Raw genomic sequence first — 89970 nt, forward strand, 5'->3', positions numbered from 1 at the left:
TGCGACAGCCATTCGGGCGCGCCGGCCAGGTAGCCCAGGCGGATGCCGGCCAGGCCCAGCTTGGATACGGTGCGCATCACCAAAAGGTTGCCGAATTCCGTCAGGCGCGGCATCCAGCTGTGCTGCGCGAACGGCTGGTAGGCCTCGTCCACCACCACCAGGCTGTTGCAGATCTCGCCCTGGGCGGCGCGGACGATGGCCTCCATGTCGGCGGCATCGAACAGGTTGCCGGTGGGGTTGTTCGGGTACGCCAGGTAGATGATGGCGGGCTGGTGCTCGGCCATCGCCGCCAGCATGGCGGCGCGGTCGAGCGTGAAGTCCGCGCGCAGCGGCACGCCGACGAATTGCAGGCCGGCGAACTGCGCCGACATTGCGTACATGACGAAGCCCGGCACCGGCGCCATTACCTTGGCGCCGGGCCTGGCCGCGGCCAGCGCCAGCATGCTGATGATCTCGTCCGAGCCATTGCCGAGCAGCACGTCCATGCCGGCCGGCACCTGCATCACGGTCTTCAGCTTGGCGCGCAGCGCTTCGCTGCTGGGCACCGGGTAGCGGTTCAGCGCAACCTCGCCCAGGCGCTCGGCCAGTTCGCGGCGCAGAGCGGGAGGCAGCCGGTACGGGTTCTCCATTGCGTCGAGCTTGACCAGACCGTGCGAATCCGGCACGTGGTAGGCGCCCATGGCGCGTACGTCGTCACGGATGATGCGTTCGATCAGGGAGGGCTCTACGGCTGGCATGGGAACTCCTAAGTTGGCTGCCTTATCAGGCAGCGTGGGTCAGTAGATCAACTGCGTTTGGTGAAACGATATTCCGCGCTGCGGGCGTGGGCCTGCAGGCCTTCGCCATAGGCCAGCTCGGCGGCGATCTGGCCGAGCATCTGCGCCCCGCCCTCGCTCACTTCGATCAGGCTCGAACGCTTCTGGAAGTCATAGACGCCCAGCGGCGAAGAGAAGCGCGCGGTGCGCGAGGTCGGCAGCACGTGGTTCGGGCCCGCGCAGTAATCGCCGAGCGACTCGCTGGTATAGGGGCCCAGGAAGATGGCGCCGGCGTGGCGGATCTTTTCGCTCCACTGGCGCGGGTTCTCGGCCGAGATCTCCAGGTGCTCGGGCGCGATCGCGTTGGCGATCTCGCAGGCCTCTTCCATGTCGCGCACCTTGATCAGCGCGCCACGGCCGGAGATCGAGGCGGCAATCACCTCGCGCCGCGGCATGGTGCCAAGCTGGCGCTGGATGCTGGCTTCGACGCGGGCGATATAGCCGGCGTCCGGGCACAGCAGGATCGACTGCGCCAGTTCGTCGTGCTCGGCCTGCGAGAACAGGTCCATCGCCACCCAGTCGGGGTCGGTGGTGCCGTCGCAGATCACCAGGATCTCGGACGGGCCGGCAATCATGTCGATGCCGACGGTGCCGAACACGCGCCGCTTGGCCGCGGCCACATAGGCATTGCCCGGGCCGACGATCTTGTCGACCTGCGGCAGCGTCGCCGTGCCATAGGCCAGCGCGCCAATCGCCTGGGCGCCGCCGATGGTGAACACGCGGTCGACGCCGGCGATCTGCGCGGCGGCCAGCACCAGCTCATTGCGCACGCCGCCCGGCGTGGGCACGACCATGATGATTTCCTTCACGCCCGCCACGCGCGCCGGGATCGCGTTCATCAGCACCGACGACGGATACGCGGCCTTGCCGCCCGGCACGTAGATGCCGACGCGGTCCAGCGGCGTCACCTTCTGGCCCAGCATGGTGCCGTCGGCCTCGGTGTATTCCCAGCTGTGGCTGCCGCATTCGATCTTCTGCTTCTCGTGGTAGGCGCGCACGCGCGCGGCGGCGGCCTCCAGCGCGGCGCGGCGCTTGGGTTCGAGGTCTTCGAGCGCCGCTTCGAGCTGCTGCTGCGATACCTCCAGCGCGCCCATCGACGACGCTTCCACGCGGTCGAAGCGCCTGGTGTATTCCAGCACCGCGGCATCCCCGCGCGCCTTCACATCAGCCAGGATCTGCGCGGCGGCGCGATCGATGGCCTCGTCCTCGCCAGCCTCGAAGGCCAGCACCTGGCGCAGCGCCTCGGCAAAGCCAGGCTTGCTGGAATCGAGCCGGCGGATCGGCAGGTTTTCCATTTCGGTTGCGTTCATGACTACTTTCCTCTCAGTCGGCGCGGGCCTGGTGTGGCCTTACGCCAGCGCCGCCGAAGCCCGTTCGAATGCGTCGAGAATCGGCGCAAGCCGCTCGCGCTTGAGTTTGAGCGCGGCCTGGTTCACCACCAGCCGCGACGAGATCTGCACGATCTCTTCGACTTCAACCAGGTTGTTGGCGCGCAGCGTGCTGCCAGTGCTGACCAGGTCGACGATGGCGTCGGACAGGCCCACCAGCGGGCCCAGCTCCATCGAACCGTACAGCTTGATCAGGTCGACGTGAACGCCCTTTTTCGCAAAATGCTCGCGCGCGGTCTGCACATACTTGGTGGCCACGGCCAGGCGCGCGCCCTGGCGCACCGCGTTGGCGTAGTCAAACCCGGCCGGCACCGCCACCGACATGCGGCAGCGCGCGATGTTCAGGTCGATCGGCGCATACAGGCCGGCCATGCCGCTTTCCATCAGCACGTCCTTGCCGGCCACGCCGAAATCGGCGGCGCCATACTGGACGTAGGTCGGCACGTCCGAGGCGCGCACGATCACCACGCGCACGGCCGGATCGGAGGTCGGCAGGATCAGCTTGCGCGAGGTCTCGGGGTCCTCGGTGACGCGGATGCCGGCGGCTTCCAGGAGCGGCAGCGTCTCGGTGAAGATGCGGCCCTTGGACAGCGCCAGCGTCAGCTGGTTGGGTGATGCGTTGAAAGTGGGGCTCATCGGACTTCCTCAGGCAATGCGGCGGATCTTCGCGCCCACTGCCGACAGCTTGTCTTCCATGCGGTCGTAGCCGCGGTCCAGGTGGTAGATGCGGTCGATCACGGTCTCGCCATCGGCCACCAGGCCGGCGATCACCAGGCTGGCCGAGGCGCGCAGGTCGGTCGCCATCACGTTGGCGCCCGACAGGCGCGGCACGCCGTTGACCACCGCGGTATTGCCTTCGACCGCGATGTCCGCGCCCAGGCGGTTCAGTTCCTGCACGTGCATGAAGCGGTTTTCGAAGATGGTCTCGGTCACGCGCGCGGTGCCTTCGGCCACGGCATTGAGCGCCATGAACTGCGCCTGCATGTCGGTCGGGAAGGCCGGGTATTCCGAGGTGCGGAAACTCACGGCCTTGGCGCGTTGCGGCATGGCCAGACGGATCCAGTCGGCGCCGGTCTCGAGTTTTGCGCCGGCTTCGCGCAGCTTGTCGAGCACGGTGTCGAGGATGTCCGGCTGCACGCCGCGCAGCACCAGGTCGCCCAGCGTCGCGGCGGCGGCGCACAGGAAGGTACCGGCCTCGATGCGGTCGGCGATCACGCTGTGGCTGGCGCCATGCAGGCGCTCCACGCCCTGCACTACCAGGCGGTCGGTGCCGATGCCTTCGATCTTCGCGCCCATCTTGACCAGCAGTTGGGCCAGGTCGGTCACCTCGGGCTCGCGCGCGGCGTTTTCCAGCACGGTCTCGCCTTCGGCCAGCGTGGCGGCCATCAGCAGGTTCTCGGTGCCGGTCACGGTGATCATGTCGGTGACCACGCGCGCGCCCTTCAGGCGCTTGGCCCGCGCATGGATAAAGCCGTGTTCGATGGTGATCTCGGCGCCCATCGCCTGCAGGCCCTTGATGTGCTGGTCGACCGGGCGCGCGCCGATGCCGCAGCCGCCGGGCAGCGACACGCGGGCCTCGCCGAAGCGCGCCACCAGCGGGCCCAGCACCAGGATCGAGGCGCGCATGGTCTTGACCAGCTCGTACGGGGCCTCGAGCACGTTGACGTCGGCGCCGTTCAGGGTCACGCGGGCGCCATCCAGCTCGGCCTGCATGCCCATCTGGCGCAGCAGCTTGAGGGTGGTGCGCACGTCCTGCAGGTTAGGCACGTTGTCCAGCGAAACGGTATCCGCCGTCAGCAGGCCCGCGCACAGGATTGGCAGGGCTGCGTTCTTCGCGCCCGACACGCGGATTTCGCCCTTCAGCGGGCCATTGCCGTGGATCTGGAATTTGTCCATGTTCTGTCGTCTGGAGCCGGGCACGCGCCCGGCGTCATGGTTCTGGGGCCGCGCGGGTGGCGCGGCGCATATTGGCGGGGCTTACTTGCCTTCGCCCGCCTGCCACTCGGCAGGCGTCAGCGTCTTCATCGACAGCGCGTGGATCTCGGCACGCATGCGGTCGCCCAGCGCGGCATAGACGCGCTGGTGGCGCTGGATCAACCGCTTGCCTTCAAATTCGGCGCTGACGATGGTGGCAAAGAAGTGCTGACCATCGCCCTCGACTTGCAGATGTTCGCAGGGCAGTCCTTGGGCAATGTAATCCCTGACTTGTTCCGGTGTAGGCAGCATGGGGTTCTCTTCAGCGTGATTCAGTATGGCCGGCCACAGTTCAGTGGCGCAGCTTGTATCCGGACTTCAGCAAGCGCAGCGCCAGCGCGGCCAGCACCACGAACGCCGATCCGACCACCGCCAGGCTGAACAGCGGCGACACGTCCGAGACGCCGAAGAAGCCATAGCGGAAGCCGTCGATCATGTAGAAGAACGGATTGGCATGGGACACCGCCTGCCAGAAGGCGGGCAGCGAATGGATCGAATAGAACACGCCGGACAGGAAAGTTGCCGGCATGATCAGGAAGTTCTGGAACGCGGCCAGCTGGTCGAATTTCTCGGCCCAGATGCCGGCGATCAGGCCCAGCGTGCCTAGGATGCCCGCACCAAGCAGCGCAAAGACGAGGATCCAGCCCACATTGGCAAAATGCAGGTTGGCAAACCACGCCGTCACCAGCAGCACGCCCAGGCCCACGGTCAGCCCGCGGATCACCGAGGCCACCACATAGGCGCCGAACATTTCCCAGTGCGACAAGGGCGGCAGCAGCACGAACACCAGGTTGCCGGTGATCTTGGACTGGATCAGCGATGACGAGCTGTTGGCAAACGCGTTCTGCAGCACGCTCATCATCACCAGGCCGGGCACCAGGAAGGCGGTGTAGCTGATCTGGTCATAGACCTTGACCCGGTCTTCCAGCACATGGCCGAAGATCAGCAGGTACAGCACCGCGGTCAGCACCGGAGCGGCGACGGTCTGGAAGCTCACCTTCCAGAAACGCAGCACTTCCTTGTACAGCAGGGTGCGGAAACCCACCAGGCCGCCCACGGCCATCGGCCCGAGGCCGGAGTCGTCCAGGACCTCGATATCGCCAGGCTGCTTCATGCCACGGCCTCCATCGCCGGATCGGGCAGCGCACCGGGCATATGCCCCTCGCGGCGCATGATCTGCACAAATACGTCCTCGAGGTCGGCCTTGTTGATTTCCATGTTTTCGATGTCACAGCCCGCTTCGCGGCAGGCGGCCAGGATCGGTTCAACCGCCTGGTAGCCCGACAACCGCAGGCGTACCGCGCGCTCGCCGGGGTTGGCCGGCATGCGCAACGGCTCCAGCGCCGGCGGCAGGACGCCGCGCGCAAAGGTCAGCACCAGCTGCAGGCCGGCAAACTGCGTCAGCAGGTTGCTGGTGCGGTCCAGCGTCACCACCTCGCCGAACTTGAGCATGGCGATGCGGTCGCACAGGGCCTCGGCCTCTTCCAGGTAGTGGGTGGTCAGGATGATGGTGTGCCCTTCCCGGTTCAGGCGCGAGATGAATTTCCACAGCGTCTGGCGCAGTTCCACATCCACACCGGCGGTGGGCTCGTCCAGCACGATCACCGGCGGGCGGTGCACCAGCGCCTGCGCCACCAGCACGCGCCGCTTCATGCCGCCCGAGAGCTGGCGCATATTGGCGTCGGCTTTCCCGGTCAGGTCCAGGTTGGCCATGATCTCGTCGATCCAGTCGTCGTTGCGGGTCAGGCCAAAGTAGCCCGACTGCAGCCGCAGCGTCTCGCGCACCGTGAAGAACGGATCGAACACCAGTTCCTGCGGCACCACGCCCAGCATACGCCGGGCCATCCGGTAGTCGGCAACGACATCGTGGCCAAGCACACTGACGCGGCCGGAATCGGCGCGGTTCAGGCCGGCGAGGATCGAGATCAGCGTGGTCTTGCCGGCGCCGTTGGGCCCGAGCAGGCCGAAGAATTCGCCGCGCTCGACGGTGAAGCTGACGCCCTTGAGCGCCTGCAGGTTGCGGTAGCGCTTGCGAACGTCGTGGATTTCAATGGCTTTCATGGCCGATTGTTTGTGGCGGGTTCGGCATTTTCAGGGCCAGCCGCCGGGAATTGGGGAGCAACTGCGTGCCCGGACTTCCTGGCCCGGCATGGCATGAACCGGTAGCAGGCGGGGGGATGGGCGAACAACCCGGAATTATAGGGGATGCGGGGATGGTCCCGCTTGATCCGCCCCCAGGGGCTCGGCGACCGCGCAGGGCCGTCGCCGCGGCATCGCGGGCGGCCGCCGTGCTGGCGACCGGCGATGCCGGATCAATGTCGGTGGTGGTGCCCCTGCGCTGCGGCTGCTGGGGCCAGGCCCAGCAGACCGTCCACGCCGTACAGGCTGGCCAGTTGCGACAGCTGCGGCGGCACGCCGCGCAGCGACAGCGCCTGGTTGCGCGCGGCGGCGGCGCGGTTCCATGCCAGCAGCACGGCGACCGCGGAGGAATCCACCTGCGCCAGGCCGGTGCAGTCGACCTGCACCTCGCCCTGCGCCAGGCGCGCCAGCCCGTCACGCAGCACGGCGGCGGCGTTCTGGTTGGTCAGCGAGGTACCTAGCGAGAGCATGGATGCGTGGCCTGGGGATCGGTAGCTTGAATACAGTGGCAAAAACGACGACTCCCGCACGTCAGGCGGGAGTCTGTGCCGCGAGCGGCCATTGTAGAGCAGATCGGTGCGCCGTGCTGCGTTGCAGCGGCGCACCGTTGGGCAGGCGCCTCAGCTCTTGGCGCTGGCCAGCTGGCGGTTGCGGTCCTGCAGCGTCTTGATCACGCCCTCGACGCCCTGCTGGCCGACGATGGTGTTGAAGCTGCCCTTGTAGGCTTCGGTCAGCCAGGCGCCCAGCACGTTGATGTCATAGACCTTCCAGCCCTGGGCGGTCTTTTCCAGACGGTAGTCCATCTGGATCGGCTCGCCCTTGTTGACGACCTGGGTGCGGATGGTGGCATCGGTATCCTCAGCCGTGCCGCGGTACGGGCGGTACTGCACGGTCTGGTCGCGGATCTGGGCAATGGCGCCGGCATAGGTGCGGATCAGCAGGGTCTTGAACTCCTCGGTGATCTGCTTCTGCTGCTCGGGCGTGGCCTTGGACCAGTTGCGCCCCATGGCGATCTGCGTGGTCTTCTGGAAGTTGGCGTTGGGGATGATCTTCTGCTCGACCAGCGCGGTGATCTTGCCGATATTGCCGGCCTGCATGTCCTTGTCGGCCTTGACGGTGGTCATCACGTCGCTGACCACGGCCTTGACCAGCCCGTCCGGGGTGGCCGCGTCCTGGGCCGCCACCTGGGCATGCGCCGTGCCTGCGAAGGCAACTACCGTAAGGAAGGGGACCAACAGTCGCTTTATCATGGATTTTCCTTCTTTATCAAAGACGTTCTTCGCCGAGGGCGAACTGGCCAGGCGCCATGGCTGGCGCGCGGCCTTGCGGAGATTGGAACATAAGCGCGGGGCGGTGGTTGCACCCACAAGCGCCTTTTCCGCTACTTACAAACAAATTGTTTCAGCCCTCACAGGGCACTCACAGCCTGGCGTGGGCCCTGGAGCCGCCCGCGCCTCGCAGGGTCAGCGGATACGGACCCCCGGCACGATCCGCTGCATCGGGTCCATGGGTGGTATCGGCAGGCTCTGGCTCTCAGGCTGCAGGTCGCCCGAGGGCGTCTGCGCAGGCTGGGCCTGGGTGGCGGCCGGGGCCGAGGCGTCGGCCGGCGGCGCGGGGGGAGCCGGTGCCGCGGGCTGCGCCGGCGTAGCGGGCTTTTCACCTTCGGTCCCGGCAGGGGCTTCAGGGCGCGCCGTCGGGGTCTCCGAGGCGCTGTCCGCATCCTCGTCGCCGTCGGGCGGGTTGCCGTCGTAGACCAGGTACTGGCGCCGCTGCAGGTAGGAATCGCGCAGGAACGAGTACTTGTCCAGCGCCGCCTGCTCCAGCAGGTTGCTGGCGCCGAGCAGCTGCGCCCGGCCGGCAACGATGCGCACGCCGGTCAGTGAATTGCGCAGCGATACCGGATAGAGATAGGCCGACGGGTCGAAGCTGCGGTCCACCAGCATGCCGCCGGTGTCGCGCACGGTGCTGGGCCCGAACAGCGGCAGCACCAGGTACGGCCCGGGCGGCACGCCCCACACGCCCAGCGTCTGGCCAAAGTCTTCCTTGTACTTGGGCAGGCCGGCCGGGGTGGCGATGTCGATCAGGCCGCCGATCCCCAGCACGGTGTTCATGGCCACGCGCATGGTGTCCTCGGCGGCGCGGGTGGGCTTGCCCTGCAGCAGGTTGTTCGCCGCCGAGTAGACATCGCTCACGTTGGAGAAGAAGTTCTCCACCGCGCGCTGCACCGGCGTGGGCATGTAGTCGGCATAGACCTGGGCCACCGGGCGCAGGATGCCCTTGTCGAAGTCCTCGTTGATCTTCGAGACTTCGCGATTGAACGGCTCCAGCGGGTCTTTCGGATTGGCGGTGGGGCCAGTGGCGCAACCGGCGAGCACGGCCGCGGCAGCGACTGCGGCCAGGCCCTTGCAGAACGATGGCGCAGCGCTCATTTGAGGTCCCCTGCCGGCGCCGGCGCGCTGGCACCGGCCGGCGCACCGCCGCCGGCATCTGCCGCCTTGTTGTACAGGAACTGGCCGATCAGGTTTTCCAGCACCACGGCCGACTGCGTCATGGTGATGCGCGCGCCTTCGGCCAGCATGGCGGTGTCGCCGCCGGCTTCGAGGCCGATGTACTGCTCGCCGAGCAATCCGGATGTCAGGATCTTGGCCGAGGTGTCCTTGGGGAACTGGTAGCGCTTCTCCAGGCTCATCTCGACGGTGGCCTGGTAGGTCTTGTCGTCGAAGCGGATCGCCGCCACGCGGCCGACCACCACGCCCGCGCTCTTGACCGGCGCGCGCGGCTTGAGCCCGCCGATGTTGTCAAAGCGCGCCTGCACGCTGTAGGTGTCCTGGAAGGAAAAGGCGCTCATGTTCCCCGCCTTGAGGGCCAGGAACAGCACGGCGACGAACCCCGCCGCCACGAACAGCCCCACCCAGAAATCGAGTGCGTTCTTTTTCATTGGAATCTCTTTCTTCAACCCCGTAGTGTTCTTGTCGCTGTCTTGTCGTTGGTATGGCCCGCGTCAGTTGCTGAACATCAGCGCGGTCAGCAGGAAATCCAGCCCCAGCACGGCCAGCGACGCAATCACCACGGTGCGGGTGGTCGCGCGCGAGACGCCTTCCGGCGTGGGCTTGGCCTCGAAGCCCTGGTACAGGGCAATAAACGTCACGGCGATGCCAAAGATAAAGCTCTTGATCACGCCATTGAGCACGTCGGCGCGCACGTCGACGCCGCCCTGCATCTGGGACCAGAAGGCGCCGGCGTCGACGCCGATCAACTGCACGCCCACCACGTAGCCGCCCAGGATGCCGACCGCGCTGAAGATCGCCGCCAGCACCGGCATGGCGATCACGCCTGCCCAGAAGCGCGGCGCGATCACGCGCTGCAGCGGGTTCACCGCCATCATTTCCATGGCCGTCAGCTGCTCGCCCGCCTTCATCAGGCCGATCTCGGCCGTCAGCGAGGTGCCGGCGCGGCCGGCGAACAGCAGCGCGGTCACCACCGGGCCCAGCTCGCGCACCAGCGACAAGGCCACCAGCAGCCCCAGTGCCTGCTCGGACCCGTAGCGGTTCAGCGTGTAGTAGCCCTGCAGGCCAAGCACGAAGCCCACGAACAGGCCCGACACCGCGATGATCACCAGCGACAGGTTGCCGACGAAGAAGACCTGGTCGGTCACCAGGCGGAAGCGGCGCAGCAGCGCCGGCGACAGGCCGAGCAGCGTCAGGAACATACGCGTGGCGCGGCCCAGCCCCGACACGCTGCGGCGCACGGCCGCGCCGATGGTGATAAAGAAGTCCGTCACCGCACACCTCCGGCGAAATCCTCGGCCAGCGAAGGTCCGGCGTAGTGGAACGGCACCGGGCCGTCGGCCTCGGCATGGACGAACTGGTGCACGAACGGGTCGGTGGAGGCGCGCAGCGCCTCGGGCTCGCCCTGCGCGACGATGCGGCCGTCGGCAATGAAATAGACGTAGTCGGCGATCTGGAAGGTCTCGTGCACGTCGTGCGAGACGATGATCGTGGTGGCGCCCAGCGCGTCGTTCAGGCTGCGGATCAGGCGCGCGGTCAGCCCGAGCGAGATCGGGTCCAGCCCGGCAAAGGGCTCGTCATACATCAGCAGCGCCGGGTCCAGCGCAATCGCGCGCGCCAGCGCCACGCGCCGCGCCATGCCGCCCGAGATCTGCGCCGGCATCAGGTCGCGCGCGCCGCGCAGGCCGACCGCGTTGAGCTTCATCAGCACCAGGTCGCGGATCATCGAGTCGGGCAGGTCGGTGTGCTCGCGCAGCGGGAACGCCACATTGTCGAACACCGACAGGTCGGTAAACAGCGCGCCGAACTGGAACAGCATGCCCATCTGGCGGCGCACCGCGTACAGGCCGCGGGTATCCAGCGTGTGGATATCGGTGCCGGCAAAGCTGACCGTGCCTGCCTGCGGACGGACCTGACCGCCGATCAGCCGCAGCACCGTGGTCTTGCCGCAACCCGAGCCGCCCATCACCGCAATCACCTTGCCACGCGGGAATTGCATGGTCAGGCCGGACAGGATCGGCTTGCCGTGGTCCGCATAGGCGAAGTCCACCGCAGTCAGTTCGACGAGGTTTTGAGCAGAATCGGTCACGTTGGCACCGGTCAGGACAGTCGCGCATTATAAGGTGTACTACCTAGCCCTGCTGGCGCCCGTGTGCCCCGCGCCACATGCCCCCGTCGGGGGAGCCTCTCAGACTTGCCCTAGCCCCCCAAACCTGCCCATCCCTTTGCTGCTCAAGGCTCCTGTATCGGCGAGACGTCCTTCAGGATCACCTGCCATTGGATAGATTCCGAGCGGATCGCGGTGGCAAACGCCTCCGGCGAATCGCGCAGCGGCGTGACCCCCGCCGCCTGCAGACGCGAACGCACCTCGCGCTCGGACATGACCGCGTCGAGTTCGACCGCCAGCCTGGCGACGATCGCGCGCGGGGTCTTGGCCGGCGCCATCACGCCAAACCAGGCAGCCGCGGCATAGCCTTCCAGCCCCGACTCCTGCAGCGTCGGCACCAGCGGCGCCAGCGGCGAGCGGGCCACGCCCGTCACCCCGAGCAGGCGCAGCCCGCCGCTTCTGACCTGGCCCTGGACCGCGGCAAACGAACAGAAACAGGCACTGACGCGGCCGGCCAGCATCTCCTGGACCACGGCGGCCTCACCCTTGGCGGTGACCAGCGGCACGCCGCTGCGGATGCCGCGCACGGCGTACTCGGCGTACAGGTGGGAGGGGCTGCCCGGCTGGCCGTAGCCATAGCTGTAGGAGCCCGGGTTCGACCTGACCGCGGTCATCCATTGCTCCGGCGTGCGCATGGGCAGCCGGGCATCGATCACCAGGAACAGCGGCGTGGTGGCCACGCGCGCAACCGGCGTGAAATCGCGCACGACGTCGTACGGCACCGGCTCCAGTCCGGGCTGGATCAGCATATTGGCCTGGTGCAACAACAGGGTGTGGCCATCGGAGCTGGCCTTGGCGACCACGTCGCCGGCGATGGTGCCGGCGGCGCCGGGCCGGTTGTCGACCTCCACCGGCACGCCCAGCCGGACGGAGAGGCGCTCGGCCAGCATGCGCGCCACCGCATCGGCAACGCCGCCGGCCGGGAATGGCACGATCAGGCGCATCGGGCGGTCGGGGAACGACATGCTGCGGGCGAGCTGCTGGGTCCCCGCATGCGCCGGCATGGCTGGCACCGCAAGCGCCAGCGTGGCACACCCCAGGGCGTACAGGCACAGGAAAGACCGGAGCCAGCGCCGGACTGCGCCCATTGGGGGGCGCGGCGCGAACTTCGCTTTACCTCGCCAAAGCCGCGACAAATTGCGCACTTCGGGCATCAATTTCCTCCGGCCGGTCCCCTGAGGAGGCGGCAAGCTGGTTCTGGGGAAAAAGGATTTGCGAGGCAGTTTCCGTTAGTTGTTTTTTGAAAATTGTAAGGACATTGCCCAGGGCACCACAGGCACGTAAACCATAGCCGGGAGAACCCTGAAGGCCCCGCCAGGCCTTGCCAAACGCGCCATGGCGGCCAGGATGCACGGACCTCGCCGGCTATAATCGGCCGATGACGATTTTCACCGTGCGGCCGATGGTCACAGCCGACCTGCCGGCCGTGCTGGCGGTACAAGCCAGCTGCTATACCGAAGTCCTGCTGGAGAGCCAGGCCGCGCTGGCAAGCCGGCTGGCGCTGTCCCCCGCCACCTGTTGGGTCGCGGACGATCCCGGACATCCCGGCGCGCTTGCCGCCTATCTCTTTACCCACGCCTGGCCCGAAGCCACGCTGCCGCCGCTGGACGGCGTGCTCGACCACGGCTGGCGCCATGGCGCCGCGCCGGACGCCCTCACCTGGTTCGTGCACGACATGGCGGTGGCGCCCGCCGGACGCGGCGCCGGCCTGGCGCCGCGCCTGTACGCCGCGGCACAGGCGGCCGCGCGCGCGGCGGGGCTGCGGCGTTCGCGGCTGATCGCGGTGCAGTCGGCGGCGCCGTGGTGGCGCAGGCTCGGATACGTCCCGGTGGCGGCGCACACGGCCACCGCCCATGCGCCCAAGCTGGCCAGCTACGGCGCCAGTGCGGTGCTGATGGAGCGCACGCTGGCCGACTGAGCGCTGCGCCGGCGCGAGGACGACAAAAAGCCCGCCGGCTTGCGCCAGGCGGGCTTTTTGTTCCTGCCGGGGTGAATCAGCGCGGCAGTTCGGTGTGACCCATCAGGAAGGCATCGACCGAACGCGCGGCCTGGCGGCCTTCGCGGATCGCCCACACCACCAGCGACTGGCCACGGCGCACGTCGCCAGCGGCGAACACCTTGGGCACGTTGGTGTGGTAGGCACGCTCGCCCTCGGTCGAGGCCTTGGCGTTCTTGCGCGCATCGGTATCCACGCCAAACGCTTCCAGCATCGAACCCACCGGGTTGGTAAAGCCCATCGCCAGCAGCACCAGGTCGGCCGGCAGGATGAACTCGCTGCCTTCGACTTCCTGCATGCGGCCATCCTTCCATTCGACGCGGCAGGCCTTCAGTGCGGTGACCTTGCCGTTCTCGCCGATGAATTCCTTGGTGGCGACCGACCAGTCGCGCTCGCAGCCTTCATCGTGCGACGACGAGGTGCGCAGCTTGATCGGCCAGTACGGCCACACCAGCGGCTTGTCCTCTTCTTCCGGCGGCTGCGGCAGCAGTTCAAACTGCGTCACCGAGGTGGCGCCATGGCGGTTGGACGTACCCACGCAGTCGGAGCCGGTATCGCCGCCACCGATCACAATCACGTTCTTGCCTTCGGCGCGGATCTCGTTTTCGCCGTCGCCGGCCACTTCCTTGTTCTGCGGGATCAGGAATTCCAGCGCGAAGTGGATGCCGGCCAGGTCGCGGCCCGGCACCGGCAGGTCGCGCGGCACTTCCGAGCCGCCCGCCAGCACCACGGCGTCGAACTGGTCCATCAGGGCCTGGGCCGAGATGGTTTCACGGGCGTAGTTCTTGATGCCGGCCGGCAGTTCGCCGTCGGTCACCATCACGCCCGGACGGAAGGTCACGCCTTCGGCCTGCATTTGCTCGATGCGGCGGTCGATCAGCGTCTTCTCCATCTTGAAGTCGGGGATGCCGTAGCGCAGCAGGCCGCCGATGCGGTCGTTCTTCTCGAACACGGTCACGTCATGGCCGGCGCGTGCCAGCTGCTGCGCGGCAGCCATGCCGGCGGGACCGGAGCCGACCACGGCCACGGTCTTGCCGGTCTTGTGGCGCGGCAGCTGCGGCCTGACCCAGCCCTCTTCCCAGGCCTTGTCGATGATGGCGTGCTCGATCGACTTGATGCCCACCGGCAGTTCATTGATGCCCAGCGTGCAGGCGGCCTCGCACGGTGCGGGGCAGATGCGGCCGGTGAACTCGGGGAAGTTGTTGGTCTGGTGCAGCACCTCGATCGCCGACTTCCAGTCCTGGCGGTACACCAGGTCGTTGAAGTCGGGAATGATGTTGTTGACCGGGCAGCCGTTGTTGCAGAACGGGATGCCGCAGTCCATGCAGCGCGCACCCTGGATCTTCGCTTCGCTGTCGGACAGCGCGAACACGAATTCCTTGTAGTGCTTCACGCGCTTGACTACCGGTTCGTAGCCTTCGTTCTGGCGCGGAAATTCGAGAAAGCCAGTCGCCTTACCCATGTTGCGTCCTTGGTCATGCTGCGCGGGACCGGCGGCGTCGCCAGCCCTGCGGTGGGGTCAGAATCTTGTCAGGGCCGCGGCGGCTGCCGCGGCCCCTCTGCGTGGTTGCGTTGCGCTCGCTCAGGCCGCGATGGCTTCGCGGTCGCTGTCGCGGGCGGCCTGTTCCTTGGCGTACATCTCGCCCAGCGCGCGCTTGTACTCGGTCGGGAAGACCTTGACGAACTTGCGGCGTGCCGTGGTCCAGTCGGCCAGCAGCGCCTTGGCGCGCTCGGAACCGGTGTAGCGGAAATGCTGCTCGATCAGGTTGCGCAGGATGACTTCATCCAGCTGGCGCTTGCCGTCGACCTTGTGCCACGAAGCCTCGGGCTGGCCCTTCTCCTGGTCGGCCGAAGCCAGCACTGCTTCCAGCGCCACCATCGAGGTGTTGCAGCGCTTGTCGAACAGGCCGTCCTCGTCGTAGACGTAGGCCACGCCGCCCGACATGCCGGCCGCAAAGTTGCGTCCGGTGCCGCCCAGCACCACCACCGTGCCGCCGGTCATGTACTCGCAACCGTGGTCGCCGGTGCCTTCCACCACTGCCACCGCACCCGAGTTGCGCACCGCGAAGCGCTCGCCGGCCACGCCGTTGAAGAACGCTTCCCCGGCGATAGCACCGTACAGCACGGTGTTGCCGACGATGATGTTGCGGGTCGGGTCGCCGCGGAACTCATGCGGAGCGCGCACGATCACGCGGCCGCCCGACAGGCCCTTGCCGACATAGTCGTTGCCGTCGCCCACCAGGTCCAGCGTGATGCCGTGCGCCAGGAACGCGCCAAACGACTGGCCGGCGGTGCCTTGCAGCTGGATGTGGATGGTATCGTCAGGCAGGCCTTCGTGGCCATGCTGGCGCGCCACCACGCCCGACAGCATCGCGCCGACGGTACGGTTGACGTTCTTCACCGGCTGGATGAACGAGACCCGCTCGCCCTTCTCGATCGCCGGTCGGGCCTTGGCGATCAGCACGTGGTCCAGCGCCTTGCCGGCCTCGGCCGACAGGCCGTGGTCCTGCACGTCGGTGTGGTACAGCGGCACGTCCGCGCCCAGCGAGACCTGGTGGAAGATGCGGCCGAAGTCCAGGCCGCGCGCCTTCCAGTGCTCGATGCCGGGCTTGGTGTCGAGCAGGTCGGCGCGGCCGATCAGCTCGTCGAACTTGCGGATGCCCAGCTGGGCCATGATTTCGCGGGCTTCTTCCGCAACGAAGAAGAAGAAGTTGACCACGTGCTCAGGCTTGCCCTGGAACTTCCTGCGCAGCTGCGGATCCTGCGTGGCCACGCCCACCGGGCAGGTGTTCAGGTGGCACTTGCGCATCATGATGCAGCCTTCCGCAACCAGCGGCGCGGTGGCGAAGCCGAATTCATCGGCGCCCAGCAGCGCGCCGATGACGACGTCGCGGCCGGTCTTCATCTGGCCGTCGGCCTGCACGCGGATGCGGTTGCGCAGGCCGTTGAGCAGCAGCGTCTGCTGCGTTTCGGCCAGGCCCAGCTCCCACGGCGTGCCGGCATGCTTGATCGACGACCACGGCGAAGCGCCGGTGCCGCCATCATGGCCGGCGATCACGACGTGGTCGGCCTTGGCCTTGGCCACGCCCGCGGCCACCGTGCCGACGCCGACTTCGGACACCAGCTTGACCGAGATGTCCGACACCGGGTTGACGTTCTTCAGGTCGTGGATCAGCTGTGCCAGATCCTCGATCGAATAGATGTCATGGTGCGGGGGCGGCGAGATCAGGCCCACGCCCGGCACCGAGTAACGCAGCTTGCCGATGTAGTCCGAGACCTTGTGGCCGGGCAGCTGGCCGCCTTCGCCGGGCTTGGCACCCTGCGCCATCTTGATCTGGATCTGGTCGGCCGAAGCCAGGTATTCGGCGGTCACGCCGAAACGGCCCGACGCCACCTGCTTGATCTTCGAGCGCAGCGAATCGCCTTCCTGCAGTTCCAGGTCGCGTTCGATCACGTTGTCGCCCAGCAGGCCCTTGAGGGTATCGCCCTGCTTGATGGGAATGCCGCGCAGCTCGTTGCGGTAGCGCTTCTCGTCCTCGCCGCCTTCGCCGGTGTTGGATTTGCCGCCGATGCGGTTCATCGCCAGCGCCAGCGTGGTGTGGGCTTCGGTCGAGATCGAGCCGAGCGACATCGCACCGGTGGCGAAGCGCTTGACGATCTCCTTGGCCGACTCCACCTCTTCCAGCGGAATCGCCTTGGCCGGATCGACCTTGAACTCGAACAGGCCACGCAGCGTCATGTGGCGCTTGCTCTGGTCGTTGATGATGTTGGCGTATTCCTTGTACGTCTGGTAGGCGCCCTTGCCGTCGTCGGCGCGCACCGAGTGCTGCAGCTTGGCGACCGAGTCCGGGGTCCACATATGCTCTTCGCCGCGGATGCGGAAGGCGTATTCGCCGCCGGCGTCCAGCATGCTTTCCAGCACCGGGTTGTCGCCAAAGGCGTCGCAGTGCAGGCGCAGGGCTTCCTCGGCCACTTCAAAGATGCCGATGCCCTCGACATTCGACGGGGTGCCATGGAAGTACTTCTGCACCAGTTCGCGCGACAGGCCGATGGCTTCGAAGATCTGCGCGCCGGTGTACGACATGTAGGTGGAGATGCCCATCTTGGACATCACCTTGAACAGGCCCTTGCCGATCGCCTTGACGAAGTTCTTGACCGCCTTCTCGGGCGACAGGTCGCCGGACAGGCCCTGGGCCATTTCGGCCAGCGTTTCCATCGCCAGGTACGGATGCACGGCTTCGGCGCCATAGCCGGCCAGCAGCGCGAAGTGGTGCACTTCACGGGCGGTGCCGGTCTCGACCACCAGGCCGGTGGACGTGCGCAGGCCCTTCTCCACCAGGTGGTGGTGGATGGCGGACGTGGCCAGCAGCGCGGGAATCGCAACATGCTCGGCATCCACGCGGCGGTCCGACACGATCAGGATGTTGAAGCCCGAACGCACCGCATCCACGGCTTCGGCGCACAGCGAGGCCAGGCGCGCTTCGATGCCTTCCTTGCCCCAGGCCTTCGGGTAGCAGATGTTCAGCTCGTACGAACGGAACTTGCCGCCGGTGTAGTGCTCGATATTGCGGATCTTGGCGATGTCCTTGAAGTCCAGCACCGGCTGGGACACTTCGAGGCGCATCGGCGGGTTGATGTTGTTCAGCTCGAGCAGGTTCGGCTTCGGGCCGATGAACGACACCAGCGACATCACCATGTTCTCGCGGATCGGGTCGATCGGCGGGTTGGTGACCTGGGCGAACAGCTGCTTGAAGTAGTGGTACAGCGTCTTGTTCTTGGACGACAGGATGGCCAGCGGCGAATCGTTGCCCATCGAGCCGGTGGCTTCCTCGCCGGCCAGCGCCATCGGCGCCATCAGGAACTTGACGTCTTCCTGGGTGTAGCCAAAGGCCTGCTGGCGGTCCAGCAGCTTGGCCACGGGCTTCTTCTCGGCGGCAACGTCTTCAGGCTTGGCGTCGAGCTCGTCGAGCTTGATGCGGACAGCGTCGATCCAGCTCTTGTACGGCTTGGCGTTGGCCAGGTTGTCCTTGAGTTCCTTGTCGTCGATGATGCGGCCCTGTTCCATGTCGATCAGGAACATCTTGCCCGGCTGCAGGCGCCACTTCTCAACGATGCGCGACTCGGGGAACGGCAGCACGCCGGCTTCCGAAGCCAGCACCACGATGTCGTCCTCGGTCACGTAGAAACGTGCCGGGCGCAGGCCGTTGCGGTCCAGCGTGGCGCCGATCTGGCGGCCATCGGTGAAGCAGATCGCGGCCGGGCCGTCCCACGGCTCCATCATGGCGGCGTGGTACTCGTAGAAGGCGCGGCGGTTGTCGTCCATCAGCGTGTGCTGTTCCCAGGCTTCCGGGATCATCATCATCATCGCGTGGACGAGCGGGTAGCCGGCCATCGTCAGCAGTTCGAGGCAGTTGTCGAACGATGCGGTGTCGGACTGGCCCGGGTAGATCAGCGGCCACAGCTTGGGCAGGTCGTCGCCGAGCACCGGCGACGAGATCGCGCCGGTGCGCGCGTTGATCCAGTTGACATTGCCCTTGACCGTGTTGATTTCGCCGTTGTGGGCGACCATGCGGTACGGGTGGGCCAGTTCCCAGGCCGGGAAGGTGTTGGTCGAGAAGCGCTGGTGCACCAGGGCCAGGGCCGAGACGGCGCGCTGGTCCAGCAGGTCCAGGTAGTACTCGCCAACCTGGTTGGCCAGCAGCAGGCCCTTGTACACCACGGTACGGGCCGACATTGACGGCACGAAGTATTCCTTGCCGTGCTTGAGCTTGAGCGCCTGGATGGCATGGCTGGCGGTCTTGCGGATGACGTAGAGCTTACGTTCCAGCGCGTCCGTGGTCATGATGTCGCGGCCGCGCCCGATGAAGATCTGGCGGATCACCGGCTCGGTGGTGCGCACCGTCGGCGACATCGGCATCTTGGCGTCGACCGGCACGTCGCGCCAGCCCAGCACGACCTGGCCTTCCAGGCGGACCGTGCGCTCCAGTTCCTGCTCGCAGGCCAGGCGCGAGGCGTGTTCCTTCGGCAGGAAGATCATGCCCACGCCGTATTCGCCGGCGGGCGGCAGGCTCACGCCCTGCGCGGCCATTTCCTCGCGGTAGAACTGGTCCGGGATCTGGATCAGGATGCCGGCACCGTCGCCCATCAGCGCATCGGCGCCGACCGCACCCCGGTGGTCCAGGTTCTCCAGGATCTTCAGGCCCTGCGAGATGATCTCGTGGGACTTCTTGCCCTTGATATGCGCGACCATGCCGACGCCGCAGGCGTCATGCTCGTTGCTGGGATCGTACATGCCCTGCGCTTGCGGGCGCAGGTCAATGGCGTGGGAAGACTCGCTGGTCTGCGATTGTGCCTGAGCTTGGGCCGAAAGATTTTTCGTTTGGTCCACGGGCTGAATTCCGGTGAAGGCTGCGCGAACTGGCTGGGCGTACCGGAACGGGGACCGCGCGCTTTCTCGTTTTCTTTATTCCTCCACCCAAACCGGAAACCGGCGGGACGGAAAATGGGGACGAAGCTGTCAGCGGGCCGCAGCGGCGTACACGAGCGTGACGCGCCGCACAATGACTGTGGGTGGAGCAACTATATGGGAATCGCGTTCGCCTCGCAAAATTTTTAAATGGGGTCAGATCATATTAAGTTGCGCACCGTTTCGGTGATCCATTTAAATGGGGACACATTAATTATGCGACGGCTCTGACGCATTCAACGGTGCCGTTTGCACCTTTTTGGGGCGCCCTTTCGGCAGCGGTTGCACGCGCCGGGTTGCGTGCCGCTCCAATTGGGCCAGGAACGCTTCGTCGCCAAGCGGCCAGCCGCTGTGGGCATGGGCGCGCAGGGTTTCCAGGGTCTTGCCCGCCAGGCCCTCGGCGGTCAGCATCCGGTAGTTCGACTGGCGCTCGAACGGCGTATTGCCCAGCTCCCAGTACGCGGAGTGGTCGCTCACAAACGGGCTGGCCTCGATGCCGGCGTGATGGTGGTAGCTGCTCCAGCGGTCACCCTCGGGGGCGCTGACCTCGCCCGCGCGCAGCGCGTTGCCCTCGACATAGAGCATCGCCGGCAGCATCCACCGGGCCGGATCGAACACCGCGGAACGGAAGCGCCCTTCCCACAGCGTGCCGGTGCGGCTGGCCACCCGGTTGAAGTAGCGCGCATAGCGCCGCCCCACCGCCTGCATGGTCAGGCTCAGCGAGTCTGACTCCTTGGGTGTGGCCACCAGGTGCACGTGGTTAGGCCGCAGCGCGTAGGCGTGGACGGCAAGGTCATGCTCGCGCGCGGCCATGCGCAGGCAGTCGAGGTAGTGCAGGTAGTCGTCCGGCCCCAGGAATACGGGCTGGCGGTTGTTGCCGCGCTGCAACACCAGGGCGGGCAGACCGGCGGGGGAAAAGCGGGGAAGGCGTGCCATGACAGGTCATGCGAGCATTGATGCCCGCATCATAGCCTGATCCGTCCCCACTTATGCGGCAGGCTGGCGCGCCGATTGGAGGGCCAGCCGGAACGCGGCCGTCAGTTGCCTTCGCTGACCGCGAAGATGCGGCGGTGCTCGCGGATCGCGTAGCGGTCGGTCATGCCCGCGATGTAGTGGGCAATCAGACGCGACTGGTCGCCGCCATGGCTGGCCTGGTACTGCGGCGGCAGCAGGCGCGGATCGGACATAAAGGCCTGGAACAGGTCGCCGACAATGCGCTGCGCCTTGGCCGACATGCGCATCACCAGGTAGTGCCGGTACAGGTGCCGGAACAGGAAGCGCTTGAGTTCGGCCGCTTCTTCATGCATCTGCGGGCTGAAGCCGACCAGCGGGCCGGCGGCGCGCACCGCGTCGATATTGCGCGGATTGGCCGCGGCGATATTGCTGTTGGTGGTCTCGATCAGGTCGACGATCAGCGTATTGATCATGCGCCGGACCGTCTCGTTGATCGCGCGCCGGCCGTTGACGCCAGGGAAGACCTCGGCCACCTCGGCGCGGTGGCGGGCCCACATCGGCACCTCGTCGAGCTGCTCCAGCGTCAGCAGCCCCGAGCGCAGGCCGTCGTCGATATCGTGATTGTTGTAGGCGATCTCGTCGGCCAGGTTGGCCAGCTGCGCCTCCAGCGACGGCTGCGTGCCCTCCAGGAAGCGCCGGCCCAGCTCGCCCAGCGCCGAGGCATTGACCCGCGAGCAATGCTTGAGGATGCCCTCGCGCGTCTCGAAGGTCAGGTTCAGCCCGTTGAAGCCGCCGTAGCGCTCTTCCAGCTCGTCCACCACCAGGAGGCTCTGCAGGTTGTGCTCGAAGCCGCCGTGGTTCTTCATGCAGGTATTGAGCGCATCCTGCCCGGCGTGGCCAAAGGGGGTGTGCCCCAGGTCGTGCGCCAGCGAGATCGCCTCGACCAGGTCTTCATTGAGGCGCAGGTTGCGCGCGATCGAGCGGGCGATCTGCGCCACCTCCAGGCTGTGGGTCAGCCGGGTGCGGAACAGGTCCCCTTCATGGTTGACGAAGACCTGGGTCTTGTACTCGAGCCGCCGGAACGCCGTGCTGTGGATGACCCGGTCGCGGTCGCGCTGGAATTCGCTGCGCGACAGCGATGCGGGTTCTGCATGCACCCGCCCGCGCGTCTGCGCAGAGCGGGCGGCGTAAGGGGCGAGATGGCTTTCAAAGTCGGTCATGCGGCGCGTCCGGTGGCTGGGGCGGGGTGGCGAGGCATAACCGATCGGTCAGGCGACCGGGGCCTCGGTGGGTGGTTTGAGCACGGCGTGCGCGAGCGTGGCGCGCAGGTCAGCGTCCGGCACAGTGGTGATGAACGCTTCGCCGAGCTGCTTCAGCAGGATGAACTTGATGCTGCCCGCCTCGGCCTTCTTGTCGACCTTCATCAGTTCGATATAGCGGTCGGCACCGAGTTCCGGCGCCACCACGGGCAGGTTGGCGGCCTGCGTCAGCTCGCGGATGCGGGCGCGGGTCTCGGTGTCGATAAAGCCCAGCCGGTGCGACAGGTCCGCGGCCATCACCATGCCGCAGCCGACGGCCTCGCCGTGCAGCCAGGCGCCGTAGCCCATGCCGGCCTCGATCGCATGGCCGAAGGTGTGGCCGAAATTGAGGATGGCGCGCAGGCCGCCCTCGCGCTCGTCCTGGGCCACCACGCCGGCCTTGATCTCGCAGGAGCGCTGCACGGCGAGCGCCATCAGGTCGGGGTCGCAGGCATTCAGCGGCTTGATGTTGCGCTCGATCCAGCCGAAGTACTCGGCATCGGCGATGGCGCCGTGCTTGATGACCTCGGCCATGCCGGCGGCCAGCTCGCGCGCGGGCAGCGTGCGCAGCGTGTCGATGTCGGCGATCACCGCGTTGGGCTGGTGGAACGCGCCGATCATGTTCTTGCCGAGCGGGTGGTTGATGCCGGTCTTGCCGCCCACCGACGAATCCACCTGCGCCAGCAGCGTGGTCGGCATCTGGATAAAGGGCACGCCGCGCATGTAGCAGGCCGCGGCAAACCCGGTCATGTCGCCCACCACGCCGCCGCCCAGCGCGACCAGCGTGGTCTTGCGGTCGGCGCCGGCCTGCAGCAGCGCGTCGAAGATCCGGTTCAGCGTTTCCCAGTGCTTGAAGGCTTCGCCGTCGGGCAGCGTGACGGTGCGCACGGTCTTGCCGAGCGCGGCCAGGGCCGCCTCCACCCGCGCCGCGTAGAGCGGGCCGACGGTTTCGTTGGTGACGATGACGGCGTGCTGGCCGCGTACATGCGGGCGCAGCAGTTCGGCGTTGTCCAGCAGGCCGGTGCCGATATGGATGGGGTAGCTGCGCTCGCCCAGGTCGACTTCAAGCGTAATCATGGATTGGGGTCCTGCGCCGGCGGCTCCGACGCTTCCGGCGGCACGGAGGCCGGCTGCGGGGGATCGATCGGGAAACCGGCCATTTCAAGTTGCATCAACACCATATTAGCAAGCTGCGCCACCGAGGGCTTGCCGGTTTCGATGATGAAGTCGGCAACCTCGCGGTAGAGCGGGTCGCGCTCGGCATAGAGCGCCTCGAGCTTGCCCTTGGGGTCCTCGGTCTGCAGCAGCGGCCGGTTGCGGTCGTGGCGGGTGCGCAGCCACAGGTCGTGCGGGCTGGCGCGCAGGTACACGACCGTGCCGCGGGCCTTCAGCACCTCGCGGTTCTCGGCGCGCAGCACGGCGCCGCCGCCGGTGGCCAGCACAATGCCCTGGCGCGCGGCCAGCTCGCGGATCATCGCGGCCTCGCGGTCGCGGAAGCCGGCTTCGCCCTCGACCTCGAAGATCACCGGGATGCGCACGCCGCAGTGGGCCTCCAGCTCATGGTCGGAATCGAAAAACGGATAGTGCAGGCGCCGCGCCACCGTGCGGCCCACGGTGGTCTTGCCGGCGCCCATCAGGCCGACGAAAAAGAGGTTGGGTCGATCGGATTCCGGTCGCTCGGAGTCAGATCGATCGGCATCGCGCCGATCCTGGGCCTGGCGCTGTGCCGCCGGGCCTGTCGCTGAGGCTGTCACTGGACTGTCGTTCGGGAGCGCGGCATGCGGGCCGTCCTCCCCGGTTGGGAACTGCATCATCTTCTTATGTTGTGGCGCGGCCGGCAAGTGGCGAATGCGGCATGGCCCACATGGCTGGCCCGTCCCGGGCCGTCTCCGCCCCCCGCGGCGCGCAAAAAAAGGCCGCATCCCTCGATGCGGCCTGCCAGTCTACTGTATCCGGCGTCCTCCGGACGCCATGTCCCTACCGGAGCGACACGCTCTCGTTCAGGATGCGCGGGGTCAGGAACACCAGCAGCTCGGTGCGGTTGCGCACCTTGGCGTTGTTCTTGAACAGGTAGCCCAGCACCGGGATATCACCCAGCAGCGGCACCTTGTCGGTTTCGTTGGACTCGGTCTGGGTGTAGATGCCGCCGATCACCACCGTGCCGCCGTTCTCCACCAGCACCTGGGTCTGCACGTGCTTGGTGTCGATGGCAAAGCCGGAAGTGGTCTGGATGCCGACGCTGTCCTTGTTCACGTCCACATCGAGCAGCACATTGCCTTCGGGCGTGATCTGCGGCGTCACTTCCAGCTTCAGGTTGGCCTTGCGGAACTGCACCGAGGTCGCACCGCTGGAGGTCGCCGCCTGGTATGGCAGCTCGGTACCCTGCTCGATCAGCGCCTTGATGTTGTTGGCCGTGACCACGCGCGGGCTGGAGATGATCTTGCCCTTGCCATCCGCTTCCAGCGCCGACAACTCCAGTGCCAGGAATTTGGTGGCGGCGCTGTTGAACAGGCTGACCGCGATATTGGCCGGGTTGGTGCCGTTGATGGCGCCGGCAGGCAGGCTCAGGAACGGGCCGTTGTCGGAGGTCGCCCCGGGCAGCACATTGTTGTACGTGTTGCCGACGCGGGCGTTGTTGTACTGCCCGGCAAAGCCCAGCTTCACACCCAGGTTGCGGCTGAACGAGTCGGTGGCCTCGACGATGCGCGCCTCGATGATCACCTGGCGCACCGGGATGTCGATCTTGCCGATGAAGTTCTGCACCTCTTCCAGCTTGCTGGCGATATCCGAGACGAAGAGCTGGTTGGTGCGCGCATCGGCCGTCAGCGAACCGCGCCTGGACAGCATGCGCGCGCTGGCGCCCGCCGACCCGGCGGTACTGACGGCGGCCACGGCACCGCCGCCCGCCCCCATGCCGAGCAGCATCTTGCGCACGTCTTCGGCACGCTGGTAGTTGAGCTGGAACACCTGGCTGCGGATCGGCTCCAGGTCATTGATCTGCTGCTGCGACTCCAGTTCCAGCTTCTCCTTGGTCTGCAGCTCCGCCTTTGGCGCCACCCACAGCACATTGCCGTTGCGGCGCGAGGCCAGGCCCTTGGCATCCATCACGATCTGCAGCGCCTGGTCCCACGGCACATCCTTCAGGCGCAGCGTCAGGTTGCCCTGCACGCTTTCGCTGGTGATGATGTTCAGGTTGGTGAAATCGGCAAACACCTGCAGCAGCGAACGGATGTCGATGTTCTGGAAGTTCAGCGACAGGCGCTCGCCGCGGTAGCCCGGGCCACTGATCAGCTTGGTCGGGTCTTCCTTGACCGGGCGCACCTCGACCACGAACTGGGTATCGGTCTGGTAAGAGCTGTATTCCCAGTTGCCGCGCGGCTCGATCGTCAGGCGCGCGTTGCCGTTGGTGTCCGAGGCGTGCATGCCCTGCACCGGCGTGCCGAAGTCGCTGACGTCGAAGCGCCGCCGCAGGTTGTCAGGCAGCGTGGTGCCGAGGAAATCGACCACGATATTCTTGCCCTGCTGCGCGATGTTGATGCCCGAGTCGCGCGAGGACAGGTCCACCACCACGCGCCCGGCGCCATCGGCACCGCGGCGGAAGTCGACATTGCGCACCGACGGCCGCGCCGCCGCGGCCGCAGGCGTCGCAGCCGGCGCAAACGTGGGCGCAGCGTTCTTGAGCGCCGGCGCCACGTTATCCAGCGCCACCACGAAGTAGTTGCCGCGCTGGTCGGTGCGATAGGTGGCGTTGCGCGTGAGGTCGAGGATCACGCGGGTACGGTCGCCGATCTGCACTACGTTGGCTGACTTGACCAGCTTGCCGCCGTAGTCGTACTGCGCGCGCCGGTTGGCAAAGCCGGTATCGAAGAAATCGATCGCGAGCCGTGCCGGGTTCTGCGTGGTGAAGTCCGCCGGCTTCTGCGCCAGCGGCCGTTCGAGCTCGATCGTGAACACGGTCTGCTCCCCGACCATGCTGACGTCAACCGACTTGATGCGGTTGCTTTGTGCCAGCGCGGCCGGTGCGGCAATCACCAGCAACAGCGCCATCGCCATTCTTGCGGCGCCCGCGAGCGCACGGTACCAGCGCGCGAGGGTCATGCCGCCACCTCCAGCTTCAGGCTGGTCATTTTCTCTTTCCACTCTGATACCCCCTCCCGGACCAATTCGCGCAGCACGATCTCCTGATCGGTGATGCGGACCACCCGGCCATAGCTCTGGCCGAGATACTGACCCACCTTGATATGGTGGATCTTGTTATCAACCCGCACGATGCCGAAGGTCTCCCCGTGCTTCTTCATCATCCCGAGCATCTTGAAGTTCTCGAGCGGGTAGTCCTCCAGCGGCTCGCGGCGCCGCCCGGCTTCGGGCGAATCCGCGAGCGTCTTGTTCAGCTCGCCGATCTTGGCCTGCGCGAACGGCTCGGGCGCCTTGGCTGCGGCGTACTCGCGCGGCACATAGGGCCGGGCGTCGGGCAGCGGCTCGGGCGGCTTGGCGCGCGCGCTGCGGGTGGCATCCATCCACTGGCGCAAGGCGTCTTCATCGCTGGCGCCGCAGGCGCCCAGCAGGCCGACAGCCAGCGCCGCCGCCGCGAACGTGCGTGGCGCCGCCGTGGTCCAGGAGAGGCTGCGGGTACGGGCGGTGCGGCTCATTTGGCACCTCCTGCCTTGGCTGCCGCAGCGGCTGCCGCGGCCTTGCGCTGCGCGGCCTGCTCGTCCGGGTCGAGCGCGCGGTAGGCCATCGCCACCGCCTCCATCGACATCCCGCCTTCCTTGGTATTGGCCAGCTGCAGGTTCTGCATCGACACGATCCGCGACAGGGCCGCCACGTCGGCATTGAACTGCGCCACCTCGTGGTAGCGCCCGGTCACGCGCAGGTTCACCGGGATCTCGGCGAAATAGGGCTTGATCACCGCCCCCTGCGGCTTGAACAGCTCGAACTGCAGCCCCCGTGCGACACCGGCGTGATTGACGTCGGCCAGCAGTGCATCCATCTCGGCCTTGTTGGGCAGCTGCCGCTCCAGCAGCGCCACGCGCTGCTCCACCTGCTTCTTCTGCTCGCGCAGCGCGTCCAGGTTGGCCACCTGCGCCACCTTGGACTGGTACGCCTGCTTCAGGCTTTCCTGCTCCTGGCGCTGGCGGTCGAGTTCGTCGAACCTGGCGCTCCAGTAGAACTGCCAGCCCAGCACCAGCACCACGGCCGCGGCCAGCACCGCGAACAGCACACGCGGCGCGGCCGGCCACGTCTCCGGTTCGCTCAGGTTGAGCCCGCGGAACTGGCCGGTCAGGTCGGCCAGGTTGATTTCAGTATTGAGCGCCATGGTCAGGCCTTTCCGGCTGCGGGTGCGGGAACTGGGGCGGCTGCGGGTGCGGAGGCGCCCGGCACGGTCTTCTTGCCGTCGGTCGCCGCTTCCGGCGCGCGGTACGCGAAGCGCATCGAGAAGTCGAACAAGCGGCGCTGCTCGCGCAGGTTGTTGGTCATGGTGACGGCCTTGGATTCGACCAGTTCGGCCTTGTCCAGCCAGGCCACCCCGCTCAGGTTGCGCAGCAGCTCGGAAATGCGCTCGTTGGACTGCGCCACGCCCGCGATGGTGAAGGCCTCGCCGGTCTGCTTCAGGCTGGTCAGGTAGACGCCCTCCGGCACCTGCCGCACCAGTTCCTCAAGCAGCTGCACCGGGCGGTTGCGCTCGGTCTGCAGGCTTTCAACCGCCTTCTGGCGCTGCAGCAGCGCGTCGATGTCCTTCTTCAGGCTGTTGACCTCGCGGATCTGCCCGTCCAGCCTGGCGTTCTCAGTGCTCAATACCTGGTTGAGCGCGACCACCGAAGCGATGCGCCCGTCGATATAGAAGCCGCCCAGCAGCACCACGGCAGCGCCAGCCACCGCGGCACCGGCCAGCATCGTATAGACCTTCTTGCGGCGTGCTGCCTTGCGGGCTTCGTGGTAAGGCAGCAGGTTGACCGAAGGCAGTGTGTTCGTAGACATCTGATGCCTCCGGTGCGTTATTGCAGGCCGCGCAAGGCCAGGCCGGCACTGACGATGTACGCCGGCAAGTCGCGCTGCAGGTAGCGTTCGTTGACCTTGGCGTTGGTCGCCATGTTGGCGAACGGGTTCGCCAGCGTGGTGGTGATCTTGGTCTGGTGCTGGATTGCCGATTGCACGCCGAGCAGCGACGCATGTCCGCCCGAGAGCAGGATCTCGTCGACCCGGCCCAGGCTGGAACTGGCGATGAAGTTGCCGACCGCGGACTGCGCTTCCATCGCCAGTGCATCCAGCGACGGCTTGAGCAGCTGCGCGCGCCAGGCTTCAGGCAGCGTGTTCTTGCGCTTCTTGATCTCGGCCTTGAGCGCGTCGAGGGTGAACATGCGCGCCGCACTCTGCGTGAGCTGGTCGCCGTAGCTGTTCAGCGGCTGCTCGTAGAGTTCCTTCCAGCCCTGGTAGAAGATCGCCTTGGAACGGCTGCCGCCCAGATGGATCACCGCCACCACCGGCAGCGCGCGCGCATCGGCCTCGGGCATCTCGTGCGGCACGCCCAGCATCTGCACGATCGAGCGCTGCACCGCGTATTCCTCGACATCCATGACCTGGGGCTTGAGCCCCGCCATCTCGGCCGCGGTCACGCGCTCCTGCACGCGGTCGCTGTTGGCCGCCGTGACGCGCACCCCGATACCGCCCTCGGTCTCGCTGGGGCCGATCACGGCGAAGTCGAAGTTGACCGCCTGCGACGGCGGATAGAGCCGGTGCGCCTCGGATTCGACCTGGGAATACAGCTCGTCGTCGGACAGGTTGTCCGGCAGGCTGACCGTCTGTGACTCCGTCAGCATGGACGGCACGCCCAGCACCACGTCCTTCGAACGGATGCCGGCCTTGCCCAGCGCGCGTCTGAGCGCGATCCCGACGGCCTCGATATTGATGACGTTGCCATCGGCAACGGCGTTGCGGTCCAGCAGTTCGCTGGCGCATTTTTCCAGCCGATAGTCTTGCCTGCTGCCCCCTACGGACAGCTCGACTACCTTGACACTGGACGACCCGATATCCACACCGACCGTAGTCCGGCGTAGAAGCCCCGACAAAATGCCCCGACGCAAGGTGACCCCCTGACTTTTGAACTCGCCCCTGGCTTGAACGCTCTAATCGGGCGAGCCTTGTTTCTTGAATGAAACGTTTGCTCTTTTATGTTGGTCGATTCTCACAAAATCCAGCATCGGTGGCAATGTGCCGAACTGGCGCCGAGTTCTTTTTGAGAAGCCCCTCACCAATCCGTTGCCAAAACCCCACGGTCGTCGGGTTCCCTTCCGTGGGCGCTTGTGCGCCTGCCCGCACCCCTTTAGCTGCACGCAACAGCGCCGTGCGTGCACGCATTCGCCACATTACATCTTGTAACAGCGCGATAGCGGCGCCCGCACCACTGTACGCCCGGGCGGGCCGATGCCGGAAGATATAATCCCGGGCACCCCTGACTAGGTATTTCCCTTATGGCCACCGCACAACACAAGCCGTCCCACCCTGCCCGCCGTCCGATCTGGACGCGGCTCATGTTCTGGGCGGTCGGACTGGTTGTCGCCGGTGCCGTCGTGATTGCGCTGCTGCTCGGCTACGCGCTGCTGGTGGCCGCGCCCAACCTGCCTTCGCTGGACACCATCACCGACTACCGGCCCAAGATCCCGCTTCGCATCTATACCGCGGACAATGTGCTGATCGGCGAATTCGGCGAAGAGCGACGCAACTTCGTGCCCATCGCCGAGATTCCGGACGTGATGAAAAAGGCGGTCCTGGCGATCGAGGACGACCGCTTCTACGAGCACGGCGGCGTCGACTTCGTCGGCGTGCTGCGCGCCGGGCTGGCCAACCTGCGCGGCGGGCTGTCGCAGGGCGCCTCCACCATCACCATGCAGGTGGCGCGCAACTTCTTCCTGTCCAGCGAAAAGACCTACACGCGCAAGATCTACGAGATGCTGCTGGCGTACAAGATCGAGGCCAACCTGAACAAGGACCAGATCCTCGAGCTGTACATGAACCAGATCTATCTGGGGCAGCGCGCCTACGGCTTCGACAGCGCCGCGCGCGTGTATTTCGGCAAGTCGGTGCGCGACGTGACGCCGGCCGAGGCCGCCATGCTGGCCGGCCTGCCCAAGGCGCCGTCGGCGTACAACCCGGTGGTCAACCCGCGCCGCGCCAAGGTGCGCCAGGAGTACATCCTGCAGCGCATGCGCGACCTGGGCTATATCACGCCCGACCAGTACGAGCAGGCCGTGCATGCCGAGCTGAAGGTGCGCACCGAGGGCAACGAGTTCTCGACCCACGCCGAGTACGTCGCCGAGATCGTGCGCCAGCTGATGTACGCGCAGTACCGCGAAGAAACCTACACGCGCGGCCTGACGGTCTACACCACGCTGACCAAGCCGGACCAGGACGCCGCCTATGAGTCGGTGCGCTCCGGCATCATGAACTACGAGCGCAAGCACGGCTACCGCGGCCCCGAGGCCTTTATCGACCTGCCTTCCGACCCGGCCGAGCGCGAGCAGGCCATCGACGATGCGCTGGTCGAGCACCCGGGCAGCGGCGACCTGCGCTCGGCCGTGGTCACCAGCGTGTCGGCCAGGCAGGTGAAGGCGACGCTGCTGTCGGGCGAAGTGGCAACCATCGAGGGCTCGGCGCTGCGCTTTATCGCGCCGTCGCTGTCGTCCAATGCGCAACCCAAGATGAAGATGCGCCCCGGCGCGGTCATCCGCGTGACCCAGGACGAGAAGGGCAACTGGTCGGTGACCCAGCTGCCGGAAGTGGCCGCGGCGTTCGTGTCGATCAACCCGCAGGACGGCGAGATCCGTTCGATGGTGGGCGGCTTCGACTTCAACCGCAACAAGTTCAACCACGTGACCCAGGCCTGGCGCCAGCCGGGTTCCAGCTTCAAGCCGTTCATCTACTCGGCCGCGCTGGAAAAGGGCTTCTCGCCGGCCACGGTGATCAACGACGCACCGCTGACGATCGGCCCCGATACCGGCGGCCAGGTGTGGGAACCGAAGAACTATGACGGCCGCTTCGAGGGCCCGATGACCATGCGCCGCGCGCTGGCCAAGTCCAAGAACCTGGTCTCGGTGCGGATCCTGCGCGCGATCGGCACGCAGTACGCGCAGGACTACATCACGCGCTTCGGCTTCGAGGCCGACAAGCACCCGGCCTACCTGCCGATGGCGCTGGGCTCTGGCGCCGTGACGCCGCTGCAGATGGCGGGCGCGTACTCGGTGTTCGCCAACGGCGGCTACCGCATCAACCCGTACCTGATCCAGAAGGTGGTGGACGCGCGCGGCAACGTGATCTCCGAAACCCAGCCGCAACGCGCCGGCACCGACGCCGTGCGCGTGCTTGATGCACGCACCGCCTTTCTCGCCGACACCATGCTCCGCGACGTGGTGCGCATAGGCACCGCCAACAGCGCCAAGCAGCGCCTGGGCCGCAACGACCTGGCGGGCAAGACCGGCACCACCAACGACGCGGTCGATGCCTGGTTCGCCGGCTACACGCCCAACCTGGTGGCGATCGCCTGGATGGGATACGACCAGCCCAAGAGCCTGGGCGTGCGCGAAACCGGTGGCGGCCTGGCGCTGCCGATCTGGGTCGGCTACATGAGCAAGGCGCTCAAGGGCGTGCCGGAGTCGCCCGAGCGCCCGGCGCCGGAAGGCGTGCTGATGGTGGGCGGCGACTGGACCTTCGAAGAGAACGCCGGCGGCGCCGGGGTGGCTTCGGTGGGCCTGGGCGATCCGTGGCCGGGCAAGCCGGAGGAGTCGACCAACGCGCCGGCCGACACCGAGACCGAGAAGAAGAAGATCCTGGAGATGTTCGGCGGCGCCTGATCACGGCCGCCAGACAGCAGAAAGCCGGCCCACGAGGCCGGCTTTTCTTTTGCCCGCCAGGCAGGCTTTGCGTCAGCCCAGCGTGAGGGCCGCGCCGGCCTGCTCACTGACGTAGCCCGACAGCGCCGCGTACAGCTCGCCGCCGTTGCGGGTGTCGATCCAGCGCTCGCCGTCGCGGCGGAAGTGGAAGCCGCCGGCGCGCGCGGCCACCCACAGTTCCTGCATCGGCGCCTGGCTGTTGATGATGATCTTGGTGCCGTTCTCGAACTCCAGCTCCATCACGTTGCCGGTGCGGCTGATCTCAATATCGGCGTCGGCCGCGTCGGCGGCCGCCTCGACCGTGGCTTCGATGCGGTCCAGCTCCTGCGTGGCCAGGGCCAGGAACTCGCTTTCGCTCAAGGGGGGCATGCTAAACTCCGAGACCGCCGTTGCCGCCGCTGCCCGGACCGGGCGTACGTGGCGCGAACGGCTTTTTTTGTTAAGAATCCTTCGGATGCCCGGCCGTTGCGCGTCGGACCATCCAACGCCTTGCCAACAGCCTAAAGGACGACCCGATGCTGCGTCGTGTTGCGATTGTATCGGCGTTTGCCGCCGCCCTTGCGATGCCCCTACTGGGCGGATGCGGCATCCGCGGGCCGCTGACCATGCCCAAAGTGCCGCCCGAGCCGACCCCGCCGACCGTGACGGATCCGGGCCTGGGCCGCGCCGATGCCATGCCGGGCCCGCCCGCCACCCCTGCCCCCGCCGCGCAGCCGGCCTCGTCTCCTGCCGCCCCCACCACCCGATAACCATGACCGCATTTTTCCATCGCCAGGACGGCGCGCTTGCCGTCGAGCAGGTGCCGCTGGCGCGCATCGCCGCTGAATTCGGCACGCCCACCTATGTGTACTCGCGCGCGGCGCTGACCGCTGCCTACCAGGCCTACGCCGCCGCCTGCCAGGGCCGCAAGGCGCAGGTCCAGTACGCCATGAAGGCAAACTCCAACCTGGCGGTGCTGCAGGTGTTTGCCAAGCTCGGCGCCGGCTTCGACATCGTCTCGGGCGGCGAACTCAAGCGCGTGCTGGCCGCCGGCGGCGACCCGCGCAAGGTAGTGTTCTCGGGCGTGGGCAAGAGCGCGGCGGAAATGGAACTGGCGCTGGCACATGACGTGCGTTGCTTCAATGTCGAGTCGATCCCCGAGCTGGACCGCCTCAACGAAGTGGCCGGCCGCGTGGGCAAGCGTGCGCGCGTGTCGCTGCGCATCAACCCGGACGTGGATGCCAAGACGCACCCGTATATCTCCACCGGCCTGAAGGGCAACAAGTTCGGCATCGCCTTCGAGGACGTGCTGCCGACCTACCGCGCCGCGGCCGCGCTGCCGCATCTGGAAGTGACTGGCATCGACTGCCATATCGGATCGCAGATCACCGAGGTCGAGCCCTATCTGGAAGCACTGGACAAGGTGCTGGACGTAGTCGAGGCGCTCGAGCGCGACGGCATCCGCCTGGAGCATATCGACGTGGGCGGCGGCCTGGGCATCACCTACACCGACGAAACCCCGCCGGACATCACCGGCTTTGCCACCACGCTGCTGGAACGCGTGGCCGCGCGCGGCCACGGCCACCGCGAGGTGCTGTTCGAGCCGGGCCGCTCGCTGGTGGGCAACGCCGGCGTGCTGCTGACGCAGGTGGAGTTCCTCAAGCCCGGCGCGGCCAAGAACTTCTGCATCGTCGATGCCGCCATGAACGACCTGGCACGCCCGGCCATGTACGAGGCCTACCACCGCATCGAGCCGGTGGTGCTGCGCGACGCGCAAGCGGCGACCTACGACATCGTCGGCCCGGTGTGCGAATCCGGTGACTGGCTCGGCCGCGACCGCGCGCTCGCGGTGCAGCCGGGCGACCTGCTGGCAGTGATGTCGGCCGGCGCCTACGGCTTCACCATGAGCTCCAACTACAACACCCGTCCGCGCGCCGCCGAAGTGATGGTCGATGGCGCCAGCGTGCACCTGGTGCGCGAGCGCGAACTGGTCGAGGACCTGTTCCGCGACGAGCGCCTGCTGCAGGACTAAGACCCCAAGCCCGGCCCGCCTACGCGGCGGGCTGGCGCGCCCCCGCGGGCTTGCGCAGCCGCCACCACAGCCGCATCCCCAGCAACACGAACACCACCGCCGCATAGATCGACACTTCGCCAAAGTCGTTCTTGCCCGCCTTGTGCCACCAGTAGTGCAGGATGGCCAGCACCGCGATCGCATAGACCAGCTTGTGCAGCGCCTGCCAGCGCTTGCCGCCCAGCCAGCGCACCATGCCATTGGTGGAAGTCAGCGCCAGCGGAATCATCAGCATGAAGGCGGTGAAACCCACCGTGATGAAGGGCCGCTTGTACACGTCCTTGATCATGTAGGCGAGGTCAAAGCCGCGGTCCACCCCGATCCACAGCAGGAAGTGCTGCAGGCCGTAGAAGAACGCGAACAGGCCCAGCATGCGCCGCAGCTTGATCAGCCAGTTCCAGCCAGTGAGGCGGCGCATCGGGGTGATGGTCAGCGTCAGGCACAGCATCACCAGCGTCCAGGTGCCGGTGGAGCGCGTCACGAATTCAAGCGGATTGGCGCCGAACTGCTCCGTGGCACCCAGGTACAGCAGCCGTACGAACGGCAGCAGCGCCAGCAGCCAGACCGCAAGCTTGAGCGCGCGCACGCGCTGCGGCGACAGCGTGGCCAGGCCGGCCGGCTTGCGCGCCGCCACGGCGGCGGCGCTGGTGGAAGAGGTAGCCATGCGCTCGCCTTGCATCAGAAGAACTTCTTCAGGTCCATGCCCTGGTACAGCGACGCCACCTGCTGGCCGTAGCCATTGAACGGCAGGGTCTTGCGCTTGGGTGCGAACAACGCGCCAAAGCCGCTGCCGCGCTCCTCGCCGATGCGGCGCTCGGTGGCCTGGCTCCAGCGCGGATGGTCCACGTCCGGATTCACGTTCGAATAGAAGCCGTATTCCTGCGGCGCGGCCAGGTTCCAGCTGGTGGGCGGCTGCTTGTCGACAAAGCGGATCTTCACGATCGACTTGGCGCTCTTGAAGCCGTACTTCCACGGCACCACCATGCGCACCGGCGCGCCGTTCTGGTTGGGCAGGACCTCGCCGTACAGGCCGAAGGTCAGCAGCGCCAGCGGGTGCATGGCCTCGTCCATGCGCAGGCCCTCGCTGTACGGCCAGTCGAGCACGCCGCTGCTGACGCCGGGCATCTGCTTCTTGTCGGCCAGCGTGATGAACTGGATGTACCTGGCACCAGGCTGCGGCTCGACGCGCCGGATCAGCTCGGCCAGCGGGTAGCCGACCCACGGGATCACCATCGACCAACCCTCCACGCAGCGCAGGCGGTAGACGCGCTCTTCCATTGCCGCCAGCTTCATCAGCTCGTCCAGGTCATAGACCTTGGGCTTCTTCACCAGCCCCTCCACCGACACCTGCCATGGGCGCGGGCGCAGCGTGCCGGCGTTGCGCGCCGGGTCGGACTTGTCGGTGCCGAATTCGTAGAAGTTGTTGTAGGTGGTGACGTCCTCGAAGGGCGTGCGCTTGTCGGTGATGACATAGGCGTTGTTGGGCGTGGCGGCCAGCTTCTGGCCGTGCTGCCCCTGCGCCAGGGCCTGGCGCGCAAACCACGGCGCCAGCGTGCTGCCGGCTGCGCCGGCCGCGGCCAGCGCCAGCATGCGGCGGCGCGCTTCGAAGACGTGACGGGGCGTGACCTCGCCGGCGGCGATATCGCCGCCGCGCAGCCATTTGGGGGAAGGGATCAGCATGGTTTTCCTCGTTGCCTGGCCGTGCCGGCGCCGGTCGCGCCCACACGCTTGCAGGATTGGACTCTGGCCTTGGTCGGAGAGTGCTGGCCAGTCCTGACAGTTTTTTGTGCCTGCGTCGGAATGCCGCGGGTCATGAGGCGCCAGGCGCACGCAATGTGCCGCCTGCACCTCGCGCGCGGCTATCCGCCCTGGTATTGCTGGTACACCATCTGAGCCACCGTGAGCAGCCGCGCCCGCTCCAGCGGGCCCGCCAGCGCAAAGCCCAGGTCGCGGTCGATCCAGTAGAAGGCCATCATCGGGTCGCGGCCGGCGGCTGGCCGCCTGGAGCCTGCGCCTGGCATGCGCTCGACGCGGAAGCCCGTATCGGGCGTGCCCTGTGCCATGCGCCGCAACTGCAGCGACAGGCGCGTACCGTCGTCCGCTTCATACATCAGGATGGCCGACGGGCCGCCTTCGGCCACGCCCAGGCGGCCGCCAATCAGGTGGAAGCCCTGCGCGCGCAGGTCCGGCACCTGCAGCGCCGTGCCCAGGCGCTTGGACAGCCATGCGATCAGATGGGCCTCTTCCGTCGCCGCGACTTCAACCGGGTGGCGCATTTCCGGAGCGTAGACCGCGTGCGTCGCCAGCGCCTCGCGCGCAAAGCGCTCGCCGGGCGCCAGCACCAGCGTGCTGCCGCCAAGGCGGTCATGCGCCAGCCAGCCGAGAGCGCCGCCCACCGCCAGCAGCGCCACCGACGCGCAGGTGGCCGCCAGCGCCATCGCCCATCGCGGCCTGGTTCGCGCGGCATTGCGCTTGCGATCTCCGTGCAGCCCCGGCGGCAAGGCCGCGAGCGGTACGGGTTCGTTCAGTACGGGATCCAGCGCCCCGTGCAGGGCATCGGCCTGCCTGCGCCAGACTGCGACCTGTGCCGCCGCCTCCGGGTGCTGCGCCAGGTACGCCTCCACGGCGGCGCGCCGCGCGCCGGAAAGCTGGCCATCGGCGTAGGCATGTAGATCGGCTTCGTGGATGGCGGACATCATTTCACCCGCTGCAGGGGCTTGCCGGAAGCTGCCGGCACGGCAGCGGGCGCCTTGCCGTCGAGCAGCCGCCGCATCTGCTCGCGCGACCGCGCCAGGCGCGACATCACCGTGCCCTGCGGAATATCGAGCACGCGCGCGGCCTCGGCGTACGTCAGTTGTTCCAGGCTGACCAGCAGCAGCACCGCGCGCTGCGCCTCCGGCAGTTGCGCCAGCGCCTGCACCAGGTCGCGGCGCAGGCCGGGGTCGTCAGCGGGGGCGCTGACCTCGGGCAGCGTCTCGGTGGTGACCACCAGTTCCTTCCTGCGCACGGTATTCAGGCGCAGGCGGTGCATCAGGGTCAGCAACCACGGCAGCAGGCCATCGGCGCCGTCGCCCCACCAGGCGCCGGGGCGCAGGCGGAAGCGCCAGCGGTAGCGCAGCGCGCGCTCGAGCGTGTCCTGCACCAGGTCGTCGGCCAGCGCCGCGTCGCCGGTGAGGCCGCGCGCATGGCGCCGCAGCCGCGGCGCCAGCGCGACGAGCTGGCCGTCAAACCCTTCCATGCCGTGGCTGCGGTGGCTGCCGAAGCGTCAGGGCTTGGCCACGTGCCAGACGTTGTTGAGGTTGTCGCCGGTGCGGTCGCCCGGCTTGGCGTCCTTGGCAAAGCGGTACAGCGGCATGCCGCGGTACGCCCACTGCTTGCCGCCGTCATCGCGCGTGATGATGGTGTACTGGCCCGACGCATTGCTGCCAGGCGCGGCCATCAGCGGCGGCCAGTTGGTGGCGCACGGGCCATTGCAGGCGCTCTTGCCGCTGCCGGCGGTGTCGCGGTCGAAGGTGTACAGCGTCAGGCCCTGCGGATCGGTCAGCACGCCACTGGTCACCTTCACCGTGGGCGGCAAGTTGCCGGCGCCGCCGCCACCGCCCAGGCCCATGCCGGAACAACCGGCGAGCAGGACAGCCGCACAGCCGAGCGCGAGCGCGGCGGGACGAACGAGGGATGCTGCAGTGGTAAGACGCACACGTGCCATGATCTTGTTCTCCATGCAAACCGGTGCCGCCAGCCGGCACCGCTCCTCAAGTAAACACCGGATGTGACGCCTTTATTCCATGGGCATCCAGAAAAATTGAAAAAAGACGAAAAAAAACCTGCCCGGAGGCAGGTTCTTGCATTGCAGCATGGCGCCGCGTCACAGTTCGCCGTAGCTGTGCAGGCCCGACAGGAACATGTTGACGCCCAGGAACGCAAAGGTCGTCACCAGCAGGCCGACCAGCGCCCACCAGGCCGCCACCGTGCCGCGCAGGCCCTTCATCAGCCGCATGTGCAGCCACGCCGCGTAGTTCAGCCAGACGATCAGCGCCCAGGTTTCCTTCGGGTCCCAGCTCCAGTAGCCGCCCCAGGCCTCGGCCGCCCACAGCGCGCCCAGGATGGTGGCGATGGTGAAGAAGGCAAAGCCGACTGCAATGGCCTTGTACATCACATCATCGAGCAGTTCCAGCGATGGCAGGCGTTCGGCCAGGATGCCGCGCTGCTTGAGCAGGTAGGCCACCGAGACCATCGCCGCCAGCGCAAAGGTGCCGTAGCCGATAAAGTTGGCCGGCACGTGGATCTTCATCCACCAGCTTTGCAGCGCCGGCACCAGCGGCTGGATCTCCTGCGCATTGCGGCTGACCGTGTACCACAGCAGGAAGCCCACCGCGGCCGACACCACCAGCATCACGAACGGACCCAGCGCGCGCGTGGCGTAGCGGCCTTCGTAGTAGAGGTAGAACAGCGAAGTGATCAGCGTGAACAGCACGAACACTTCATAGAGGTTGGAAATGGGGATGTGGCCGATGTCCGTGCCGATCAGGTAGGACTCGTACCAGCGCACCAGCAGGCCGGTGAAGCCCAGCACCACCGCGCCCCAGCACAGCTTGCTGCCGATGCTGTAGCCCGTGTTCGAGCGCGCCGCCAGCCCGAGCCAGTAGAACAGCGTGGACAGGAACACCAGCGCGCTCATCCACAGGATGGCCGACTGGCTCGACAGGAAGTACTTCAGGAAGAAGGCCTGGTCCGCGCGCGCCAGCTGCCCCTGGTAGAGCTGGATCGCGAACAGCGACAGCGCGGTGAGCGCCAGCATCAGCGGGCGCACCGCCTTCCAGTGCCAGCCGAGCAGCGCGAAGGTAGGCACGGCGCCGATCAGCACGGCCTTGTCGTAGCCATCCATCCACTGCCCGTATTGCGACAGCGCCACGCCGGCGCCAACCGCCAGCGCCAGCGCAAAGAGCCAGTCCACCCAGGTCAGGCGGCGCAGGAAGGAAGGTTCGAGATAGGCCTCGTCAGCGCCGGTGTCGGCGCGCGTGGTGCCGCGCATGGCGGGACCGGCCTGGTTCACATTTGAGGACATAGCGTACCTGCTCAATTCAGTGGGGGGTGCCGGCGGGCTCGGGCGCCTCGCTGCGGCCCCCTGCGGCGCGGCCGATATCGTCACGCAGCGCCGTGAATTCCTTTTCGAAATCCATCGTGCGGCGCTGGGTCGACATCGCCATCAGCACATGGCTGCCAGGCTCGGTGTCGCCCTCGGCGGGCTTGTCTTTCACCCAGATCCAGACCCGGCGCTCGCGGATATAGAACATCGCGAACACGCCCAGCACCAGCAGCAGACAGCCAAGATACACGATGTTCTTGCCCGGCGCACGGGTCAGCTGGAACACGCTGGCCTTGATCTCCTTGAAGTCGTCGAGCTGCAGGAACACCGGCGCGCCGTAGAAGAAACTGTCCGACAGCGCGTTGATGGCCTGCTGCAGGAAGGTGCCGCTCTGGGCGCTGTTGGCCACCACCGGCAGCTTGTCCTGGGCGCGCGCCAGCTGCCACAGCTCCCACATCGAACCGTTCAGGATCTTCAGGAGCACGTCGGCGGCCTTCTGCTGCTCGGCCGGGGGCACGGATTTCTCGAGAAAGGCGGCGATCGCGGTGAAACCGCCCGGGGGCGAATCCGGCGTGGGCCGCGTGGCGCCGGCGAACAGGTCGAGCGCACGCAGCGAGCTTTCGGCCAGCTGGCGGCGCAGGTCGGCCTTGTCATCGCCCGGCATCGACGCCAGCGCAAAGCGACGCGCGGCTTCGCCGCGCAGCGCGCGGTCCTGCAGCGCGGCGCGCAGGCGCATCCAGTCGGCCACGCTGCCCTGGTCGTCGGCGGGGATGCGCAGATAGCGGAATGGTTCGCTGGGCGATTCACGCATGCCGGCCAGGAACACCGACTGGCCGTCCATCTGCACCGGCACCATGTAGTTGTTGAACTCGCGCGCCTGGCCGGTGCGGTCGCGCAGCTTGTACTGCACCGACGGGCCGACATTGCGCAGCGTCTTGGCGCGGTCGGTGCTGGCGGCGGCGCCCAGGTGCTTTTCCAGGGTCTCGTTGAACGATTTGCGCGCCACGCCACGCGCGTCGGGCTTGCCCGAGGCATCGGTGACGTTCTCGATATTCATCAGCCGGAAGTCGCTGAACTCGACCGTCAGGCCATCGCTGTCGGCGTTGGTGCCGGTGCCCGCCAGCGGCTTGTTGCCGCCCACCGCGCCATCGATGGTGAAGGTGGCGTGGCCGCTGCCCTGCATCGGGTAGCCGACGAACTTCAGGCGCGAGCCGCCGTCCTCGAAGCTGGACTGGTAGATGGCGATGCCGTCGACGATCAGCGGCTCGTTCACCTTGATGGTGGCCTCGGTCTGCTTGCCGGTGGCGCGGTCGGTCACGATCACGTCCGAGGCAAACAGCTTGGGCATGCCGGTCTCGTAGAAATCGACCTTGAACTTCTTGAGCGTGATCGCGAAAGGCAGGTCCTGCACCAGCGCGCCGTCCGAGATGTTCAGGATAGCGGTGGAGACGGTCGAGCCCTCGGGCACGTAGGCGTTGCCGCGAAAGCCCGGGTTGCTCGCCGACAGCCGGTGCTGCGGCGGGATCTCGCTGATGACCGCGTTGCCGCTGATCGGGGTCTTGCCGCCCAGCCACATCTGCGCGCGGATCAGCAGGTCGCCGTCCAGCAGGCCGCCAATACAGATCACCACGATGGCGGTGTGCGCCAGGATATAGCCGGCCTTGTTGGCCGCGCCGGCCTTGGCCGCCAGCAGGGTGGCGCCGTCATGCTCGACCGCCTTGAGGCGGTAGCCGCGGTTGCGCAGCAGGGCCGACAGGCGGCTCACCGCCTCGGTGCGCGGGCGCGCGCCGTCGAATTCGCCGCGGTGATGGAAGGCGCGCAGGCTGCGCTCGCGCACATGGTCCTTCCACGAGCGCATGTCCGCCACCATCCTGGGCGCATTGCGGATCAGGCAAAGGCTGGTCGACACCACCAGGAAGGCCAGGATCAGCAGGAACCACCAGGAACCGTAGACCTTCTGCAGCGACAGCGTGTGGAACACATCGGCCCAGAACGGCCCGAACTGGTTGACGTAGTTGGGATACGGCTCGTTCTGCTTGAGCACGGTGCCGATCACGCTGGCGATGGAGATCACCGTCAGCAGCGCGATCGCGAAGCGCATCGAGGACAACAATTCGACCGCGTCGCGCAGCACGCGGTGAGAGGTCTTCAGGTGCAGCCCTGAAGTGGAAGCGGTCGACATGTGCAGGGAAACCTAAAACAACGTGCGGCTGGAAATGAAAAAAGGGCGGACATGCTTTGGCAAGCAGGCCACCCTTTTCGATTGTGACAGGCGCGTTCGGTTGCATGCCGCGGCCCCCCGCCGGAACGGGGGACCGCCAAACCAACGCGCCGGCGCCTGGCGGGCGCCAGCGGAGTCGCGGAATCGTTATCGAACTCCGGCGACGTAATCCGCCACCGCCTTGATCTCGGCATCCGACATCTTGGCGGCGATGGTCGTCATGACCGGGTTGTTCTTGCGGGTGCCCTGGCGGAATGCCACCAGTTGTGCCTCGGTATAGTCCGCCCACTGGCCGCCGATGCGCGGGTACTGGGCGGGGATGCCGGCCGCAGTAGGACCGTGGCAGGCGGCGCAGGCGGGCACGCCCTTGGCTGCGATGCCGCCGCGGTAGATCTTCTGGCCGGCTTCGATGGTGTCCTTGTTCTTGGCGGTGGCCGGCTTGAGCGACTGCTTGGCCAGGTAGGCGCCGACGTTGCGCATTTCCTCGTCAGTCAGCACCGACGCCATCGGCACCATGATCGCGTTGTTGCGTGCCTTGGACTTGAAGTCGGCCAGCTGCTTGTGGACGTACTCGGGATGCTGGGCGGCCAGCTTCGGGTTGGCGGCGGCGGCACTGTTGCCGGCGGCGCCGTGGCAGCTCAGGCAGGCGGGCACATTGCGGTCGGGGGCACCTTGCGTGTACAGCGTTTCACCCTTGGCCGGGTCAGCCTTTGCGGCGGCCTGCTCTGCGGCAGATGCCATTCCGGAAAGGGCGGCGGCAGGAACGGCCAAAGCCAGGACACCCAGAATCTTCGCAATGCGGTTCATTCGCACACCTTCTCTGAATTGTTTTGGATACCGTGATGCGTGCCGCCCCGGCGCTTTGCCGGCGGTGAGGACGCGCCGGTGCAAAGGCTGGTATCGTGGCGACCCGCGCGCGGCTGACCGATCCGCAAAGCGCTGGCCGTGGCGGCAGACCCCGCCAGCCCGCTCCCGCAGCCGCCGCACCCTCCGGTGCAACGCGCAATGCGGGGCAAAGGCCCTGCCCACGATGGAACGACACACTAGGCTTCCCGCCCGGACGACGGCAGCCGAGGCACGCGGCCATGGATGCCACGCGTCACCCGTTCAGGAGACCGTAAACCGGCGTATTGTACAATAAGTTATGTGCCGGATTGATGCCTTGCGCCTTGTCATGCCCCTTTCGGGCTGCGCCAGATCAACCCCGGCGGGCGGCCCAGGCCGCCAGCCATCCCACCCTGGCGAGACCCCGGCCCCGGCATGCGCAATGCGCACAGCCTCCGCGGCCCGCCCCACCGCTCTAGCGCATGTCCCTTCTTCACCAGGCCCGCTTCTTCATCACCGTGAACCACCTGCGCGACCTGCCCGCCACGGCCGTGCCGGAGGTGGCGTTCGCCGGCCGCTCCAACGCCGGCAAGTCCACGGCCATCAACATCCTGTGCAACCAGAAGCGGCTGGCGTTCTCGTCGCGCACCCCCGGGCGCACGCAGCACATCAACTATTTCTCGGTGGCGCCGGTCAAGGCGCCCGACCCGCTCGCCTTCCTGGTCGACCTGCCCGGCTACGGCTATGCCGAGGTCTCGGGCTCGGCCAAGTACCACTGGCAGGGGCTGCTGAGCGACTATGTGCAGACGCGCCAGCAACTGTCCGGCCTGATCCTGATGATGGACGCGCGCCGTCCGTTCACGGATCTCGATTGCCAGATGGTGGAGTGGTTCCTGCCGACGGGGCGCCCCATCCACGTGCTGCTGACCAAGGCCGACAAGCTGACCAACAGCGACAACGCCAAGGCGCTGCGCGAGACCCGCAAGATGCTGCAGGGCTACGCCGAGCAGATGGAAACACCGGTGCCGATGACGGCACAGCTCTTCTCCAGCCTGAAGCGCCGCGGCATCGAAGAGGCGCAGGGCGTGATCGCCGGCTGGCTCAACCTGCCGGAAGCGCAGAAGGCCGAAGCCCGGTCCGCAGCGGAGAAGAGCGAGCCGCCTGCTGCCGATCCCGCAGAGTAATCACCAGGTCAGCACGCAAAAAAAAAGCCCCGCTGCAAGCAACGGGGACAAACTTTCCCGCCGCTGGGGCGGGTACCCGCTCAGGGAGGAGTAGCGGGGGACACCGCGCCACGCAGGGCGCAACGCAAAGTGTCCGCGAGTATGATAGCGGGCACGCTCAAAAGTTTAGTTTTTCTTCGGCCAGCGGCTTTGGACCGCGCTTTGCCGCGCGCGCCGTGCTTGCCGGCCCGCTTTCCTGTCCAGCCCTACAGTCAAGAAGCCCGCCATGTCCACCTTCCCCGAATACCGCCCGCGCCGCATGCGCCGCGATGATTTCTCCCGCCGCATGATGCGCGAGCATCGCCTGTCGCCGGACAACCTGATCTACCCCGTCTTCATCCTTGACGGCCAGAACCAGCGCCAGGCGGTGGCGTCGATGCCGGGCGTCGAGCGCGTGTCGGTCGACCTGCTGATGCCGGTGGCCGAAGACTGCGTCAAGCTGGGCATCCCGGTGATCGCGCTGTTCCCGGTGATCGACCCGTCGCTGAAGACGCCGGACGGCATCGAGGCCACCAACCCCGAGGGCCTGGTGCCACGTGCCGTGCGCGCGCTCAAGGACCGCTTCCCCGAGCTCGGCGTGCTCTGCGACGTGGCGCTCGACCCGTACACCAGCCACGGCCAGGACGGTGTGCTGGACGACAACGGCTACGTCATCAACGATGTGACCGTCGAGATCCTGGTGCGCCAGGCATTGGCACAGGCCGAAGCCGGTGTCGACATCGTGGCCCCGTCCGACATGATGGATGGCCGCATCGGCGCGGTGCGCACCGCGCTGGAAGACAACGGCCATATCCATACGCGCATCATGGCGTACTCGGCCAAGTATGCGTCGGCGTTCTACGGCCCCTTCCGCGACGCGGTGGGCTCGGCCGCCAACCTGGGCAAGGGCAACAAGATGACCTACCAGATGGATCCGGCCAATACCGACGAGGCCCTGCGCGAGGTGGCACAGGACATCCTGGAAGGCGCCGACATGGTGATGGTCAAGCCCGGCATGCCGTACCTGGACATCGTGCGCCGCGTGAAGGACGAGTTCCGCTTCCCCACCTACGTCTACCAGGTCAGCGGCGAATACGCGATGCTCAAGGCCGCCGCGCAGAACGGCTGGCTGGACCACGACAAGGTGATGATGGAATCGCTGCTGGCCTTCCGCCGCGCCGGCGCCGACGGCATCCTGACCTATTTCGCGCGCGACGCCGCGCGGCTGCTGACGGCCTGAGCGGCTAACCGACAGAGCGCCTATGGAACTGCTAGGCTTCTCGGCCAGCCAGGTACACCCGCTCGCCTCGCTCACCGAGGCGGGCAACTTCCTCGGCAGCAATGCCGCGTCGCTGTTCGTCTGGGCGGATTTCTCCACCGAAGAAGTCACCGCCGCGCCGGATGCCTGGCGCGAGAGCATGCGCCAGCTTGCCGGCGCGCCGATCCTGGACCTGCACCTGGCCGACGCCACCAATGCCGCGCATCCGTCGTATTTCGACACGACCAATGCATACGACATGGTGATCTTCCGCAAGCTCACCTTCGAGACCAGCCGCGCCATCGCCGAGGCCGAGCCGCAGGACCCTGTGGCCGGCACGGCGAAGCCGTCCGCTGCCGAGTCCGCCGCCCGCCAGAAGCGCTATCCGCCCGGCTTCCTCCCGGCACTGGCCAAGATCGACACCCAGCCGGTCACGTTTTTCGTGTTCGACACGGTGCTGGTCACGGTGCGCTCGGGGCAATCGCGCACCGTTGACCAGGTGCGCCAGCGTCTGATCGAGCTATGCCAGGCACCACGCCCGCAGGCCACGCCCGTGCGTGGCAATGGCCAGCCGCTGCTGCACGGCGTGCGCCCGCCCAGCCGGCCCGAGGACCTGATGCTGCGCCTGCTCAATGCGATGGTCGACCGTTACCTGGAACTGCGCGCGCCGCTGACGCGCCAGCTCGACCGCTGGCAGCGCGCGCTGCTCAATTCGCGCCGCAGCTTCTCAAGCTGGGAGGGACTGCTGGATGCCCGCATCCAGCTGCGCAAGCTGGAGCACCTGAGCGAAGAGCAACGCGACGCGCTGCAGGAATTCCGCGACAGCCTGCTCGACAACCGCTTCAGCAGCGACCAGCCCGGCGGCCCGGCCAATGCGCCGGGGCGTGACGAGGTGCTGCTGGTGCGCATCAACGACGTGATGGAGCATATCCAGCGCGTGCTGGCGCACGCGCGCCGGCTGGAGGATTCGATCGAGTCGGCGGTGCAGATCCACTTCTCCGCGGTGGCGCACCGGACCAACCGCACCATGCGCGCGCTGACGCTGATCACGGCGCTGTTCATGCCGCTGACGCTGATCACCGGTGTCTTCGGCATGAACTTCGACCGCATGCCCTGGCTGCGCGAGCCGCACGGGTTCTGGTGGTCGATCGGCCTGATGGGCGCCGTGGCGCTGGGGCTGGCCGCGCTGTGGGCGCTGGGGCGGCGGCTGGAACGGTAGCCACCGCGCAGCACTAGGTACGCGTCAGGTGCTGGTACGCGTGCCGAAGGCCCGCTCCAGGCTTTCCAGGAAGCGGTTGGCCGACTGGTAGCCGATCACGCGCACCGGGCGCTCGCGCCCGTCAGGCCCGAACAGGATGATGCCGGGCGGCCCGAACAGGCCGAAGCGCTTGAGCAGCGCCTTGTCGTCGGCATTGTTGGCGGTCACGTCCGCCTGCAGCAGCACGATCTCGGACAGCCGCGCGCGCACGCGCGGATCGACGAAGGTCATGCGCTCCATTTCCTTGCAGCTGACGCACCAGTCGGCGTAGAAATCCAGCAGCACCGGTTTGCCTGCGGCGGCGGCCTGCGCCACGCGGGCATCGAGCTCGGCCACGCTGCGCACGCGCTCGAAGCGCACCGCCTGTGCGCCGGCAGCGGCTTCCGCGCCACCGCGTGCCACGCTCAAGTGCGACAGCGGCTGCAGCGGATCGCGCCCGCCCGAAGCCACGCCGATCAGCACGATGGCCGCTGCGATCGCGAACAGCACGCCCACGCCCTTGCCCACCCGCGCCAGGTTGCGCGGATCCGGGCCCAGGCCGTCAAAGGCGCCCAGGAATACCGCCGCCACCAGCAGCAGCGCCGCCAGCGCCAGCATCGAGGCCCAGGCCGGCAGCACCGGCCCCAGCATCCACAGTGCCACACCCAGCAGCAGGAAGCCGAAGAAGCGCTTGGTGACCTCCATCCAGCGCCCGGCCCGCGGCAGCAGATTGCCCGCGCCCACGCCCACCAGCACCAGCGGCACGCCCATGCCGAGCGCCATGGCGAACAGCGCCGCGCCGCCGATCACGGCGTCGCGGGATTGCGCGATATAGGCCAGCGCCCCGGCCAGCGGCGCGGTGACGCAGGGCCCGACGATCAGCGCCGAGATCGCGCCCATTGCCGCCGCACCCGCCACCTGGCCGCCCTGGCGGCGGTTCGACGATTCGGTCAGGCGGGTCTGCCAGCGCTGCGGCAGTTGCAGCTCGTACAGCCCGAACATCGACAGCGCCAGGGCCACCATCAGCGCTGCGAACAGGCCCAGCACCCACGGTGTCTGCAGCGCGGCCGACAGGCCCTCGCCCAGCAGCCCGGCAGCCACGCCGACCGCGGTGTACACCACCGCCATGCCCAGCACGTAGGCCAGCGACACCACCAGCGCACGGCCGCGCGTGACGTGCTCGCCCACCACGATCGAGGACAGGATCGGCACCATCGGCAGCACGCATGGAGTGAACGTCAGCAGCAGGCCCAGGCCGAAGAACAGCGCGGCGATCAGGGCCAGGTTGCGGCTCGCCAGCGCGCCGGCGATGCGGTCGCTGTCGTCGGCGCGCAGCACCGCGGGGGCGGCTGGCGCAGGGGCAGGCACGGCCGCCGGCGCATCCGAGCGCCCGCGCTTGCCGAACAGGTCGGCCAGCCCGCTGCCGCCGACCTTGTACACGCTCTCCATCGGCGGATAGCACAGGCCCTTGTCGGCGCAGCCCTGCGAGGTGACCGTCAGCGACCACTTGCCGTCGGCCGGCGCCGCCTCCACCGGCACGCGGATGACCACGCTGTCGCGGTAGGTCTCCATCTCCTTGCCGAAGGTCTCGTCGAACTTGACCTTGCCCGGCGGATACGCCGGCATTCCCAGCTTCACGTCGGCGGGTTGCGCGGCAAAGGCGAAGCGCTCGCGGTACATGTAGTAGCCGGGGGCAACCTCGAAGCGTACCTCGACAGTCTTGTCGTCAAGCTGGCTCGCGGCGAAGCGGAAGGCCTGCTCCGGCGGCAGGAAGTCGTCTTCGGTGGCGGCATGCGCGCCGCCCGCCAGGCACACCCAGGCCAATGCCGCCAGCAGCGCTGCGGCAATATGCCGCGCCCAGACCTGCCCGCGCGCGCGCTCCGGAAGTGCCAAACCGATTGTCATCTCGCTGTTTCCTGTCTGTCTTGAACTTGGGGGGGCGGCGTACCTGCTGCTGCGCTGCGGGCGCGGTTGCCCCTACTTTGCCGGCCCTGAGGCGGTCTCGGTCTCGCTGCTGACCCAGGCCAGGTACGGCGCGTAACCGGCCGTCACCGGCCACGCTATGAGTTCCGGCACGTCGTAGGGGTGATGTTGCCGGATCACGGCCTCCAGCGCAGCGTAACGTGCACGCGTGGTCTTGATCAGCAGCGGCCACTCCTGCGCGCGCTCCAGCTTGCCCTGCCACCAGTACTCGGACTCGACCGGCGCCAGGCGGTTCACGCAGGCGGCGGCGCGCGCCTCCAGCACTACCTGCGACAGGTGCGCCGCGGTCTCGGCATCTGGAGTATTGGTGATCACGACGATCACCTCGGCCGGATCGCCCGGGGCGCCGGCATCCGGCTGGCTGGCATGGCTTTGCATCGACATCTCCTTGCGGCAGGCACGGCGGCGGCCCAAAAACAAAAGAGCCAGGCAGATGCCTGGCTCGATTGTAAGCGGTGTGCCCGTACCCGTCGCCGCAGCGGCGGGCGGGAAACTACCTTATTCCGCGGCTTCTTCAGCCGGGGCTTCGGTGATTTCCGGACGATCCACCAGTTCGACCAGCGCCATCGGCGCATTGTCGCCCTGACGGAAACCGAACTTCAGGATGCGGGTGTAGCCGCCCGGACGGGTGGCGTAGCGCGGGCCCAGTTCGGTGAACAGCTTGGTGACCATGTCGCGGTCGCGCAGACGGGCGAAAGCCAGGCGGCGGTTGGCAACGGTGTCCTTCTTGGCCAGCGTGATCAGCGGCTCGACAACCTTGCGCAGTTCCTTGGCCTTGGGCACGGTGGTCTTGATCAGCTCGTGCTGGAACAGCGAGTTGGACATGTTGCGCAGCATCGCGAGACGGTGCGACGAGGTGCGGTTCAGTTTCCGCAGACCATGACGGTGACGCATGATGATTCCTTTCAGTTAAGTGTTTGACCAGCTCTTCTATCGTCCGATGCGGCTGGACGCGGGCCGGTAGTCATACGAGCCCTGGCACGAAGCCAGGGCGGTTACCGCGGTGCGGGACCAATGCCCCGCGCCACAATTACTTCTCCAGACCTGCGGGCGGCCAGTTCTCGAGCTTCATGCCGAGGGTCAGGCCACGCGATGCGAGGACTTCCTTGATCTCGTTGAGCGACTTGCGACCCAGGTTCGGGGTCTTGAGCAGTTCGTTCTCGGTACGCTGGATCAGGTCGCCGATGTAGTAGATGTTCTCGGCCTTCAGGCAGTTGGCCGAACGCACCGTCAGCTCCAGGTCGTCGACCGGGCGCAGCAGGATCGGATCGATCTGCGGCGTGCGGCTCGATGCAGCCTCGGCTGCCGACTCGGTGCCTTCCAGCGCGGCGAACACGGACAGCTGGTCGACCAGGATGCGGGCCGACTGGCGGATCGCTTCCTCGGGCGAGATCACGCCGTCGGTTTCGATGTTCATCACCAGCTTGTCCAGGTCGGTACGCTGTTCCACGCGAGCGGATTCAACCGCGTACGAGACGCGGCGCACCGGCGAGAACGAAGCGTCCAGCACGATGCGGCCGATGACCTTGCCCGACTCGTCGCCGAACTTGCGCACGTTGCCCGGCACATAGCCGCGGCCTTGCTCGACCTTGATCTGCATGTCCAGCTTGCCGCCGGCGGACAGATGGGCGATCACGTGGTTCGGGTTGATGATCTCGACGTCGTGCGGCAGCTCGATATCGGCAGCCGTGACCACGCCTTCGCCATCCTTGCGCAGCGACACCGTGACTTCGTCGCGGTTGTGCAGCTTGAACACCACGCCCTTCAGATTGAGCAGCAGGTTGACGACGTCTTCCTGCACGCCGTCGATGGTGGAATACTCGTGGACCACCCCAGCGATCGTGACTTCGGTCGGTGCATAGCCGACCATCGACGACAGCAGCACGCGACGCAGGGCGTTACCGAGCGTATGGCCGTAGCCGCGCTCGAACGGCTCCATCACGACTTTGGCGTGATGGTCGCCCAGAGGCTCGACGGCGATGATTTTTGGCTTGAGGAGTGCTGTTTGCATTAGGTTGTCCTTTTCAATACCCTCGGCTCGTTACACCGATAAGGCTGACGTTTGGAACCTGAAAATCCCATCGCGAGATGGGCGAAGCCCGACCGCGCGTACAGCGCGTCGGGCTGGAAGGGAAGCTTTGCGGCGAACGCAAGCTCTGGGCCGTTCCGCTCGCGTGATTAACGCGAGTACAGTTCGACGATCAGGCTTTCGTTGATGTCGCCCGAGATATCGGCGCGATCCGGCACTTGCTTGAAGGTACCTTCGAACTTCTTCGAATCCACCGCCACCCAGGTCGGGAAGCCCGACTGCTCGGCCAGCGACAGCGCTTCAGCGATACGGACTTGCTTCTTCGACTGTTCGCGGATGGTGACGACGTCGCCAGACTTGATCTGGGCCGACGGCACGTTCAGGGTCTGACCGTTCACCAGGATCGCCTTGTGCGACACCAGCTGGCGCGCTTCAGCGCGGGTCGAGCCAAAGCCCATGCGGTACACAACGTTGTCCAGGCGCGATTCCAGCAGTTGCAGCAGGTTTTCGCCGGTGTTGCCCTTGCGGCGGTCGGCTTCGGCGAAGTAGCGGCGGAACTGGCGCTCGAGCACACCGTAGATGCGCTTGACCTTCTGCTTTTCACGCAGCTGGTTGCCGTAGTCGGAGGTGCGTGCACCCGAGGTGCGGCCGTGCTGGCCCGGCTTGCTGTCCAGCTTGCACTTGTCGGCGAGCGAGCGACGGGCGCTCTTCAGGAACAGGTCGGTGCCTTCACGGCGGGAAAGTTTGGCCTTCGGGCCGGTATAACGTGCCACGTTGTCTTCCTTTGATCGATCGCGACGCCTTCAAGACGCGCCGCGAGTCCGTCAACGCAGTACTTCCGCAGTGCAATTCTGCACCCGGGGAGACCGTGACGGACGGTGGGCTTATTAAGCGCGCCCCGTTGCCGGGTACGACGCTGCAAGCATTTACAGTGCGCCGGCATGGGAATGTGCCGCAAGAGACATTCCCTCGACGCAAAACGAAAACCTGCCGCATTAAAATGCAGCAGGTCAACGCGCGATACTACCATATCCGAAACCGGCAGGTAAACCCACCGGGCCCGGACACACCAACGCTCAGATGCGGCGGCGCTTCGGCGGACGGCAGCCGTTGTGCGGAATCGGCGTGACGTCTTCGATGATCGCGATCTTGATGCCCAGCGCGTTCAGCGCGCGGACAGCCGATTCACGACCCGGGCCGGGGCCCTTGATGCGCACTTCCAGGTTCTTGATGCCCTGGTCTTGCGCCACGCGACCGGCGTTCTCGGCAGCAACCTGGGCAGCGAACGGGGTCGACTTGCGCGAACCCTTGAAGCCCTGGCCACCGGCGGTCGCCCACGACAGGGCGTTGCCCTGGCGGTCGGTGATCGTGATGATGGTGTTGTTGAACGAGGCGTGGACGTGCGCAATGCCGTCGGCAACGTTCTTCTTGACCTTTTTACGCGCGCGAGCGGCGTTATTCGGACCTTTTGCCATTAGTTTCTTCCTCTGCCTTCGGCTTTACTTCTTCAGAGCCACGCCGGCCTTGCGCGGACCCTTGCGGGTGCGGGCATTGGTCCGGGTACGCTGACCGCGCATGGGCAGGCCCTTGCGGTGACGCATGCCACGATAGCAACCAAGGTCCATCAGACGCTTGATGTTCATCGTGGTTTCACGACGCAGGTCACCCTCGACCGTGACCTTGCCCACTTCGTCACGAAGCTTTTCCAGGTCGGCGTCGGTCAGATCCTTGACCTTCTTGTCAAACGGTACACCGGTGGCCTCGCAAATCTTGCGAGCGCGCGAGCGGCCGACACCATAAATGGCCGTCAGGCCGATTTCGGTGTGCTTGTGGTTCGGGATGTTAACCCCTGCGATACGTGCCATTCGTCAATCCTCTTTCCGATTAGCCTTGGCGTTGCTTGTGGCGGGGATCCGACGAGCAGATCACGCGCACGACACCGTTGCGCTTGATGATTTTGCAGTTGCGGCAAATGCGCTTAACAGAAGCCAGCACTTTCATAATTTTCCTCTTCCTTCAATTCCTGTTCGCTCACTTCGTCCGGAAGACGATTCGTGCGCGCGACAGATCATATGGGGTCAGCTCGACCGTCACCTTGTCACCCGGAAGAATCCGGATGTAGTTCATTCGCATCTTGCCGGAGATATGGCCCAGTACTACATGGCCATTTTCCAACTTGACCCGGAACGTCGCATTGGGAAGGTTTTCCAGGACCTCCCCCTGCATCTGGATGACGTCGTCTTTTGCCATACCTAGCCTGTACCGATCCGAAGTCAGCGCAAGGTCAGATTGCCCTTGAAATTCGCCTTCTTCAGCAGCGACTCATATTGCTGCGACATCACGTAAGACTGAACCTGAGCCATGAAGTCCATCGTGACGACCACGATGATCAGCAGCGAGGTTCCGCCAAAGTAGAACGGAACGTTCCACCGCAGCACCAGGAATTCCGGCAACAGGCAGACCAGTGTGATATAGACCGCACCAGCCAGCGTCAGGCGCACCAGAATCTTGTCGATATAGCGCGTCGTCTGCTCGCCCGGACGAATGCCCGGAATGAAGGCACCGCTTTTCTTCAGGTTGTCTGCCACTTCACGGCTGTTGTACACCAGGGCCGTGTAGAAGAAGCAGAAAAATACAATCGCAGCAGCGTACAGCAGGATGTAGACCGGCTGGCCCGGCGACAGCGTGGCAGCCAGGTCCTTGATGAACCCGCCAACCGAGCCCGTCGCATCGGACGTGAACCAGCCCGCGATCGTCGCCGGGAACAGGATGATCGACGATGCGAAGATCGGCGGAATCACCCCTGCCATGTTCAGCTTCAGCGGCAGGTGCGACGACTGGCCGCCGTACACCTTGTTGCCGACCTGACGCTTGGCATAGTTCACCAGGATCTTGCGCTGGCCTCGCTCGACGAACACCACGGCGAAGGTCACACCGATCACGATCGCCACGATGAAAATCGCTGCGATGATGCTCATGGAACCCGTGCGGACCAGTTCGAACAGTCCGCCGATCGCGTTGGGCAGGCCCGCCGCGATACCGCCGAAGATGATGATCGAGATGCCGTTGCCCAGACCACGCTCGGTGATCTGCTCACCCAGCCACATCAGGAACATCGTGCCGGTCACCAGCGTAATCACTGCCGTGGCCCGGAACATCAGGCCCGGATCCAGCACCAGCCCAGGCTGCGACTCCAGCGCCACCGCAATCGACAGCGCCTGGAACGTGGCCAGGACCACGGTGCCGTAGCGCGTGTACTGCGTGATCTTGCGTTGCCCTGCCTGCCCTTCCTTCTTCAGCGCCTCCAGCTGCGGCAGCACGATCGTCAGCAACTGCATGATGATCGACGCCGAGATGTACGGCATGATGCCGAGCGCGAAGACGGTAAAGCGCGACAGCGCCCCGCCCGAGAACAGGTTGAACATCCCGAGGATGCCACCCGACTGACTCTGGAAAAGCTTCGCAAGCTGCTCCGGATCGATACCGGGCACCGGAATATGAGCGCCGATGCGGTACACGATCAGGGCCAGCACCAGGAACATCAGCCGGCGCTTGAGGTCGCCGTACTTCGCCGTGTTCCTGGCTTGCGCGCTTGCATTGGGTTTCGCCGTGGCCAAACGATGCTCCGACTATAACTGCCTATGCTGCGATAAATGCCTGTCAGGCTGCGATCTGGCCGCCGGCGGCTTCGATCGCGGCCTTGGCGCCAGCGGTGGCGCCCAGACCCTTGATCGTCACCTTGCGGGTCAGTTCGCCAGCCTTGATGACCTTGGCGCTCTTGACCAGCTCGCCCACCAGGCCAGCTTGCTTCAGGACCAGCAGGTCGACTTCGGCCGCTTCCAGGCGCTCGATGTCACGCAGCGTGACTTCGGCGTTGAACGCCTTGGTCAGCGAGGTGAAGCCGCGCTTGGGCAGGCGACGATACAGCGGCATTTGACCGCCTTCGAAGCCCACCTTGTGGAAGCCGCCCGAACGCGACTTCTGACCCTTGTGACCGCGACCGGCAGTCTTGCCCAGGCCGGAGCCGATACCGCGACCGACGCGACGCTTGGCGTGCTTCGAACCGGCGGCCGGTTTCAGGTTGTTCAGTTGCATCTTGCTCTCCGAGTTCCCGGTATCAGGCCAGAACCTTGACCAGGTACGAGACCTTGTTGATCATGCCGCGCACAGCGGGCGTGTCCTGCAGCTCCGACACCGAGTTGATGCGGCGCAGGCCCAGGCCACGAACAGTGGCGCGATGATCCTCGCGCGTGCCGATCAGGCTGCGCACGAGTTGCACTTTTACGGTTTTCTGCGACATTGCGTTCACCTTAACCCAGGATGTCTTCGACCGACTTGCCACGCTTTGCGGCGATTTCGCCCGGCGTGCTCATCTTCTGAAGGCCGTCCAGCGTGGCGCGAACCATGTTGTACGGGTTGGTGGAGCCGTGCGACTTGGTCACCACGTTGGTGACGCCCATCACTTCGAAGATCGCGCGCATCGGGCCGCCGGCGATCACGCCGGTACCTTCCTTGGCGGGCATCATCAGCACCTTGGCGGCGCCGTGCTTGCCAACGACTTCGTGTTGCAGCGTGCCGTTCTTCAGCGAGACCTTGACCATCTTGCGACGGGCTTCGTCCATTGCCTTCTGAACAGCAACCGGCACTTCCTTAGCCTTGCCCTTGCCCATGCCGATGCGGCCATCGCCGTCACCAACCACGGTCAGCGCAGCGAAACCGAGAATCCGGCCACCCTTCACCACCTTGGTGACGCGGTTGACCGAGATCATCTTCTCGCGGAGGCCGTCGTCGCGTTCGTCCTGTTGGACTTTTGCTTGCATCTTTGCCATGACGTATCTCTCTCTATGCGCTTAGAACTTCAGGCCGGCTTCGCGGGCGGCGTCTGCCAGGGCCTTGACGCGGCCATGGAAACGGAAGCCGGCGCGATCGAACGCGACAGTTTCCACGCCGGCAGCCTTCGCCTTCTCGGCGATGCGCTTGCCAACCACGGTGGCGGCAGCGGCGGTAGCGCCCTTGCCATCCAGTTCCTTGCGCACTTCCACCTCGGCGGTCGACGCGGAAGCCAGCACCTTGGTGCCGCACTCCGAGAAAACCTGGGCGTAAATATGCGAATTCGTACGGAACACGGTCAGACGATTGACTTTCATCTCCGCGATCTTGGCGCGGGTCTGACGTGCACGGCGCAAACGAGCGTCTTTCTTGTTCATCATTGCACCCCTTACTTCTTCTTGGTTTCCTTCAGGATGACGCGCTCGTCCGAGTAACGCACACCCTTGCCCTTGTAGGGCTCAGGCGGGCGGTACGCGCGGACTTCCGCGGCAACCTGACCGACTTTCTGCTTGTCCGCACCCTTGATGATGATCTCGGTCTGCGTCGGCGTTTCCGCCTTCACGCCTTCCGGCATCTCATGGATCACGTCGTGCGAGAAACCAAGCTGGAGCTTCAGCGCAGCGCCTTGCAGCTGGGCACGATAGCCCACGCCGACGAGGTTCAGCTTGCGCTCGAAACCGGTGGTTACGCCCTTGACCATGTTGGCCACCAGAGCACGCATGGTGCCCTGCAGAGCGTTTGCTTCACGCGATTCGTCAGCCGGGCTGAAGGTCAGCGTGTCGTTCTCGACATTGACCTTGACCAGGCTGTGAATCGGCTGCGACAGCGTACCGAGCGGGCCCTTTACGGAGAGCACGCCAGCCGCCACGTTCACTTCCGCGCCCTTGGGGAGCGCGATGGGAGCCTTACCTACACGGGACATGGTTCTCTCCTTAAGCGACGTAGCAGAGAACTTCGCCGCCCACGCCAGTGGCGCGAGCCTTGCGGTCGGTCATCAGACCCTGCGGGGTCGAAATGATCGCCACACCCAGGCCGTTCATCACTTGCGGGATGTCGCTGCGGCCCTTGTACACGCGCAGGCCGGGCTTCGAGACGCGCTCAATGCGCTCGATGACCGGACGGCCGGCGTAGTACTTGAGACCGATGCTCAGTTGTGCCTTGCCGCCATCTTCCTGGACGGCGTAGTCGTCGATGTAGCCTTCGTCCTTCAGGACCTTGGCGATTGCCACTTTCAGCTTCGACGACGGCATGACAACCGACGCTTTCTGCACGCCCTGGGCGTTGCGGATGCGCGTCAGCATATCGGCGATAGGATCGCTCATGCTCATACTGTTTCTCCTGTAGCCTGTGCGTAATTACCAGCTGGCTTTCGTCAGACCCGGGATTTCGCCCTTGAAGGCGATTTCGCGGATCTTGTTACGCGCCAGGCCAAACTTGCGGAAGGTACCGCGGGGACGACCGGTGATCGCGCAGCGGTTACGCTGGCGAGTCGGGTTCGCGTTGCGCGGGAGCTGTTGCAGCTCGAGACGCGCGCTGTAACGCTCTTCTTCCGACTTCTCTTGGTCATCGATAATGGCCTTGAGGTTGGCGCGCTTGGCGGCATACTTCGCCACCAGCTTGGCGCGCTTCTTCTCACGTTCAATCAGAGCCAGTTTAGCCACGGTTACCCCTTAATTGCGGAACGGGAACTTGAACGCACCGAGGAGTGCCTTGGCTTCCTCGTCGTTCTTTGCCGTCGTCGTGATGCTGATGTTCAGACCACGCAGTGCGTCGATCTTGTCGTACTCGATTTCGGGGAAAATGATCTGCTCTTTCACACCGATGTTGTAGTTGCCACGACCGTCGAACGACCGGCCCGACACACCACGGAAGTCACGCACGCGCGGCAGGGCCACGGTAACGAAACGATCGAGGAATTCGAACATGCGCTCGCCGCGCAGGGTCACCATCGCACCGATGGGGTAGCCCTGACGGATCTTGAAGCCGGCGATAGCCTTCTTGGCCTTCGTCACGACCGGCTTCTGACCGGCGATCTTGGTCAGGTCGCCGACGGCGTTCTCAATGATCTTCTTGTCATTGATGGCTTCGCCAAGACCCATGTTCAGGGTGATCTTGGTGATGCGCGGCACTTCCATGACCGACTTGTAGCCGAACTGTTCGATCAGCTTCGGCACAACCTGTTCTTTGTAAAACTCTTGCAGACGTGCTGCCATGCTCAACTCCTATACGTGCCCAGAATCAAGCTGCCACGACGGCGCCGGTGGTCTTCAGCACGCGCACGCGCTTGCCGTCTTCCACCTTGATGCCGACGCGCGACGGCTTGCCATTGGCATCCACGAGCGCAACGTTGGAAATATGCAGGGGCATGACCTTGTCGACCACACCACCGGTAGTGCCCAGCATCGGGTTCGGGCGGGCATGCTTCTTGGCGATGTTCACGCCTTGCACCGCAACCTTGTCGCCCAGGACGGCTTGCACGGTACCGCGCTTGCCCTTGTCCTTGCCGGTCAGCACAATGACTTCGTCGCCTTTGCGAATCTTGTTCATGGCGGCTCCTTACAGCACTTCCGGAGCGAGCGACACGATCTTCATGAAGCGCTCGGTACGGAGTTCACGAGTCACCGGCCCGAAGATACGGGTGCCGATCGGCTCGAGCTTGTTGTTCAGCAGGACGGCGGCGTTGCCGTCGAACTTGATCAGCGAACCGTCAGCGCGGCGCACGCCCTTGGCGGTACGCACGACGACGGCGTTGTAGATGTCGCCCTTCTTCACGCGACCGCGCGGCGCTGCGTCCTTGACGGTCACCTTGATGATGTCGCCAACGCTTGCGTAGCGGCGCTTGGAGCCACCCAGCACCTTGATGCACAGCACTTCGCGCGCACCAGTGTTATCGGCTACTTCGAGCCGGCTTTCTGTCTGAATCATGGTGTTTGTCTTCCCAACTTAATCCGTCAGGTGCAAAAAGCGCCCATCGGTCAGTCTTGGTCCCGTCGGCTCCGGCATTGCGCCAGCTCCGTATGGGTTGATCAACTTTGAAGTCGGTAGGAACCACGCGATCTCAACTATTTGTTGAGGGCGCTCGGTCCTGGCTCGCTTCACAGGCCCGCCCGGGTGGTAATGCAAAGGCGAACGCAACAAAGCGGAAGTCCAGGATTATAGCTACATAATCCTGGACTTGCAAGTCAAGCTAAGAACGTGTTGTTCTTAGATGACGCGTGCAGCCTCTACCAGCCGGGAAACCACCCAGGACTTGGTCCGCGACAGCGGACGGCCTTCCTGGATCTCGACCTTGTCGCCTTCCTTGTACTGGTTGGCTTCGTCGTGTGCGTGGTACTTCTTCGAACGCAGCACGTACTTGCCGTACAGAGGATGCTTGACGCGGTTTTCCACCAAGACCGTAACGGTCTTGTCCATCTTGTCGCTCACGACACGGCCGACCAGGGTACGGCGAAGCGACTTTTCCGTTTGTGCAGCTTCAGTCATTTCGCGTTTGCCTTTTGAGTCAGCACGGTTTGCACACGCGCGATGTCCTTGCGAACCTTCTTCAGCTGGCTGGTGTTCTGCAGCTGTTGGGTCGCCTTTTGCATGCGCAGGCTAAATTGGGCCTTCAGCAGCTCGGAGAGCTCCTGGTTCAGCCCGGCGGCGTCCTTGCCGCGAAGTTCGGATGCTTTCATCCCTGCTCTCCTTACGTCCCGACCTGGCGCACCACGAAATTGGTGGCGATCGGCAGCTTGGCGGCCGCGAGGCGGAACGCCTCACGTGCCAGGTCTTCGCTCACGCCATCCATTTCGTACAGCATCTTACCCGGCTGGATTTCAGCCACGTAGTACTCCGGATTGCCCTTACCGTTACCCATACGGACTTCGGCAGGCTTCTTCGAGATCGGCTTGTCCGGGAAAATCCGGATCCAGATGCGGCCGCCACGCTTGATGTGGCGGGTCATCGCACGACGTGCCGACTCGATCTGACGAGCGGTCAGGCGGCCACGGCCCATGGCCTTCAGGCCGAATTCGCCGAAAGACACGGCGTTACCACGGGTAGCCTTACCCGTGTTGCGGCCTTTCTGCTCCTTGCGGTATTTTCTGCGCTTAGGTTGCAGCATCGTTATTCTCCACTCTTCGCATCTGCGCCAGGCGCAGCGCGGCGACCGGCACCGGCACCGCCGCGGCGGTTGCCACCCGGACGGCCTTCGCCTTCACGGCGGCGGCCTTCCGGACGACCCGGGCGACGACGACGGTCGTCCTGCGGCTCTTCCACCACCGGCGCGTCGTTGCGGCCGAGGTGATCACCCTTGTAGACCCACACCTTGACACCGATGATGCCGTAGGTGGTTTCTGCTTCGGAGAAGCCGTAGTCGATGTCGGCGCGCAGGGTGTGCAGGGGCACACGGCCTTCGCGGTACCACTCGGTACGTGCGATTTCGATACCGTTCAGACGGCCGGCGCTCATGATCTTGATACCCTGGGCGCCCAGGCGCATCGCGTTCTGCATGGCGCGCTTCATGGCGCGGCGGAACATGATGCGGCGCTCGAGCTGCTGGGTGATCGAATCGGCGATCAGCTGAGCATCGGTTTCCGGCTTGCGGATTTCCTCGATGTTCACGTGCACGGGCACGCCCATGCGACGCTGCAGTTCAGCCTTGAGCAGTTCGATGTCCTCACCCTTCTTGCCGATCACCACGCCCGGACGCGAGCTGTAGATGGTGATGCGTGCATTGCGGGCGGGGCGCTCGATCACGACGCGGCCAACCGATGCGTTCTTCAGCTTCTTCTTCAGGAAGTCCCGAACTTCGATGTCTTCCTTCAGCATGCCGGCGAACTTCGTGTTGCTGGCGTACCAGCGCGAAGCCCAGTTACGGCTGACAGCCAGGCGGAAGCCAGTCGGATGAATCTTCTGTCCCATCGTGACTCCTTAGTTGCCGAGCGTCACAGTGATGTGACAGGTTTGTTTCTCGATGCGGTTGCCGCGGCCCTTCGCCCGTGCGGTGAAGCGCTTGAGCGAGGTTGCCTTGTCGACGAAGATCGATTTGACCTTCAGTTCGTCGATGTCGGCGCCTTCGTTGTGCTCAGCGTTGGCGATGGCCGATTCGACCACCTTCTTCACGATCCCGGCAGCCTTTTTCGGGCTGAACGTCAGGACATTGAGCGCGCGCTCGATCGGCAGACCACGGATCTGGTCAGCGACCAGGCGCGTCTTCTGGGCGGAGATGCGGGCACCGCGATGAATCGCTTTCACTTCCATGATGGCACCTTACCTCTTCGCTTTCTTGTCAGCCGCGTGGCCCTTGAACGTGCGGGTAATCGCAAATTCACCGAGCTTGTGGCCAACCATGTTTTCCGTAACGTACACCGGCACGTGTTGACGGCCGTTGTGAACGGCGATCGTCAGGCCAATGAACTCCGGCAGAATGGTCGAGCGACGCGACCAAGTCTTGATGGGCTTCTTGTCCTTGCCGCTCGATGCGACTTCCACCTTCTTCAGCAGGTGGGCGTCGCAGAACGGACCCTTTTTAGCGGAACGAGTCATATCTTTAGCTCCTACCTACCGATTAACGCTTGTGGCGCTTCTGGACGATCATGCTGTCCGTGCGCTTGTTGCTGCGGGTACGGTAACCCTTGGCCGGGGTACCCCACGGCGAAACCGGATCGCGACCAGCGGCGGTCTTGCCTTCACCACCACCGTGCGGGTGGTCGACCGGGTTCATCACGACACCACGGACCGTCGGGCGGATACCGCGCCAGCGGGTCGCACCGGCCTTGCCGATGACGCGCAGGCTGTGCTCTTCGTTGCCCACTTCACCGATGGTGGCGCGGCACTCGATGTGCACGCGGCGCACTTCACCGGAGCGCAGGCGAACCTGGGCGTACAGGCCTTCACGAGCCAGCAGCACTGCGGAACCGCCGGCGGCACGTGCGATCTGCGAACCCTTGCCAGGCAGCATTTCCACGTTGTTGATCGTGGTACCGACCGGAATGTTGCGGATCGGCAGGTTGTTACCGGCCTTGATCGGCGCTTCCGAGCCGTTCATCAGCGGCTGGCCGGCAACCATGCCCTTGGTGGCGATGATGTAGCGGCGCTCGCCGTCGGCGAACAGCACCAGCGCGATATTGGCGCTGCGGTTCGGATCGTATTCCAGGCGCTCGACGCGGGCGGGGATGCCGTCCTTGTCGTTGCGCTTGAAGTCGACCACGCGGTAGTGGTGCTTATGACCACCGCCCTTGTGGCGGGTGGTGATATGACCGTTGTTGTTACGGCCCGACTTCTGGAATTGCTTTTCCAGCAGCGGAGCGTGCGGGGTACCCTTGTGAAGGTCCTTGTTGACCACCTTCACCATCGAGCGACGACCCGGGGAAGTCGGCTTGGTCTTGACGAGTGCCATGATTACTTGGCCTCCGCTTCAAAATTGATTTCCTGACCCGGCTTCAGCGAAACGTAGGCCTTCTTCACGTGGTTGCGACGCCCCATGAAACGGCCAAAACGCTTCTGCTTGCCCTTCTGGTTCAGGATCTGAACGGACTGCACCTCGACCTTGAACAGCAGTTCGACGGCGGCCTTCACTTCTGCCTTGTTGGCATCGCGGGCCACTTCGAACACGACTTGTTCATTCTTGTCGGCGACCAGGGTTGCCTTTTCGGAAACCACCGGCGCGAGCAGCACCTGCATCAAACGATGATCGTTCTTGGCTACTTGCGTCATTTCAGCAACTCCTCGATCTGCGCGACGGCTGCCTTGGTCACCAGCACCTTCTTGTAGTGCACGAGCGACAGCGGATCAGCCTGGCGCGGCTCGACAACTGCCACGTGCGGCAGGTTGCGCGAAGCCAGGTAGAGGTTTTCGTCGAGGCTGTCGGTGATGATCAGCACCGAGTCCAGGCCCATGGCCTTGAACTTGTCGGCCAAGAGCTTGGTCTTGGGCGCGTCGACAGTGAAACCGTCCACCACGTTGATACGACCTTCACGTGCGAGCTGCGAGTAAATCGAGCGCATGCCGGCACGGAACATCTTCTTGTTGACCTTCTGGGTGAAGTTCTCTTCCGGCGAATTCGGGAAGATACGGCCGCCCCCGCGCCACAGCGGCGAGGAAGACATACCGGCACGAGCACGGCCCGTACCCTTCTGGCGCCACGGCTTCTTGGTCGTGTGCTTGACCTCTTCACGATCCTTCTGCTTACGGTTACCGCTGCGAGCGTTGGCCTGGTAAGCGACGACGATCTGGTGAACGAGGGCTTCGTTGTAGTCACGGCCGAACACTTCGGGCGAAGCGTCAACGCCCGCGCCGATCTGGCCATTGTCCTGGAGGAGCTTGAGTTCCATTACATGCGCTCCTTAAGCTTTGGCTTTGGCCTTGACGGCCGGGGTAACGATGACCTTGCCGTTCTTGGAGCCGGGGATGGCGCCCTTGACCAGCAGCAGCTTGCGCTCTGCGTCGATCTTGGCGATTTCCAGGTTCTGCACGGTGCGGGTGACATCGCCCAGGTGACCGGTCATGCGCTTGCCCGGGAACACGCGGCCCGGATCCTGCGCCATACCGATCGAGCCCGGCACGTTGTGCGAGCGCGAGTTACCGTGGGTGGCACGGCCGGAGGCGAAGTGATAGCGCTTGATGGTACCGGCGTAGCCCTTACCGATGGTCACGCCCTGCACGTCGATCTTCTGACCGACTTCGAACAGGTCGACCGACAGCGAACCGCCAGCTTGCAGTTCGGCAGCCTTGGCTGCATCGATACGGAATTCGCGGATGATTTCGCCGGCTTCCACGCCGGCTTTGGCGAGATGACCCGCCAGCGGCTTGGTAACGCGGCTTGCGCGTCGTGCGCCGAAGGTGACTTGAACCGCGGTATAACCGTCGGTCTCGTCCGTCTTGATTTGCGTCACGCGGTTGTCGCCGACCTCGACCACGGTAACGGGAATTGCTTCACCGTCGTCCGTGAAAATACGGGTCATGCCAACCTTGCGACCTACAAGGCCAAGGCTCATGGTTTGCTCCATTCCCAGCTGCGATTGGCCGGGGCTGATTGATACACGAAAACTGTGTTTGCTGTGGGCTTGCGCTAAAGAAGACTGCGCGCGGCCAAAGTGGCCAGCCCACTACCCGAGGAAACGGGTAGCCTTACACTATATCGCAGCGGTTTGGAAAGGGCAATATGAATTGCGGATTCGCCTGCAGGGTTGTAGGCAGGCGTGCCGCAGTAGTGGCGCTTGCGTGACTTGGGGTGTGGTGTGGAGGCGACGGGCGGTAGTTGAAGTGCCGCGAAGCGCATCCGGGGGATGGTTGCTCAGGCGGCGAGGCGCACGAAATCGCCGCCATAGAATACCAGCGGTTCGCCCTCCCCTGCCTCGAATGCCTCGACGGCGCCGACAATCAGCAGATGATCGCCTACCGGGTCGGCCCGCTCCACGCGGCAGGCCAGGGTCGCCAGTGCTTCGTCCAGGTAGGGCACGCCGCGCTCGCAGCGCCCGTGGGCGACGCCCGCGAACTTGTCCGCCACCGGCGTGGCGAAGCGGCGCGCCAGTTCGCCATGGCCGGCGCGCAGGATGCTGACGCCGAAAGGCGCGCCGGGCACGAACAGGCCCGCATTCGGCGAGTGCAGCGCCAGGCTCCACAGGATCAGCGGCGGCGCCAGCGACAGCGAGGCAAACGAGTTCACCGTCAAGCCGACGGGCCGGCCCTGCGCCCCGCAGGCGCCGATGACGGCCACGCCGGTGGCATAGCGGCCGCAAACCCGGCGCAGTTCGCGGGGATCATGGACGGAAGTGGCGGGCGTGGCGGCGTGCATGTCAGGCGGCCTCGGCGACGTACTGGTTGATCAGCTGGTGGCAGGCCTGTGGATCCAGCCACCACGGGAAATAGTCCGGCGGATTGTCGAAACCGTTGGCGATGCGCGCGGCCAGTGCCGGCGCCTGCCCCGCGGCGCCCAGCAGCGCCAGGATATGCGGCGGCGGCGGGGTCAGCAGCGAGTTGGTCCACGCCACCACGTCGCCCGCGTACTGCCAGTACTGGTCGAAGGTGCGCTCCATCCAGTCCTGGTCGAAGGGCTGGTCGCCGCGTGCCAGGATCGCATCGAGATAGACCTTGCAGCATTTGGCGGCGTTGTTCGAACCCTGCCCTGTGATCGGGTCGTTGACCACCACGGCATCGGCCATGCCGAACACCAGCCGCCCGGACGGCAGCGTCAGCACCGGCTTGCGCACCGTTGGCGCGAAGCGTCCGGCAAGGATGCCGTTGTCGTCGGTCAGCGCGACCCGCTCACAGCGCTCAGCCTCCCATGGCAGGTAGGTCTGCAGGATGCGCTGGCTTTCCGCCAGGTGCTGCGCCGGCGTGCGCGCCTCGGCCCAACGGTCCATCGGGCCGCCCGGGATGCCTTCGAACACCATGATCTCGCACGGCCCTGACAGCGTCAGCGCGGGGAAGACGAAGTATTCACCCACGCCCGGGATCAGGTTGAAGCAAACCCGCGAGAACGGCGTGCGCGGCTGCATGCCGGTCACATAAGTCAGCGCCAGCGCGCGCTGCGGTTTGTCGAACGGACTACGGGAGGCATCGCGCTCGAAGCGGCTGACGATCTCGCCCTTGCCGGCGGCCAGCAGCACCAGGTCATGCTCGCGGGTCAGGTCCTCCAGTTCATCCAGGCCGACATCGGCGATGCGCAGGTCGCCGCCGCGTGCAACGAAGGCCTCCATCCACGCGGGCATCTTCAGGCGCTGGTCCACCGCCTGTGCCGGGCGGTCCAGCGGCGCGGCCCAGTCGATCGCGCGGGCACCGGCCTGCTCGGGATGCGGCACGGCCAGGCCGATGCCCTCCACCGGCGGGCAGGCATCGTCCCACCAGTTCAGCCCGAGCTCGCGCTCGGCCTGCAGCGCGCGGTCGAACATGCACTGGCTGGACATGACTTTCCCGCCGCGGATCTGCTCGGGGGTCCGGTTGGACAGCAGCGTGACCCGGTAGCCGTTGGCTTGCAGCCCGAGGGCCATTTGCAGGCCCGACTGGCCGGCTCCGACGATGGCGATGCGTTGGCTCATGACGTTTTCTCCTGAAGGATCGTTCGGCGGCGTTCAGCCGGCCAGCTTGCCGATGGCGGGCACGTTCTGCTCCGGCCCCATGGCGGAATAGCCGCCGTCGACGGCATAGTCGGCACCGGTGACGAAGCTGGCATGGTCGGAACAGAGGAAGAGCACCACCTGGGCCACCTCGTCGGGCTCGCCGACGCGGCCCAGAAGGTGGAACGGCGCGGCCACCGCATCGGTGCGGGCACGGTTGCCGCCGCTGACCTCGTCCATCAGCCGGCACCAGGTCCAGCCCGGCGACACCGCGTTGACGCGGATGCGGTCCGGCGCCAGGTCCATCGCCATGCTGCGCGTCAGCTGCGCGATGGCGGCTTTCGACACCGGGTAGAGCCAGCGCCCGGTCTGCGCCACGTTGGCAGAGATGCTGGTGAAATTGACGATCGCACCGCCGCCGCGCGTCCGCATATGCGGGTGCACCGCCTGCGCCAGCATCACGCCCGACACCACGTTGACGTCGAGCGCCGCCAGCCAGTCGGCACGATTCGAGCGGAAGCCGTCATCGAGATAGGTGCAGGCCAGGTTGACCAGGCAGTCCACGCCGCCAAAGCGCTGCACCACCTGCGCCACGGCATCGCGAACCTGCTCGTCACGCGTGATGTCGGTGGCGATGAAGAGCGCGTTCGCCCCCAGCTGCGCGGCCACGCGCTCGCCGTTGGCGGCATCGATGTCGAAGATCGCCACGCGCGCGCCGGCCTCGACAAAGGCCCGCGCCACGCCGGCGCCGATCAGCGTGGCGCCGCCGGTGACAATGGCCACCTTGCCCTGCAGTCCTTTCATGCTTGTCTCCTGTGCCGGCAACAGCCGGCGATGGTTGCGGGCGGGCCTCTGCGGGCCCGTTCCGGATCGATGCGGCGGGCGCAGCCTACTTGCCTTCGCTCTGCTGCCAGCGCGCCATCAGTGTGTTCGACGGCAGGGTCTCGTCCAGCAGCTTGCGCGCGGTCTCCACGCCCGCGACCGGCAGACCCGCCGGGTCCAGCTTGCCGATCTGCACCAGCACGCTGGCCTGGTCCCAGTAGATATGCTCGTGGTACAGCTTGTCGCCGCGGAACTTGACGATGGCGATCAGCGGGATCTCCACGCGCTTGCCGGTGGGCGGCACGCCGGGCAGCATCCAGTCGATCTCGCAGCTATGCGTGAAGCAGAACAGCATCTCGTCGACGATCTGCGTGGCCCCGACCGTGCGCGACAGCGGGATCAGCGTGGTGTCGGGCGGATTGCTGTGCACGAAATGATGCTGGTAGAAACGCCGCAGCTGCGCGTAGCCGACCCCGCCGGTCATGGTCGGGATATGGTTCACATAGGGCTGCGGCACCATCGTCGCCATGGTGGCGTCGACATCGCGGGTGGCAAATTCGTATTCGCAGTGCTTGTCCCACAGCGCGGAGAAATCGTAGTGCGGACCCATTTCACCGCGCTGCGCCGCGATCGAGCGCTGGTGCGCCATCAGCGCCGAGGGCTTGTCGAAGTGCTCGCCACCGGTGCGGGCAAAGGCATGGTCGACGCCGGCGTAGACGTAGACCTCGATGTTCTCGCGCCCAGCCAGGGCCGCGCGGATCGCAGCCTGCGCCTGCGGCGGGCAGAATCCGTCTTTCTCGGCGATATGCAGCACCAGGCGGCCGCGCACGTTGGCGGCTTCGCCCAGCGCGTGCTCGATGCCCACGCCGTAGTACGCCACCGCACAGGCCACGTCGGGCAGCCGGCAGGCCGCCAGGTAGGCCAGCTTGCCGCCCAGGCAGAAGCCCAGCACGCCGGTCTGGCCGACGCATTCCGGCCGCGCACGCAGCGCTTCAAGCGCGGCGCCCACATCCTGCACGCCCGCGGCTTCGTCGAACTGCTGGTACAGGCCCAGCGCCCGCTGGAAGTCCTCGCCGCGGTCGGTCAGCTCGATCCCGGGCGCGATGCGCCAGAACAGGTCGGGCACCAGCACCGTATAGCCCTCCTCGGCGTAGTAGTCCGCCACCTGCCGCATGGTCGCGTTGACGCCGAAGATCTCCTGGCACAACACGATGCCCGGGCCCTTGCCTGCCGCCGGGGTGGCGAGATAACCGCTGAAACTGCCTTCGGGGGTCTGGATCTGGATGGTCTGGCCCATGGCCTGCGCTCCTTGTCGTTCTTTCTCTTTCCGGTGTCTGGTGGGACTGCCGTGCTGGCTTCCATAATGGTGGCTCCGCACCGCAGCAAACTAGCCGCTGGGCGCAGCGGCTATCCGATTAGTGCAGGAAACTTCGGGCTCGGTCAACGCCGCAGCGCAGACGGCGAGGCCATCCGCTATAGTGGATCGCGTGGGAAACCGTGCCCCGGCCGTCATGCCGGGCCGGCCCCGGAATCAGCGGCGCGCACGGTCACCGGCAGCGCCGCGGCCCCGCCAGAGGAGCGAGACAATGCAGCTGCCCCCCGCCGCCGGACCGCTGGCGAGCGCCCTGCTCGGCGATCCCGCCCGGTGCGTGTTCGCCTCGACCGACCTGGCCGAGACGCGCGCCGCCGTCGGGCGCGTGTTCAAGCCGCACCGGCTCGAGATACGCGGCACCCGCTTGCAAGCACGCATGCATCATGCGCCGCTTGGCGCGGTCTCGTTCAATCGCCTCGCCTACGGCGCCGACGTCACCATCGACCCCGGCCCGCTCGGCGACTTCCTGCTGGTGCAGATGCCGCTGCAAGGACAGGCCGAGATCCGCTGCGGCGACCAGCACATCGTTTCCACGCCCGACTGCGCTTCGGTGCTGACGCCCAGCGATGCGCTGGCCATGCGCTGGAGCGCCGACAACGACCAGTTGATCGTGCGCATCGAACGCAGTGCGCTGGAACGCATCTGCGCGGCCCATCTGGGCCGGCGGTCCGAGCGGCCGCTGCGCTTTGCGCTCGGCATGGCCTGGCGCAGCGGCGCGTGGTATGAGCTGATGCGCTATCTCGCCGCGATGCTGGCGACCGCGCCCGAGACCGCACGCCATCCGCTGACCGCCTGCCAGCTGGAACAGCTGGTGATCGGCACGCTGCTGACGTCGCAGCCGCACAGCCTGTCGGATGCATTGCGCGAGCACGGCAAGCCGCTGGCACCGCGCCATGTGAAAGTGGTGGAGGAATATATTCACGCAAACGCCGCGGCGGAGCTGACCCCCGCCGTGCTGGCCGAGGTTGCCGGCGTCAGCGTACGCAGCCTGTTCGCCGGCTTCCGCGAGCATCGCGGCACCGGGCCGATGGCCTACCTGCGCACGGTGCGGCTGGAGCGCGTGCGGCACGACCTGCTGAACGTCGCGTCGGTGTCGTCAGTGAGCGCGGCCGCGCTGCGCTGGGGCTTTGCCCATCTGGGGCGGTTCAGCGCGGAATACCGGCGCGCGTTCGGGGAGTGCCCCGCGCAGACCTTGCGGCGGCGCGGAGCGGGCTAGGCTTGTGTGAATTCAGTGCTGCCGCTTCGGGCAGCCGCCGCGATCGCTCAGCTCATCGCGCAACTGTAGCTGGCGCGGCAGGGGAGCAATCCGGGGAGCAAGGCTGCTGCATGCAAGCCTTGAAAACAAAAACGGCGAACCATACGGTTCGCCGTTTTGCTGCAGCAGGCCGCAGGCGCGGCCCGAAGCATGATTACACCTTGATCTCGACGTCCACGCCTGCCGGCAGGTCGAGCTTCATCAGCGCGTCAACCGTCTTGTCGGTCGGGTCGACGATGTCCATCAGGCGCTGGTGCGTGCGGATCTCAAACTGATCGCGGCTGGTCTTGTTGACGTGCGGCGAACGCAGGATGTCGAAGCGCTGGATGCGGGTCGGCAGGGGCACCGGGCCCTTGACGATTGCGCCGGTACGCTTGGCGGTATCCACGATTTCGGCGGCCGACTGGTCGATCAGGCGGTAGTCGAAAGCCTTCAGGCGGATACGGATCTTCTGGTTCTGCATGATATTTCCTTAAAAGAGCGATTGGGCAACGTGCCCGTTGAATGGGGACATGCCCGACAGGCATGTCCCAGGAAGTGCTTAGTCGAGGATCTTTGCCACGACGCCGGCGCCGACGGTACGGCCACCTTCGCGGATAGCGAAGCGCAGGCCTTCTTCCATGGCGATCGGGGCGATCAGCTTGACGGTGATCGACACGTTGTCACCCGGCATGACCATTTCCTTGTCCTTCGGCAGCTCGATCGAGCCGGTCACGTCGGTGGTACGGAAGTAGAACTGCGGGCGGTAGTTGTTGAAGAACGGGGTGTGACGGCCGCCTTCGTCCTTCGACAGGATGTACACCTCGCCGGTGAAGTGGGTGTGCGGCTTGATCGAACCCGGCTTGCACAGCACCTGGCCGCGCTCGACGTCTTCACGCTTGGTGCCGCGCAGCAGCAGGCCAACGTTGTCGCCGGCTTGACCCTGGTCCAGCAGCTTGCGGAACATTTCCACGCCGGTGCAGGTGGTCTTCACCGTCGGCTTGATACCGACGATTTCGATTTCCTCGCCGACCTTCACCACGCCGCGCTCGATACGGCCGGTCACCACGGTGCCGCGACCCGAGATCGAGAACACGTCTTCCACAGGCATCAGGAAGGTACCGTCAACGGCACGCTCCGGCGTCGGGATGTAGGTGTCCAGCGCGTCGGCCAGGTTCATGATGGCCACTTCGCCCAGCTCGCCCTTGTCGCCTTCCAGCGCCAGCTTGGCCGAACCCTTGATGATCGGGGTGTCGTCGCCGGGGAACTCGTACTTCGACAGCAGCTCGCGAACTTCCATCTCGACCAGCTCGAGCAGTTCAGCGTCGTCCACCATGTCGCACTTGTTCAGGAACACGATGATGTACGGCACGCCAACCTGGCGGGCCAGCAGGATGTGCTCACGCGTTTGCGGCATCGGGCCGTCAGCAGCCGAGCAAACCAGGATCGCGCCGTCCATCTGGGCGGCACCCGTGATCATGTTCTTCACATAGTCAGCGTGGCCCGGGCAGTCAACGTGCGCGTAGTGGCGGTTGGCCGTTTCGTACTCGACGTGCGCGGTATTGATGGTAATACCGCGTGCCTTTTCTTCCGGCGCTGCGTCGATTTCGTCGTACTTCTTGGCGGCACCGCCAAACTTGGCTGCCAGCACCGTGGCAATCGCTGCGGTCAGCGTGGTCTTGCCATGGTCAACGTGACCAATCGTACCAACGTTCACGTGCGGCTTGGTCCGCTCGAACTTTTCCTTTGCCATTTCTTAACTCCTGATAGGAATGCAGTCTTGTTGTTTCATCGCGCCGCCGCACCGGCAGGCGCGGCGGCAAACTTCCAATTACTTGCCCTTGGCCGACATCACGGCTTCGGCGATGTTCTTCGGTGCTTCAGCGTAGTGCTTGAATTCCATGGTGTACGTGGCGCGGCCTTGCGTGGCCGAGCGCAGCGACGTGGAATAACCGAACATTTCCGACAGCGGGACTTCGGCCTTGATGATCTTGCCGCCGCCCACCATGTCGTCCATGCCCTGCACGATGCCGCGGCGGGACGACAGGTCGCCCATCACGGTACCCGTGTAGTCTTCCGGCGTTTCCACTTCCACGGCCATCATCGGCTCGAGCAGAACCGGGCTGGCCTTGCGCATGGCTTCCTTGAAAGCCATCGAGCCGGCCATGCGGAACGCGTTTTCGTTCGAGTCCACGTCGTGGTACGAACCGAACGTCAGCGTGACCTTCACGTCCACCACCGGGAAGCCAGCCAGGATGCCGTTCGGCAGCGTGTCGACGATACCCTTTTCGACCGCCGGGATGTATTCGCGAGGAATCACACCGCCCTTGATGGCGTCGATGAACTCGAAGCCCTTGCCCGGCTCTTGCGGCTCCAGCGTGATCACAGCGTGACCGTACTGGCCGCGGCCGCCCGACTGCTTGACGAACTTGCCCTCGACGCCTTCAGCCGTCTTGCGAATGGTTTCGCGGTAAGCCACCTGCGGCGCGCCGATGTTGGCTTCCACGCCAAATTCGCGCTTCATGCGGTCGACCAGAATTTCGAGGTGGAGCTCGCCCATGCCCGAAATGATGGTCTGACCCGATTCTTCATCGGTACGCACGCGGAACGACGGATCTTCAGCGGCCAGGCGGTTCAGGGCGATGCCCATCTTTTCCTGGTCAGCCTTGGTCTTCGGCTCGACAGCCTGCGAGATCACCGGCTCCGGGAACACCATGCGCTCGAGCACGATCGGTGCAGCCGGATCGCACAGCGTGTCGCCCGTGGTGGCGTCCTTCAGACCCACCGCAGCGGCGATGTCGCCGGCCAGCACTTCCTTGATTTCTTCGCGCTGGTTGGCATGCATCTGCAGAATACGGCCGAGGCGTTCCTTCTTGCTCTTGACCGGGTTGTACACGGTGTCGCCCGAATTGATCTTGCCCGAGTACACGCGGAAGAAGATCAGCTGACCAACGAACGGGTCGGTCATGATCTTGAACGCCAGTGCCGAGAACTTTTCGTTGTCGTCAGCCTTGCGCTCGAGCTTCTTCTCGCTGTCGTCCTCGTCCGTGCCCGTAACCGGCGGAATGTCGACCGGCGACGGCAGGAAGTCGATCACGGCGTCGAGCATGCGCTGCACGCCCTTGTTCTTGAACGCGGTGCCGCACAGCATCGGCTGGATTTCGCAGGCGATGGTACGGTCACGCAGCGCCTTGACGATCTCGGCGCGGGTCAGCTCTTCGCCGCCCAGGTACTTTTCCATCAGCTCTTCGCTGGCTTCGGCGGCAGACTCGACCATCTTCTCGCGCCATTCGTCAGCGGTGGCTTGCAGTTCGGCCGGGATGTCCTGGTATTCGAACTTCACGCCCTGGCTGGCTTCGTCCCAAATGATCGCCTTCATTTCCAGCAGATCGACGACGCCCTGGAAGCCGTCTTCAGCGCCGATCGGCACCACGACGGGCACCGGGTTGGCCTTCAGGCGGGTCTTCAGCTGGTCGTAGACCTTGAAGAAGTTCGCGCCGGTACGGTCCATCTTGTTGACGAACGCCAGACGCGGCACCTTGTACTTGTTGGCCTGACGCCAGACGGTTTCCGACTGCGGCTGCACGCCACCCACTGCGCAGTACACCATGCACGCGCCGTCCAGCACGCGCATGGAACGCTCCACCTCGATGGTGAAGTCCACGTGTCCCGGGGTGTCGATGATGTTGAAGCGATGCTCGGGGTAGTTGCCGGCCATGCCCTTCCAGAAGGCGGTGGTCGCAGCAGACGTGATGGTGATGCCGCGCTCCTGCTCCTGCTCCATCCAGTCCATGGTGGCCGCGCCATCATGGACTTCACCGATCTTGTGGTTCACACCGGTGTAGAACAGGATGCGCTCGGTCGTGGTGGTTTTACCCGCGTCAATGTGAGCCGAGATACCGATATTGCGGTAGCGCTCAATGGGAGTCTTACGAGCCACTTTAATCCTCTATTCGTCCGTGAGGCGCCGGCATCTCATGGCCCGCGCCCCTAACACAAACGGGCGAGATGTGTAAAAACACAGCCCGCCCGGCAACCAACAAACGCTATCGCGCGCTTAGAAGCGGAAATGCGAGAACGCCTTGTTGGCTTCGGCCATGCGGTGCACTTCGTCACGCTTCTTCATTGCGCCGCCACGGCCTTCCGATGCTTCCAGCAGCTCACCTGCCAGGCGCAGCGCCATCGACTTCTCGCTGCGTTTCTTCGCGGCCTCGCGCAGCCAACGCATCGCCAATGCCAGACGACGCGACGGACGGACTTCGACCGGAACCTGATAGTTGGCGCCGCCCACGCGACGGCTCTTCACTTCCACCACCGGCTTCACGTTGTTGATGGCAACGGAGAACACTTCGATGGGGGCCTTGCCTGCCTTCTTTTCGATCTGGTCGAACGCGCCATAGACGATACGTTCGGCAACCGACTTCTTGCCGTCCAGCATCAGCACGTTCATGAACTTGGCAACTTCAACGTTGCCGAACTTCGGATCAGGCAGAACATCCCGCTTGGGGACTTCACGACGACGTGGCATCTTCTTTCCTTTAGATTCAGTTGAGAGCGTGGTCAGTTTTTCCCGCTCTCTGGCCACCAACTAGCTTGCATGCGATAGACAGCAAATTCGCCGGGTGACCACTTACTCGACGGCACGGTTGCCAAAAAGGCGCTCCGTTGTACCGCCGCCTGGTGACAGCACCGTGACTCGCGCCACAGGCTATCGTTTGTTGCTTCGGGTCTTTCCGACCCAGGCTGCTATAGCTTAGGCTGCCTTCGGACGCTTCGCGCCGTACTTCGAACGAGCCTGCTTGCGGTCCTTCACGCCTTGCAGGTCGAGCGAGCCACGGACGATGTGGTAACGCACACCCGGCAGATCCTTCACACGGCCGCCGCGGATCAGCACGACCGAGTGTTCCTGCAGGTTGTGGCCTTCACCGCCGATGTACGAAATCACTTCGAAACCGTTGGTCAGGCGCACCTTGGCAACCTTACGCAGTGCCGAGTTCGGCTTCTTCGGCGTCGTGGTGTACACGCGGGTGCACACGCCACGGCGCTGGGGGCAGTTCTCAAGCGCCGGGCTCTTGCTCTTGACGACTTCAGAGACGCGCGGCTTGCGAACCAGTTGGTTGATAGTTGGCATTGTTCAATCCAGCTTGGTTTGACGAAAAACGCCCCTCGCACCGGCATGCACCGAAATGGAGAGGCAACTACGGGTTTTGGGCGGGAGAGATGAGCGGACGCGCTCTGGAGACGGGACTGTGCGGTAACAGCATGCCAAAGAGCGCGAGCCGGCACCCGGATCCCGCGTCTGCCGCCACCGGTCCATGGGAACCCAGTCCGGAAGGCTTGCCGGCCGCGGCCTAAAGGCCACTTCTCCGACGGGCGAGCGAAATCCAAAGCCAAAAACTCGAATCTGGCATCCTAGCAGGGGAATCGTATACCGTCAAGCCGTATACCCGACCCGGGACGCGCTGACGCTGCCCTCGGTCAGACCCCGCGGAGCGCTTCCAGGATGGACTGTCCATAGCGCTCCAGTTTGGAGGCACCGATCCCGGGAATGCCCTGCATCGCCGACAGGGAGCCCGGCGCGGTCCGGGCCAGCTCCGCCAGCGTTGCATCGTGGAAGATGACATAGGCCGGCACGCCGTGCTCGCGCGCGGCCTCGGTGCGCCAGCGGCGCAGCGCCTCCCAGTTGGCCAGCATGTCTGCGTCCATGTCCGCGGTGTGGTCGGTGCGGGTGCCGCGTGCGGCACGCTCGCCGGACTTGCCCGGCTTGGTGGCCTGGCGGCGCAGGATGATCTGGCGCTCGCCCTTGAGCACCGCGCGCGCGTCCTCGCCCAGCAGCAGCGCGCCATGCCCGCCATGGTCGATGGTCAGCAGACCCTGGGCGATCAGCTGGCGGAACACCGTATGCCATTCATGCACCGAGCGGTCCTTGCCGATGCCGAAGGTGGACACCTTGTCGTGCCCCCACTGGCGGATCTTCTCCGAGCTGTTGCCGCGCAGCACGTCGATCAGGTGGGTGGCGCCGAAGTGAACCCGGCTCGCCTGCGCGGTGCGGTACACGCAGGACAGCGCCATCTGCGCCTCGCGCGTGCCATCCCAGGTGGCCGGCGGCTCCAGACAGGTGTCGCAGTTGCCGCAGGGTTCGCTGGCCTCATTGAAATACGCCAGGATGCGCACGCGCCGGCAGCCTGCGGTCTCGCACAGGCCCAGCAGCGCATCGAGCTTGGACGACGACACGCGCTTGAAGGCGTCGTCCGCCTCGGACTCGTCGATCATGCGCTTCTGCTGCACCACGTCGCCCAGGCCGTAGGCCATCCAGGCATTGGCCGGCAGGCCGTCGCGGCCGGCGCGCCCGGTTTCCTGGTAGTAGCCTTCCATGCTCTTGGGCAGGTCCAGGTGGGCGACAAAGCGCACGTCGGGCTTGTCGATACCCATGCCGAAGGCGATCGTCGCCACCATCACCAGCCCTTCTTCCTCGCGGAAGCGGGCCTGGTGGTGCTGGCGCACCTGGGCATCCATGCCGGCGTGGTAGCCCAGCGCATTGATGCCCTGTCCGCTCAGCCACTGCGCCGTGTCCTCCACCTTCTTGCGTGACAGGCAATAGACGATGCCGCTGTCATGGGTGCCGTCGGCCGCGGTGTGCTCGGCCTTGATGAAGGCCAGCAGCTGCTGGCGCGCATTGTCCTTCTCGACGATGCGGTAGCGGATATTGGGCCGGTCGAAGCTAGAGATGAAGACGCGGGCGTTGTCCAGCGCCAGCCGCTCGATGATCTCGTTGCGCGTGAGTGCGTCGGCCGTTGCCGTCAGCGCGATGCGCGGCACATACGGGAAGCGCTCGTGCAGCACCGACAACTGGATGTACTCGGGGCGGAAGTCGTGGCCCCACTGCGACACGCAGTGCGCTTCGTCGATGGCAAAGAGCCCGACCCGAATGCGCTCGAGCAAGTCCTGGAAGCGTGGCGTCATCAGCCGCTCCGGCGCCACGTAGAGGATCTCGATGCGCCCGGCCAGCAGGTCGCGCTCGACCGCCGAGGCCTCGGCTCCGGTCAGCGTCGAATTGAGCACTGCGGCGCGCACGCCGGCTTCAGTCAGTGCCGCGACCTGGTCCTGCATCAGCGCGATCAGCGGCGACACCACGATGCCGACGCCGTCGCCGGCACGCTGGCGCAGCAGCGCCGGGATCTGGTAGCACAGCGACTTGCCGCCGCCGGTCGGCATCAGCACCAGGCAGTCGCCGCCCGTCGCAACGTGGTCGATGATCTCGGCCTGGCGCCCACGGAAGGCGTGGTAGCCGAACACATCTTTGAGGATCGCCAGCGCGTGCGACATAGACAACGGAATTGCTGAAGCCGGAAAAGCCGTAACCATACCACTAAGGGGGCCGCTTCCGTGCCCGCCGGGCTAACAGTCCGAACATTCTCACGACAGGGCCGGCTGCGGGCGGAAAGAAAAAAAGCCCGGCTGGATCAGCCGGGCTTTCGGGCCACCTTGCGGCGGCAAACAGCTTACTGCGATCAGGCGTTGTCGCCTTCGCCTTCGGTCGTCGCCTGCACCACCGGCGCCGGCTCGATGAAGAGCGACTGCTCTTCTTCGGCGATCGCCTGGGCGCGTTCGCGCTCGGAGGCCTCGCGCGCCTTGCGGGCGCGGTGGTAGGCCAGGCCGGTACCGGCCGGGATCAGACGGCCGACGATCACGTTTTCCTTCAGACCACGCAGGTCGTCGGTCTTGCCCATGATCGCGGCTTCGGTCAGCACGCGCGTGGTTTCCTGGAACGATGCCGCCGAGATGAAGCTGTCGGTCGACAGCGACGCCTTGGTGATACCGAGCAGCAGGTTCTCGTACGTGGCCGGACGCTTGCCTTCGGCGATCACGCGGTCGTTCTCGTCGAGCAGTTCCGAACGCTCCACCTGTTCACCCGGGATGAACTTGGTGTCGCCCACGTCGGCGATCTGCACGCGGCGCAGCATCTGACGAACAATCACTTCGATGTGCTTGTCGTTGATCTTCACGCCCTGCAGACGGTACACGTCCTGGACTTCGTCCACGATGTAGTGCGCCAGCTCTTCGATGCCCTTCAGGCGCAGGATGTCGTGCGGGTCCGCCGGACCTTCCACGATCATTTCACCCTTGTTCACCACCTGGCCGTCGTGCACCAGCACCTGCTTTTCCTTCGCGATCAGGAACTCGTGGGCATTGCCGTCCAGGTCGGTGATGACCAGGCGCTGCTTGCCCTTGGTGTCCTTGCCGAACGAGGTCGTGCCGGTGACTTCCGCCAGCACGGCGGCGTCCTTCGGCGAACGCGCTTCGAACAGCTCGGCCACTCGCGGCAGACCACCGGTAATGTCGCGGGTCTTCTGCGACTCGGTCGGGATACGCGCGAGCACTTCACCCACGTGCACCTGCTGGCCATCCTTCACGGTAATCAGCGCGCCGACCTGGAAGCCGATGGTCACGGAGTGGTCCGTGCCCGGGATCTTCACTTCCTGGCCGTTGGCGTCGAGCAGCTTGACCTGCGGGCGGATGCCCTTGGTTGCAGCCGTGCGGCGCTTGGCGTCGATCACCACCAGGGTCGACAGGCCCGTCACTTCGTCCATCTGCTTGGCGACGGTCACGCCTTCTTCGACGTTCTCGAACTTGGTCGTACCGGTGTATTCCGAAACGATCGGGCGAGTCAGCGCATCCCACGTGGCCAGCTGCGTGCCAGCCTTGATGGCCTGGCCGTCCTGCACCAGCAGCGTGGCGCCGTACGGGATCTTGTGGCGTTCGCGCTCGCGGCCGTGGTCGTCGGTGATCAGCGCCTCGCCCGAACGCGAGATGACGATCAGTTCGCCCTTCGCATTGGTGACGTAACGCATGGTCGCCGTGAAACGCACGGTACCGGTTGCCTTGGCTTCCACGCTCGATGCCACTGCCGCACGCGATGCCGCACCACCGATGTGGAACGTACGCATGGTCAGCTGCGTGCCCGGCTCACCGATCGACTGAGCGGCAATCACGCCCACCGCTTCGCCGGAGTTCACCAGCACGCCGCGGCCCAGGTCGCGGCCATAGCACTTGCCGCACAGGCCGTAGCGCGTGTCGCACGACAGCGGGGTGCGGACCTTGACTTCGTCCACGCCGATGTTGTCGATCAGCTCGACCAGGTCTTCGTCCAGCAGCGTGCCGGCTTCGATCGCGGTCTCCTGGGTTTCAGGGTTGACCACGTCGGCCACGGTCACACGGCCGAGGATACGGTCGCGCAGGGCTTCGATCACTTCACCGCCTTCGACCAGGGCCTTCATGGCCACGCCGTTGGAGGTGCCGCAATCGTCCTCCACCACGACCAGATCCTGCGTCACGTCGACCAGACGACGGGTCAGGTAACCCGAGTTCGCGGTCTTCAGTGCCGTATCGGCCAGGCCCTTACGGGCGCCGTGGGTCGAGATGAAGTACTGCAGAACGTTCAGGCCTTCACGGAAGTTCGCCGTAATCGGCGTTTCAATGATCGAGCCGTCCGGCTTGGCCATCAGGCCACGCATACCGGCCAGCTGGCGGATCTGCGCTGCCGAGCCCCGTGCACCCGAGTCGGCCATCATATAGATGGAGTTGAACGACTCTTGCTTCACGGTCTTGCCTTCGCGGTCGACCACGTCCTCGTGCTGGAGCTGCTCCATCATCGCCTTGCCCACCTGGTCGCCGGCGGCGCCCCAGATGTCAACGACGTTGTTGTAGCGTTCCTGGTCGGTCACCAGACCCGACATGTACTGCTTGTCGTATTCCTTCACCTTGGCCGAGGCCTCGGCGATGATCTTTTCCTTCTGCGGCGGCACCAGCATATCGTCGATGGCGATCGAGATACCGGCACGGGTAGCCAGGCGGAAGCCCGACTGCAGCAGCTTGTCGGCGAAGATCACAGTCTCGCGCAGGCCGCACTTGCGGAACGCGGTGTTGATCAGGCGCGAGATTTCCTTCTTCTTGAGCGGCTTGTTCAGCACCGAGAACGGCAGGCCCTTGGGCAGGATCTCGGACAGGATCGCGCGGCCGACCGTGGTGGCCTGCAGCGTGATCTTGGGTGCGAAACGGGCGTCGCCCTCGGCGTCCTTGTCGACCAGCTCGTACTCGGTGATACGCACGTTCACGCGCGAAGCCAGCTCGACTTCCTTGTTCTCGTAGGCGCGGATCACTTCGCTGATGTCGGCGAAGGTCATGCCCTCGCCGCGGCCGTTGATCTTGTCGCGGGTCGTGTAGTACAGACCCAGCACCACGTCTTGCGACGGCACGATCGACGGATCGCCGTTGGCCGGGAACAGCACGTTGTTGGAGGCCAGCATCAGGGTGCGGGCTTCCATCTGCGCTTCCAGCGACAGCGGCACGTGGACAGCCATCTGGTCACCGTCGAAGTCGGCGTTGAACGCCGCGCAGACCAGCGGATGCAGCTGGATGGCCTTGCCTTCGATCAGCACCGGCTCGAACGCCTGGATACCCAGGCGGTGCAGCGTCGGCGCACGGTTCAGCATCACCGGGTGCTCGCGGATCACCTCTTCGAGGATGTCCCACACCACCGGGGTCTGGCTTTCGACTTCCTTCTTCGCCGCCTTGATGGTGGTGGCGATGCCCATCGTTTCCAGCTTGTGGAAGATGAACGGCTTGAACAGCTCGAGCGCCATCAGCTTGGGCAGGCCGCACTGGTGCAGCTTGAGCGTCGGGCCCACCACGATGACCGAACGGCCCGAGTAGTCGACGCGCTTGCCCAGCAGGTTCTGACGGAAACGGCCGCCCTTGCCCTTGATCATTTCGGCCAGGGACTTCAGCGGACGCTTGTTGGCACCGGTCATCGCCTTGCCGCGACGGCCGTTGTCCAGCAGCGAGTCAACCGCTTCCTGCAGCATGCGCTTTTCGTTGCGCACGATGATTTCAGGCGCCTTCAGCTCCAGCAGGCGCTTCAGGCGGTTGTTACGGTTGATGACGCGGCGATACAGGTCGTTCAGGTCCGAGGTCGCGAAGCGGCCGCCGTCCAGCGGCACCAGCGGACGCAACTCGGGCGGCAGCACCGGCAGCACTTCGAGGATCATCCACTCGGGCTTGATGCCCGAACGCTGGAAGGCTTCGAGCACCTTCAGGCGCTTGGCGAACTTCTTGATCTTGGCTTCGGAGCCGGTGGCCTGCAGCTCGGCGCGGATCTGTTCGATCTGCTTCTCGATGTCGATGCCGCGCAGCAGTTCACGGATGCCCTCGGCACCCATCATGGCGACGAACTCGCCCTCGCCGTACTCGTCGCACTTCGCCAGGTAGTCGTCTTCGGACATGATCTGGCTCTTCTTGAGCGGGGTCATGCCGGGTTCGATCACCACGAATGCTTCAAAGTACAGCACGCGCTCGATGTCGCGCAGCGTCATGTCCAGGACCATGCCCAGGCGCGACGGCAGCGACTTCAGGAACCAGATGTGCGCGGTCGGCGCGGCCAGTTCGATGTGGCCCATGCGCTCGCGGCGCACCTTGGCCAGCGTCACTTCAACGCCGCACTTCTCGCAGATCACGCCACGGTGCTTCAGGCGCTTGTACTTGCCGCACAGGCACTCGTAGTCCTTGATCGGGCCAAAGATCTTGGCGCAGAACAGGCCGTCGCGTTCCGGCTTGAAGGTACGGTAGTTGATCGTTTCCGGCTTCTTCACTTCGCCGTACGACCACGAACGGATCTTCTCGGGCGAGGCCAGGCCGATCTTGATCGCGTCGAACTGCTCTTCCTGCTGTACCTGCTTAAAGAGATCGAGCAATGCTTTCATTGCAACTCCTTGTTTCGCCACCGCCCCGGAGTTGGTCCGGGTCGATGGCATTCATCCTGTGGGAAATCCTTCGCCTGTAGTGTCGACAGGGAGCCGGCCGCAACCGGCTCCCCTCACCTGCCCGATCAGTAGCGATCGAGGTCGATGTCGATACCCAGCGAGCGGATTTCCTTCACCAGCACGTTGAACGATTCCGGCATGCCGGCATCGATCGAGTGCTCGCCCTTGACGATGTTCTCGTACACCTTGGTACGGCCGTTCACGTCATCGGACTTGACCGTCAGCATTTCCTGCAGCACGTACGACGCGCCGTAGGCTTCCAGTGCCCAAACTTCCATCTCACCGAAACGCTGGCCACCGAACTGGGCTTTACCACCCAGCGGCTGCTGCGTCACCAGCGAGTACGGGCCGGTGGAACGCGCGTGCATCTTGTCGTCGACCAGGTGGTGCAGCTTCAGCATGTGCATCACACCCAGCGTGACCGGACGCTCGAACGCTTCGCCGGTGCGGCCGTCGAACAGCGTGACCTGCTGTTTGGAAGCGGTCAGGCCCTTCTCCTTCGCGATCTCTTCCGGATAGGCGAGGTCCAGCATGCGGCGGATTTCGTCCTCATGCGCACCATCGAACACCGGCGTCGCGAACGGCACGCCCTTCTTCAGGTTCTCGGCCAGCTCCAGGACTTCCGAATCCGACAGGCTGTCGAGGTCTTCGACCTTGCCGCTCTCGTTGTAGATCTGCGTGAGCAGCTTGCGCACTTCGGCTGCCTTGGCTTGCGCCTTCAGCATGTTGCCGATGCGCTCGCCCAGGCCGCGCGCGGCCCAGCCCAGGTGGGTCTCGAGAATCTGACCCACGTTCATCCGCGACGGCACCCCCAGCGGATTCAGCACGATGTCGGCAGGCGTACCGTCGGCCATGTAGGGCATGTCTTCGATCGGGGTGATCTTGGACACGACACCCTTGTTGCCGTGACGGCCGGCCATCTTGTCGCCAGGCTGCAGGCGGCGCTTGACGGCCAGGTACACCTTGACCATCTTGATCACGCCCGGCGGCAGTTCGTCGCCCTGCGTGAGCTTCTTGCGCTTCTCTTCGAAGGCCAGGTCGAACTCGTGGCGCTTCTGCTCGATGGCTTCCTTGACGGCTTCCAGCTGGGCAGCCAGTTCTTCGTCGGCCGGACGGATGTCGAACCAGTGGTACCTGTCGATATCCGCCAGGTATTCCTTGGTGATCTTGGCACCCTTGGCCAGCTTCTTCGGACCGCCATTGACGGTCTTGTCGATGAGCAGGCGCTCCAGACGCTGGAACGCGTCGCCTTCCACGATACGCAGCTGGTCGTTCAGGTCCAGGCGGTAGCGCTTCAGTTCGTCATCGATGATCGACTGGGCACGCTTGTCGCGCGTCACGCCTTCGCGGGTGAAGACCTGGACGTCGATCACGATGCCGCTCATGCCCGAGGGCACGCGCAGCGAGGTGTCCTTCACGTCCGAAGCCTTCTCGCCGAAGATCGCGCGCAGCAGCTTCTCTTCCGGGGTCAGCTGGGTCTCGCCCTTCGGCGTGACCTTGCCAACCAGCACGTCGCCGGCTTCGACTTCAGCGCCGATGTAGGTGATGCCCGACTCGTCCAGGCGAGCCAGCTGGGCTTCGGCCAGGTTCGAGATATCGCGCGTGATTTCTTCCGGTCCCAGCTTGGTGTCGCGGGCAACGACCGACAGCTCCTCGATGTGGATCGAGGTATAGCGGTCTTCGGCCACCACACGCTCCGAGATCAGGATCGAATCCTCGAAGTTGTAGCCGTTCCACGGCATGAACGCCACCAGCATGTTCTGGCCCAGTGCCAGCTCGCCCAGGTCGGTCGAGGCGCCGTCGGCAATCACGTCGCCGCGGGCAACGTGGTCGCCGACCTTCACCATCGGACGCTGGTTGATGTTGGTGTTCTGGTTCGAGCGCGTGTACTTGATCAGGTTGTAGATGTCCACGCCGACTTCACCGGCAACGGCTTCGTCGTCGTTCACGCGGATCACGATACGCATCGCGTCGACGTAGTCGACCACGCCGCCACGCATCGCCTGCACGGCCGTGCCCGAGTCGACCGCAACGGTGCGCTCGATGCCGGTGCCGACCAGCGGCTTGTCCGGACGCAGGCAAGGCACGGCCTGGCGCTGCATGTTCGCGCCCATCAGTGCACGGTTCGCGTCATCGTGTTCCAGGAACGGAACCAGCGAGGCAGCGGCCGACACGATCTGCGACGGCGCCACGTCGATGTACTGCACGCGGTCCGGCGTGACCATGCGGGTTTCACGCTCGGAGCCTTCACGCGCCGACACCAGTTCGTCGGTCAGGTTGCCGTCGGCGTCAACGGTCGCGTTGGCCTGCGCCACCACGTACTTGCCTTCCTCGATCGCGGACAGGTAGTCGACCTGGTCGGTCAGCTTGCTGTCGACCACCTTGCGGTACGGCGTTTCCAGGAAGCCGTATTCGTTCAGGCGGGCATACAGTGCCAGCGAGTTGATCAGACCAATGTTCGGACCTTCCGGCGTTTCGATCGGGCACACGCGGCCATAGTGGGTCGGGTGCACGTCACGGACTTCAAAGCCGGCGCGCTCGCGCGTCAGGCCGCCCGGCCCCAGTGCGGAGACACGGCGCTTGTGCGTGATCTCGGACAGCGGGTTGGTCTGGTCCATGAACTGCGACAGCTGCGACGAACCGAAGAACTCGCGGATCGCCGACGAGATCGGCTTCGAGTTGATCAGGTCGTGCGGCATCAGGTTCTCGGTCTCGGCCTGGCCCAGACGTTCCTTGACGGCACGCTCCACGCGCGACAGGCCGGCGCGGAACTGGTTTTCGGCCAGTTCGCCGACGCAACGCACGCGACGGTTGCCCAGGTGATCGATGTCATCGACCTCGCCCTTGCCGTTGCGCAGGTTGACCAGGATCTTGATGGTCTCGAGGATGTCCTCGTCCTGCAGCACCATGGCGCCTTCGCCGCTGGGGCGGCCCAGGCGGCTGTTGACCTTCATGCGGCCAACGCGCGACAGGTCGTACGACTCTTCGCTGTAGAACAGGCGCTGGAACAGCGCTTCCACGGCTTCCTCGGTCGGCGGCTCGCCCGGGCGCATCATGCGGTAGATCGCGATACGCGCAGCGGTCTGGTCGGCGGTCTCGTCCACGCGCAGGGTCTGCGACATGTACGGGCCCTGGTCCAGGTCGTTGGTGTACAGGGTCTGGATCTGCTTGACGCCGGCTTCGCGCAGGTTCTCGAGCAGGGTTTCGGTCAGCTCGTCGTTGGCGTTGGCAATCACCTCGCCGGTATCCGGGTCGATGATGTTCTTGGCCAGCACGCGGCCCAGCAGGTAGTCTTCCGGCACGCTGATCAGCTTGGTGCCGGCCGAATCCAGGTCGCGGATGTGCTTGGCGTTGATCCGCTTGTCCTTCTCGACCACCACGCGGCCGTTCTTGTCGGCGATGTCGAAGCGCGCGACTTCACCGCGCAGGCGCTCGGGCACGAACTCCAGCTGCGCGCCTTCGGCCTGCAGCGTGAAGTTGTCGAACACGAAGAAGTGCGCGAGGATCTGTTCCGGGGTCAGGCCGATCGACTTCAGCAGGATCGTCACCGGCATCTTGCGGCGGCGGTCGACGCGGAAGTACAGGATGTCCTTCGGGTCGAACTCGAAGTCCAGCCACGAACCGCGGTAGGGGATGATACGTGCCGAGAACAGCAGCTTGCCCGAGCTGTGGGTCTTGCCCTTGTCGTGCTCGAAGAACACGCCCGGCGAGCGGTGCAGCTGCGAGACGATGACACGCTCGGTGCCGTTGATGACGAACGAACCCGTGGAAGTCATCAGCGGGATTTCGCCCATGTAGACTTCCTGCTCCTTCACTTCCTTGACCTTGCCCGGGTTCTCGCGATCGTTGATGATCAGGCGAACCTTGGCACGCAGGGCCGAGTGGAACGTCAGGCCACGCTGCTGGCATTCCTTGACGTCGAACGGCGGGTTGGACAGGTGATACGAGACGAACTCCATACGGGCAAGCCCGTTATGCGAGGAGATCGGGAAGATTGCGTTGAAAGCGGCCTGGAGGCCTTCGGTCTTGCGACGCGCGGTCGGCGTTTCCGCTTGCAAGAACTGAGTGTAGGATTCAATCTGGGTGGCAAGCAGGAATGGAACCTGATGTACCGTCGCGCGCTTCGCAAAGCTTTTGCGAATGCGCTTCTTTTCGGTGAAGCTGTACGCCATGGGATCTCCGAATCATCGCAGGGCTGGCTGGACCTGGCCGGACCTGAGGTGTTCAGCGACTGGGAGGGGATTTGGCGGTTGGCCGCTACCAACCTCTGGCTGACGGTGTCCGCACGCTGCGGGCGGTGTGGTCGTCGCATCAAGCGCAACGCCTGTACTCGCCCGGGGGACACCCGACCAAACTTGTCTTCTGCAGTCGGTTCAGAAGACAAACATCAGCAGCAACCACTTAGTGTGCCACTGATGTTTGGCCTCTGCTGAGACTCCGGCATGCCCGAGGGCATCGAGACTCGCAAACATCACTTTTTGTTGCGAAGAGTGCTTCTCAAAACACTTTCGCACAAGCGCAAAAAGGCTGGCGCCGGGAATTTCCCTTTGCCAGCCCCATCCGCGTGCCGAAAGGGCACGCGAGCAATGCCTTACTTGACGTCGACCTTCGCGCCAGCGTCTTCCAGCTTCTTCTTGGCCTCGGCAGCAGCAGCCTTGTCCACGCCTTCCTTGACGGGCTTCGGTGCGCCATCGACCAGGTCCTTGGCTTCCTTCAGGCCCAGGCCGGTGATTTCGCGAACAGCCTTAATCACGCCAACCTTGTTGGCGCCGACTTCGGCCAGGATCACGTTGAACTCGGTCTGCTCTTCAGCAGCGGCGGCACCGCCGGCGCCCGGGGCAGCAGCCACAGCCATGGCAGCAGCCGACACGCCAAACTTCTCTTCGAACGCCTTGACCAGGTCGTTCAGTTCCATCACGGACATCGCGCCAACGGCTTCCAGGATGTCGTCTTTGGTGATTGCCATTTGAAATACTCCTACTAGATTTGATTCGGTATCGGTAATGCGATCTTTCGATGCGAGGCCTGGATTGCCTTAGGCGCCAGCGGCTTCCGCTTCCGCGGGAGCGCCTTCGGCGTTCTTGGCAGCCAGTGCAGCCAGCAGACGGGCGAAGCCCGACACCGGTGCCTGCATCACGCCCAGCAGCTGAGCAATCAGTTCGTCGCGGCTCGGGATCGAGGCCAGCGCCTTCACGGCGGCAGCGTCGAGAACCTTGCCGTCATACGACCCGGCGCGCAGGACCAGCTTGTCGTTGGTCTTGGCGAAGTCGTTCAGAACCTTGGCCGACGACACTGCATCTTCGGAAATACCGTAGATCAGCGGACCGGTCATCTGCTCTGCGAGGCTTGCAAACGGCGTACCTTCGACGGCGCGGCGGGCCAGCGTGTTCTTCAGAACACGCAGGTACACGCCTTGCTGACGTGCGGTGGAACGCAGCTTGGTCAGATCGCCAACCGTAATGCCGCGATATTCGGCCACGACGATGGTCTGGGCCTTGGCGACTTGCGCCGAAACCTCAGCAACGACGGCCTTCTTATCTTCAATATTGAGTGGCACGGTTAAGCTCCAAAATGACGCTAGCCCTCCGGCAATACCGGAGTCTTCACGTCAGCACAAACGAACGGCGTCCGATTGGCCCGAATCACCCGGGACAGGCCCGGATTCATCAATCCCTTCGGGTGCGCCATCTGCGCTGGCTGCCCGGGGTTGGTCATGCACGGCACCTGGCCCTGCTTGTACCTCCCGGCCGATTAAGCCCGCATGCCTGACTGCGGTCATGTGGACACCAGCGGTCTTTGATAACCAGCGGCGACTGCCTGAACACAACGTGTCCGGCTGCCGCCACTGCCCAAAGCCTTGCTCCCTGTCCTTGTGCTGCCGCTTGGCAGAACCAGGTCCGGAGCCGATCCCCGCTTACGCCAGGATCTTCAATTCGCGGCCGACCGGTGTTATCGGGTCCGGTCAGCCCATGCCGTCAGCTCAGGCCGACAGCGAAGCTTGTTCCACGCGCACGCCAACGCCCATGGTGGACGAGACAGCGATCTTGCGCAGGTACACGCCCTTGCTCGTAGCCGGCTTGGACTTCACCAGGGCTTCCAGCAGTGCGGACAGGTTGCTCTTCAGCGCTGCGTCGTCGAACGAGCGGCGGCCGATGGTGGCGTGGATGATACCGGCCTTGTCGACACGGAACTGCACCTGGCCAGCCTTGGCGTTCTTCACAGCCTGGGCCACGTCGGGCGTCACGGTACCGACCTTCGGGTTCGGCATCAGGCCGCGCGGGCCCAGGATCTGGCCCAGCGTACCGACGATACGCATCGTGTCCGGCGAAGCGATCACGACGTCGAAGTTCAGGTTGCCGGCCTTGACTTGCTCGGCCAGGTCTTCCATGCCGACGATGTCAGCACCGGCGGCCTTGGCGGCTTCGGCCTTTTCGCCCTGGGCGAACACAGCCACGCGAACCGACTTGCCGGTACCTGCGGGCAGCACCACCGAACCACGAACCACCTGGTCCGACTTCTTGGCGTCAATGCCCAGCTGCACGGCCACGTCGATCGACTCGTCGAACTTCGCCGAAGCGCAGCCCTTCACCAAGCCCAGGGCCTCGTCGATCGGGTAAAACTTGGTACGCTCGATCTTCGCCTTGTTGGCGGCGACGCGCTTGGAAACCTTAGCCATTTACAGACCCTCCACGGTGATGCCCATCGAACGAGCCGAACCGGCGATGGTACGCACGGCGGCGTCCAGGTCGGCGGCGGTCAGGTCAGCGTTCTTGGCCTTGGCGATTTCTTCAGCCTGGGCGCGGGTGATCTTGCCAACCTTGTCGGTGTGGGGCTTCGGCGAACCCTTGGTGATGCCTGCTGCCTTCTTGATCAGCACGGTCGCCGGGGGCGACTTCATCACGAAGGTGAAGCTCTTGTCGGCGAAGGCGGTAATCACCACCGGCACCGGCAGACCGGGTTCCATACCCTGGGTCTGGGCGTTGAACGCCTTGCAGAACTCCATGATGTTCAGACCACGCTGACCCAGTGCGGGACCAACGGGCGGGGAGGGATTTGCCTTACCAGCCGGAATCTGCAGCTTGATAAAGCCAATGATCTTCTTGGCCATCTCTACTCCAATCCGGATCGCTCTTTCGGGATGCGATCCTGTTGAGTCGTAACGCGCTGTCGCCGCACCTACGGCACGGCCTCACGCTCCTCTTGGCGCCGCCACCGGGGCGGCGCCGTTGCCCGTTGCCGCCCTTTCAGGCCGCAACCGGCAAATTCCTTAAACCTTCTCGACCTGGCCGAACTCGAGTTCGACCGGCGTGGCACGCCCGAAGATCGTGACCGAGACGCGCAGGCGCGATTTCTCGTAATTCACTTCTTCCACGTTGCCGTTGAAATCGGTGAACGGGCCGTCCTTGACGCGCACCATTTCGCCCACTTCGAACAGCGTCTTGGGACGCGGCTTCTCGACCCCTTCCTGCATCTGGGTCATGATTTTGTCGACTTCGCGCTGCGAAATCGGGCTCGGGCGGTTGCGGGCGCCGCCCACGAAACCGGTGACCTTGCTGGTGTTCTTCACCAGGTGCCAGGTCTCGTCGGTCATTTCCATTTCCACCAGCACGTAGCCGGGGAAGAAACGACGCTCGGTGACCGACTTGTGGCCGCCCTTGATTTCCACGACTTCTTCGGACGGCACCAGGATGCGGCCAAACTTGTCCTGCATCTCGGCGCGTTCGATGCGCTCCTGCAGCGCGCGCTGCACGCTCTTCTCCATGCCGGAATAGGCATGCACGACATACCAGCGCTTCTTCGACGAAGGCGATTCCGGCGCGGTGGTTTCCTGCTGAGCGTTATCCGTCATGTGCTACCTCTTATTTCCAGCCCAGCACGAGCGAGAAGACGACCCACTCGATGAGCTTGTCAGCCGACCACAGGAACAGCGCCATGATGACGACAAAGACGAAGACCAGCCCCGTCATTTGCCCGGCTTCCTTGCGCGTCGGCCAGACGACCTTGCGAACTTCCCGATACGATTCCTTGGCGAACCCGATAAAGTCCTTGCCTGGTGCCGACACCAGCGCAACTACGATACCCAGTGCAATACCACCGAACAGTGCGGCGCCACGTACATAAGACGGTTGCTGTGCCAGTGCATAGAAACCGATGACGCCCGCAACCACCAGCAGCACCGCCACGCCAAGCATCCACTTGCCGCTGCTGGCGTTCACGGTTTCAACATTGGGATTGGCCATGTTTCGCAAACGAGACTAAGCCGCGTCACGATTGCTCTTCGCGACGCGGCTGATTGATTTGGCAGGGGCAGAGGGAATCGAACCCCCAACCTTCGGTTTTGGAGACCGACGCTCTGCCAGTTGAGCTATACCCCTAAAACAACTGTGGGGCCGGCGCTGGCGCCAACCCCTTCTGGCAACGAACGCGGCCGGTTGGTGCCGCGTTCGCTATCAAACAACTTAGTCGAGGATCTTTGCCACGACGCCGGCGCCGACGGTACGGCCACCTTCGCGGATAGCGAAGCGCAGGCCTTCTTCCATGGCGATCGGGGCGATCAGCTTGACGGTGATCGACACGTTGTCACCCGGCATGACCATTTCCTTGTCCTTCGGCAGCTCGATCGAGCCGGTCACGTCGGTGGTACGGAAGTAGAACTGCGGGCGGTAGTTGTTGAAGAACGGGGTGTGACGGCCGCCTTCGTCCTTCGACAGGATGTACACCTCGCCGGTGAAGTGGGTGTGCGGCTTGATCGAACCCGGCTTGCACAGCACCTGGCCGCGCTCGACGTCTTCACGCTTGGTGCCGCGCAGCAGCAGGCCAACGTTGTCGCCGGCTTGACCCTGGTCCAGCAGCTTGCGGAACATTTCCACGCCGGTGCAGGTGGTCTTCACCGTCGGCTTGATACCGACGATTTCGATTTCCTCGCCGACCTTCACCACGCCGCGCTCGATACGGCCGGTCACCACGGTGCCGCGACCCGAGATCGAGAACACGTCTTCCACAGGCATCAGGAAGGTACCGTCAACGGCACGCTCCGGCGTCGGGATGTAGGTGTCCAGCGCGTCGGCCAGGTTCATGATGGCCACTTCGCCCAGCTCGCCCTTGTCGCCTTCCAGCGCCAGCTTGGCCGAACCCTTGATGATCGGGGTGTCGTCGCCGGGGAACTCGTACTTCGACAGCAGCTCGCGAACTTCCATCTCGACCAGCTCGAGCAGTTCAGCGTCGTCCACCATGTCGCACTTGTTCAGGAACACGATGATGTACGGCACGCCAACCTGGCGGGCCAGCAGGATGTGCTCACGCGTTTGCGGCATCGGGCCGTCAGCAGCCGAGCAAACCAGGATCGCGCCGTCCATCTGGGCGGCACCCGTGATCATGTTCTTCACATAGTCAGCGTGGCCCGGGCAGTCAACGTGCGCGTAGTGGCGGTTGGCCGTTTCGTACTCGACGTGCGCGGTATTGATGGTAATACCGCGTGCCTTTTCTTCCGGCGCTGCGTCGATTTCGTCGTACTTCTTGGCGGCACCGCCAAACTTGGCTGCCAGCACCGTGGCAATCGCTGCGGTCAGCGTGGTCTTGCCATGGTCAACGTGACCAATCGTACCAACGTTCACGTGCGGCTTGGTCCGCTCGAACTTTTCCTTTGCCATTTCGCGACTCCTGTCTCGGTAGCGATATTGCCAGTGCGTGGTATTTGGTGCCCATGGGCAGGATCGAACTGCCGACCTCTCCCTTACCAAGGGAGTGCTCTACCACTGAGCCACATGGGCGAAACTTGACGTACTACTCTGACAGCAACCGCGCGACTGGAGCGGGTGAAGGGAATCGAACCCTCGTCGTAAGCTTGGAAGGCTTCTGCTCTACCATTGAGCTACACCCGCCCGGTTCTTTCCTGCTTCTTCACCGGCACTGCCGGCTGCTGTCTTGCATTCTGGTGGAGAGGGCTGGATTCGAACCAGCGTAGGCGTAAGCCAACAGATTTACAGTCTGCCCCCTTTAGCCACTCGGGCACCTCTCCGCAGAGAACTATCGATTATGGGGCTTCTCACCTTGCCTGTCAAGCACTTTCCGTTGCGGATGCTGTACTTGGCCAGACCAGGGAAGGCGTTCCAGCGTGGCGCTTGAACCGCCTGATCGCTCCCACAAGCGCAGTTTAGATTTCTGCGTTCTCACCCTATAGGGGCTTTCCAGCGTCGCTCCTGGAGGCTCTGAGACCGCCTGGCAGGCGCCGCGAGGCCGCTCGCCACCACGAGCCGGAAAAGACAAAACCCCTCGCAGCACACGCTGTCGAGGGGTTTTGGGAATAAGAGCCTGGCGATGACCTACTTTCACACGGGAATCCGCACTATCATCGGCGCGGAGCTGTTTCACGGACCT

92 protein-coding genes and 4 tRNA genes (1 of these 96 only partly in view) are annotated in these 89970 nt (G+C 65.2%); 9 read left to right on the forward strand and 87 right to left on the reverse strand.

The window, feature by feature from the left end:
• The 14 genes from hisC to AC1Q6V_RS23330 all read right to left on the reverse strand — a co-directional run.
• Nucleotides 1-737 carry the 5' portion of a histidinol-phosphate transaminase gene (gene hisC / locus AC1Q6V_RS23265; RefSeq protein ID WP_439668327.1) on the reverse strand. 364 nt of this gene lie to the left of the window's left edge, so 737 of the gene's 1101 nt are visible here — the first part of the coding sequence; it begins with the start codon at nt 735-737; its stop codon lies off the left edge, out of view.
• A 47-nt stretch (nt 738-784) separates the two neighbouring features.
• On the reverse strand, nt 785-2125 hold the full coding sequence (gene hisD / locus AC1Q6V_RS23270) for a histidinol dehydrogenase (protein ID WP_010812332.1): 1341 nt from the start codon (nt 2123-2125) through the stop codon (nt 785-787).
• A gap of 39 nt (nt 2126-2164) precedes the next feature.
• Complete coding sequence (hisG, locus tag AC1Q6V_RS23275; RefSeq protein WP_010812333.1) at nt 2165-2839, reverse strand: ATP phosphoribosyltransferase; 675 nt, start codon at nt 2837-2839, stop codon at nt 2165-2167.
• Nucleotides 2840-2848: 9 nt separating this feature from the next.
• On the reverse strand, nt 2849-4099 hold the full coding sequence (gene murA, locus AC1Q6V_RS23280) for a UDP-N-acetylglucosamine 1-carboxyvinyltransferase (RefSeq protein WP_011616142.1): 1251 nt from the start codon (nt 4097-4099) through the stop codon (nt 2849-2851).
• An 81-nt stretch (nt 4100-4180) separates the two neighbouring features.
• Nucleotides 4181-4429, reverse strand: coding sequence for a BolA family protein (locus AC1Q6V_RS23285; protein WP_010812335.1), 249 nt, complete (start codon nt 4427-4429; stop codon nt 4181-4183).
• A gap of 40 nt (nt 4430-4469) precedes the next feature.
• Nucleotides 4470-5291, reverse strand: a complete 822-nt coding sequence (locus AC1Q6V_RS23290) for an ABC transporter permease (protein ID WP_011616143.1) — start codon at nt 5289-5291, stop codon at nt 4470-4472.
• Nucleotides 5288-6238 (reverse strand): ABC transporter ATP-binding protein, encoded by a 951-nt coding sequence (locus AC1Q6V_RS23295; protein ID WP_010812337.1) that lies wholly within the window; start codon nt 6236-6238, stop codon nt 5288-5290. Before AC1Q6V_RS23295 ends, AC1Q6V_RS23290 begins: the two co-directional genes overlap by 4 nt.
• A 251-nt stretch (nt 6239-6489) precedes the next feature.
• On the reverse strand, nt 6490-6822 hold the full coding sequence (locus AC1Q6V_RS23300) for an STAS domain-containing protein (RefSeq protein WP_492293462.1): 333 nt from the start codon (nt 6820-6822) through the stop codon (nt 6490-6492).
• 114 nt (nt 6823-6936) lie between these two features.
• Nucleotides 6937-7566 carry an MlaC/ttg2D family ABC transporter substrate-binding protein gene (locus AC1Q6V_RS23305; RefSeq protein ID WP_010812339.1) on the reverse strand — a complete coding sequence of 210 codons (630 nt, stop codon included), beginning with the start codon at nt 7564-7566 and terminating at the stop codon, nt 6937-6939.
• Between the two features lie 213 nt (nt 7567-7779).
• The gene (locus tag AC1Q6V_RS23310; RefSeq protein WP_492344491.1) at nt 7780-8745 is read right to left on the reverse strand and encodes an MlaA family lipoprotein; all 966 of its coding nucleotides are present in this window, start codon (nt 8743-8745) and stop codon (nt 7780-7782) included.
• On the reverse strand, nt 8742-9254 hold the full coding sequence (mlaD, locus tag AC1Q6V_RS23315) for an outer membrane lipid asymmetry maintenance protein MlaD (protein ID WP_010812341.1): 513 nt from the start codon (nt 9252-9254) through the stop codon (nt 8742-8744). Before mlaD ends, AC1Q6V_RS23310 begins: the two co-directional genes overlap by 4 nt.
• Nucleotides 9255-9317: 63 nt before the next feature.
• Nucleotides 9318-10097 carry a lipid asymmetry maintenance ABC transporter permease subunit MlaE gene (gene mlaE / locus AC1Q6V_RS23320; protein WP_010812342.1) on the reverse strand — a complete coding sequence of 260 codons (780 nt, stop codon included), beginning with the start codon at nt 10095-10097 and terminating at the stop codon, nt 9318-9320.
• The gene (locus AC1Q6V_RS23325) at nt 10094-10912 is read right to left on the reverse strand and encodes an ABC transporter ATP-binding protein (RefSeq protein ID WP_010812343.1); all 819 of its coding nucleotides are present in this window, start codon (nt 10910-10912) and stop codon (nt 10094-10096) included. Before AC1Q6V_RS23325 ends, mlaE begins: the two co-directional genes overlap by 4 nt.
• 143 nt (nt 10913-11055) lie before the next feature.
• Complete coding sequence (locus AC1Q6V_RS23330) at nt 11056-12144, reverse strand: Bug family tripartite tricarboxylate transporter substrate binding protein (protein ID WP_037023841.1); 1089 nt, start codon at nt 12142-12144, stop codon at nt 11056-11058.
• Nucleotides 12145-12368: 224 nt separating this feature from the next.
• On the opposite strand from AC1Q6V_RS23330, the gene AC1Q6V_RS23335 reads away from it, so the two are divergent.
• Nucleotides 12369-12908: a GNAT family N-acetyltransferase gene (locus AC1Q6V_RS23335; protein ID WP_010812345.1), complete on the forward strand. Its 540-nt coding sequence runs from the start codon at nt 12369-12371 to the stop codon at nt 12906-12908.
• Between the two features lie 76 nt (nt 12909-12984).
• Here AC1Q6V_RS23335 and AC1Q6V_RS23340 read toward each other — a convergent pair whose 3' ends face one another.
• The 11 genes from AC1Q6V_RS23340 to pilM all read right to left on the reverse strand — a co-directional run bounded on the left by AC1Q6V_RS23340 (nt 12985) and on the right by pilM (nt 28771).
• The gene (locus AC1Q6V_RS23340; protein ID WP_010812346.1) at nt 12985-14448 is read right to left on the reverse strand and encodes a glutamate synthase subunit beta; all 1464 of its coding nucleotides are present in this window, start codon (nt 14446-14448) and stop codon (nt 12985-12987) included.
• Between the two features lie 120 nt (nt 14449-14568).
• Nucleotides 14569-19374: a glutamate synthase-related protein gene (locus AC1Q6V_RS23345; RefSeq protein ID WP_454750836.1), complete on the reverse strand. Its 4806-nt coding sequence runs from the start codon at nt 19372-19374 to the stop codon at nt 14569-14571.
• A gap of 288 nt (nt 19375-19662) precedes the next feature.
• Complete coding sequence (locus AC1Q6V_RS23350) at nt 19663-20388, reverse strand: transposase (RefSeq protein ID WP_011616149.1); 726 nt, start codon at nt 20386-20388, stop codon at nt 19663-19665.
• A 101-nt stretch (nt 20389-20489) separates the two neighbouring features.
• Nucleotides 20490-21626: a deoxyguanosinetriphosphate triphosphohydrolase gene (locus AC1Q6V_RS23355; RefSeq protein ID WP_454750835.1), complete on the reverse strand. Its 1137-nt coding sequence runs from the start codon at nt 21624-21626 to the stop codon at nt 20490-20492.
• Between the two features lie 48 nt (nt 21627-21674).
• Entirely contained in the window at nt 21675-22781 is a 1107-nt protein-coding gene (gene aroB / locus AC1Q6V_RS23360) for a 3-dehydroquinate synthase (protein WP_010812350.1), read from the reverse strand.
• Nucleotides 22778-23338 carry a shikimate kinase gene (locus AC1Q6V_RS23365; RefSeq protein WP_010812351.1) on the reverse strand — a complete coding sequence of 187 codons (561 nt, stop codon included), beginning with the start codon at nt 23336-23338 and terminating at the stop codon, nt 22778-22780. Before AC1Q6V_RS23365 ends, aroB begins: the two co-directional genes overlap by 4 nt.
• A gap of 343 nt (nt 23339-23681) precedes the next feature.
• A complete protein-coding gene (locus AC1Q6V_RS23370) occupies nt 23682-25802 on the reverse strand; it encodes a type IV pilus secretin PilQ (protein ID WP_010812352.1) in 2121 nt (706 codons plus the stop codon).
• Nucleotides 25799-26353, reverse strand: coding sequence for a pilus assembly protein PilP (locus AC1Q6V_RS23375; protein ID WP_010812353.1), 555 nt, complete (start codon nt 26351-26353; stop codon nt 25799-25801). Before AC1Q6V_RS23375 ends, AC1Q6V_RS23370 begins: the two co-directional genes overlap by 4 nt.
• A complete protein-coding gene (locus AC1Q6V_RS23380; protein ID WP_010812354.1) occupies nt 26350-27021 on the reverse strand; it encodes a type IV pilus inner membrane component PilO in 672 nt (223 codons plus the stop codon). The genes AC1Q6V_RS23375 and AC1Q6V_RS23380 overlap by 4 nt, the downstream gene beginning before the upstream one ends.
• Before the next feature lie 2 nt (nt 27022-27023).
• The gene (locus AC1Q6V_RS23385) at nt 27024-27683 is read right to left on the reverse strand and encodes a PilN domain-containing protein (protein WP_439671047.1); all 660 of its coding nucleotides are present in this window, start codon (nt 27681-27683) and stop codon (nt 27024-27026) included.
• Between the two features lie 17 nt (nt 27684-27700).
• Entirely contained in the window at nt 27701-28771 is a 1071-nt protein-coding gene (gene pilM, locus AC1Q6V_RS23390; RefSeq protein WP_454750854.1) for a type IV pilus assembly protein PilM, read from the reverse strand.
• Nucleotides 28772-29173: 402 nt separating this feature from the next.
• On the opposite strand from pilM, the gene AC1Q6V_RS23395 reads away from it, so the two are divergent.
• On the forward strand, nt 29174-31549 hold the full coding sequence (locus tag AC1Q6V_RS23395; RefSeq protein ID WP_081050290.1) for a penicillin-binding protein 1A: 2376 nt from the start codon (nt 29174-29176) through the stop codon (nt 31547-31549).
• Between the two features lie 72 nt (nt 31550-31621).
• Here AC1Q6V_RS23395 and cyaY read toward each other — a convergent pair whose 3' ends face one another.
• Nucleotides 31622-31957, reverse strand: coding sequence for an iron donor protein CyaY (cyaY, locus tag AC1Q6V_RS23400; RefSeq protein ID WP_010812358.1), 336 nt, complete (start codon nt 31955-31957; stop codon nt 31622-31624).
• Between the two features lie 146 nt (nt 31958-32103).
• Here cyaY and AC1Q6V_RS23405 point away from each other — a divergent pair, with 146 nt between their 5' ends.
• Entirely contained in the window at nt 32104-32337 is a 234-nt protein-coding gene (locus tag AC1Q6V_RS23405; protein WP_058698043.1) for a hypothetical protein, read from the forward strand.
• 2 nt (nt 32338-32339) lie between these two features.
• The gene (lysA, locus tag AC1Q6V_RS23410) at nt 32340-33599 is read left to right on the forward strand and encodes a diaminopimelate decarboxylase (protein ID WP_010812359.1); all 1260 of its coding nucleotides are present in this window, start codon (nt 32340-32342) and stop codon (nt 33597-33599) included.
• Nucleotides 33600-33618: 19 nt separating this feature from the next.
• Here the strand turns inward: lysA and msrQ are convergent, their stop codons facing one another.
• From msrQ to AC1Q6V_RS23450, 8 genes are all read right to left on the reverse strand, one after another.
• Nucleotides 33619-34317: a protein-methionine-sulfoxide reductase heme-binding subunit MsrQ gene (gene msrQ / locus AC1Q6V_RS23415; RefSeq protein ID WP_010812360.1), complete on the reverse strand. Its 699-nt coding sequence runs from the start codon at nt 34315-34317 to the stop codon at nt 33619-33621.
• The gene (gene msrP / locus AC1Q6V_RS23420) at nt 34317-35318 is read right to left on the reverse strand and encodes a protein-methionine-sulfoxide reductase catalytic subunit MsrP (protein ID WP_010812361.1); all 1002 of its coding nucleotides are present in this window, start codon (nt 35316-35318) and stop codon (nt 34317-34319) included. The genes msrQ and msrP overlap by 1 nt, the downstream gene beginning before the upstream one ends.
• 179 nt (nt 35319-35497) lie before the next feature.
• Nucleotides 35498-36337, reverse strand: a complete 840-nt coding sequence (locus AC1Q6V_RS23425; RefSeq protein ID WP_010812362.1) for an anti-sigma factor family protein — start codon at nt 36335-36337, stop codon at nt 35498-35500.
• Nucleotides 36334-36876, reverse strand: coding sequence for an RNA polymerase sigma factor (locus AC1Q6V_RS23430; protein WP_010812363.1), 543 nt, complete (start codon nt 36874-36876; stop codon nt 36334-36336). The genes AC1Q6V_RS23425 and AC1Q6V_RS23430 overlap by 4 nt, the downstream gene beginning before the upstream one ends.
• Before the next feature lie 27 nt (nt 36877-36903).
• A complete protein-coding gene (locus AC1Q6V_RS23435) occupies nt 36904-37344 on the reverse strand; it encodes a COG4315 family predicted lipoprotein (protein ID WP_011616154.1) in 441 nt (146 codons plus the stop codon).
• A 159-nt stretch (nt 37345-37503) separates the two neighbouring features.
• Complete coding sequence (gene ccsB, locus AC1Q6V_RS23440) at nt 37504-38670, reverse strand: c-type cytochrome biogenesis protein CcsB (RefSeq protein WP_136227831.1); 1167 nt, start codon at nt 38668-38670, stop codon at nt 37504-37506.
• 49 nt (nt 38671-38719) lie between these two features.
• Nucleotides 38720-40906, reverse strand: a complete 2187-nt coding sequence (locus AC1Q6V_RS23445; RefSeq protein ID WP_439668332.1) for a cytochrome c biogenesis protein ResB — start codon at nt 40904-40906, stop codon at nt 38720-38722.
• 186 nt (nt 40907-41092) lie between these two features.
• A complete protein-coding gene (locus AC1Q6V_RS23450; RefSeq protein ID WP_010812367.1) occupies nt 41093-41752 on the reverse strand; it encodes a c-type cytochrome in 660 nt (219 codons plus the stop codon).
• 500 nt (nt 41753-42252) lie between these two features.
• Here AC1Q6V_RS23450 and yihA point away from each other — a divergent pair, with 500 nt between their 5' ends.
• The 3 genes from yihA to AC1Q6V_RS23465 all read left to right on the forward strand — a co-directional run bounded on the left by yihA (nt 42253) and on the right by AC1Q6V_RS23465 (nt 45449).
• Nucleotides 42253-42954, forward strand: coding sequence for a ribosome biogenesis GTP-binding protein YihA/YsxC (yihA, locus tag AC1Q6V_RS23455; protein WP_010812368.1), 702 nt, complete (start codon nt 42253-42255; stop codon nt 42952-42954).
• 265 nt (nt 42955-43219) lie between these two features.
• Complete coding sequence (gene hemB / locus AC1Q6V_RS23460) at nt 43220-44212, forward strand: porphobilinogen synthase (protein WP_010812369.1); 993 nt, start codon at nt 43220-43222, stop codon at nt 44210-44212.
• A gap of 22 nt (nt 44213-44234) precedes the next feature.
• Nucleotides 44235-45449, forward strand: a complete 1215-nt coding sequence (locus tag AC1Q6V_RS23465; RefSeq protein WP_058698040.1) for a magnesium transporter CorA family protein — start codon at nt 44235-44237, stop codon at nt 45447-45449.
• A 24-nt stretch (nt 45450-45473) separates the two neighbouring features.
• On the opposite strand, the gene dsbD is transcribed toward AC1Q6V_RS23465, so the two are convergent.
• The 34 genes from dsbD to AC1Q6V_RS23635 form a co-directional block, all read right to left on the reverse strand.
• A complete protein-coding gene (gene dsbD, locus AC1Q6V_RS23470; protein ID WP_010812371.1) occupies nt 45474-47372 on the reverse strand; it encodes a protein-disulfide reductase DsbD in 1899 nt (632 codons plus the stop codon).
• A 72-nt stretch (nt 47373-47444) separates the two neighbouring features.
• Nucleotides 47445-47828 carry a divalent-cation tolerance protein CutA gene (cutA, locus tag AC1Q6V_RS23475; RefSeq protein ID WP_010812372.1) on the reverse strand — a complete coding sequence of 128 codons (384 nt, stop codon included), beginning with the start codon at nt 47826-47828 and terminating at the stop codon, nt 47445-47447.
• Between the two features lie 120 nt (nt 47829-47948).
• Nucleotides 47949-48344, reverse strand: coding sequence for a 50S ribosomal protein L17 (gene rplQ / locus AC1Q6V_RS23480; RefSeq protein WP_010812373.1), 396 nt, complete (start codon nt 48342-48344; stop codon nt 47949-47951).
• A 136-nt stretch (nt 48345-48480) separates the two neighbouring features.
• Nucleotides 48481-49461, reverse strand: a complete 981-nt coding sequence (locus AC1Q6V_RS23485; RefSeq protein ID WP_010812374.1) for a DNA-directed RNA polymerase subunit alpha — start codon at nt 49459-49461, stop codon at nt 48481-48483.
• 167 nt (nt 49462-49628) lie between these two features.
• A complete protein-coding gene (rpsD, locus tag AC1Q6V_RS23490) occupies nt 49629-50252 on the reverse strand; it encodes a 30S ribosomal protein S4 (RefSeq protein ID WP_010812375.1) in 624 nt (207 codons plus the stop codon).
• A gap of 303 nt (nt 50253-50555) precedes the next feature.
• Nucleotides 50556-50954 (reverse strand): 30S ribosomal protein S11, encoded by a 399-nt coding sequence (rpsK, locus tag AC1Q6V_RS23495; protein ID WP_010812376.1) that lies wholly within the window; start codon nt 50952-50954, stop codon nt 50556-50558.
• Nucleotides 50955-50978: 24 nt separating this feature from the next.
• A complete protein-coding gene (gene rpsM / locus AC1Q6V_RS23500) occupies nt 50979-51344 on the reverse strand; it encodes a 30S ribosomal protein S13 (RefSeq protein WP_010812377.1) in 366 nt (121 codons plus the stop codon).
• Between the two features lie 19 nt (nt 51345-51363).
• Nucleotides 51364-51480, reverse strand: coding sequence for a 50S ribosomal protein L36 (gene rpmJ, locus AC1Q6V_RS23505; RefSeq protein WP_008642959.1), 117 nt, complete (start codon nt 51478-51480; stop codon nt 51364-51366).
• Nucleotides 51481-51510: 30 nt separating this feature from the next.
• Nucleotides 51511-51729, reverse strand: coding sequence for a translation initiation factor IF-1 (infA, locus tag AC1Q6V_RS23510; RefSeq protein ID WP_010812378.1), 219 nt, complete (start codon nt 51727-51729; stop codon nt 51511-51513).
• Nucleotides 51730-51752: 23 nt separating this feature from the next.
• Complete coding sequence (gene secY, locus AC1Q6V_RS23515) at nt 51753-53096, reverse strand: preprotein translocase subunit SecY (protein ID WP_010812379.1); 1344 nt, start codon at nt 53094-53096, stop codon at nt 51753-51755.
• 43 nt (nt 53097-53139) lie between these two features.
• Nucleotides 53140-53574, reverse strand: coding sequence for a 50S ribosomal protein L15 (rplO, locus tag AC1Q6V_RS23520; protein WP_010812380.1), 435 nt, complete (start codon nt 53572-53574; stop codon nt 53140-53142).
• Nucleotides 53575-53596: 22 nt separating this feature from the next.
• The gene (gene rpmD / locus AC1Q6V_RS23525) at nt 53597-53779 is read right to left on the reverse strand and encodes a 50S ribosomal protein L30 (RefSeq protein WP_010812381.1); all 183 of its coding nucleotides are present in this window, start codon (nt 53777-53779) and stop codon (nt 53597-53599) included.
• A gap of 10 nt (nt 53780-53789) precedes the next feature.
• The gene (rpsE, locus tag AC1Q6V_RS23530) at nt 53790-54308 is read right to left on the reverse strand and encodes a 30S ribosomal protein S5 (RefSeq protein ID WP_006160449.1); all 519 of its coding nucleotides are present in this window, start codon (nt 54306-54308) and stop codon (nt 53790-53792) included.
• A 21-nt stretch (nt 54309-54329) separates the two neighbouring features.
• On the reverse strand, nt 54330-54686 hold the full coding sequence (rplR, locus tag AC1Q6V_RS23535) for a 50S ribosomal protein L18 (protein WP_010812382.1): 357 nt from the start codon (nt 54684-54686) through the stop codon (nt 54330-54332).
• Between the two features lie 11 nt (nt 54687-54697).
• A complete protein-coding gene (gene rplF, locus AC1Q6V_RS23540) occupies nt 54698-55231 on the reverse strand; it encodes a 50S ribosomal protein L6 (protein ID WP_010812383.1) in 534 nt (177 codons plus the stop codon).
• Nucleotides 55232-55241: 10 nt separating this feature from the next.
• Complete coding sequence (gene rpsH, locus AC1Q6V_RS23545) at nt 55242-55637, reverse strand: 30S ribosomal protein S8 (RefSeq protein ID WP_010812384.1); 396 nt, start codon at nt 55635-55637, stop codon at nt 55242-55244.
• Nucleotides 55638-55664: 27 nt separating this feature from the next.
• The gene (rpsN, locus tag AC1Q6V_RS23550; RefSeq protein ID WP_010812385.1) at nt 55665-55970 is read right to left on the reverse strand and encodes a 30S ribosomal protein S14; all 306 of its coding nucleotides are present in this window, start codon (nt 55968-55970) and stop codon (nt 55665-55667) included.
• A gap of 9 nt (nt 55971-55979) precedes the next feature.
• Nucleotides 55980-56522, reverse strand: a complete 543-nt coding sequence (gene rplE / locus AC1Q6V_RS23555; protein ID WP_010812386.1) for a 50S ribosomal protein L5 — start codon at nt 56520-56522, stop codon at nt 55980-55982.
• Nucleotides 56523-56547: 25 nt separating this feature from the next.
• Complete coding sequence (gene rplX / locus AC1Q6V_RS23560; protein ID WP_010812387.1) at nt 56548-56856, reverse strand: 50S ribosomal protein L24; 309 nt, start codon at nt 56854-56856, stop codon at nt 56548-56550.
• 9 nt (nt 56857-56865) lie between these two features.
• Nucleotides 56866-57234, reverse strand: coding sequence for a 50S ribosomal protein L14 (gene rplN / locus AC1Q6V_RS23565; protein WP_010812388.1), 369 nt, complete (start codon nt 57232-57234; stop codon nt 56866-56868).
• Between the two features lie 279 nt (nt 57235-57513).
• On the reverse strand, nt 57514-57792 hold the full coding sequence (gene rpsQ / locus AC1Q6V_RS23570; protein ID WP_010812389.1) for a 30S ribosomal protein S17: 279 nt from the start codon (nt 57790-57792) through the stop codon (nt 57514-57516).
• A complete protein-coding gene (rpmC, locus tag AC1Q6V_RS23575; RefSeq protein WP_010812390.1) occupies nt 57789-57983 on the reverse strand; it encodes a 50S ribosomal protein L29 in 195 nt (64 codons plus the stop codon). The genes rpsQ and rpmC overlap by 4 nt, the downstream gene beginning before the upstream one ends.
• A gap of 11 nt (nt 57984-57994) precedes the next feature.
• On the reverse strand, nt 57995-58411 hold the full coding sequence (gene rplP / locus AC1Q6V_RS23580) for a 50S ribosomal protein L16 (RefSeq protein WP_010812391.1): 417 nt from the start codon (nt 58409-58411) through the stop codon (nt 57995-57997).
• A gap of 2 nt (nt 58412-58413) precedes the next feature.
• Nucleotides 58414-59211, reverse strand: coding sequence for a 30S ribosomal protein S3 (gene rpsC / locus AC1Q6V_RS23585; protein WP_010812392.1), 798 nt, complete (start codon nt 59209-59211; stop codon nt 58414-58416).
• 9 nt (nt 59212-59220) lie between these two features.
• A complete protein-coding gene (gene rplV, locus AC1Q6V_RS23590) occupies nt 59221-59550 on the reverse strand; it encodes a 50S ribosomal protein L22 (protein WP_010812393.1) in 330 nt (109 codons plus the stop codon).
• A gap of 9 nt (nt 59551-59559) precedes the next feature.
• Nucleotides 59560-59835, reverse strand: a complete 276-nt coding sequence (rpsS, locus tag AC1Q6V_RS23595; RefSeq protein WP_010812394.1) for a 30S ribosomal protein S19 — start codon at nt 59833-59835, stop codon at nt 59560-59562.
• A 22-nt stretch (nt 59836-59857) separates the two neighbouring features.
• Nucleotides 59858-60688 (reverse strand): 50S ribosomal protein L2, encoded by an 831-nt coding sequence (gene rplB, locus AC1Q6V_RS23600; protein ID WP_454750833.1) that lies wholly within the window; start codon nt 60686-60688, stop codon nt 59858-59860.
• A gap of 2 nt (nt 60689-60690) precedes the next feature.
• Nucleotides 60691-61005: a 50S ribosomal protein L23 gene (gene rplW / locus AC1Q6V_RS23605; RefSeq protein ID WP_006576245.1), complete on the reverse strand. Its 315-nt coding sequence runs from the start codon at nt 61003-61005 to the stop codon at nt 60691-60693.
• Complete coding sequence (rplD, locus tag AC1Q6V_RS23610; RefSeq protein WP_010812396.1) at nt 61002-61622, reverse strand: 50S ribosomal protein L4; 621 nt, start codon at nt 61620-61622, stop codon at nt 61002-61004. The genes rplW and rplD overlap by 4 nt, the downstream gene beginning before the upstream one ends.
• Nucleotides 61623-61634: 12 nt before the next feature.
• On the reverse strand, nt 61635-62285 hold the full coding sequence (rplC, locus tag AC1Q6V_RS23615; protein ID WP_010812397.1) for a 50S ribosomal protein L3: 651 nt from the start codon (nt 62283-62285) through the stop codon (nt 61635-61637).
• 299 nt (nt 62286-62584) lie between these two features.
• On the reverse strand, nt 62585-63085 hold the full coding sequence (locus AC1Q6V_RS23620; RefSeq protein WP_439668335.1) for a flavin reductase family protein: 501 nt from the start codon (nt 63083-63085) through the stop codon (nt 62585-62587).
• Between the two features lies 1 nt (nt 63086).
• Nucleotides 63087-64328 carry a styrene monooxygenase/indole monooxygenase family protein gene (locus tag AC1Q6V_RS23625; RefSeq protein ID WP_010812399.1) on the reverse strand — a complete coding sequence of 414 codons (1242 nt, stop codon included), beginning with the start codon at nt 64326-64328 and terminating at the stop codon, nt 63087-63089.
• A gap of 33 nt (nt 64329-64361) precedes the next feature.
• Nucleotides 64362-65150, reverse strand: coding sequence for an SDR family oxidoreductase (locus tag AC1Q6V_RS23630; protein WP_439668336.1), 789 nt, complete (start codon nt 65148-65150; stop codon nt 64362-64364).
• Between the two features lie 85 nt (nt 65151-65235).
• Nucleotides 65236-66465, reverse strand: a complete 1230-nt coding sequence (locus AC1Q6V_RS23635; RefSeq protein WP_439668337.1) for a dienelactone hydrolase family protein — start codon at nt 66463-66465, stop codon at nt 65236-65238.
• A gap of 289 nt (nt 66466-66754) precedes the next feature.
• Between AC1Q6V_RS23635 and AC1Q6V_RS23640 the strand changes: the two genes are divergently transcribed.
• On the forward strand, nt 66755-67756 hold the full coding sequence (locus AC1Q6V_RS23640) for an AraC family transcriptional regulator (RefSeq protein ID WP_010812402.1): 1002 nt from the start codon (nt 66755-66757) through the stop codon (nt 67754-67756).
• Between the two features lie 193 nt (nt 67757-67949).
• Here the strand turns inward: AC1Q6V_RS23640 and rpsJ are convergent, their stop codons facing one another.
• The 8 genes from rpsJ to rpoB all read right to left on the reverse strand — a co-directional run bounded on the left by rpsJ (nt 67950) and on the right by rpoB (nt 83765).
• Nucleotides 67950-68258 (reverse strand): 30S ribosomal protein S10, encoded by a 309-nt coding sequence (gene rpsJ / locus AC1Q6V_RS23645; RefSeq protein ID WP_006160488.1) that lies wholly within the window; start codon nt 68256-68258, stop codon nt 67950-67952.
• Nucleotides 68259-68336: 78 nt separating this feature from the next.
• Nucleotides 68337-69527 (reverse strand): elongation factor Tu, encoded by a 1191-nt coding sequence (gene tuf / locus AC1Q6V_RS23650; RefSeq protein WP_010810470.1) that lies wholly within the window; start codon nt 69525-69527, stop codon nt 68337-68339.
• Nucleotides 69528-69605: 78 nt separating this feature from the next.
• Nucleotides 69606-71714 (reverse strand): elongation factor G, encoded by a 2109-nt coding sequence (gene fusA, locus AC1Q6V_RS23655; RefSeq protein WP_010810458.1) that lies wholly within the window; start codon nt 71712-71714, stop codon nt 69606-69608.
• 117 nt (nt 71715-71831) lie between these two features.
• Entirely contained in the window at nt 71832-72302 is a 471-nt protein-coding gene (gene rpsG, locus AC1Q6V_RS23660; RefSeq protein WP_010810459.1) for a 30S ribosomal protein S7, read from the reverse strand.
• A 225-nt stretch (nt 72303-72527) separates the two neighbouring features.
• Nucleotides 72528-72905 (reverse strand): 30S ribosomal protein S12, encoded by a 378-nt coding sequence (rpsL, locus tag AC1Q6V_RS23665; protein ID WP_010810460.1) that lies wholly within the window; start codon nt 72903-72905, stop codon nt 72528-72530.
• A gap of 347 nt (nt 72906-73252) precedes the next feature.
• Entirely contained in the window at nt 73253-75100 is a 1848-nt protein-coding gene (recQ, locus tag AC1Q6V_RS23670; RefSeq protein WP_010810461.1) for a DNA helicase RecQ, read from the reverse strand.
• A 185-nt stretch (nt 75101-75285) separates the two neighbouring features.
• Complete coding sequence (gene rpoC, locus AC1Q6V_RS23675; protein ID WP_010810462.1) at nt 75286-79533, reverse strand: DNA-directed RNA polymerase subunit beta'; 4248 nt, start codon at nt 79531-79533, stop codon at nt 75286-75288.
• A 125-nt stretch (nt 79534-79658) separates the two neighbouring features.
• Nucleotides 79659-83765 (reverse strand): DNA-directed RNA polymerase subunit beta, encoded by a 4107-nt coding sequence (rpoB, locus tag AC1Q6V_RS23680; protein WP_010810463.1) that lies wholly within the window; start codon nt 83763-83765, stop codon nt 79659-79661.
• Between rpoB and AC1Q6V_RS23685 the strand changes: the two genes are divergently transcribed.
• Nucleotides 83646-84026 (forward strand): hypothetical protein, encoded by a 381-nt coding sequence (locus tag AC1Q6V_RS23685; RefSeq protein ID WP_162166395.1) that lies wholly within the window; start codon nt 83646-83648, stop codon nt 84024-84026. The two genes, rpoB and AC1Q6V_RS23685, sit on opposite strands and share 120 nt — an antisense overlap.
• 158 nt (nt 84027-84184) lie before the next feature.
• Here AC1Q6V_RS23685 and rplL read toward each other — a convergent pair whose 3' ends face one another.
• The 11 genes from rplL to AC1Q6V_RS23740 form a co-directional block, all read right to left on the reverse strand.
• A complete protein-coding gene (gene rplL / locus AC1Q6V_RS23690; protein WP_010810464.1) occupies nt 84185-84559 on the reverse strand; it encodes a 50S ribosomal protein L7/L12 in 375 nt (124 codons plus the stop codon).
• Between the two features lie 69 nt (nt 84560-84628).
• Complete coding sequence (gene rplJ / locus AC1Q6V_RS23695) at nt 84629-85150, reverse strand: 50S ribosomal protein L10 (protein ID WP_010810465.1); 522 nt, start codon at nt 85148-85150, stop codon at nt 84629-84631.
• Between the two features lie 423 nt (nt 85151-85573).
• The gene (gene rplA, locus AC1Q6V_RS23700; protein WP_010810466.1) at nt 85574-86269 is read right to left on the reverse strand and encodes a 50S ribosomal protein L1; all 696 of its coding nucleotides are present in this window, start codon (nt 86267-86269) and stop codon (nt 85574-85576) included.
• Nucleotides 86270-86701 (reverse strand): 50S ribosomal protein L11, encoded by a 432-nt coding sequence (gene rplK, locus AC1Q6V_RS23705; RefSeq protein WP_010810467.1) that lies wholly within the window; start codon nt 86699-86701, stop codon nt 86270-86272.
• Nucleotides 86702-86860: 159 nt separating this feature from the next.
• Nucleotides 86861-87442, reverse strand: a complete 582-nt coding sequence (gene nusG / locus AC1Q6V_RS23710; protein ID WP_010810468.1) for a transcription termination/antitermination protein NusG — start codon at nt 87440-87442, stop codon at nt 86861-86863.
• Between the two features lie 10 nt (nt 87443-87452).
• Nucleotides 87453-87833, reverse strand: coding sequence for a preprotein translocase subunit SecE (gene secE, locus AC1Q6V_RS23715; protein ID WP_010810469.1), 381 nt, complete (start codon nt 87831-87833; stop codon nt 87453-87455).
• A 59-nt stretch (nt 87834-87892) separates the two neighbouring features.
• Nucleotides 87893-87968 (reverse strand) — tRNA-Trp (locus AC1Q6V_RS23720).
• 84 nt (nt 87969-88052) lie between these two features.
• Entirely contained in the window at nt 88053-89243 is a 1191-nt protein-coding gene (gene tuf / locus AC1Q6V_RS23725) for an elongation factor Tu (RefSeq protein WP_010810470.1), read from the reverse strand.
• 45 nt (nt 89244-89288) lie between these two features.
• Nucleotides 89289-89363: transfer RNA gene (locus tag AC1Q6V_RS23730), tRNA-Thr, on the reverse strand.
• Between the two features lie 37 nt (nt 89364-89400).
• Nucleotides 89401-89474: transfer RNA gene (locus tag AC1Q6V_RS23735), tRNA-Gly, on the reverse strand.
• Between the two features lie 51 nt (nt 89475-89525).
• Nucleotides 89526-89611, reverse strand: a tRNA-Tyr gene (locus AC1Q6V_RS23740).
• Between the last annotated feature and the right edge of the window lie 359 nt (nt 89612-89970).

It is taken from the genome of Cupriavidus sp. GW823-FHT07B10 (assembly GCF_058794355.1).

Excerpts from the sequence above, each read along its gene's own strand:
- rpoC (WP_010810462.1), bottom strand. The coding sequence starts at position 79,533 with ATGAAAGCATTGCTCGATCTCTTTAAGCAGGTACAGCAGGAAGAGCAG.
- dsbD (WP_010812371.1), bottom strand. The coding sequence starts at position 47,372 with ATGACAATCGGTTTGGCACTTCCGGAGCGCGCGCGCGGGCAGGTCTGG.
- rplW (WP_006576245.1), bottom strand. The coding sequence starts at position 61,005 with ATGACGCAAGTAGCCAAGAACGATCATCGTTTGATGCAGGTGCTGCTC.
- AC1Q6V_RS23285 (WP_010812335.1), bottom strand. The coding sequence starts at position 4,429 with ATGCTGCCTACACCGGAACAAGTCAGGGATTACATTGCCCAAGGACTG.
- tuf (WP_010810470.1), bottom strand. The coding sequence starts at position 89,243 with ATGGCAAAGGAAAAGTTCGAGCGGACCAAGCCGCACGTGAACGTTGGT.
- rplR (WP_010812382.1), bottom strand. The coding sequence starts at position 54,686 with ATGAACAAGAAAGACGCTCGTTTGCGCCGTGCACGTCAGACCCGCGCC.
- rpoB (WP_010810463.1), bottom strand. The coding sequence starts at position 83,765 with ATGGCGTACAGCTTCACCGAAAAGAAGCGCATTCGCAAAAGCTTTGCG.
- rpsE (WP_006160449.1), bottom strand. The coding sequence starts at position 54,308 with ATGGCAAAGATGCAAGCAAAAGTCCAACAGGACGAACGCGACGACGGC.
- AC1Q6V_RS23365 (WP_010812351.1), bottom strand. The coding sequence starts at position 23,338 with ATGGGCGCCGGCAAGACCACCGTGGGCCGCACGGTGGCGCGGCGCCTG.
- murA (WP_011616142.1), bottom strand. The coding sequence starts at position 4,099 with ATGGACAAATTCCAGATCCACGGCAATGGCCCGCTGAAGGGCGAAATC.
- AC1Q6V_RS23625 (WP_010812399.1), bottom strand. The coding sequence starts at position 64,328 with ATGAGCCAACGCATCGCCATCGTCGGAGCCGGCCAGTCGGGCCTGCAA.
- AC1Q6V_RS23405 (WP_058698043.1), top strand. The coding sequence starts at position 32,104 with ATGCTGCGTCGTGTTGCGATTGTATCGGCGTTTGCCGCCGCCCTTGCG.
- rpsG (WP_010810459.1), bottom strand. The coding sequence starts at position 72,302 with ATGCCACGTCGTCGTGAAGTCCCCAAGCGGGATGTTCTGCCTGATCCG.
- AC1Q6V_RS23330 (WP_037023841.1), bottom strand. The coding sequence starts at position 12,144 with ATGCCCGAAGTGCGCAATTTGTCGCGGCTTTGGCGAGGTAAAGCGAAG.
- AC1Q6V_RS23445 (WP_439668332.1), bottom strand. The coding sequence starts at position 40,906 with ATGTCGACCGCTTCCACTTCAGGGCTGCACCTGAAGACCTCTCACCGC.
- rplO (WP_010812380.1), bottom strand. The coding sequence starts at position 53,574 with ATGCAACTGAACAACCTGAAACCGGCCGCCGGTTCGAAGCACGCCAAG.
- AC1Q6V_RS23385 (WP_439671047.1), bottom strand. The coding sequence starts at position 27,683 with ATGTCTACGAACACACTGCCTTCGGTCAACCTGCTGCCTTACCACGAA.
- rplN (WP_010812388.1), bottom strand. The coding sequence starts at position 57,234 with ATGATTCAGACAGAAAGCCGGCTCGAAGTAGCCGATAACACTGGTGCG.
- AC1Q6V_RS23640 (WP_010812402.1), top strand. The coding sequence starts at position 66,755 with ATGCAGCTGCCCCCCGCCGCCGGACCGCTGGCGAGCGCCCTGCTCGGC.
- AC1Q6V_RS23395 (WP_081050290.1), top strand. The coding sequence starts at position 29,174 with ATGGCCACCGCACAACACAAGCCGTCCCACCCTGCCCGCCGTCCGATC.
- rplP (WP_010812391.1), bottom strand. The coding sequence starts at position 58,411 with ATGCTGCAACCTAAGCGCAGAAAATACCGCAAGGAGCAGAAAGGCCGC.
- rplC (WP_010812397.1), bottom strand. The coding sequence starts at position 62,285 with ATGAGCCTTGGCCTTGTAGGTCGCAAGGTTGGCATGACCCGTATTTTC.
- msrP (WP_010812361.1), bottom strand. The coding sequence starts at position 35,318 with ATGCTGATCCCTTCCCCCAAATGGCTGCGCGGCGGCGATATCGCCGCC.
- AC1Q6V_RS23350 (WP_011616149.1), bottom strand. The coding sequence starts at position 20,388 with ATGGCACGCCTTCCCCGCTTTTCCCCCGCCGGTCTGCCCGCCCTGGTG.
- rplX (WP_010812387.1), bottom strand. The coding sequence starts at position 56,856 with ATGAACAAGATTCGCAAAGGCGACGAAGTCATTGTGCTGACCGGCAAG.
- mlaD (WP_010812341.1), bottom strand. The coding sequence starts at position 9,254 with ATGAAAAAGAACGCACTCGATTTCTGGGTGGGGCTGTTCGTGGCGGCG.
- rpsH (WP_010812384.1), bottom strand. The coding sequence starts at position 55,637 with ATGAGCATGAGCGATCCTATCGCCGATATGCTGACGCGCATCCGCAAC.
- AC1Q6V_RS23355 (WP_454750835.1), bottom strand. The coding sequence starts at position 21,626 with ATGACCGACTTTGAAAGCCATCTCGCCCCTTACGCCGCCCGCTCTGCG.
- infA (WP_010812378.1), bottom strand. The coding sequence starts at position 51,729 with ATGGCAAAAGACGACGTCATCCAGATGCAGGGGGAGGTCCTGGAAAAC.
- secE (WP_010810469.1), bottom strand. The coding sequence starts at position 87,833 with ATGGCCAATCCCAATGTTGAAACCGTGAACGCCAGCAGCGGCAAGTGG.
- rpsK (WP_010812376.1), bottom strand. The coding sequence starts at position 50,954 with ATGGCAAAAGGTCCGAATAACGCCGCTCGCGCGCGTAAAAAGGTCAAG.
- AC1Q6V_RS23380 (WP_010812354.1), bottom strand. The coding sequence starts at position 27,021 with ATGGCGCTCAATACTGAAATCAACCTGGCCGACCTGACCGGCCAGTTC.
- AC1Q6V_RS23450 (WP_010812367.1), bottom strand. The coding sequence starts at position 41,752 with ATGAACCGCATTGCGAAGATTCTGGGTGTCCTGGCTTTGGCCGTTCCT.
- AC1Q6V_RS23425 (WP_010812362.1), bottom strand. The coding sequence starts at position 36,337 with ATGATGTCCGCCATCCACGAAGCCGATCTACATGCCTACGCCGATGGC.
- rplA (WP_010810466.1), bottom strand. The coding sequence starts at position 86,269 with ATGGCTAAGGTTTCCAAGCGCGTCGCCGCCAACAAGGCGAAGATCGAG.
- AC1Q6V_RS23430 (WP_010812363.1), bottom strand. The coding sequence starts at position 36,876 with ATGGAAGGGTTTGACGGCCAGCTCGTCGCGCTGGCGCCGCGGCTGCGG.
- rplF (WP_010812383.1), bottom strand. The coding sequence starts at position 55,231 with ATGTCCCGTGTAGGTAAGGCTCCCATCGCGCTCCCCAAGGGCGCGGAA.
- nusG (WP_010810468.1), bottom strand. The coding sequence starts at position 87,442 with ATGACGGATAACGCTCAGCAGGAAACCACCGCGCCGGAATCGCCTTCG.
- AC1Q6V_RS23305 (WP_010812339.1), bottom strand. The coding sequence starts at position 7,566 with ATGATAAAGCGACTGTTGGTCCCCTTCCTTACGGTAGTTGCCTTCGCA.
- cutA (WP_010812372.1), bottom strand. The coding sequence starts at position 47,828 with ATGCAAAGCCATGCCAGCCAGCCGGATGCCGGCGCCCCGGGCGATCCG.
- AC1Q6V_RS23485 (WP_010812374.1), bottom strand. The coding sequence starts at position 49,461 with ATGCAAACAGCACTCCTCAAGCCAAAAATCATCGCCGTCGAGCCTCTG.
- AC1Q6V_RS23375 (WP_010812353.1), bottom strand. The coding sequence starts at position 26,353 with ATGAGCCGCACCGCCCGTACCCGCAGCCTCTCCTGGACCACGGCGGCG.
- AC1Q6V_RS23340 (WP_010812346.1), bottom strand. The coding sequence starts at position 14,448 with ATGGGTAAGGCGACTGGCTTTCTCGAATTTCCGCGCCAGAACGAAGGC.
- recQ (WP_010810461.1), bottom strand. The coding sequence starts at position 75,100 with ATGTCGCACGCGCTGGCGATCCTCAAAGATGTGTTCGGCTACCACGCC.
- rplB (WP_454750833.1), bottom strand. The coding sequence starts at position 60,688 with ATGGCACTCGTCAAGACCAAGCCGACTTCCCCGGGTCGTCGCTCGATG.
- rpmC (WP_010812390.1), bottom strand. The coding sequence starts at position 57,983 with ATGAAAGCATCCGAACTTCGCGGCAAGGACGCCGCCGGGCTGAACCAG.
- rplD (WP_010812396.1), bottom strand. The coding sequence starts at position 61,622 with ATGGAACTCAAGCTCCTCCAGGACAATGGCCAGATCGGCGCGGGCGTT.
- AC1Q6V_RS23370 (WP_010812352.1), bottom strand. The coding sequence starts at position 25,802 with ATGACCCTCGCGCGCTGGTACCGTGCGCTCGCGGGCGCCGCAAGAATG.
- rpmD (WP_010812381.1), bottom strand. The coding sequence starts at position 53,779 with ATGTCGCAGAAAACCGTAAAAGTGCAACTCGTGCGCAGCCTGATCGGC.
- ccsB (WP_136227831.1), bottom strand. The coding sequence starts at position 38,670 with ATGCGCGGCACCACGCGCGCCGACACCGGCGCTGACGAGGCCTATCTC.
- AC1Q6V_RS23335 (WP_010812345.1), top strand. The coding sequence starts at position 12,369 with ATGACGATTTTCACCGTGCGGCCGATGGTCACAGCCGACCTGCCGGCC.
- rpsC (WP_010812392.1), bottom strand. The coding sequence starts at position 59,211 with ATGGGACAGAAGATTCATCCGACTGGCTTCCGCCTGGCTGTCAGCCGT.
- hisG (WP_010812333.1), bottom strand. The coding sequence starts at position 2,839 with ATGAGCCCCACTTTCAACGCATCACCCAACCAGCTGACGCTGGCGCTG.
- msrQ (WP_010812360.1), bottom strand. The coding sequence starts at position 34,317 with ATGCAAGGCGAGCGCATGGCTACCTCTTCCACCAGCGCCGCCGCCGTG.
- lysA (WP_010812359.1), top strand. The coding sequence starts at position 32,340 with ATGACCGCATTTTTCCATCGCCAGGACGGCGCGCTTGCCGTCGAGCAG.
- AC1Q6V_RS23295 (WP_010812337.1), bottom strand. The coding sequence starts at position 6,238 with ATGAAAGCCATTGAAATCCACGACGTTCGCAAGCGCTACCGCAACCTG.
- tuf (WP_010810470.1), bottom strand. The coding sequence starts at position 69,527 with ATGGCAAAGGAAAAGTTCGAGCGGACCAAGCCGCACGTGAACGTTGGT.
- rplK (WP_010810467.1), bottom strand. The coding sequence starts at position 86,701 with ATGGCCAAGAAGATCATTGGCTTTATCAAGCTGCAGATTCCGGCTGGT.
- AC1Q6V_RS23620 (WP_439668335.1), bottom strand. The coding sequence starts at position 63,085 with ATGCACGCCGCCACGCCCGCCACTTCCGTCCATGATCCCCGCGAACTG.
- aroB (WP_010812350.1), bottom strand. The coding sequence starts at position 22,781 with ATGATTACGCTTGAAGTCGACCTGGGCGAGCGCAGCTACCCCATCCAT.
- cyaY (WP_010812358.1), bottom strand. The coding sequence starts at position 31,957 with ATGCCCCCCTTGAGCGAAAGCGAGTTCCTGGCCCTGGCCACGCAGGAG.
- rpsM (WP_010812377.1), bottom strand. The coding sequence starts at position 51,344 with ATGGCACGTATCGCAGGGGTTAACATCCCGAACCACAAGCACACCGAA.
- AC1Q6V_RS23310 (WP_492344491.1), bottom strand. The coding sequence starts at position 8,745 with ATGAGCGCTGCGCCATCGTTCTGCAAGGGCCTGGCCGCAGTCGCTGCC.
- rpsQ (WP_010812389.1), bottom strand. The coding sequence starts at position 57,792 with ATGACTGAAGCTGCACAAACGGAAAAGTCGCTTCGCCGTACCCTGGTC.
- AC1Q6V_RS23290 (WP_011616143.1), bottom strand. The coding sequence starts at position 5,291 with ATGAAGCAGCCTGGCGATATCGAGGTCCTGGACGACTCCGGCCTCGGG.
- rplE (WP_010812386.1), bottom strand. The coding sequence starts at position 56,522 with ATGGCAGCACGTCTGCAAGAGTTTTACAAAGAACAGGTTGTGCCGAAG.
- rplQ (WP_010812373.1), bottom strand. The coding sequence starts at position 48,344 with ATGCGTCACCGTCATGGTCTGCGGAAACTGAACCGCACCTCGTCGCAC.
- AC1Q6V_RS23635 (WP_439668337.1), bottom strand. The coding sequence starts at position 66,465 with ATGGGCCAGACCATCCAGATCCAGACCCCCGAAGGCAGTTTCAGCGGT.
- yihA (WP_010812368.1), top strand. The coding sequence starts at position 42,253 with ATGTCCCTTCTTCACCAGGCCCGCTTCTTCATCACCGTGAACCACCTG.
- rpsJ (WP_006160488.1), bottom strand. The coding sequence starts at position 68,258 with ATGCAGAACCAGAAGATCCGTATCCGCCTGAAGGCTTTCGACTACCGC.
- hisD (WP_010812332.1), bottom strand. The coding sequence starts at position 2,125 with ATGAACGCAACCGAAATGGAAAACCTGCCGATCCGCCGGCTCGATTCC.
- rplV (WP_010812393.1), bottom strand. The coding sequence starts at position 59,550 with ATGGAAGTGAAAGCGATTCATCGCGGTGCCCGCATCTCCGCCCAGAAG.
- hemB (WP_010812369.1), top strand. The coding sequence starts at position 43,220 with ATGTCCACCTTCCCCGAATACCGCCCGCGCCGCATGCGCCGCGATGAT.
- rpmJ (WP_008642959.1), bottom strand. The coding sequence starts at position 51,480 with ATGAAAGTGCTGGCTTCTGTTAAGCGCATTTGCCGCAACTGCAAAATC.
- rpsL (WP_010810460.1), bottom strand. The coding sequence starts at position 72,905 with ATGCCAACTATCAACCAACTGGTTCGCAAGCCGCGCGTCTCTGAAGTC.
- AC1Q6V_RS23465 (WP_058698040.1), top strand. The coding sequence starts at position 44,235 with ATGGAACTGCTAGGCTTCTCGGCCAGCCAGGTACACCCGCTCGCCTCG.
- AC1Q6V_RS23630 (WP_439668336.1), bottom strand. The coding sequence starts at position 65,150 with ATGAAAGGACTGCAGGGCAAGGTGGCCATTGTCACCGGCGGCGCCACG.
- rplL (WP_010810464.1), bottom strand. The coding sequence starts at position 84,559 with ATGGCAATCACCAAAGACGACATCCTGGAAGCCGTTGGCGCGATGTCC.
- rpsS (WP_010812394.1), bottom strand. The coding sequence starts at position 59,835 with ATGACTCGTTCCGCTAAAAAGGGTCCGTTCTGCGACGCCCACCTGCTG.
- AC1Q6V_RS23435 (WP_011616154.1), bottom strand. The coding sequence starts at position 37,344 with ATGGCACGTGTGCGTCTTACCACTGCAGCATCCCTCGTTCGTCCCGCC.